Genomic DNA, 115,343 nt, shown 5'->3' with positions numbered 1-115,343 from the left:
GGATCTGGCCGGGCTGAAGATCCGCACCATGGAAAATCCGGTCCATATCGCGGCCTTCAAGACGGCTGGTGCCGCACCGACGCCAATGTCCTGGCCGGAAGTCATTCCAGCCCTGCAGCAGGGCGCGATCGACGGACAGGAAAACCCGCTTTCGGTCATCGTCTCCGCCAAGCTCTGGGAAGTTCAGAAGTATCTGACGGTGTCCGGACACGTCTATTCGCCGGCAATGCTGATCGTGGCGCCATCGTTCTGGGAAAGCCTTTCCGAGGACGAACAGAAGATCTTTGCGGACGGTGCTTTGAAGGGCAAGGAAGCCATGCGCGCCTTCGTAGACGCCTCCGAAAAGAACGGCGTGGAAAAGGCGAAGGCGTCCGGCATGCAGGTCAACGTGCTCAGCGACGAGCAGAAGGCGGCGTTCCAGAAGTCGATACAGTCCGCCTATGACGGTTACTACAAGACCTACACCAAGGACCTTGTCGACCAGATCATCGCGACGAAATAAGCCCGAAAACACCGCGACGGGCGTCCGCTTCCGGTGGATGCCCGTTGCAGGATCGATCCGAGGGGCGGCGCTTCGAGCGCCGGGGGTGCAATGCAGAAATTCGAACGTATTTTCGTCGATCTCAATCGCTGGCTGCTGATCGCTATACTGTCTGCGATGGCGATCCTGGTGTTTCTCAACGTCTGCCTTCGGTTTCTCACCAATCAGTCGATCACCTGGTCGGACGAAGTTGCCCGCCACCTGATGATCTGGCTGACATTCATCGGAGCCGGCATTACGCTCAGGCACGGTTCGTTGACGGCGATCGACAACGTCCAGATCGCGGTCGGAGATCGCAAAGCCCGCATCCTTCGCATCATCTCGGCGATCATCATGTTCGCGTTCTTCGCGGTGATGATCTGGGCCGGCAAAACCTACGTTGGCCGCACGATGCTGCAGACGACGCCGTCCACGCAGATCCCCTTCGGCTATATCTATCTCGCGATCCCGATCGGCTTCACCCTTTTGACCATCCATCTTCTCCTGGTTCTGCGCACCTACGTCATCGGCGGCATGAGCGCGCTGCAGGGCGAAGACGACCTCCCGCCGGTTGCTGCCTGACCATGATGATTTCCATTCTCTTCGTTTCGTTTTTCATCCTGATGGCCGTCGGCGTGCCGATAGCCTTCACGCTGGCGATTTCGACCTGGCTCGCCGTCATTCTCGGCAGCCGCTATCCGCAGATCGTCGTGATCAAGGAAATGTTCTCAGGGGTGGACAGCTTCCCTCTGCTCGCCGTCCCGTTCTTTATCCTGGCGGCTGAACTGATGACGGGCGGCGCGCTCACCCATCATCTCCTGCGCCTTGCTGCCCAGTTCGTCGGCCGTGCCCGCGGCGGGCTCGGTTATGCCAGCATCATCTCGACAACGCTGTTTGCCGGCATTTCCGGCTCGGCACTTGCAGCAGCGGCCGGACCGGGCGCGATGACGATCCGGATGATGGAGAAAAGCGGTTACGAGAAGCGCTACGCATCCGCTTTGGCTGCGGCTGTGGCGATCGTCGATCCGATCATCCCGCCGTCGATCACCATGATCATCTATGCCCTGCAGGACAATCGCGTTTCGGTCGGCGGCCTGTTCGTTGCGGGCGTCATTCCTGGTCTCCTGATCTCCGCCGCGATGTGCCTGGTGAACTTCTACATTTCCCGCAAGCGCAACTACCGCTCGATGGATCTGCGGCCGACGCTTGCCGAGATGGTAAGGACGACGGTCTACGCGATGCCGGCAGTTGCCCTGATTGTCATCGTCGTCGGCGGCATCCGCGCCGGGTACTTCACCCCGACCGAGGCCTCCGTCATCGCGGTATTCTACTCGCTGTTCTGCGGCATGTTCATCTACCGCTCCCTGCACATGCGGGATCTGCCTGATATCATCTTCCGCTCGGCGATGATCACCGTCGGCATTCTGCTCATCCTCGCTGCCGCACGAGCCTTTGCCTGGGTGCTGATCATCGAAGGCGTGCCGCAATATATGGCGGACCTGATCATATCGTGGAACCTCAGCCCGATCATGTTCCTTCTCGCCGTCAACGTCCTTTTGCTGCTGTTCGGCACGTTTATGGATCCCCTTCCCGGCGTCATGATCCTGGTGCCGATCCTGGCGCCGATCGCCTTCAGCCTGGGGATCGATCCGATCCACTTTGCGATGATCGTTATTCTCAACCTGACGATCGGGCTGATTACTCCGCCCGTCGGCCAGCTTCTCTATGTCGTGTCGGCCGCGGTCAGGATCAGGGTCAGCGAGATCTCGCGGGAAATGACACCGTTCCTCATCGCCTATGTCGTGATCCTGCTTGTGATCACCTTCATTCCGGCGCTGTCGACCTGGCTGCCCCGTCTCACCGGTTTTTGATTTGAAGCGCCCGGACATGACTGCGGCGACACTCGGTAACCAAGGCCGGATATCGCCGCTAAAAGCACAGTTGTTTTCTGAAAAACACGGATAAATGTGGAACGCAGGTTCCCCGCTTGCTGTCATCGCATGTTGCCGCCATATAGACACCCATGACAGTCGATTCGAAGATATTTGTGGGCCTGAAGTCCATCCGCAAAAAGCCTGCGCCGCAGAGCGACACATCCGGGCCGAGATGCCAGTGGGATGGCTGCGAGAAGAAGGGTTCTCACCGCGCGCCGGTCGGCCAGGGCGGCGAAGGCCTGTATCTTCTATTCTGTCTCGAGCACATCAAGGACTACAACAAGGGCTACAACTTTTCCCCGGCCCAGTCGGATCCTGTGGTCGCCCGCTACCAGAAGGAAGCGGTCGCTGGCCAGCGCTCGACATTGGGCACCGGCGTCAAGCAGCCGACCGAGATCCCGATGCCGCTGACGACCCGCTCCGGGTCGGCAAAGGCGCTCAACGCGCGAAAGAGCGCGGAGCAGCGCAAGGCGCAAAAGGCGGAACAGCAGGCAAGAAAGCTCAAGGTTCTCGAAGCAAAGGCGTTCGAGACACTCGGACTTCCGCAAGACGCAACGCCCGCGCAGATCAGGCTCCGCTACAAGGAGCGCCTCAAGATGCACCATCCCGATGCAAACCAGGGCAGCCGAACATCAGAAGACGAGCTTCGCGCATCGATCGAGGCGCACAAGATCCTTAAGCTGAACGGCTTCTGCTGAGAATTCGTGCATCGCTATAGTTGCGGGTCTTGCAGTTAAGACTCGGACGCGTCCGAATGGCGGCAGGTTGTGCGATAGCTTTGTTCTATTGCGTAACCGTTCTGCACTATTGACCAAAAATCATGAGATGAGACACTTTCCTGCATCGTGAAGCTGGGTTCGCCCAGCTTGTACGTGTTTTGACCCCGTTGGCTGTCGTGGAGGGCGGCTTGCGGGATCAGCGGGGAGGCCGCTCATATGAACATGCATATTTCCGCCGGTGAGTTCACCGCGCGGTCGCTGAGCATTATCGCAAGCCTGAAGCATCTCGAGGGGCCGATGCTGCCCATCCTGCATGCCATTCAGGCGGAGTTCGGTTACGTGCCGGATGAGGTCAAGCAGGTGATCGCGACCGAACTCAACCTGTCTCGCGCCGAGGTGCACGGCGTCGTCACCTTCTATCACGAATTCCGCGATCATACGGCGGGCCGTCATGTGCTGAAGCTCTGTCGGGCCGAGGCCTGCCAGTCGATGGGCAGCGACCATATCGCGGATCGCGCCCGGCAGGTTCTCGGGATCGACTTTCACGAGACGACGCTCGATGGCGCGGTGACGCTGGAGCCGGTCTACTGTCTCGGTCTCTGCGCCTGCGCACCGGCCGCAATGATGGACGGCGAACTCTATGGTCGGGTCGACGAGCAGTGTCTCGGCGACATGGTACGGGAGGCAAGGCGATGACGGTTACGATCTTCGTTCCGCGCGATTCCGCAGCTCTGGCGCTTGGCGCAGACAGGGTGGCAAAAGCCATCGCCCAGGAAATCGACAGCCGCCGGCTGGATGCCAGACTTGTCCGCAACGGTTCGCGCGGCATGGTCTGGCTGGAGCCGCTGGTCGAAGTCGAAACGGACAAAGGGCGCATCGCCTACGGGCCGGTCAAAGCCGGCGACGTGGCCGGGTTGTTCGATGCCGGGCTGATGCAGGGCGGAGGTCATGACCTCTGTCTGGGGCTGACGGAGGAAATTCCTTTCCTTCGTCAGCAGACCCGGCTGACCTTTGCCCGCTGCGGCATCACCGATCCCCTGTCGCTCGAGGATTACCGGCGGCACAACGGACTTGTGGGCCTTCGGAGCGCCATCGCGATGTCGCAGGCGGAGATCGTCGCGATGGTTACCGACAGCGGTCTTCGCGGCCGCGGCGGTGCTGGTTTTCCGACCGGCATCAAGTGGAAGACGGTGATGGATGCGCCGGGCCCTCAGAAATACATCGTCTGCAATGCCGACGAGGGTGACAGCGGCACGTTTGCCGACCGGATGATCATGGAGGGTGATCCCTTCGTGCTGATCGAGGGCATGGCAATTGCGGGCATCGCGACCGGCGCCACAAAGGGTTACGTCTATACCCGTTCAGAATATCCGCATGCGATCGCCACGATGAGCGAGGCGGTCGAGATCGCCCGCGCGGCTGGCATCCTCGGGTCATCAGTGCTCGGTTCGGCCCATGCCTTCGACATCGAGATCCGCTCCGGTGCCGGGGCCTATGTCTGCGGCGAGGAAACGTCGCTCTTGAATTCGCTGGAAGGAAAACGCGGCGTCGTCCGGGCAAAGCCGCCGCTGCCCGCTCTCCAGGGTTTCCTCGGCCGGCCGACGGTGGTCAACAACGTCATCTCGCTCGCCTCCGTACCTGTGATCATGGAGCGGGGCGCCGAATTCTACAGGGATTTCGGCATGGGCCGCTCACGCGGCACGATCCCGATCCAGATCGCCGGCAACGTCAAGCATGGCGGCCTGTTCGAGACGGCTTTCGGACTGACGCTCGGCCAGATCATCGATGATATCGGTGGCGGCACGGCGACCGGGCGGCCGGTCAAGGCGGTGCAGGTGGGCGGTCCGCTCGGCGCTTACTTCCCACGCGAGCTGTTCTATACGCCCTTCGACTACGAGGCATTCGCCGAAAGAGGCGGGCTGATCGGCCACGCCGGCATCTCGGTGTTCGACGATAGCGCTGACATGCTGAAACAGGCCCGTTTCGCGATGGAGTTCTGCGCCATCGAAAGCTGCGGCAAGTGTACCCCCTGCCGGATCGGCTCCACCCGCGGCGTGGAAACCGTCGACAAGATCCGCGCCGGCATCGAGCCGGACAAGAACAAGGTGCTGCTCGAGGATCTCTGCAACACGATGAAGTTCGGCTCGCTCTGCGCGCTCGGCGGGTTCACGCCCTATCCTGTCATGAGCGCGATGAACCATTTTCCGGAGGATTTTGCGCCGGTGCCGATGGTGGAGGCGGCGGAATGATGAGGAGTGCTCCGCTCAGCAGACGAAAAGCCAACGATTTGGCTTTTCGAATGACGAATGCCCGCAGCTATAGCGAAGGGCGGGCAGCAAGTCCCCTCCCGCTCGCTGTGCTCGCCGCCCTCCCCCCCACAGGTGGGAGGGCTCAGATCGCTGCACTCGCTCGTTTCCGATTGGGTGAACTCGGTGCGGCATCTGTTCGCCCCCCTTGTGGGGGAGATGGCCGGCAGGCCAGAGGGGGACTTTCTCCCCGCCGCCCAGTCCACACCAACATGTTCAAACAGGAGACGCATCATGTCCCTCGTTCATGAAATCGACTACGGCACACCCGCTTCGAAATCCACCGAGACGGTGACGCTGACCATTGATGGTCGCCAAATCACCGTTCCCGCCGGCACCTCGATCATGCGGGCCTCGATGGAGGCCGGTATTCAGGTGCCGAAGCTCTGCGCCACCGACATGGTGGATGCGTTCGGGTCCTGCCGGCTCTGTCTGATCGAGGTCGAAGGCCGCAACGGCACGCCGGCCTCCTGCACCACGCCGGTCGCGCCCGGGATTGTCGTCCACACGCAGACGGAGCGGCTGAAACAGATCCGCAAGGGCGTGATGGAGCTCTATATCTCCGACCACCCGCTCGACTGCCTGACTTGCGCTGCCAACGGGGACTGCGAGCTGCAGGACATGGCGGGTGCTGTCGGGCTTCGCGACGTTCGCTATGGCTACGAGGGCGACAACCACGTCAGGGCCCGGAGCGACGGCGCGATCAATGCGAAGTGGATGCCGAAGGACGAGTCGAATCCTTACTTCACCTATGACCCTTCCAAATGCATCGTCTGTTCGCGCTGCGTCCGCGCCTGCGAGGAAGTGCAGGGCACGTTTGCGCTGACGATCGAAGGCCGCGGTTTCGAAAGCCGCGTATCCCCCGGTGCGCACGAACATTTCCTCGATTCCGAATGCGTCTCCTGCGGTGCCTGCGTGCAGGCATGCCCGACCGCGACGCTGACCGAGAAATCGGTAATCGCAATCGGCCAGCCCGAGCATTCGACGGTCACGACCTGCGCCTATTGCGGCGTCGGCTGTTCGTTCAAGGCGGAAATGCGCGGCGAGGAACTGGTGCGCATGGTGCCGTGGAAGGACGGTCAGGCCAATCGTGGCCATTCCTGCGTCAAGGGACGGTTTGCCTACGGGTATGCGAGCCACAAGGACCGCATCCTCAATCCGATGATCCGCGAGAAAATCTCCGATCCTTGGCGGGAAGTGACGTGGGAAGAAGCGTTCGGCCATGTCGCCTCAGAGTTCCGGCGCATTCAGTACCAGTATGGGCGCGAGTCGATCGGCGGCATCACCTCGTCGCGCTGCACCAATGAAGAGACATTCCTCGTCCAGAAACTGATCCGTGCCGGCTTCGGCAACAACAATGTCGACACCTGCGCCCGCGTCTGCCATTCGCCAACCGGTTACGGCCTCGGCCAGGCCTTCGGCACCTCCGCCGGCACGCAGAATTTCGACAGCGTCGAGCACACCGACGTGGTGATCATCATCGGCGCCAATCCGACCGATGGACATCCCGTGTTCGGTTCGCGGCTGAAGAAGCGGCTGCGGCAGGGTGCAAAACTCATCGTCATCGATCCGCGCCGCACCGATATCGTCCGCTCAGCCCATGTCGAGGCGGCTTTCCACCTCCCCTTGAAGCCAGGCACCAACGTGGCGGTCATGACGGCGCTGGCGCATGTCATCGTCACCGAGGGTCTGTTTGCCGAAGCGTTCATCCGCGAGCGCTGCGACTGGTCGGAATTCGAGGACTGGGCGGCGTTTGTTTCGGAAGACGCGCATAGCCCGGAAGCGACGGAGACCTATACCGGCGTTCCGGCGGATCTGCTGCGCGGAGCGGCCCGACTGTTTGCAACAGGCGGCAATGGCTCGATCTATTACGGTCTTGGCGTGACCGAGCACAGCCAGGGCTCGACGACGGTGATGGCGATCGCCAACCTCGCCATGGTCACCGGCAATCTCGGTCGGCCCGGCGTCGGCGTCAATCCGCTGCGGGGACAGAACAACGTCCAGGGCGCCTGCGACATGGGCTCCTTCCCGCACGAGTTGCCGGGCTATCGCCACATCTCCGATGATGCCACACGCGAGACGTTCGAGAAGCTCTGGGGCGTGACGCTCAACAACGAGCCGGGCCTGCGCATCCCCAACATGCTGGATGCCGCGGTCGAAGGCACGTTCAGGGGCATCTACATCCAGGGCGAGGATATCCTGCAGTCCGACCCGGATACGAAACATGTTTCGGCCGGGCTCGAAGCGATGGAATGCGTCGTCGTGCACGACCTGTTCCTCAACGAAACCGCAAATTACGCGCATGTCTTCCTGCCGGGCTCGACCTTCCTCGAAAAAGACGGCACGTTCACCAATGCGGAGCGGCGCATCAACCGCGTTCGCAAGGTGATGAGCCCGAAGAACGGCTTGGCCGACTGGGAAGTGACGCAGAAACTGGCGCAGGCCATGGGGCTGCCGTGGAACTATACCCATCCGTCGCAGGTGATGGACGAGATCGCCGCAACGACCCCGAGCTTTGCCAAGGTTTCCTACAACTATCTGGAAAGGATGGGCTCGGTGCAGTGGCCCTGCAACGAAGCGCATCCGCTCGGTTCTCCGATCATGCATGTCGATGGCTTCGTGCGCGGCAAGGGCAAGTTCATCCGCACAGAATATGTCGCGACCGACGAACGCACCGGGCCACGTTTCCCGCTGCTGCTCACCACCGGCCGTATCCTGTCGCAGTATAATGTCGGAGCGCAGACGCGGCGGACAGACAATGTCGTCTGGCATGCGGAGGACCGTCTCGAGATCCACCCGCACGACGCCGAGCAGCGCGGGATCAAGGACGGCGACTGGATCAAGCTCGCGAGCCGAGCCGGCGATACGACGCTGCGGACTCTCATCACCGACCGCGTGGCGCCGGGTGTCGTCTACACCACGTTCCACCATCCCGATACGCAGGCGAACGTGATCACGACCGACTATTCCGACTGGGCCACCAACTGCCCGGAATACAAGGTCACGGCGGTGCAGGTTTCGCCGTCGAATGGCCCGACGGAGTGGCAGCAGGACTACGGCGACCTGTCGCGCAGATCGCGACGCATCGCAGGTCGAATGGAGGCTGCGGAGTAATCGGAATTATCAATTGCAAATAGGCAATCGGTGAGGCCGCAGGGCTCTTGCAAACAGGTCAAGAACCAGATTAAGGGGGAGTGCCAATTTGTCGCAGAGTCCTATGACGCCACTGTTCGTCGCAAGTGCAGTTCTTGAAACTAGCCGTCGTAACGGAAACAGTGCAACTCGCTCAATCTCGGTACAAGCCAATCGTACGATAGGTTTCAGCTATCACGGCAGCCGCGCTTCAACTGCGCGGATCTCCGGACCGTATCCGGCTGCTGCAATGACGGGTCGCCTGATCGCCATCGGAGCTTTTTCCGATGGTGCATGATCAGTTGGACGACACAGTGCCACATGAAACCCACGGCCACGAAAAGCTGGTCCGGATGGCAAACCAGATCGCCACGTTTTTCTTATCCCAGCCGGAGAGCGTGCGAACCAATGGCGTTGCGACGCATATCAACAAATTCTGGGAGCCGCGCATGCGCCGGCACCTATTCGAGCATCTCGATGCCGGCGGCGCAGGATTGCTGCCGCTTGTCGTCGAGGCTTCGACACTGATCCGCCGACCGGCAGAACCGAGCGGGACGGGTATGGGAACCAAAGAGGGAACGACCGGGGGTGTTTCCGGACGTTAGGGAACGGGGCCAGATGAAACCGCTTTCCGGGAGATCACACCGGAAAGCAAAGCGTGAGCTCGCCTTCAGCTGGAGGGCAGTGGCGGGATCACGTTGAAAGCCATTACTCAGAGAGGGATTTTCTTTTATGGCAGTTGCAGGAACAGCAGGAGGCGGCGTCGTTGACGCGGGCCTCCTGGATAAGGAACGTATTATCGCAAAACCGGGCTTCAACCGTTGGCTTGTGCCGCCGGCAGCCCTCGCTATTCACCTTTGCATCGGCATGGCCTACGGCTTCAGCGTATTCTGGCTGCCGCTTTCGCGCGCCATTCCAGGTGCGGCCGACCCGTCATGCACAGGCATGGGCCTGCTGACGGCACTGTTTACGACGAGCTGCAACTGGCGCGTTGCCGATCTCGGCTGGATCTACACGCTGTTCTTCGTGTTGCTCGGCTGCTCCGCCGCCATCTGGGGCGGCTGGCTTGAAAAGGTCGGTCCACGCAAGGCTGGTTTCGTCTCCGCCTGCTGCTGGTGCGGTGGCATTCTCGTCGCAGCCATGGGCGTCATGACCCACCAGCTGTGGATGATGTGGGTCGGCGCCGGCGTTATCGGCGGCATCGGTCTCGGTCTCGGCTATATCTCGCCGGTTTCAACGCTGATCAAGTGGTTCCCGGACCGTCGCGGCATGGCGACAGGCATGGCGATCATGGGCTTCGGCGGCGGCGCAATGATCGGCGCTCCGCTTGCCAACCTTCTGATGAACTTCTTCAAGACCGACGTGTCTGTCGGTGTGTGGCAGACTTTCATCGCCATGGCTGCGATCTATTTCTGCTTCATGATGGGTGGCGCCTTTGGCTACCGCATCCCGCCGGCAGGATGGCGTCCTGAAGGCTGGACACCGCCGGCTTCGAAGTCGACGATGATCACCACGAAGCACGTTCACCTGCGTGACGCACACAAGACAAAGCAGTTCTGGCTGATCTGGGCCGTGCTTTGCCTCAACGTCTCCGCCGGTATCGGCGTTATCGGCATGGCATCGCCGATGCTGCAGGAAATCTTCGCCGGTTCGCTGATCGGTCTGCCGGACGTCGCGTTCGCGCAGCTCGACGCTGGACAGAAGGCACAGATCGCAGCAATCGCTGCAGGCTTCACCGGGCTTCTGTCGCTCTTCAACATCGGCGGACGCTTTGTCTGGGCCTCGCTTTCGGACAAGCTCGGCCGCAAGAACACCTACTATACGTTCTTCATCCTCGGCATCATCCTCTATGCCACCGCACCGACACTTGCCAACCTCGGCAACAAGGGTCTGTTCGTTCTGGCATTCGGCATCATCCTGTCCATGTATGGCGGCGGCTTCGCAACCATCCCGGCCTATCTTGCCGATATCTTCGGAACCCAGTTCGTCGGCGCGATCCACGGTCGTCTTCTGACGGCCTGGGCGACTGCCGGCATCGTCGGTCCGGTCGTGGTGAACTACATTCGTGAAGCGCAGATTGCTGCCGGCGTTGCGCCGGGACCGGCTCTCTACACCGGCACGATGTATATTCTTGCGGGCATGCTTGTGCTTGGCCTCATCGCCAACTCGCTGGTGCGGCCGCTTGCCGACAAGTGGTTTATGTCCGACGCAGAGGTTGCCTCGCTGCAGGCAAAGACTGCCGCTGCAAATGCCGGCCCGACCGGTTCATTCGGCATCGGCAAGGGTGGCTTCTCCGCTCAGGCCGCTCTCGCCTGGGCCGTCGTCGGCATCCCCATGATCTGGGGCATCTGGGTCACGCTGAAAAGCAGCCTGGTTCTGTTCGGCTAAGCCAAAAACGCATGAGGGGCCGGCCCACCCGGCCCGCCCCTCATCACCAAAGCCTCCCGCGACCCCTAGAGCCGTGGCACACCTTCCGGCCTGATCTGCTTCTTCAGGGCCGCGATACGGAAGATCGCATTCGCAGCGCCATAACCGCGATAATCGCGCCGCTGGACGATCTCGAAGAAGAAGCCTTCCCCAAACGTGCCGCTATAGAGCTGGAAGTATTCGCCGTTCTCGTCGCGGTCGTAGAGAATGTTCTCCGCCTTTAGCCTCTCCGTCAGGTCCGGATCGAGACCGAAGCGGGTTTCCACGTCGCCATAATAGTTTGGCGAGATCGGCAAGGGCCGGAAGCCGTTCGCCTTCAGGGCCGCGGCCGTCGCAAAGATATCCGCAGTTTCGAATGCCAGATGCTGGATGCCGGACCCGAATGTCTCCGCAATAAAATGCCCAGCAAGCGTTCGCCGGTTTTCCGCACCATTGAGGGTAATGCGAAGGTAGCCTTGCGGCGCTTCGACAACCTGGCTGCGCACCACGCCCGATGGGTCGATGATATCGACCATCGGCGTCTTCTGCATCTCGAAGATTGAGGTGTAGAAAAGCACCCAGGTGAGCATCTCCTCATACGCTACCGTCTGGGCGATATGATCGACGCTCAGGAGGTGGGCATCCTGCTTCTTATGCTCATCATCGACTGGGGCGAAATCGATATCCCAGATGCGGGAAAGATCCGTCGTGTCATCGAGCAGGTAGATCAGACCTCCGCCGACACCGCGGATAGAGGGGATCGTCACCTCGCCCGTCTCGACGGGTTGATTGAACACTTCGGCGCCCAATGCCACCGCACGATCCATCGCATCGCGCGCGTCGTCCACCTTCAAAGCCATTGCATAGGCCGAGGTGCCGTGCACGGCGTAGGATGCACTCGCAAAGCCCATCTCGTCCGTATTCAGAAGCAGTTTGATATTGCCCTGCGAAAACACGCTGACTTTCTTGCTGCGGTGTTGTGCGGTCTTGGAAAAACCGAGCGTGCGCAAGATGCCGGCCAGTTCTCCGGCGTCGGCCTCGCTTGCCGAAAATTCGACGAAGCCGACCCCTTGCACGGCGCTGCGGTCCGGCATGACCGGGAGCGTCAGGCCCGAAGCATTCGGATTGCGCCGCACCCGATCTCCAAGTGTGATCAGTGAGCGGTGACCATCTGCAGCAATCGCTTTAGCCGAGCCGCCGCGAAACTGGTCATTGAAGATCTCAAGCGAGAAATAGCCGTCATAGCCGGTTTCGGCGACGGCGCTGGTAAACGCTTCGACCGGCAGATCTCCCTCGCCCGGCATGTTGCGGAAATGGCGGCTCCAGTAGAGCAGATCCATGTCGATCAACGGCGCATCGGCCAGCTGGACGATGAAGATCTTTTCCTTCGGGATGGAGCGGATCGAATTGATGTCGATCTGCCTCGACAGCGTGTGGAAGCTGTCGAGGATGATGCCGATATTCGGGTGGTTGGTGCGCCGGACAACCTCCCAGGCATCGCGGTGATCGGAAATGTGCTTGCCCCAGGCAAGCGCCTCGTACCCGACTTTCAGACCACGCCTCGCTGCACGCTCCCCGAGTTCGTGGAAATCCGCCACCGCCCGGTCGATACCGCCGAGCGCGAGCGGCGACACGTTGGAGCAAACGAGAACCAGATCGGTGCCCAGCTCCTGCATGATGTCGAACTTGCGCTCCGCACGGTCGAACAGCCGCGAGCGGTGCGGTTCAGGCATGCCCTCAAAATCACGGAACGGCTGGAACAGCGTAATCTCAAGGCCGTGATCGCGCACCATTCGCCCGACATCGGCAGGCGTACCGTCGAAGGCCAGGAAGTCGTTTTCGAAGATCTCGACACCGCTGAATCCAGCCTGCGCAATCGCTGCAAGCTTTTCCGGAAGTTCACCGCTGATCGATACGGTCGCTATGGACGTCTTCATGACTTGCCCTCGTTTGCTTCAGCCTCGTTTACGGTGTGCCTCGCGGGCGCCCACTTTACTCTTCACGATTAATGATGCGACAGGATCTCGCCCAGGAATGCCCGGGTACGGGGATGAGCCGGAGCGCTAAAGAAACTTTCGGGATCATTTTCCTCGACGATCTCGCCGTCGGCCATGAAGATGACGCGGTCGGCGACCTGGCGGGCGAAACCCATTTCGTGCGTGACGCAGATCATCGTCATACCATCGCGGGCGAGCGAGACCATCGTATCGAGTACTTCCTTGACCATTTCAGGGTCGAGAGCCGACGTTGGTTCGTCAAACAGCATTGCCTTGGGTTCCATGCAGAGAGCACGCGCAATCGCGACGCGCTGCTGTTGGCCGCCGGAAAGCTGGGCCGGGTACTTGTCCGCCTGATCGCCGATGCGGACCCGTTCCAGATATTTGCGGGCCGTCTTTTCCGCCTCGGGACGCGACAGTTTGCGCACGCGCATGGGTGCGAGAATGCAGTTTTCGAGCACAGTCTTGTGCGGAAACAGGTTGAACTGCTGAAACACCATGCCGACTTCGCGACGCACCGCATCGATCGCCTTCTGGTCGTCTTTCACGGTATGGCCTGATACGACGATCTCGCCACCCTGGCTCGCTTCCAGCCGGTTGATGCATCGGATCAGCGTCGACTTGCCCGACCCCGACGGACCGCAGAGAACGATCTTTTCGCCCTTCGCCACCGTCAGGTTGACTTTCTTGAGGGCGTAGAATGCGCCGTACCACTTCTCCACGTCGCGCATCATGATCATCGGCTCTTTGCCGGTCGGCTGCGCATCGGTTTTGGTCACAATTGCCATGGTCATATTCCCTACTCTATCTTGCCAAACCGGCGGACATACGCCGCTCGATGCGTCGTCCCCACAGGGACAGCGGCCAACACATTGCGAAATACATGGCGCCGACGACGCCGAACACGAGAAGCGGTTGGTAGATCTGGTTGGAGACGATCGAACCGGCACGCGTCAGCTCGATGAAGCCGACGATGGCAGCAAGCGACGTGCCTTTCAGAAGCTGGACCAGGAAGCCGACAGTCGCCGGCAGCGACAGCTTGAACGCCTGCGGCATGATGACGTCGAACATCAGGCTGCGAGTGTGGAGGCCAAGCGCATCGGCGGCTTCGGTCTGGCCCTTCGGCACGGCTTCGATCGCGCCGCGCCAGATTTCGCCCAGAAATGCCGAAGCATGCGCGGTCAGCGCGATACCGACGGCGGCCCAACCGGGCAGATCGAAGCCCAGAAGCGGCAGGCCGAAATAGGCGACGAAGAGCTGCATCAAAAGCGGCGTGCCCTGGAAGAGCCCGATCCAGCCGATCGCGATATAACGGACCAAGGCGATCCTCGACACCCGCATCAGCGCTACGATGACGCCCGAGATGATGCCGCCGACAAAGGCCATGGCGGTCAGGACCAGTGTCCAGCCGAGGCCTTGCAGCAGGTAGGTCAGTTCTTGGTATCCCATATCCTGGTCCTCCTCAGCGCTGCGGATAGTTGAATGCACGCCGGCCGATGGCGGCAAGCGTCCACATGGTCACCATCGAAATGACGAGATAGATGCCGGTCAGGGTGAAATAGGTCTCGAAACTGCGGAAGGTTTCAGCCTCGATGCGCTGGCCGACCGATGTCAGTTCGTATGCCGAAATCGAGGTGCAGATCGCCGTCGTCAGCGTCAGCAGGATGAACTGGCTCGACAGCGACGGATAGATGGCCCGCAGCGCCGGCTTCAGCACGATCATCCGGAAGACTTCGTGGTTGTGGAGCCCGAGCGCCAGACCGGCTTCGGTCTGTCCCTTGGGAATGCTTTCCACACCGCCGCGTATGATCTCGATCGCATAGGCACCGCCGTTCAACCCCAGTGCCAGAACAGCGGTCATGGTGGGATTGAGCCGGACGCCGGCGAGTGGCAGCGCGAAGAAGATGAAGTAGATCTGCACAAGGAAAGGCGTGTTGCGGATCACCTCGACGAAAGCTGTGACGAGGAAGGACGGGATGACCATGTGCGTTCTGAGGATCGCCACGCCCAGCACGCCGATGATGGTTGCGATTATCATGCCGGCCACGGCCAGGAACAAGGTTCCCAACGTGCCATAGACCAGCGATTGCCAAACATCGGTGACGACGCTGAAATCAAGTGTCATGTTCTACCTCCCTCATTGCCTTCGTCATCGCAGCTTGTCAGTCCCAGTCGGGTTCCCACTCGAAACGGGAATAGCGCTCGCCACGCGCCAGCGCATGAATGGCAGCCATATCTTCCAACGACAGTTCGAAATCGAATATGTCCATATTAGACTTGATGTTTTCGGCCTTCGCGGAGCGCGGAATGGCACCGACATGGTCTTGCTGGACATGCCAGCGCAACGCTATCTGACCCGCCGATTTGCCGTACTTCGCTCCGAGCTCGGTCAGCAGCTTGGAGCTGAACACCTTGCCGCGGGCAATCGGCTGATAGGCATTGAGCAGGATGTCGGCCCGGCGCATGCGCTCGAGCAGTTTTTCCTGCGACAGGAATGGATGATATTCGACCTGATTGCAAAACAGCTCGGCCTTGTGGACGTCGAGCGCCTCGTCGAGCAGTGCCACGGTGAAATTGCTGACACCGATCAGCCTTGTTTTGCCCTTGGCTTTTGCCTGCGCAAATGCACCAAGCGTTTCGCCAAGGGGCACGTCTTTGGTCGGCCAGTGAACGAGGAGCAGATCGACATAGTCGAAACCCAGCCGTTCCAAGCTCTCATCAACGCGGGCGGCGACCGTTTCCGGGTCAAGATCGTTGAACCAGATCTTGGTGGTGACGAAGAGCTCTCCCCGTGCCACGCCGCTTTCGCGAATGGCGTTGCCGACTTCGACCTCGTTTCCATAGCGTATCGCGGTATCGATCTGGCGGTAACCGAGTTCGATGGCGGTACGAATCGCCGCCTCGCCTTCCGGTCCTTTCAGTTCGAATGTGCCGAAACCGAGGCTCGGGATATCCACGCCCTGGATGGTCTTTATTTGCAAGCCGGTCATTGGCCCTCGTCGGATTCGGGTTCGAGAATTCTGCGCGACGCAATCAGCGTTCGCTTGGCCCATTCGGCGGCGGACAGGCTCGCCGACTGCTCGTCGTTGGGAATTTCCACGGCGACCGGCAGATCGGCCGGCATGGCGGCAAACATGCCGGCAAGGTCCAACTCCCCCTCGCCCGGCAAAAGCCGCGCGTGGCGGGCCGTGTAGTTCAGTTCTTCCCGCGTCTCCGGGATCTTGGCCGGAGCGTCGCAGATCTGCGCGTAGTTCAACCACTTGCGCGGCACAGCAGTGATCTCTTCGATGGTCGTGCGGGCCCGCGAGACATGCAGCGTATCGATGATGACGCCTTGGTTCGGCTGGTCGGCCGCGCTCAGGACGCGGGTGGCGGCTGCGAGATCCCGCAGCTCCGATTGCGGCATGAACTCCAGATCCATCGACAGGCCGAACGGACGTGCCGCCTCGCAGAGTTTGACAAAGGAGGCTGTCAGACGACCCTCGTCGGCATCGTCACCGGCAACAAGAATGGCGCGGGCGCCGAGTTGGCCGGCACATTCAAGAAACGGCAGCAGCGGTTCCGGATCGAAGTCCGGCGAAATCCGGATCATCTCGACATCGAAGACAGCGATGCCGCTGTCGCCCATGAGGCTTATCAGGGATTTCACGCGCGCCGGGTCATCCATCAGCGGATAGGCAAGACCGCCGGGAAAGGCCGGCATCAGGCGCAGGCCGAGATAGTCGTACCCGGCCTCAGCCGCCGCACGCACGGCCTCTTCGGGTGCGACGCCGAGCCCGGTAAGAAAAGAGAGGGACCATGTCTTCTTCATGCGGCCACCTTTGTCGGTGCAAGCATTTCGGCGAGCGTCACCGTGCGATCCTCGCGTCCGGCGAGATCGACTGCAAGTGTTGCCGCAAGCGTCGACATGCCATCGCGTGCGCTGATCAGCGGCGTCGCATCGCCACGGATCACATCGACGAAGTGGTCAAGCTGGTTGACATAGGTCAGCGAGCCATCGCCGGGGCGGTATTCGCGAACCAGCGGATGCTGCCAGTGATCGTTTTCTTCCGCGTGCCGCCACAAATACATGTCGGAGACAGACAGTGCTGCCTTTCGTCCGGCGAGGAAAAGGCAGGGACCGGGCTGTGCCGGATGATAAAGCGCCTGCCCGGACGTATATTCCCAGGCCCAGGGGCTGACGGCTGCGTCCGAGATCAGGAACGTGCCGAGCACGCCGTTGACGAAGCGGATCGAAATGCTTGCCGTGTCTTCGACCTCAAAGCCGCGGCGGGCCGAGGACGTGAAGGCGCGGATGCTTTCAATCTCGCCGACCAGATAGCGCAGGACGTCGATATCGTGGATGAGGTTGATCAACAACACGCCGCCGCCGCGCTTGCGGCGCCATTCGGTGTTGAAATAATCGTCCGGCTTGTCGAACAGGGTCATGCCATTGACGGCGACCAACGGTCCGAGCTCTCCGGCGTCGATGGCGCGTTTGGCGGAACGGATGTCGGGGCTGTGGCGACGCTGATGACCGACAAGAACGGGCACCCCGCCTCGCTCCGACGCCTCAACGATGCGGGCGGCCGAAGCAATGCTTTCGGCAATCGGCTTCTCGATCATGCAGGGCACGCCGCGCTCGATGCAGGCGAGAGCGGCCGGTGTATGAAGATTGTTCGGCAGCGCAATGATGGCGCCGTCGAGCTTTGCCTCATCGAGCATGGTGTCGTAGTCGGTGAAGTACGGGACGGAGTGCCGCGCGGCGAGTTCTGCTGCGGCGGGTGACGGATCGCAGATCGCGGCTAACTCGGCGCGGCGGTTGGACACCAAGAGGTCGGCATGTTCGCGGCCGATCAGACCGGCACCCATCAGACCGATGCGGGTCATTGCGTCATCTCCGCCATGGCTCGCAGAGCGAGGCGATAGCCGTAGGCACCGAAGCCCGCCATGACTGCCGTCGCGGTCTTCGAGACGAGCGACTTGTGATAGATTTCCTCGCGCTGGTGCACGTTGGAAATGTGCAGCTCGATCTTCGGCTTGTCGAAGGTCTTCAGCGCATCCAGAATTGCGATCGACGTGAACGTATAGGCCGCCGGATTGATGATGATGCCGGCGGCATCATGGCGCGCCGCATGAATGGATTCGATGATCTCGCCTTCGAAATTCGACTGGCGGAAGTCGATCGCGACGCCGAGTTCGGCAGCGTCCGCTTCGAGCCAGCCACGGATTTCGTCGAGTGTCGTGCGTCCGTAGATATCCGGCTCGCGCTGACCGAGAAGATTAAGATTGGGTCCGTTCAGGATAAAGATCGTGCGCATGTCCATGCCTTTTGCTGCAGATCGAGGCGCGCTTGTCCAATCGCGGCTGCGCGCCCCGTTTCGTCATGCGGTCGTGGAATCGACGCTAACTTTTACTGTACGGTGAAGGGGATGCCCTCGAGCTTTTCCGGGAAATTAGGAAGCGCGTCTGCTGCCAGCCACTTCTTGTTGATCGCTTCGAGACGGCCATCGGCCTTGATCTTGTCGATGAACTTGTTCAGCCAGTCGTTGATTTCCTTGTCGCCAAGCTTGGTGGTAACGCCCATCCACTGTTCGTTGAAGACCAGCTTCTGTTCGTAGTCGTTGCCTGGCGATGCGCGGTCGAGGTTGATCTTGTAGGTCGTGTTGCCACCGATCGCATCGACCTGACCGGAGACGAGAGCCTGGATGTTGGAGCTGTCGTCGTCGAAGCGGCGGATGTTGGGAACGTCACCCAGAAGGGTGGTGATCGCCTTGTCCTGTGCCGCGCCGCGTGGCACGCCGATGCGCAGGCTCTTCGCGTCCTCGATCGCGGTGATCTTGTTCTTGGCGCTCGACAGAAGAATGATCTTCAGTCCTGCATAAGGCTTGCTGAACTGCACGGCCTTGGCGCGATCCGGATACATGCCCATGACGGCCATCTGCAGATCGACCTTGCCGGTCAGAAGGTTCGGGATGCGGGCCGAGACGGCGTTCGGTACGAACTCGACCTTGACGCCCATTTCCTCGCCGATCAGCTTGGCCACATCGACGTCATAGCCGATGTTCTGGCCGCTGGCGTCGATCGAGCCCCATGGTGCCTGTTCGCCCATGACGCCGACCCGGATGACGCCGGCGCTCTTGATCTTCTCAAGAGCCTGCGCGTGGGCAGCAGATGCGCCAAGCGCCATGCTGACGCCCGCAACCAGCGTCAATGCGAGTGTGCGGAATGAAAATTTGCCTGGCATGAAATGTCCTCCTCAGGGTTGATGCCTTTTGATGCCTGGGCGGCGACTCCTCTTCGCAGCCCAAACGGAAATACCCGTAATTCAATTAACCAACCAGTTGGTTGATGTCAATCGACGTGCTATTCCTGCTCGCGGATTGATTGCTTACACGTAAGCCGCTGCTCCCTGTTGCCTGCTGTGGTAACGGGGCCGAGAGGCCGAGGAATTGAGATGACGACCACCGAAAACATGTCCACTGATACGAGTCTTGACCCGGGCCAAAGATCGCCGGAAAGGCGCAGACGCTTTTTGCTGGAATCGGCAATCACGGAATTTTCGACCTACGGTATCGGTGGCGCACGGGTCGATCGCATCGCTCAGCGCGCGAATTCCAACAAGGCCATGGTCTACCACTACTTCGGCAGCAAGGAGGATCTCTACCTTGCCGCGATGGAGCATCTTTACACCGGCATCCGCAGTGCCGAAGACGCGCTCGTGCTCGATCCGGAAGATCCCGTCGGTGCGATGAAGGCGCTGATCGGCTTTACCTTCCGGTATTATATCGACAACCCCGCCTTCGTGCGAATGATCAACACCGAAAACCTGCACGGCGCAGCGCATCTGCAGTCGGCCGGCGACATGAAGGGGCTTAACAGCTCGGTCGTGACGAAGGTCTCGACGATCCTCGATATCGGGGTCGCAAAGGGCCTTTTCCGACGCGTGGACCCTCTCGATCTCTACATCTCGATTTCCGCCCTCGGCTTTACCTATGTTTCCAATCGCCACACGCTGAAGGTCCTGTTCGGACGCGACCTCATGGCTGCAGACGCGGTCGAGGCACGCCTGGAAACCATGACCGACATGATCCTGCGATATGTCGCTGCGGACGGTCATCAGCCCCTCCCCGCGATCGATCGGTAATGGGCGATGGTCTGTGATATTCCCTGCCGGAGCAGCGTAACGGGGATCGGGCCCAGCAGAGCCTGATTGTCGGTGGCTTTGATATCCGGCGCCATCGGCACGGCTGGGCCGCCAAAATCAATGTTTGCGCCGGGGATCTCGGCCCTGATCGCTGCGATCACGTCCGGGACGTCCTCGCAGGCACCGCCAACCGAAAACGCATGCGCGCCCTCGAACGGTCTTGTTGCCGCCGCCGCGAAGGCTGCTGCAACATCGGCGACGAAAACGAGATCCTGCGGACCGGAATATCCGATCGTGTAGGCATTGCCGAGAACCGCTTCGCGGCAGGCAAGCGTTGGGCCCGCCGTCAGCCCGCTTTCGCGCCCAGGCCCGTAGACAACCGTCGGGCGAAGGCCAATGCTTGAGATACCAGCATCCGCCCAATACGCGCGGGCGCTCCCTTCGCAGGCAAGCTTGAAGGCGCCGTAATGCGTGACCGGATGTGGCGTCGAGCCGTCATCGGGGCCAAAGACGGCAGCGCTGCTGGCATAGGCAATCCGCGCGATCCCGTTTGCCTTGGCCGCTTCGAACGCATTCAGCGTGCCGATCAGGTTCACCGTCGCGCCTAGGACCGGGTCGTTCTTGCAGGCTGGCGTCAACAGAGCGGCGAGATGAATAATGGATGCGCAATCTTTGGCGGCGGATTTGACCGCGGCGCCATCGGTAATATCGCCCTCAAACCACTCGACGTGATCCGCTTCGTCGCCAGCGATTTCCCGCAACATGCGGCGGTCGGTCGAGCGATCGAAAATCCGCACGTCATGGCCTTCGGCCTTCAGCGCCTTGAGGATCCAGCCGCCGAGAAAACCGGCGCCTCCCGTCACAAGTATGCGGGTCATGTCACGCCCCGCATATCTTCCGAGGTGAGGGAGAAGGCGGTCTCATAGATATCAGTGACCGGCGCTTGAAGGATGCCGCTTTCAACTGCCAGCCGCTCCACCTCGGGCAAGGCCGCCCGCAGTCCTGCGCTCGACGACCCCTCGACCAGAACGACGACGTCGAAGACAGTCTCGTTCATGACAGCCCGCAGCTCGGTTTCCTTGGTGCGGACGCTCGAAACCTCGTTGCGGGAAACACCGACGTGGACGCAGGAGACACCACGCACCGCGAGCATCGCGTCCGCGAGTGCCTGAGCACTTGCCCGCAGCCGGGTTTCGCCATCGTCGCCCGAGAGATCGAAGCGGATCGTCGCCATGCTGCCACCGTCACCATGGCCGGCTTCAGCAATGCGTTCGCAGGCGACGCGCAGAAAATTACGGAAACTTGGCGCAACAGCCGTCGTCCAGGGTGTCGGGTTGTTCAAACGCTCGAGGTAGTCGGGGGAACGGAACGTCTCCAGTGTCTCGCCGGAATAGACGGTTCCGAAAGCGTAGCGGGACGCATCAGGAGCATGCAGCCGCTTGCCGGTCCTGAAACCCGGGATCGAAAGGCGCTCCGGCATATGTTCACGGGTATGCCATTCGATATATTCGGCATGCCCGCCCTCTTCGATGTCGTGCCAGATCGCCAGAAAGGCGTTGCCATTCATTCCCATCGTCTTCTCCTCCCATTCACTTGCCCTGCATCCTCAGCGCTTGACAAGCCGGTCATTTGCGACCCATGTAGTTTACTAGAATGTTAGTATGCTACAAATGTCAAGCGCAAGGTTCCGGTCATACGGATGCGTGAAGACGACAAACGAAGAAAGCGGCTCTTGGGAAACGGGTCGTAATGCCAGGAGGAGACAATCATGGCGAACCAGGAAACACCCCGCGTCGCAATCGTTACCGGCGGAGCCGGCGGGCTCGGATTTCCGATCGCAGCAAGACTTGCGGCCAAAGGCCACAAGGTCGCGCTATGGGACATCAACAAGGAACGGGTCGAAGAGGCTGCTGCCAAACTTCCGGGCGCCAAGGGTTATGTGGTCAACGTCATGGACCCCGCAGCCGTCGAGGAAGCTACGGTGCAAGCGGTCGCGGACCTGGGGCCGCTCGGCATTCTCGTGACCTGCGCCGGTCACAACGGCCCGCTCGAAAAATTCGTCGATTACCCGCATGACGGCTGGCGTTTTGTGATGTCGCTCAATCTCGATGCGGTCTTCTACTGCTGCCAATCGGCGGTTCGGCAAATGCTGAAGACCGGCTATGGCCGCATCGTCAATATCGCCTCGATCGCCGGCAAGGAAGGCAATCCCAACGCGGTCGCCTACTCCGCTTCGAAGGCGGGTGTTATCGGCCTGACGAAATCGATCGGCAAGGAACTGGCAACGACGCAGATCCGCGTCAACTGCGTGACGCCGGCTGCGATCGAAACGGAAATGATGAACCAGCTGACACCGGAATTTAAAGCCTATGTAACAGCGAAGATCCCTGTTGGTCGCCTGGGCGAAGCGGAAGAAGTCGCATCGCTCGTCAACTGGCTGGCGTCTGAGGAATGCTCGTTCTCGACCGGCGCCGTCTTCGACGTCTCCGGCGGGCGCGCGACGTATTGAGGCCACGCGTATGTACAGGCAACATCCCCTTTCGCTCGCCTATCTGACCGTGTTCGGTTGTCCTCCGGTCGAGAACGTCAGGATCGCAGCCGCCTGCGGTTACGATCTCGTCAGCCTGCGGCTGATCGCTCCGCACGGGCTGGAGCTTGCCCATCCGATCGTTGGGAACCAGAAGCTGATCCGCGAAATCAACGCTGCAGCGTCGGACACGGGCATGTCGTTCTACGACGGCGAGGTGTTCACCCTCCTGCCGGAGACGGACATCAAAACCTGGCTTCCGGTGATCGAGACTGCCGGTGAATTCGCAATGCCGGTCATGCAGATCACCTGCGAGGACCCGGATCTTTCCCGTGCAGCGGACAATCTTGGCCGCATTGCCGACGCGGCTTCGCAATACGGCATCAAGATGGCGATCGAGTTCATGCGCTGGCGTTCCACTGCCAACATCCATGATGCAAGCCGCCTGGCGAGTGCGACGGGCCGGAACAATGTCGGCCTTCTGATAGACGCGCTGCACCTGTCACGCTCCGGCGGAAGCCCCGCTGATGTCGTGCGCCTGCCGAAGGGCCAGGCGCTGTATCTCCAGCTTTGCGACGCGCCAGCCGAGCAACCGGCAGACAACGCCGGTTGCATTGCCGAGGCACGCACTGCCCGGATGTTTCCAGGCGACGGCGGCCTGTGGTTGAAGGATCTGATGGCCGCCCTGCCCGCAGATGTCGTAATCAGCGTCGAGACCCCGCATAAAGGAGACGCGGCGCTCAGCTTCATGCAGCGCGCCGAAATAGGAATGGCTGCCACGCGGCGCTTCCTCGACGAGATCTCCACCTGACAAGCGCCCTCAGGGAATGTTGCCTCACTCCCTGAGGGCGCGTACAGAATTCGGTTATGCCGCGTCGGAGCGTATGATCCGCTCCGGGAAGGAAGGGACCGTAGGAATGGATGCAAAACCACGATCCTCGCTGGGCGCAAGGGTGACCGAGAGGCTGAGACGAGCCATCATCGATGGCGAGCTCGAGCTGGGTGACGCACTGTCGGAAGAGAAGCTGGCGACCACGCTTGGCGTCAGTCGGAGCCCCGTGAAAGAAGCCTTCGCTACCCTTGAACAGCAGGGCCTCATCGATGTGCGTCCGCAAAGGGGAAGCTTCGTCTTCCTGCCGACCCGCGAAGACACGGAAAACCTGTGCGAATTCCGCAAGACGATCGAGATCGAGGCAGTTCGCCTCGCCATGTCGCGTCGTCGCGATGAAACGTTAAAGGCGATGCGGGCAGCTGCCGAAGACATGATGGCGGCGTGCGAGGCGGGCGACAACCATCGATCCGCCCGCGCTGATGATCATTTCCACGATGCATCGCTGGAGAATTGCGGCAACCCGTATCTGTTCAACGCCTACCAGCTCGTGTCGAGCAAGGTCGCAGCACTTCGATCGCACCGTTCCACGCTGCCCACGCGCAAAAATGCGAGTGCTGAACATATCGCCATCGTGGAGCTTCTGGAAAGCAATCGGATCACCGAAGGACTGGACATGCTTGGGACCCATGTCCTGATGATGGCGGTTCGGTACGGTATTGAGGAAGAGCCGCTACGACTTCCCGGTGGACGAGCCGCACGCAGCGCGAAACTCGACCATATCGGCCTTCTGCCGGACTAATCCCGCAACCGGACCGGACCACAGGACAGATCCGTCTCAATCGTTGTTTACGATATCGGCGCGGTGTTTCTCCGGCACGCCTTTCGTCTTCTCAACTCTGTCTCGATGCAGCGCGGCGCGTGCGAGGAGAAGGAAGGTGGCCGGCGTCGTAACCGTGACGAAGATCCCGATGAGGATCTCGTGCATCATTGGTCGGCCTGATGTCACGGAGAAAAAGATCATCGACGCGACCATGACGCCGCCCACACCCCAGCTGGTGCCGAGGGTTGGCGCATGGATGCGCTCGTAAAACGTCGGCAGCCGGAGAAAGCCGATCGCGCCGATCAGCGCCAGCGCTGCACCGACAAGCAGGAAGACCGCGACCGCGATGGCGGCCCAGAGCGGGAGATCTGTGGCTTCACTCATTCGATCACCTCGCCCCGCATCAGAAATTTGGCGAGCGCAACGGTTGCCACGAAACCCAGCATGCCGATCACCAGCGCCGCTTCGAAATAGATGACCCGACCCGTGCCGATCCCGAACGTGACGAGCATCAGCATCGCGTTGATGTAGAGCGTGTCCAAGGCAATGATCCTGTCCTGCGCCCTCGGGCCGCCGAACATGCGCACAGAGGCGATAGCCATGGCCGCAGCCAGCATCAATTGTGCGACAGCCACAGCTGTGAAGACGATGATGGCACTCATACGAAGATCTCCATCAAGAGCTTTTCATATCGGTTCTTGACCATATCGCGCCACTTCGCCTCGTCGTCGAGATCGAGGACATGCAACAGCACGGTATTGTCGTTGGAATCGTATTCCAGCCAGGCTGAGCCGGGCGTGCTCGTCAGAACGATCGCGAGCACCGCCAGCGAGAAATGGTTGTGCGTCTGCAACTGGATCGTCAGGAAGGCCGGATTGTGCCGCCGCGAACCGCTCCTCAGGATGACTGCGGCAACCTGCGCGTTCGACTTTGCAACGTCGTAGAGCACCATCCCCAAAAGCTTCGGCAGAAGGTACCATTTGCCGAGTCTCGGCTTCTCCGGTCTCAGCGAAGCCATAGCCCAGCATGCAAAGACTGCGACCATCGTGCCGATAATCAGGTGGCCGAGCGTGAACCCGTTCAGCAGCAGCCACATGAGGACCAGGAAGACGGCAAGGATCGGGAAGGGAAACATCAATCGCCTCCCTGTCCGTTGCTGTCGGCGACGCCCTTCAGGACTGTCGCGTTTCTGACGGCGTTGATGTAATTTTCCGGGCTGGCAAGGGTCCGTATCGTCGTGTCCATGTACTGCATCGCAGGTCCAGCCTGAACCGTCAGCACAAGGGTAAGGCTCAGAAGGAACATGACTGGTACGATCTCGATGACCAGCACCCGCGGCACGGTGCCCTCGATCGAGCTCCAGAACGTCCTGATGCCAACACGCGTCATCGCGATAAGCGCTGCGACGCCTGACAGGATGACGAGAACGATGAGCGTCCAGACAGCAGCAGTCGGCGGCACGCCAATGGCGCCGGTACCCATCATCGCGGACAACATTGCGAATTTGGCGATAAAGCCAGACAGCGGCGGCAGACCGGACAGAAGGATTGCACAGGCTGCAAAGCATATGCCGAGGATCGCCATCGTCCCGGGCATCGTGACCCCGTCGCCCTCTTGCGGCTCATCGTCGTCGGCGTCGCCGTAGACTTCCATCGTCACGGTGAGGACGCTAGCGCCCGCATCCTGACCACGCTCGACAAGTTCGATCAGCATGAAGAAGGCGCTGATCGTCAGGGTCGAGCTCACGAGATAGAGGAGTGCGCCGGACGAGACCGCACCATCGTTGATGCCGAGCACCATCAGAAGCGTGCCGGACGACACCAGAACCGAATATCCGGCCAACCGGCCCAAGGCCTGCGACGCGAGCACGCCGATCGTTCCAAACACCACTGTCGCGATACCGCCGATGAGCAGGAATGTCGATCCGAACCCGGCCGATGGCCCGGTTTCAAACAGCAGCATGATCAGACGCAAGATGACATAGATGGCGAGCTTGCTGAGGATCGCGAAAACGCCGGCGACGGGTGCCGAAGCGGCGCTATAGGCGGTCGGAAGCCAGAAGCAGAGCGGCCACATGCCGGCCTTGATGAGAAATGCGATCCCGAGCACGCCGGCGCCGGCTTCCATCAGCATGCGTCGGTCCGGCTCGATCTGCGGAATGCGCGCGGCAAGGTCGGCCATATTCAGCGTGCCGGCTGTTCCGTAAATCAGGCTGACACCGATCAGGAAGAGAAGTGCGGCCGCAAGATTGACGGCGATGTAATGGAGGCCGGCCTTCACCCGCAGCGGACCCGAGCCGTGGAGAAGCAGACCATAGGATGCAGCCAGCATCACCTCGAAGAAAACAAAGAGGTTGAAGAGATCGCCGGTGAGGAATGCACCATCCACCCCCATCAGCAGCAGCTGGAACATGGTGTGGAAATGGGCGCCGACCGTATGCCAGCGGGCCATCGAATAGACGAGCGACGCAAGCGCCACCAGCGCCGTCAGGAGCAGCATCATCGCCGACAGTCCGTCGAGCACCAGCACGATCCCGAACGGGGCTGCCCAGTTACCGAGCAGGTAGACACCTTCGAAATCACTCGGACCGCTCTCGATACGAAACAGCACGAACGAAACGCAGACGAGGATCACCACCGACGTCAGGCTGACCATCGCCTTGGCAACGCGCTGTCGTTCGTCGATGAACAACAGCACTGCCGCCGCAAGCAGCGGGACCAGGATCGGTGCTATGATGAGGTGATGCGCCCAGCCGTTCATGACGGGTCGCTCCTGCCGTCAACATGGTCGGAGCCGGTCAGGCCGCGGGAGGCGAGAAGCACGACCAGAAACAGTGCCGTCGTGGCAAATCCGATGACAATTGCCGTCAGCACCAGTGCCTGGGGCACCGGATCCGCAAGGCTTGCGGTTGCCGTGCCGTCCACGAGAACCGGCGGCACATTGGTCTTCACCCCGCCCACGCTGAAGATGAACAGGTTGACGGCATAGGCCAGAAGGGAAAGCCCGACGATGACCTGATAGGTCCGTGGGCGCAGGATGAGCCACACGCCGCAAAAGGTCATGACGCCGATGGCGATGGAGAGAATGATTTCCATCAGGTTTCCTTCGTCTTTGCTGCATCGATTGCCCGCAGGCGATTGATGCGGATCGACTGGTGCGCCAACGCCACCATGATCAGAACCGTCGAGCCAACGACGAGCGAGAAGACGCCGAGATCAAACAGCAACGCCGTTGCCGCCGGCATTTTCCCGACAAGCGGAAGCTCTACATACTGGAAGTGCGAGGTGAGGAACGGGTAGCCGAAAGCCCAGGCTCCAATACCCGTTAAGGCGGCAGTCAGAAGACCAGCACCCATCCAGCGCAGCGGCAGAATTCGGATCCGATCTTCTGCCCAGCGCGTTCCGCCGGCCAGATACTGCAGCAGGAAGGCGAGCGACAGCGTCAGACCGGCGGAGAAGCCGCCGCCCGGCATGTCGTGGCCACGCAGGAAGAGATAGACAGCGAACATGATGATGACAGGGAAGAGCCACTGCATGATGACCGACGGGATCAGCATGTAGTCCCGAGCCGTATCGCCCGCCGACCGATCCGGCCGCTCTTCGTCGAAGCGGTTCTGTGCCCGCTGCTGTTCCGGCATTGCCATCGTATCGTCGGCCGGCCGGAAACGGCGCAGCAACGCATAGACGGTGAGCGCCACGACGCCGAGAACGGCGATCTCGCCAAACGTATCGAAGCCGCGGAAGTCCACGAGGATCACGTTGACGACGTTACGGCCTCCGCCCTGCGAATAGGCGTTTTCCAGGAAGTAGGTGGCGATCGCATCCGGTACTGGCATCGTCATCACCGCATAGGACACGAAGGTCATGCCGACACCGCAGCAAACGGCAAGGCCAAGATCCCGGAAGCGTCTCAGCCGGGCACGCACGGTAATCGGCGCATCGTTGATTTCGTTACGCTTCGGCAACCAGCGCAGACCGAGAAGAATGAGCACGGTCGTGATGATCTCGACCAGAAGCTGCGTGATTGCAAGATCGGGCGCCGACAGCCAAACGAACGTGACGCAGACGATCAGCCCGACGCCGCCAAGCATAACGAGCGCCGCAAGCCGGTGATATTTCGCAAGAAACGCAGTGCCGAGCGCCAGACAGATACCAATCAGCCAAATAGCCGCAAAGGCCTTGTCGACCCCGGAGAAGACGAAGGGCCGTGGTTCGAACCCGGAGAGCCAGAGCGGCAAGAGACCTGCGACAAAGCCGGTGAACACGACCCAGCGCAACTGCGGCTGCAGCTTGCGGGTACCGATCCGCCGCTCCGCGAGCCTTGCCCAGCGCCATGAGACTTCGACGAGGATACGCTCGAAGATGCGCTGTCCGCGGAAGCGTCTGAACACGGGCGCACCGTCTTTGCACTGCGCAAGATAATTTCGAAGGAGGATGTAGATCAGCGCGCCGGCGACAAGAGCAACGATGCTCATAACGAGCGGAAGGTTGAAGCCGTGCCAGATCGAAAGGCTGTATTCAGGCGTATCCGGCCCGAGTACGCCCATCGCGGCCGCCTGCAGGATCGGTCCAACGGCGATCGCCGGAATGACGCCGACGACCAGACACGCGACGACCAGAAGTTCGATCGGGAACAGCATCCAGTGCGGCGGCTCGTGCGGCTTTTCCTTGGGAAGACCAACTGGCTTCGGCCCGAAAAAGACCGTGTGGATGAACCGAAGCGAATAGGCGACGCTGAACGCACCGGCGAGAGTGGCGACGTAAGGAAGGATGCGGTCCAGGAACGAGTCCGCGTGGGTCTCGACCGCTTCTGCGAAGAACATCTCCTTCGACAGGAAGCCGTTCAAAAGCGGGACGCCCGCCATCGCCGCACTGGCGACCATGGCAAGTGTGCCGGTAATCGGCATGAACCGGAACAGTCCGCTCAATTTTCGCATATCACGCGTACCGGTCTCGTGGTCGATGATACCGGCTGCCATGAACAGCGACGCCTTGAACGTCGCATGGTTCAGCATGTGAAAGATCGCAGCGACCGTTGCCAGCGGGCTCCCGAGGCTGAGCAGCGTGGTGATCAGGCCGAGATGGCTGATCGTGGAATAGGCGAGCAGACCCTTCAGATCCTGCTGGAACATCGCGAAGTATGCGCCCAGCAGAAGCGTGATCATGCCGGCTGCACCGACGAGAATGAACCATTCGTAACTGCCGGACAGCGCCGGAGACATGCGCGCCAGGAGAAAGACCCCGGCCTTTACCATGGTCGCAGAATGGAGATAGGCCGATACCGGCGTCGGCGCCGCCATCGCGTTCGGCAGCCAAAAATGGAACGGAAACTGCGCGCTTTTTGTCAGAGCGCCGAGCAGGACGAAGACGAGTGCCGGGACATAGAGGGAATGCGCACGAATGACGTCGCCTGCCTCCAGGATCTTGTCGAGGTCGTAGCTTCCGACGATATTGCCGAGAAGCAGGAGGCCGACGAGAAGGCAGAACCCACCGATGCCGGTCACCGTCAGGGCCATACGCGCACCATCGCGGGCAGCGGAACTGTTGTGCCAGTAACTGATCAACAGGAACGAGAAGATGCTCGTCAGTTCCCAGAAGATCGAGAGGAGGATGACGTTGCCGGAAAGCACGATCCCCATCATGGCCCCCATGAACGCCAGCAGGAACGAGAAGAAGCGCGGAACCGAGTCCTCTTCGGACATGTAGTATCGCGCATAGATGACGACCAGCAGACCGATGCCGGCGATCAGTAGCGCGAACATCCACGCGAACCCATCAAGTCGCAACTTGAACTCGAGCCCAAGCTGCGGGATCCACTCGAACGTCAGACGGACAACCTGGCCCTCCGTGATCGAAGGGTAGGAGGCAATGACGATCAGAAGGCACGCAAGCGAAACCCCACCGGCGGTCCAGGATGGCAGCACACGCGACGATGTCTTCAGAAAAAATGCCGAAGCAAGACTGCCGACAAACGGCAGAACCAGAAGAACAAGCAGGAAATATGGGCCCAGCGTTATCCCAATGTTTCTATTCCTCGTGCGTTTCGATGGCCTGAGAGCGCACAATACGCGCCACTAGCAATCTCTCGAAAATTGACCTATATGATTTGTATTGACCAATATGGGCAGAATAGAGCGATGGGTCAAGCCGCGCAAACTTGTATATTGTCTCCAGCGCTTTGCCGGGCGGCCCGAGGGTTCCTCGACTGGACCCAGTCGGACCTTGCCGATCGCTCAGGCGTGTCGCGCAGCACCGTACGCGACTACGAGGGCCAGCGACACGATATTCACAGATCAACCGAGGCTCAGCTGCGCCAGGCGTTCGAAGGCGCGGGCCTTGCATTCGTCGTGACCGAGAATGGAATTGGGATCTGTCCCGGCGAACAGAAGCAAGAATGCTGAGGCTGCCGATCGGCGCCGCAAACCATTTCTGACCCCGGGAACCAAATTCGCGCCAAGAGCTTTCTCCCTGCATGTGAGGGAGGGATTATCACATGAAAATTGCTCTGCTTTCCGCATCGTTCGCCGTCGTGAGCCTGGCCGTTGCGGCTTCCTACGTCCTGCCGTCGGGCAGCACCCTGGAACGCGGCCAACCCTACAAATACGCGATGGCACGCTAACGCATCTCTCAGGCGTTTGAGAAACCCGCGGCTCGCGCTGGCGTCTGACGCCAGGTCAGGTCGCTTTCAACGTTTCGCACATCTGCCGGCGGCTGCTTTGTGCCGCTCACGCAGCCCAGCTTCGGTCCAGCACGTCGATCCAGTTTTCGAATGAGATCTTCGCGATATCCTCGTCCGAGAAGCCATGGTTACGCAGGGCTTCGATCAGGCGCGGAAGGCCGCTTGCATCTTTTAAGTCCGAAGGCACGGTCGTACCGTCGAAATCCGAGCCTAGCGCGACGTGATTGATTCCGATCCGCTCGGCGATATAGTCAATGTGCCGCACAAGCACATCGAGGCTCGTGCTTTCGTCTCTGCGCCCGTCGTCGCGCAAGAACAGGACACCGAAATTGATGCCGACGAGCCCGCCTGTATCGCGGATCGCGTCGAGCTGGCGGTCCGTGAGGTTTCGGCTGTGCGCAGAGAGCGCGTGCGCATTGGAATGGGATGCGACAAGCGGCGCCTTCGAGATTTTTGCGACGTCCCAGAAACCGGCCTCGTTCAAATGCGACAGATCGACCATAATCCTGAGGTCGTTGCACGCACGAATCAGGTCTCGTCCCGCGTCACTCAAGCCCGGGCCGATATCCGGCGTTGACGGGAACTTGAACGGAACGCCATAGGCAAAGATGTTCGGACGGCTCCAGACGGGACCAAGAGTTCGCAAGCCCGCTTGGTGAAGCACGTAAAGCGCATCGAGATCCCCGGCAATTGCTTCGGCGCCCTCGATATGCATCACAGCGGCAAAGCTGCCCGTTGCAATCGAGCGGCGGAGATCGTCCGCAGTCCGACAGACCGTGACCCCGCCGTTGGAACGGTGCTCGATATCCAACAGGATCCGGGCCATGGCGATCGTCTGGTTCAGCGCCTCGGGTTGAGCCGGGGTCGGAAAATCGCCGTTCTGGTCCTTTGCCATGGACGGCGACGGCACATAGATGGCGCAGAGACCGCCGGCCAATCCACCCTCGCGGGCGCGCGGCAGATCGATATGACCATCCTTCCGCCCGTCCAGAAAGTCACCGACAGGATCCTTCGCGTCGCTCAGGCGCAAACGCAAGAGCACGTCGTTATGACCGTCGAAAACCGGAACGGGAGAGTTCGTCATCTGTGGAAAAGTCCTGGGGAATCATGATGCGGAAGACTTCTAAATAGGATCTCCCGCTCCGAAATACACCCGCGAGACACAGCGGAAAGAATTCGTTGCAGCCCTTTTATCATGCCCGCCTCAGGAGAAGCCGGAACATCGACGAATCGAACCCGGTCAGGGCTTTGTCCGCAATGCGCAAGACGATCGACTGAAGCGCGAAAGCGGCAGCGGTCGTCGCAACGGCGCCCATCACCCCGAAATGCGGGACGAACAGGAAGAAGCCGGCAATCCGCACCACGACGCACACGGCCATGATCTGGAGATAGCGTCCTTCGTGGCCTGCCAGAAGCAGCATGATCACAGAGGGCCTGGTCGTTCCGAGCGCCGCAGTGCCGAGGCAGAGGACCAGCAGTTCCGGGAAATACGCAGCATAGGGTTCGTTGATCAGCAGAAGGGCGAAATAGCCGCCGACCAGAATGCCGATCAGGCCGATCGCGCTGAAGGCAAGGGTTATCCAGGCAAGGCTGTCGAGCATCTTGTTGAGCGCCCGCTGTTCTCCGCGATAGTAGAGCCCCGGGAGATGGCGCGTTCCGAAAAGATTGACGGAATCTGCGGCAGCCGCAAACAGATTGGCGAGGCGAACGGTCACGAAATAGGCCCCTGCGATTACCGGGTCCATCAGATAGCCGATGATGATTACATCGATATACTGATTGGTTGCCTCGAGGGATGTCGCAAGCCAGAAGCGGACCGATCGCGGAAGCCATAGCCGGTAGTCCGCAACCGCACGGATACGGTTAAAGTCCGGAAAACGATGCAGGATTCGTCCGCGGATGAGATAGAGCTGCAGAAGGAGAGCAAGACCTGCTCCGACCGCCAAGGCCAGGAAAAGATGGGCCGTATCCGGACGTGTCCCGCTGAACAGACAGGCGAGCAGATAGAGGACGGGCACGCTCCCGACAATCGCGTTGCCCGCGCCGTCTCCCGAGGCAACGCCGATCTCGGTTCGCACGAGATGCATGCAGATTTGCAGGACGGAGACGATCATCATGTAGATGACGCATGTTATCGCCGTCTGGCCGTCGACCAAAGCGGAAGCCCAAAAATACAGGCCGATTGCAACGATCACGGTGCCGCTGAGCGACAAAAGCAGCGTGAAATAAAGCGCGCCTTTAAGCTTCGCGGCATTGCCCGCCGCCGTCATTTCGTTCCACATCCGCAGAACGAACGGCTCCTGCCCGGCTGCTGCCACGATGCAGAGCAGCCCAGCCGCCGAGTAGAGGATCGAGTAATGCCCGAACGCTTCGGGATCGAGTAGACGGGCAGCAAGCGTGATCAGCGTGAAGTTGAGAAGCACCATGCCGATCTTGACGCCAACAACGACTGCCATGCCGCCGATATCCGGCCGGCGCAGAAGTGCCGCGATCCGACCGATAAAGCTGCGGTCGGCAGCGGGCACTCCGTGCTCGGATGCATCACCTGACATTGGAAACGCCTCTTCTCAGAAAATTCTTCAGCGGCTTCGCATGGTGATAAATCGCAGCGATTGCCGCTCCCTTGAGAGTGAGAGATACGGTGATATTGCGCATCGCCGTTTCCGTCGGGCGGAAATGCGTCTTGTAACCCGGGTCGCCGAGGCAGAGATCCATGACTTTGTGGCCGTTCTCGTGCCGCAGCTGGGCGACACGGTAAAGGATCTGCATCCCGGCCGAGATTTTTTGATGCTTCTTGATGTCGGATGCAAGCAGCGTTGCGTGAAACTCGCCGTCGCCTGCCAGCCCGAACAGGGCAGCGACAGGTTCTCCAGCGAGATAGCTGACGTAGAGCACAGCTTCTCCTGAAGCCGCCGCTGCGACGGCATAATCACGATAGAGATCGAAATATTCATGGCGATCCAGCAGGTTCTCCGAATAACGGTCCTGTCGCGCCTCCCGAAGGAAGTCGAAGACCGCGCGGATTTCCTGCTCGTCCGTAATGGCTTTGTGCAGGTAGGGGCCGTAGGCCGCTTCCGTCTGTCGGTGCAACCTGCCAAGGTTCTTGGTGAAGTTGCGGTTCATCACCTTTAGGCGCCAATGGTCGAAATCGTCGCCGATATCGAAAGCGTAGGCAGAGTTCTCTCCCCGGCTTTCGCGAGCCCCCTTGAACAGACGCTGGATGTCGAACCCGTCGGCACGGACCTTGCGAAACATCAAAATGTCGGCACCGCGAAGCGTTTCGCGCAACGCCTTTAGAACGGCCGGTGATGCGGCGATCTGCTCGAAACGCTCCGCGTCGCAGACGATCGTGTTGTAGTCGCTGATACCGAAATCCGCAGGCTGGATCATCATTACCCCGGATGAGCGCTGCATCACGAGGGGAAGCACGGCAAGGAGACTGTCGTCGGCTTCGTTGCGGAACGTCACTGTCCGCTGCTTCGCGCCGAGGGAAGGACCTAGGCGCCGGTGCAGCATGTCGAGCCACATCGGCGCCTGAAAGGCAGTGCCCTTCCCTTCCGAATAGAGGCGGCGATATTCCGGCCCTGAAAAATCGAACGTCTCTTCTACGGTGACTTTCATGGCTTCAGGGCTTTTCTCGATCGTACTCTGGCGGGGAATTGTCTTCGGCAGTTTGTCCTGTTCTCAGCTCAGTGCGACCCGACCGCCTTCGGCCGATGCATCAAGCTTGAAATCGCGCTTGACGACGACATCACCCTTTTTCTGCTTCCCAGCCTTTTTCCAGGCAAAGGCCGCCGCCGCCTTCGGATAGACATGCAGGCCCGAATTTTCGGTCGACAGGCCCTTCACGCCGAGCGTGCGGCGAAACACGCCGTTGCCATAATGGACCGCGTAGGAATTCCAGATCTGCTTCGTCCAATGCTCCATCGTCACGGAGATGTTCATGCAATCATGGTTCTGTACGCGATGCGGTGCATAAAGCGGCCATGTCACCATTTCTCCCGGATGCAGATCGACAGCCGTTGCGTATTCGTCGAACCACGTCTCGTAGGGTATTTTTTCATCGGTCTCGCGCAGCAGGATCTTCTCCACCTGCATCGGGCGCAGAAACACCTCCGAGCGCGGGTAAAGATAGACCCGCTTGCTGCCCTCGATCTGCCAAAGCGACTGGCCCTGGATATCGGCGTGGTAGAAGACGTTGGCGTTGGGAGACGAGACGAGCACTCCGAGATTGCGTTTGAAGGTCTCGAACCCGGGCATGCGGCCGGCGAATTCGGAAAAGATCGTGTCGAGCAAACGGCCATATTCCGGCGCCCAGTCCATCACGCGACGAATGTTCATCCACATGCGGCCCTTTTCGACTGCAGCGAGTGCCTCAGCGCCCGAAATGCCGTTGCGGACGCCATAGAGTCGCGATGGGTTGGTGATGTCGTCGGACATGGATTCCAGCCCGAACTCGCTATCCGGGCAGCGTTCGATCAACTTGCCGACAGCCTCCCTCGAGAACAGACCTGTCTCGAGGAGACGATGATTGAGCTTGACGATCTCATTGCCGAACAAACGCGCGTGGCGGTCTTCCCAGTTAGCAATGATGTCATTGTTCATGAGCATAGAATTCATTGAAATCCACTCCCTAACATCCGTTCGCCACCAAGGGTCGAAAACCGGTCTTGATACTTTCAGGATATCTTCGCTGGAACAGATAAAGCGAAGGTCTGACCTGGTTCTCAGATACAGCACTCCGGCCAGCGATGAGTAAACGCGGGCTTTGTTCTTTCCAAATCGGTTAACATGGAGTGAGGCCGACCATTAAAATCCGCCCTATTCTCTCGGGCAGAACTGCGACCCATCAGGCGTCCGGGTTCCACCGATACGAGCGCGGCGCAGGCGATGGCTCGTCCGGGAGCATCGACAACAACGAACCGGTGCGCGGTGCAGGCTTGCGCTCGATCTCTTTCGGATAGTCTTCGTCCAGCGTCTCGGTGCGGGCGTGTTCCGGCCCCCGTTGCGGATGATTGACATCCATCGCGATGCCGAAAGCGAGCACGCCGAGTGCACCCAATGTCAGTCCGACTGCGGCGCCGAAAACGGCCGCCTGCGCGATGCTCGGCGGCCAGCTCCGCTCTCTCGGAGCGATGGGAGCAGAGATTACACGGAGATTGGTCGTATCGAGCTGTTGCCGTTCGGCTGCCATTCGCGCCCGTCCGAGAAAGGCTTCGTAGACTGCGGCTCTCGCAGATGCCTCTCGCGACAATTCCCTCAGACGCACCTGCGCATCGTTATCCGAGAACACACTGGTAGAAACGGTCTTCGATTCACCTTCGAGCTTTTCGACAACGGCCTTTGCCTGATCGTATTCGTTGCGGGCGGCTAGCGTCAGCCGGGACATTTCCCGGGCGATTTCCTGGTCGAGCGACTGCAGCCGCGACTGAACCGCGGCCCTCCTCGGATGCCTTGTACCGAACGTCAGCAACTGCTCGTCGGCTTCCTGCTTGAGGGTCGAATACTGGGCCCGCAGCGCGGCAAGCGTTGCGGACTGCATCGCCAAGGAATCGTTGCCACCAGCAAGCATCTGCTTGTAGCGCGAGTCAGCGGCGATCAGACGTTCGCGAGCCTCGCGCAACTGGGTGTCGACCTGGACCATGGAACGGCTGCTAGAAAGCTCGCCTTGCGAAGAGCGAAGGCCGCTTTCGCGCCGAAATGTTTCGACGGCCTCTTCGGCCTCGATGACACCCTTCTTCAGCTCGGTGAGCCGTGCAAGAAGCGAGTCTGTCGTTCTCTTCGCGCCGTCGACATCGCCGGCATTGAGTTCGGCCTTGAATTCCTCGATCAGCGCTTGCGAAATCCGAATGGATTTCTCGGCATCCCATGTCCAGACCGACATGAACAGCACGAAGGATTTCTCATCCCGCTGGGCTGCAAGTCTCTTGTTGAGAGATTCCAGCGCGATGATTCTCGGATCGACCGGCGTCGCGGGTCCACCGAAGCTGAACAGACTAAAACCGCCAGCTGGAACGAATTCGATGTCGTTGGTAAGATCGAGCTTTTCGATCACCCGGAGAAGCACGTTGCGCGACAGCAGGGTTTGAAGCTTGCTGTCGGCGTTGAGGAGCAGCGTTTCGCGCATGTCGTTGCGCGAACCCGTCTCTTCGCCCACGATCTGCAGACCGGCGGGATCGATGACGAGTTCGCTCGTCACCGTATAACGCGGCTTGGAAATGACCGTGTAGGAAACTGCAAGTACCAATCCGATGAGGGCAGCTGCGACGATCCAGCGGAATTTTTGGCGCAGCCAATAGGCCAGCCGCCCCAGATCGATCTGAAGGTAGTTTGTCAGCCCTTCAGGTGCGGAGCTGTTCGACCGAGCTGGATATGGAGGCTGCATTCGGTTCACGTCTCACGGCTAATGGCAGAGCACCGGCTCTCTCATTCCACCGCATTTATCACAGCCTGTGCTTAAGATTGTTTTAAGCCAAGCCTGACCGATCGAACGGATAACCTTGCCGACGACCCGCCGCTTAATGCCGGTTTAAGGGTTTCAGGAGTAGGGACTTTGAGGCATTTGGATTAACGGATACGAGGCGGATTTTGAAATGGCGCATCGCTATATCGCACCGGCCATGTTCCTGCTTCTGCTTCTTTCCATGTGGGTGCCGGCCGAAGAGCTGAAGCTGCCCTCCTGGACGGAGCAGGCCCGTTATCTCGTCTTCCTGATGCTCTCCGGCTGGATCGTCGTGGTGGCGTTTATCAAGGTGGGGCTCAGGATCCCCTCCGGCATAGAATGCACCCTGCTTGCAGCGTTCCTGCTCTATGTCAGTTTTTCCGCGGTGTGGGGCGTGCAAAGTGCCGACAGCTACATTAAGGCAATCCTGATCTTCAACGCGCTGGTGACGTCGCTTGCGATCGCCAACACGCTGACGCTCGAACAGTCGCTGCGGGTCATGTTCGCGGCCCTCTCCACCTTCGTTGTCGTCTGCGTTCTGGTCGCGCTGCTGGTCCCTTCGATCGGTGTCGACAGCAGCTGGGAGCATGCGGGAAAGTGGCGCGGCATTGCCGGGCAAAAGAACGGGCTCGCAGCATATGCGGCCTACGCGCTGATCGCGGGCGTTGGTCTTCCCCTGCGCCAACGCGTCACGCCGCTCGCGCAATGGGGCGCGCTTGTCGGTCGTATCGCAATGGTCGGGATCGCCTTGCTCGCGGTCTATATGGCAGGATCGCGCGGCGGCCAGCTTATATCAGTTCTGGGCGTCGCATCGATTGTGATTTCCAGACTGCCAAAGCTCCTCCAGAGACTAGCACTGCTCACCGGTCTCCTGTTCGCGATACCGATCATCAATCTCGTCTCGACGACGTTCGTGGTCGATGCCGACAAGATCGGCGTTGCAGGCATCACTGTCGATACCAACAGCCGCATGAAGATCTGGAGCTACGGCTTTCGTGAATTGCAGGGACGCGAGATCTTCGGCTTCGGCCTTGACAGCTTCTGGACTCCGGAACGCCTGACGAGCTTCAAAAGCGTCTATGGCTGGGTGCTCGACAACTTCCACAACGGCTATATCACGCTCATCATCGAAGGCGGCATCGCCGGCTTCCTGCTGTTTCTCGCAGCACTGTCAGCGACCTATCTTCTGCTCGTCGTATCGGTCGGAAATGTCAGAGACAAGTTCATCGGCCTGTCGTTTGCCTACGTCAACATGTACACCGTCAACAACCTCGTCGAGAACGAAATCGGTCGGTCGACGTCTCTCCTGATCTTCATCTTTCTCATCCTTGTCTTCTCGATCAGGCGACAAGTGTACCAGCACTATCCAGGACTTCAAAAAGCAGACGCAGTCTATCTGCATGGCGGCGTCCGAGTTCATCGCGGTCGTTTGCCGGCATCAACGTAAGAAGTGAAATAATACGTTTACGATACCCGCACAAATCATCGTTACTGTTGGAAACGATGCTGTTAGCCTATTGTTTAGACGAACAATCTACTATTGCCCCACCAATTAGGAGTTGAAATTGTCCAACCGAGCCAGGCAGCCGAGGCGTGTGCTTTTTCTGCAAACTCAGGCGGAATTGGCGGGCGCGCAGGAGATCTCGCGGCTTCTCGGCCAGGAGCTTTCGCGTAGGCAACTGACGGGCGTGCCGGAATACGAAACGCACCATCTTTTCCTGTACCGGAAGACCGATGGCTGCGATCACTTCCCCAATATCCATTTTGCAGCACCCCGCAGGCCTCAAAGCCTTGGCGAATGTCTCGCCTTCGCGCGGAATTTTTTCTCCATCGTTCGCAAGATCAAGCCGGATACGATGTTGACCTTTCAGCACTACGGCAATGTGCTCGGTGCACTTGTCGGGCGGGCAATGGGCATACCCTATATCGTCGCAAATCAGGTGTCCTCGCCCGCAACCGTGAACCGCTTTGTTGGCCTGGCCGATCGCATCCTCGGCACGCTTGGTTTCTATGACGTGATAACCGTCAACTCCCATGCGACCTGGAATTACTTCCAGTCCTATGCACGAAGCTACCGCAAACGGCTGGTCCATATTCCGCATGGCTTTGCGCAGAAAACCACGTCGTTATCGAAAGAGAAGGCAAGGGACTGTTTCGATCTGCCCAAGGATGTGACGATCATGGGAACGGTCGCCCGGTTGCATCCTCTGAAGCGCATTGATCTGGCAATCTCAACGCTGCCGCATGTGCCAAATCTGCACCTGGCCATTGCCGGCCAAGGCCCACACAGAGAATGCCTCGAGGCTCTCGCCCAGACGCTTGGCGTTGCAGACCGTGTCCATTTCGCAGGAGAGGTCAACCCGGAGCAGATCGGGACTTTCCTTGCGTGTCTCGACGTCTTCGCGTTTCCGACGGCCGCAGAGACATTCGGGCTTGCAGCCGTTGAGGCCGCGCAGGCAGGCGTGCCTGTCATCGCGAACGACCTGCCGGTGCTGCGCGAAGTCCTGCAGGTGGAAAGATCCGCCTGTGCCCTCTTCGTCGATGCCGAAAACACTGATAAATTCGTCAGCTGCATCGAGTTGCTGCTTGCAGACAAGGCGCTGTATGACCGGCTCTCCGCATCGGGACGCGAACTCGCCGAACGTTACTCTCTCAATCTGATGGTCAGCGAGTACACAAAGATCATCATCAAGAGCAACGCTGAAAAAGGGGCTCCCCGCCGCTCTTCTGCGTTCAAGACGTCGAGGTGAGGTCATGCGCCGCGCAAAACGTCCGCGCCTCACGACTTCCAAGAAAATCCCAGTAATACGCAGTATCGTTCGAAAGCTAAGTATCGTGTTTAGCCTCTCTTGAGCTTTCGCTGTCTTTATCGTCACTATACGAGTGAACCGGAAAACCTATGGCCGAGAGCGCGCAGCGACGTCCGACACGTCTTCTCTTTATCCAGACGCAAGCTGAAGCAGCGGGCGCTCAGGAGATCACGCGCCTTCTCGCCGAACAGCTGTCGAAACCAGCGATTTCCGGACAGCCCGAATTCGAGGCGCATCACCTGTTCCTCTATCGCAAGACCAGCGGCTGCGACCACTTCGAAAATGCGCATTTTGCGGCAGATCCGAGACCGCAGGGGATTTCGCAGAACCTCGCCATGCTTCGTCGTCTGTCGCAGCTCGTGCGCACGATAAAGCCCGACGTGATGCTGACCTTTCAGCATTTCGGCAATGTTGTCGCTGCTCCGGTCGGTCGCTTGCTCGGTGTACCACTGATCATTGCCAACCACGTCTCACCGCAGGCGACGATTTCCTGGCCGGTCGCCCTCGTCGATAAGCTGCTTGGCCTTGCCGGCTGCTACGACGAGATCACTGTAAATTCGAAGGCCACCTGGCTGGACTACCAAGGACACCCGGCATCCTACAAGCGTCGACTGACCTATGTTCCGCACGGCTTTGCCGACAGAACCGTTTCGATGACGCAGCAGGAAGCGCGGGCAAAATTCGGCCTTCCAGCCGACGTCCCGATCATCGGAAGCGTCGCCCGTCTCAACGCCATCAAACGAATTGATCTCGCCATCAGATTGTTGCCGGTCATGCCAGATGTCCATCTGGCACTGGCAGGTCAGGGACCGGAAGCGCCGCGACTGCGAGCTCTCGGCGCAGAACTCGGCGTTTCGGATCGGCTTCATTTCGCAGGCGAGATGCCGTCCAGCGAAATCGGCGCCTTCCTGAAAAGCCTCGACGTCTTCGTTTTCCCGACGTCTGGAGAGACGTTCGGCCTCGCGCCGGTGGAAGCCGCTCAGGCCGGCATTCCGGTTGTGAGTTCCGACCTGTCCGTCATGCGAGAAGTCTTGCAGGTCAGGGGAGAGCCCTGTGCCCTTTTCGTCGATACGACCGATACGGCGTCATTTGCAAAAGCAGTTCGCGCTGTACTTTCCGATCCCCTTCTGCGGCAAAGGCTATCGGAGTGCGGGCAGCGGCTGCGCGAACAACACTCGCTCGATGCAATGGTCGACGGCTACCGGCGCCTGATCCGGCGACAGCCGAAAACATCGGAAGACAGGTTGCAGGCGTCCGGACAGCTTCAGAAATAAATGACGATGGACAGCGTTTCAAACTCCGTCCCTCCGCTGACCATCGAGATTGTGGCGGAGCGCTCGTCCACATCGGCGTGGATACAGTGGCTCTGCCGTCGGCTTGAGCAGCGCGCCGCCGGTACCACGGTGCGCCTTCAATTGGTCCAAGGGGCTGATCAGGCAGCGCAGCCTGCCCTCGAAAGCCTTTTGCAGCTTGAGAAGATGGTGCTTCGACGCCATCAGCCGTGCCTCTGCGACCGTATTGAGCCGGATGCGCTGGCGGACTGGCGAACCCGGTCAGACAACGCAGCTCCGGATATTGTCATCGACCTCACATCGAACCGAAGCGCATCCCCCCGATCGACACGGATCTATCGGCCGTTGTTCAACGGCCACGCCGGTGAATTCAGTCTCGCTTCGGCGCTGTTTTTCGAGGGAACACCGCATATCGAGATTGAGTGCACCCTGCCTTCCGGCGAGCGCTGGATTGTTGCCGATGGCTTTGCGTCCCTCGAAGCTGCGGCTGGTATCGGTGGCGCGATGGAAGCCGTTTGGTCACGGACAGCCATCCTTCTCATCAAGGCTTTGCCGGAAGAACCGCGCGCGCCGCGTATTGCAGACAACACGGCCCAGCCACACGCACGCGCTATCAGCCGCAAAGCGGTGACTGTTCGTAGCGCCAAGATGCTGGCATCTGCCGCGGCCCGCGCTGCCTATCGGCTATGCTGCCACGCTCCCCACTGGCGGATCGGCTGGCGTCGGGTCACCTCTGACAATGACGTTTGGCAACGACGCGACCTCGGCGGGACACCCTGGCAGGTTCTCGCGGACCCAATCGACCATTTTTACGCAGACCCGTTTCCGTTTCGTTGGCAGGGCAAGGACTATCTCTTCTTCGAGGATCTTGATCAGAAGACCCAGAAGGGCATCATCAGCGTCGTCGAGTTTGACGAACAAGGACGGCCGGGCCCAGCCATCCCTGTTCTGGAAGAGGCCTGGCATCTGTCTTATCCGTTCCTCATCGAAGCGGATGGTGAGATCTGGATGGTTCCGGAGGCGTCTCTCAGCGGCGAGATTTCCATCTACAGGGCAACGCGCTTTCCGTTCGGCTGGGAAAAACACGCGACACTTGTTTCCGGCATCGAGGCCGCCGATGCGACAATCATCCAGCACGCGGGAAAGTTCTGGATGTTCGCTGTGACAAGGGATGGTATCGGCGGCTATTCCGATACGCTCTGCTTATGGTCGGCGGAAACGCTTCTCGGCCCCTGGCGACCGCACGCCGCGAACCCGCTTGTCATCAACGACCGATCCGCGAGACCCGCGGGCAACATGATATGGCGCGACGGCAAACTCCTGCGTCCCGTGCAGGATTGCCGCAACGGCTATGGGGCAGCTTTGAGCCTTGCCGAAGTGACGCGCCTGGATGACGAACGGTTCGATCAGGTGATCGTAAAGCACTTGAGCCCCGGCAAGCACTGGCCCGGCCGAAAGCTGCATACGCTGAATGGCAATGGTTACATGGAAGCGATCGACGGAAGCATTATCCGCCCGAAATGGTCGTTCGCGGCCGGCATCGTCGACAGCTTCTACAAACCTGGCGCGTGACGCGCGGCTCGTGATGAGCGCATCAATGACCTGCCTTCATCGGAAGTCAGCACCCGATCAATTCGAGTGGGTAAACAGCGCTCGAATGGCAGCCGGGTTCGACAGCAGATACCGCATCGTCAGGCGGCGTGGCTCATTATACATCCGGTAGGCCCACTCCAACCCGTACCGCTGCATCCACAACGGCGCGCGGGCGTTTTTCCCCGAGACGAAGTCGAATAGACCGCCTGATGTCTTGATCACACCGACAGATCGCAACCGGTCGATGTTCCGGCTGACAAAGGCCTGCTCAAGCGGAAAGCCCAACCCGATCCATAGAATATCGGGCTTGCTTGCCTGGATGTCGGCGATCACCGCATCCTCTTCGCCACGCTTGAAGTAGCCGTTTCTGCGCCCAGCGAATGTGAGGTTTGGATACCTGGTCCGCATTGCGGCGACTGCCTTGGCGTTGACCTCTTCGGTTCCGCCGAGAAAATAGAAACTGACACCTGCCCGCTCTGCCTTGACTGCCACGGAATGCACGAGATCGGTCGTCGCGATCCGTTCGGATACAGGATGCGACGAAAACATTCTGGAATACATGATCATGGGCATGCCATCGGCGTGGATCTGGTCGGCTTCCAGCATCAAATCCTGAAAGTCGGCCTTCTTCGCGCACATCGCGATCACCTGTCCGTTTGCCGAGGTGGAATAGAACGGCTTGGCACTGCTGCCCCGGTGAAGGAGCGCTTCATCGATGAAACCCTGCGCCGCCTCATCCATGCTGCAGCGGACAACGGGAAGACCGCCAAGCAGCGTCGTGGGCCAGTGGCCCATCGTGCTTTCCTGTGCGTAAACGTCGCCAGGATGTAGTGATGGCTTACCCATATCTGCCTCGTTTGAAGGTCAGACCACGGCTTGCGGGGACCTTTCTCCGATGAGATATAGCCCTCGCCGTCCATCACTCAATTGATATGTAGTGCGATAGTTAATTCTGAAACAATGTCAGAACTCGTTGAAAAACAACGCGAATGAGGTGGTTGATATTCACTCAGATGCTTACCAAAAAGGACCATGCACGAGGGTGTGCGTTCCAATTCGGGACAGCCTTGCCGTTCACCTGAAAAGCGTCGATCCATGAGAATCAGAGTGCTTGAACGCTGACCGTACGGGACCCCGAGACATATTCGCGCGGCATTCTCGGTAACCCGGTCGGTCGCAGACGATCTTGATGACGGGATCGGTTTAAAGTCTGCCGGTGAACATCGATTTTCTACCGCAGAAGAAACGTCTTAACGGTTGCCATTTCTGTACGCGTTCCGGCGGCTTTTCCGCTGCTGCTTCCGGCGGTCGCGCGCCGTATAGACGACCGCCGCGACGACAATCGCGATTTCCGCGACAGCTGCCAGGCACCACATTGTGCTTCCCATGAACTCCTGCCCTTACGTTCAGACCATGCGCTTTGACCTTGGGCGATCATCCGAGCATTGCTCGTCTGAATAAACCCCAATGTCACTCCCCACTAAAGCGCGTGATACTTTCGATCGAGATAGATAAGCGACTGACCAGCCTTTGGCTGCACCGTGGTGAGCACTTCGCAGATCAGGATGTCATGCGTGTGACCGTCGGCAACGGACACAACGCGGCAATCGAAACAGACGAGAGCGTCGTCGAGTGCCGGGCTGCCCGTTGTTAGTGGCGCCCACGTTGCTCCGGCAAACCGTTCATCGACGGGCGTCTTGCCCCCGAAAAGCTGGCTGAGGTCTGCATGGTCGGCCGAGAGGACGTTGACGCAGAGGACGCCGTTTTCCTTAAGCGGCAAATAGGCGCTCGAGGTTCGGTTGAGGCAAACGAGAAGCGTCGGGGGACTGTCGGAAACGCTGCAGACAGCGGTTGCGGCAAATCCGGCACGGCCACCCGGTCCATCCGTGGTGACGATATGAACGGCGGCGCCTAGGCGCGACATCGCGTTTCGAAAGTTCATCCGTGCGTCAACGACTTCTGGATTAACGTCGAGCGCAGGGGCAGATGCATTCACGGACATGGCTATCTCAAAACTTTCAGCTCGAGCGTACAGATGAAATCAAACCCGGCTTAGAAAATCTACCACGAGTTTGTTGAATTTCGGTGCATCAACGATATTCACCGCATGTGCGCCGAAATCCAGCAAAGCGAGTTCGGCATGGGGCATCATGTTCGAAAGCCGTACCGAGCGGGTGTAGGGCACAAGGAGATCATCCTTCGTGGCGACCAGCAAGGTCTGATGGGTGATTTCGGCAAGCCGGTCGCCGATGTCGAAGCTTCTCAGAGCCGCAATGCGCCTCATGATATTCTGCTCGCCCTGAAAATGGGCCGCTGCATGCGCCTCCTCGGCATTCATGCGTTCGGCGTTTTCAGACATCCAGACGGCCGGATAGAGAAACAGCGGTTGCGCCTTCACGAAGGCCGGGACGCCGGAGTTTTTGAGAAGCGCAATCCGCACGTCGAAACAGCGGCCGGAATGCGGATCGGCCTTGTCCCATGCATTGATCAGCACAAGCCTGTCGATCACCTCCGGCTGGCGTGCGGCGATCTCGAGCCCGATTAGACCACCAAGCGCATGGCCCATGAAGCTGAATGTCTTGAGGCCGAGCTCTTCCGCGAGCTTCATGACGTCATCCGCCATGGCCGCGATGCCGCCTTGCTCGGGCACATCGCCAGGGGAACGGCCAGTTCCCAAGTGATCGTAGGTGATCACCCGGAAGTGCTCGGAAAGCGCCTCGATCTGCGGCGTCCAGTAGGCGCCGCTGCCGCCGAGGCCGGAGGACAGGATGATGGTCGGCGCGTCCTCTCCCGACGCGCCGTGAATGTCGTAATGAACCATGCCGCTACTTGCCGATATGGGCGACGGTGGCGATCTCGACGAGAGCATCCGGCTTAACCAGGCCGCACTGCACGCAATACCTGGCGGGCTTGTCGCCTGGGAAATACTCCGCGTAGACCTTGTTCACGGCCTGGTAATTTGCCCAGTCGGTGATGAAGATATGGTTCATCGTGACATCCTCCATCGTGCCGCCGGCGGTCTCGATGACGGATTTGATGACCTCCAGGACGTGACGTGTCTGTGCTCCGGCATCACCCACATGGACGACGTCGTTGTTCTTGTCGAAGGGCAAAGTCCCCGAGACGTAGACAATGCCGTCTGCCAGCGTTCCCGGCGAATAGGGCGCGATCGGCTTCTGGGTTCCTTCCGGAACGATGATCGACTTTGGCATTCCGTTCTCCTCTTTGTTTTTCAAATTCACATATCGGTCGGAGCGGCCTGGCTGATGGCGCCACAGAAATCATTGACGGTCGCGACCCAGCCGAAGAATTTCTCGACATTGTAGACGGTCGCCTGCTGAATGAAGTCAGGTCCCAGGTGGTGGGTCGCATCCTCCAGCATCACGCCGAAATATTCGAGGTGGAAAGCGTCTCTCAGCGAGCTTTCGACGCAGACATTGGTGGCAATGCCGACGAAGACGAGATTGCGGATGCCGCGTGCGCGCAGAACGCTGTCCATATTGGTGTTGAAGAAGCCCGAGTAGCGGGTCTTCGGCACAAGGATGTCGCCCGGCTTCGGCTGCAGCTCGTCTACGATCGCGTAATCCCAGGTGCCCTTGGCAAGCAGTTGGCCCTGCAGTTCCGGCCGCGCCCGCATAGTCTTCAGTGCATTCGACTTGTGCCAGTTGGGAGAACCGGGGCCGCCGGCTTCCACATAGTCCTTGTCCCAGCCGTTCTGGAAATAGATAACCTGCACGCCGTTCTCGCGCGCTGCATCCAGCGTCTTCTTGATATTCGCGATCGTGCCCTTGGCGCCGGCGATGTCGAAGCCGGCGAGATCGACATAGCCGCCTTCTGTCGAATAAGCGTTCTGCATGTCGACGACGACGACAGCGGTTTCCGATGGCTTCATCGAGATCGGTTCCGGTCGTGCGGGAAGCGTCACGCTTTCCAGACGGCTTGCCGGTGCCTGATATCCTGCGACAACAGTCATTCCGCAGCCTCCAGTTCCATCTTGATGTGCTGGCGGCTCTTCATCAGCGGCTGCACGAACTGTCCGAATTTTTCGATGCCTTCGAGAAAATCGTCGAAGGTCAGCATGACACCACCGGTGCCCGGCACTTCCGCCATTTCGTCCAGCATCGCCGCGACTTCGGCGTAGGAGCCGATGATCGTTCCCATGTTGATGTTGACCGCCGAAACCGGGTTTGCCATGTGGCGGACATTGGTATCGGAGCCGGACTTGGTATCAACAGCGCTCTGGAGGCCGAGCCACTTGATCGCGTCCTGATCGGCACCGGCCTTGTAGTGCTCCCACTTGGCCCAAGCGTCTTCGGATTTCTCCTCGGCAAGAACCATGGTCAGCACGAACGAGCGCACGTCGCGGCCGGTCTTTTCTGTGGCTGCCAGCAGCCGTTCGTTGGTCGGCGCAAAGGCCTTCGGTGTGTTGACGCCGACGCCGAAGCAAAAGCTGTAATCGGCATATTCCGCCGAGAATGCCATGCCGGCATTGGATGAGCCCGCGCAGATCACCTTCACATCCCCTTCCGGGATCGGCTTCATGCGGCAGTCGTCCATCTGGAAATACTTGCCCTTGAGATCCGACTGACCGGTGGTCAGCAGTTCCTTCAGAACGGTCGTGTATTCGCCGAGATAGGCATAGCGATCGGCGAAATAGTCGTCGCCGGGCCAGAGCCCCATCTGGCTGTATTCGGGGCGCTGCCAGCCGGTGATCAGATTGATGCCGAAGCGTCCGCCGGAAATGCTGTCGATCGTCGTTGCCATGCGCGCAACGATTGCCGGTGGCATGATCAGTGTTGCGGCCGTGCCGAACAGTTTGATCTTGGACGTGACGGCGGCAAGGCCTGCCATCAGCGTGAAGGATTCCAGATTGTAGTCCCAGAATTCCGTCTTGCCGCCGAAGCCGCGCAGCTTGATCATCGACAGCGCGAAATCAAACCCGTATTTTTCGGCCTTGAGCGTGATTTCCTTGTTCAGCTCGAACGACGGCTTGTACTGCGGTGCGTTTTCCGAAAGCAGCCAACCGTTGTTGCCGATTGGGATGAAGACTCCGACTTCCATATTCCGATCCTTCCATGCTGGATTTCCAGACAATGCGATAAACAGAACGGACGCAAGCTACGTGCCAGTTGTAGCCTCTCATAAGTTTCAATGACTTGCCAGACGGAGCCTCAAAGATATTTTATCGGCTGATAAATTTTTGACCATTTGATAAATTTTTCGGTGGGAGATCTGCCGAAGCCGTGTGCAGCAACGGCTTCGGCAGATCCCGTTACAGTGCGGGATGCCGGTTGACGTCCTTGTAGAGCAGGTAGCGGAAGCGACCGGGACCACCGGCATAGCAGGCCTGCGGGCAGTAGGAGCGCAGCCACATATAGTCGCCGGCTTCCACCTCGACCCAATCCTGGTTCAGGCGGTAGACGGCCTTGCCTTCGAGAACATAGAGCCCGTGTTCCATGATGTGGGTTTCCATGAACGGGATCACCGCACCCGGCTCGAAGGTGACGATGTTGAGGTGCATGTCATAGCGGATGTCTGAGGGATCGATGAAGCGGGTCGTCGCCCATTTGCCGTCCGTATCGGGCATGGGGTCGAGCACGCAGTCGTCCTCATGGGTAAAGATCGCCGGTGGCAGGTCCAGACCATCGACCACCTGGAACGCCTTGCGAACCCAGTGGAACCGCACCGGAGCGCCACTGCGGTTCCAGATCTGCCATTTCGAGCCTGCGGGCAAATAGGCAAACGATCCGGTCCGCAACTGGTTTTGCTGGCCATCCATCTCCATCGTCATCTCGCCATCCACGACGAAGATGGCGGCCGAGGCGCGCGGGTCGGGCTCGGGACGAGCGCTACCGCCCTGCGGCGCGACTTCCATGATGTATTGCGCAAAGGTTTCTGCGAAACCGGAGAGCGGCCGGGAAATGATCCAGGCGCGCGCATTCTCCCAATGCGGCAGCGTGCTGGTGACGATGTCGCTCATGACAGTACGCGGAATGACCGCATAGGCGGTTGTGAACACCGCCTTGCTGCTGAGAAGGTTCGTTTGGGGCGGCAGGCCACCCACATTCGAAAAATAACGGCTAGTCGTCATGCGCTGCGATTCCCCATGCTTGGCTTATCGCTCAGGTGTAAGCACGGTTTTCACGACGGGCAATATCCGTTTTCCGTCAGGTGACGGCGCCGACCTGCCATGGCACGAATTCGTTGTCGCCATAGTCGTAGATCTCGCTCACGGTCTTTTCGCCTGACGCGACAGCGATCACATGCTCGAAAATACGCTCGCCGGACTGCTCGATCGTCTCGTCCCCGGTGACGATCCCTCCGCAGTTGATGTCCATGTCTTCCTTCATGTGCTCGTACATTTCGGAATTGGTGGCGATCTTGACGCAAGGGGCCGGCTTGAAGCCGGAGACAGAGCCGCGTCCGGTGGTGAAGCAGATGACGTTGCAGCCGCCGGCGACCTGGCCGGTCACGGCGACCGGATCATAGCCGGGCGTGTCCATGAAGACGAAGCCCTGCTCTGTCACCGTCTCGGCAAACTCGTAGACCGCCTTCAGCGGCATGGAGCCACCCTTGGCGACAGCACCGAGTGACTTCTCGAGAATGGTCGTGAGACCGCCAAGCTTGTTGCCGTAGGAGGGATTGTTGTTCAGCTCGTCACCGTTGCGCGCCGTATAGTCGCGCCACCAATCGATGCGCGACAGAAGCTTCTGCGCGACCTCAGGTGTCGACGCGCGACGCGTCAGCAGATGTTCTGCACCGTAGATCTCAGGCGTTTCGGCAAGAACGGTCGTGCCGCCATTGCGGACGATCAAATCCGAAGCATGGCCGAGTGCCGGGTTTGCAGAGATACCCGAATAGCCATCCGAGCCGCCGCATTCGAGAGCAAGCTTCAGCTTCGACAAGGGCTGCTCGGTGCGCACGGCGGAATTCACCATGGGCAGCATTTCCTTGATGATGGCGATCGCGGCGTCGATCGTCTTCTTGGTCCCGCCATGCTGCTGAATCGTCATCGTCCGCAGCCGCTCGCCCTCTTCCATACGGTAATGTTCGAGGATCGGTGCGATCTGGTTGGTCTCGCAGCCGAGGCCGATCATCAGGATCCCACCGAAATTGGGATGACGGGCATAGCCCTGGATGGTGCGGATCAGCAGGCGATAGCCTTCCGACTTGTTGTTGATCGCGCAGCCGCTGCTATGCGTCAGCGCCACGACGCCGTCGATATTGCCGAACCCGTCCAACCCACCCATGCGGTTGAAATAGTCCGCAATGTAACGGGAGACGGTGGCGGAACAGTTCACCGAAGAAATGATGCCGATGTAGTTGCGCGTTCCGGCGCCGCCGAGGCCGCGATCGAAACCCATGAACGTCCGGCGCTGCTCGAGCGGCAAAAGGGCGCGGTCGCCACCATCGACGCAGAACTGGTGCTCATGGGTGGATGGGAGCATGGCCAGATTGTGCAGGTGCACGTGATTGCCGGGCGCGATGTCCTGCGTCGCAAGACCGATCACCTGGCCATATTTCTTGACTTCCTGGCCGGCCGCAATCGCCCTGAGCGCAACCTTGTGGCCACGGCCGATCAGATCGCGCGCCATCAAGGCCTCGATACCAACGGGCGAACCCTGCTGGATCGACCGGCGGGCAACGGCAACGTCATCGGCAGTATTGAGCACGATGACCGGGGATGTCATGTCATTCATAATGGACCTCCTCCCTGGAGGTATCAAAATCGGGGTTGGTTTTGGTTTTCCGCTGCTAGTGGTCAAGCCAGCGGCGTTTCGATTCCTCCAGATGCATGCGCATCATTGCCTGGGCTAGCAGCCCGTCACGCGCCTCCAGCGCGGTCAGGATTTCCTCATGCTCCGCGAGGGCGCAACTCCATGTTTCCGGTGTTTCGAAATGCTCCCGAAGCTGGGCGGAAAGAGGGCTGTGCCGATCGTCAAACAGATCGCCTATGATGCGGCCAATGACACTGTTTCCCGACTGGGTGGCGATCGTCAGGTGGAACTGGCGATCCTGGTCGACCGGTTTGCGGCCTTCCTCTATCTCGATCGCCATCGCGTCGAGCGTTTGACGAAGCGTAGCAAGCGCCTCCGGCGTGATGCGCGCGCAGGCAAGAACGATGGCGGCACCCTCGATTGTCGCACGCGCCTGCATCAGCTCGGCCGGGCTCTCTCCCATGGACCCCGACCATGCAGCGCGCCGCTCGGCGGCCGGAACGACATAGACGCCAGACCCCATGCGGATCTCGACAGTGCCGTCCAGTTCAAGCGCGATCAACGCCTCGCGTAGCGAGGGGCGCGACACACCAAGCTGCTGCGCAAGCTCGCGTTCCGCCGGCAGGCGCTGGCCGAAACGAAACTGCCCATTCTGCACCAAGCCGCGGATCTGGTCTGCGATCTGTTGATAAAGCCGGCGTTCCGGGATCCGAATTCCGTTCATAAGCGCTCCAAAACTGGCCTTACCATATTGCCTGACCGTTGAACTGGCAAGGCCAATGGCGACAGCTATATGTCCCGTAAAGCTTAGAAAATACAAATTTCGCCCTTCGCCACGAAACTGGCTTGACCATTTTGGTAAGGCCGCCTAGCAATATTGGCCAGACCGGATGGGTGGAGCTGACCGGCAGTCGCAAACTTGCGACAAGAGGAGGATGTGGAGGATGCAGACCGATCATTCGGTACTCGAGGCGCGTTTGCGCCCGGCCGTTGGCGTGCCAGCAGCTGACGCACTTCTGCGGCTCGACAACATCTCAAAGGAATTTCCGGGCGTCAAAGCTCTGGCCGACGTCAGCTTCGACCTTCGTCGCGGCGAAGTGCATGCCGTGTGCGGCGAAAACGGTGCGGGCAAATCAACGCTGATGAAGATCATCAGCGGCGTTTATCAGCCCACATCCGGAACCATCACCTACAAGGGCGAAGAGCGGAATTTCTCGTCGACGCGGCAGTCCGAATCCGCTGGCATCGCCATCATCCACCAGGAACTCAATCTCGTTCCGCATCTGACCGTCGCCGAAAACATCTATCTGGCCCGCGAGCCCCGCCGCGGCTTTCTGGTCGATCGCAAGAAGCTTCGGGCAGATGCCAAACGCTGCCTCGACCGGCTCGGTGTGGATATCAGCCCTGATGTCTCCGTCCGTGGGCTTTCCGTGGCGCAGTGCCAGATGGTGGAGATCGCCAAGGCATTGTCGCTGGATGCGGAAGTGCTGATCATGGACGAGCCGACCTCGTCTCTGACCGAGCAGGAAACGCGGCTTCTGTTCAAGGTCATCCGTGATCTCAAGGCATCCGGCGTCGGGGTCGTCTACATTTCCCACCGGCTTGACGAGATGGCCGAGATCGTCGATCGCGTGACGGTGCTGCGCGATGGTCGTTACATCGCCACAGACGATTTTGCCGCGACGACCGTCGATGACATCGTCGCCAAAATGGTCGGCCGCTCGCTGGAAGAAAAGTTTCCTGACAGGACCTCGACGCCGAGTGACGACGTCATTCTCGGCGTGCAAGGTCTCAATCGCACCGGTGTCTTCAGCGACATCTCGTTCACGCTTCGACGCGGCGAAATTCTGGGCTTTGCAGGCCTGATGGGTGCCGGGCGCACGGAAGTCGCACGCGCAATCTTCGGCGCCGATGCGATCGATGCCGGGACAATAACCCTGCATGGTCAGACGCTGTCGATCTCCTCCCCGCGGGACGCGATCGATGCGGGCATTGCCTACCTCTCGGAAGACCGCAAGGCGCAGGGACTGGCGATCAAGATGCCTGTTGATGCAAACATGACGCTTGCCAATATGGAAGCGCTCTCCGATCGCCTGGGACTGATCGACTTCAAGGCGCAGGACAAGGTCGCCAACGAATACGTCGACCTCCTCAACATCCGCACGCCGTCGATCCGGCAGCAGGTGCGGCTTCTCTCGGGCGGTAACCAGCAGAAGATCATCATCGGCAAATGGCTTTTCCGCAAGTCGAAGGTCCTGTTCTTCGATGAGCCAACCCGCGGCATCGACGTGGGCGCCAAGCTCGCGATCTACAGGATCATGGACGAACTGGCGGCAAACGGCATCGGCGTCGTGCTGATCAGTTCGGAACTGCCCGAAATCATGGGCATGACGGACCGGGTTGCGGTCTTTCATCATGGCCGCATCACCGGCGTGCTGGAAACGGCAAAGACCAACCAGGAAGAGATAATGCGCTACGCCTCCGGCTACAGCCGGACATCAGGTGCGGACGCTGGCGCAAGGAGCAAGCATGGCTGATATTACCGAACCCTCGAAGTCGCGCAGTGTTTCGCTGAGCGACCGGCAAAAGGACATCATCCAGAAGTTTGCAGCGCTCGGCAGCCTGTTCGTTCTGGTGCTGGTGTTCTCCTTCAGCAGCAACGCCTTCTTCACCGTCAACAATGCGATGACAATCGCCTTGCAGGTCACCTCAATTGCTCTTCTCGGTATCGGCGCCACCTGCGTCATCATTACCGGCGGCATCGATTTGTCCGTCGGCTCGGTGCTTGCGCTCGCGGGCGTCGTCGCGGCTCTCTGCGTGAAAGAGCTCGGCCTGCCGGTTCCGCTCGGCATGTTCGTCGGCATTCTGGTCGGCAGCCTTTGTGGCCTGATTAACGGCATTCTGGTGACCCAGATGAAACTGCCGCCCTTTATCGCGACGCTCGGCATGATGCTGATCGCCCGCGGCGTGGCGCTTCAGATTACCGGTGCCCGCGCCGTTTCCGGCCTCGGCGAATCCTTCGGCGTGCTTGGCAACGGCTCGTTGTTTCGCGTCGTCACCATCGGCGACGACGGCTTCCCGACCGTGGTCTTCCCGGGCATTCCCTATCCGGTCATCCTGATGATCGTGATCGCGATCGCCGTGTCTTTCATGCTGAACCGCTCCGTGCTCGGCAGGCATATCTATGCCGTCGGTTCGAATGCGGACGCGGCCCGTCTTTCCGGCGTCAATGTCGCCCGCGTGACCAATTTCACCTACATATTGTCAGGCACGCTCGCTGGTTTGACCGGTTGCGTGCTGATGTCCCGCCTCGTGACGGCCCAGCCGAACGAAGGCGTCATGTACGAACTCGATGCAATCGCCAGCGCCGTCATCGGCGGCACCTCGCTGATCGGCGGTGTCGGCACGATTTCCGGAACGGCGATCGGCGCCTTCGTCATCGGCATCCTGCGCAACGGGCTCAACATGAACGGCGTTTCCGCCTTCACACAGCAGATCATCATCGGCCTCGTCATCCTGATCACCGTCTGGATCGATCAATTGCGCAACCGCCGGTGAAGAAGGGTGCGGACCCTTTCCGCGACAATGGGGGTGGGAGTTCCCCGGGGCGGCGAAAACGCCGTCCGTTTGAGGAGGATTGAACATGAAGAAACTAGCAACCGCGTTGCTTGCCTCGGCGATGATCTTGGGTGCGGCTTCCGCACAGGCAGCCGAGATCGCCGTCATCGTCAAGACCGTCAACTCGACCTTCTGGCAGAACGTCCAGAAGGGCGCTGATGCCGCCATGAAGGAAGTCGGCGCCGGTAATACGATGACCTTCCAGGGTCCGGCTTCGGAATCGGCGATCGCCGACCAGGTCAACATGGTCGAAAACGCCGTCAATCGCGGCGTCGCCGGCATCGTGCTTGCGCCGTCCGATCCAGATGCGCTGATCCCTGCCGTGAAGAAGGCCTGGGAAGCCCGTATTCCGGTCGTGATCGTGGACTCGATGCTGAGCAAGGGGTCGGAACAGTATTACCAGTCGTTCCTCGCGACCGACAACAAGACCGCCGGCGAACTGGCTGCCAAGGCGCTGATCGGCAAGGTCGGCACTGAAGGCAAGATCGCCGTCATGTCCTATGTGGCAGGTGCCGGCTCTGAGATCGGCCGCGTCGGTGGCTTCACAGACTATATCAAGGCAAACTCGAAGCTCCAGATCGTCGGCCCGTTCTACTCGCAGTCGCAGATGGCGACGGCGTTGAACCAAACCACGGACGTTCTGGCCGCAAATTCCGACCTTAAGGGCATCTTCGGCGCCAATGAGCCGACGGCAATCGGCATGGGCCGCGCCATCAAGCAGTCCGGCAAATCCGGCAAGCTCGTCGCGATCGGCTTCGACGGTAACCAGGATCTGCAGGAATTCGTCAAGGACGGCACGCTTCAGGCGATCGCAGTCCAGGGCTCGTTCCAGATGGGCGATCTCGGCGTCAAGACGATCTCCAAGCTCCTGAAAAAGGAAAAGGTCGAGAAGTTTGTCGATACGGGTGTCGTCGTCGTCACCAAGGACAACATCGACAAGCCGGAAGCCAAGAACGTTCTCTACTAAGCCTCCCCGCCTCGATACGCGTCGCGAATGGCGCGTATCGTCTTTCTCTGCAGTGATAAAATGAAGGTTGCCCGATGAACGCCAGTGATACCCGCAAATTCCCGCGTGTCGATTTGGATGTGACGCTGATCGGCCTCGGCTGCGCCCAGATGGGCAACCTTTATCGCGTCACACCCTATGCGGAATCCGCTGGCGCTTTTAAGTCCGCGTGGGATGCCGGTATCCGCTATTTCGACACCGCACCCTTCTACGGCTACACCCGCTCCGAACGCCGCCTTGGCACGATGCTGACCGATCTTCCCCGCGAAGACTATGTGCTGAGCACCAAGGTCGGGCGCGTCATGACGCCGGATGAGACGGTTGGTCCGGAAGAGGACGGCTACGCCGAACCCCTGCCCTTTCGTCCTGTCTACGACTACAGCTATGACGGCATTCTGCGGTCCTTCGAGGCAAGCCAGCAGCGCCTTGGGATCCTGAAGCCGGACATCCTCTACATCCACGATATCGGTCGCATGACGCATGGCGACCGCCACGACCATTACTGGCAGCAACTGACCGATGGCGGCGGCTTCAAGGCGCTGGGCAAATTGCGGGATGAAGGGTCGACCAAGGCTGTCGGCCTCGGCGTCAACGAATGGGAAGTCGTCGCCGACGCGATGAAGGTTTTCGACATCGATTGCACGATGCTGGCCGGTCGCTACACGCTGCTTGAACAGGACAGCCTCGGCTTCATGGATGAATGCGCGAAGCAAGGTGTTGCAATCGTTGCCGCGGGACCGTTCAATTCCGGGCTGCTCGCCGGCAACAAGAAGTTCAACTATACCGAAGCGCCGGCTGAGATCCTTGCGCGCGTCGAACAGTTGCGTGCCGTCTGCGAGGAAGAAGGCGTGACGCTTCAGGCGGCCGCACTTCAGTTCCCGCTGGCGCATCCGGCTGTCGCGACGATCGTCTCCGGCGCCCGCAATGCCGAACAGATCACCTCGAATGTGGACTGGTTTGCCGAGGAAATCCCTGCATCCTTCTGGTCGCGCCTGAGCGAAAGCGGGCTTCTGGCCGAAGGCACCCCTCTACCCGGCATCGGAGCCTGATCGATGCGGATCGATGCCCACCAGCATTTCTGGCGGATCGCCGACCGGACCGGCCAATGGCCAGGGCCGGAGCTTGAGGCCATTCACCGGGATTTCCTGCCGGACGATCTGCGGCCGTTGCTGGAAGAGGCCGGCGTCGATGGCACCGTGCTGGTGCAGACGATGGAGACGCAAGCCGATACGCAGTTCATGCTGGATCTAGCCGACAACCACCCTTTCATCCTGGGCGTGGTCGGCTGGACGGATTTAAAAGCATCGGATGTGCAGGAGAATATTCGACAGCTGGCAAGCCACAGTAAGCTGAAGGGTTTCCGCCCGATGCTGCAGGACATGGGCGATGACCGGTGGATCGACGATCCCGCGCTGGACGTCGGTATCGCGACGATGATCGAACATGATCTGGTGTTCGATGCGCTTGTTCTGCCGAGGCATCTGGCACCGCTTTGCAACTTCGCGCGGCGCCATCAGAAACTTCAGATCGTCATCGACCACGGCGCCAAGCCGCCGATCGCCGAGGGCCGGTTTATCGACTGGTATGCCCGCATGAAAGCGCTGGCGGCCCTGCCGAACGTCCATTGCAAGCTATCGGGCCTTCTGACCGAAGCGGGAGACCAGAAGCCGCAATCCGTGCGCCCCTATGCGGAAACGATCTTCGACCTGTTCGGACCGGATCACGTCATCTGGGGCAGCGACTGGCCGGTCCTGAGGCTTGCCGGGGAATACGGTGCGTGGCTCCGGCAATGCCTGGACATCGTTCCGGCAGAGCACCATTCAGCCGTCTTCGGCGGCAATGCCAAACGTTTCTATCGACTGAAAGAGATCTAGGATGCTGACTATCATATGCGATGAACCGGGCAAACTTTCGGCGATCGAGCGGGACAAGCCCGCACGTGGCGAAGGCGAGGTCCTTCTGAAGGTCCGCCGTATCGGCGTCTGCGGCACCGACCTGCATATCTTCACCGGCAACCAGCCCTATCTTTCCTATCCGCGCGTGATGGGCCACGAACTGGCGGCAACCGTCGAAGAAGCGGCTGAGGGAAGCTCGCTCAACGTAGGCGATATCGTTTCGATCATACCCTACATTTCCTGTGGCCACTGCAACGCATGCCTGAAGGGCAAGACCAACTGCTGCCGCAATATCGGTGTGCTCGGCGTCCATCGCGATGGCGGCATGACGGAATATCTGAGCATTCCCGAGCAGTTCGCGGTGAAGGCAGACGGACTGACCCTTGATCAGGCTGCTATGGTCGAGTTTCTGGCGATCGGCGCACATGCGGTCGCCCGCGCACGGGTCGAAAAGGGTCAGAAGGTTCTCGTCGTCGGCGCCGGCCCGATCGGCCTATCGGTCGCAATTTTTGCGCAGCTCGAAGGTGCCGAGGTAACTGTCATCGACGGTCGTGAAGACAGGCTCGATTTTGCGAAGAGCCAGTTGGGCATCGCGTCCACCGTCCCGCTTTCCGATGACGACACCGACCAGCTTTCCGCGATCACCAACGGTGACTTCTTCGACGCGGTGTTCGATGCGACCGGCAACCCGAAGGCGATGGAGCGCGGCTTCTCCTTTGTCGGACACGGCGGCACCTATGTCCTGGTGTCGATCGTCTCCAGCACGATCGGCTTTTCGGATCCCGAGTTTCACAAGCGCGAAACGACGCTTCTCGGCAGCCGCAACGCGACGATTGCGGACTTCGAGCGGGTGATGGACGCGATGCGCGCCGGCGATGTTCCGGATGCCTTGATTACGCACCGCATGCACCTTTCGGATGTGCCGGACCGGTTTTCCAAACTGACGGATCCCGCGCAAGCGGTGGTCAAGGCGCTCATCGAAGTCGCCTGAGGAGTAAAGTCATGCAGCGCATGGGAATGATGATCGGCGTGCAGCCGGAGATGCTCGCAAAGTATCGGGAACTGCACGCGGCGGTGTGGCCCGAAATCCTCGACTTGATTTCTCGCTGCAACATCAGGAACTATACGATCTTCCTGCGCGAACCGGAAAACCTCCTGTTCGGCACATGGGAATATCACGGCACCGATTTCGCAGCTGACATGGCGCTGATGGCGGCCGACGAGAAGAACCAGGAATGGTGGGCCTTTACCATTCCCTGCCAGAAGCCTTTGGAAACGAGGGCCGAGGGCGAATGGTGGGCGATGATGGAAGAGGTTTTCCATCATGATTGACGCGCAAACGGGAGAGTTGAAGTCGATGGCAAGTCTGAATGGCAAGACAGTTCTGATCACCGCTGCGGGTCAGGGGATCGGCCGCGCCAGTGCGCTTGCCTTCATCGCTGCAGGCGCCAAGGTTCATGCCACCGATATCAACGAGACGGCTCTTTCCGAGTTGCCGAAGTTCGACAACCTGACATCGGCAAAGCTCGACGTGCTGAACGAGGACGCGGTCAAGGCCTGCATCTCTGATATCGGTCAGGTCGATGTGCTCTTCAACTGCGCAGGCGTCGTGCACGCCGGTTCGGTGCTGGAGATGCCGGATAGCGATCTCGATTTCGCTTTCGATCTCAACGTGCGCGCCATGATCCGCACGATCCGTGCCGTGCTGCCGGGCATGCTGGAGCGCAAGGATGGCGCCATCATCAACATGGCATCGGTCGCTTCCAGCGTGAAGGGCGTGCCGAACCGCTTCGCCTATGGCGTGACCAAGGCGGCTGTGATCGGACTGACGAAATCGGTCGCGGCCGACTACGTGACGCAAGGCATCCGCTGCAATGCGATCTGCCCGGGTACGGTGGAAAGCCCGTCGCTGCAGGACCGCATGCGCGCCCAGGGCGATTATGAGACCGCCCGTGCCGCCTTCATCGCCCGCCAGCCGATGGGCCGTCTTGGATCGCCGGAAGAGATCGCCGATCTCGCCGTCTATATTGCCACGGCCACCTATACGAGCGGACAGGCCTTCGCCATCGACGGCGGCTGGACCATCTGAGCCTTTCAATCCTCTGCCGTCGTTTACGGCGCACAACCCGATCATCTTGAACCGCCGATCAGCGGAAGGAATAGCTATGGCCAAAGTTATCGATATGCGGGTTGTCGACCTGCGCTTTCCGACCTCGCAGAGCCTCGACGGTTCCGATGCCATGAACCCGGATCCGGATTATTCGGCAGCCTACGTGATCCTCGAAACCGACGATCCAGCGCTTAAGGGTCATGGCCTCACCTTCACGATCGGCCGCGGCAACGACATCTGCTGCATGGCGATCGAGGCGATGCGCCATCTCGTGGTCGGTGCCGATACGCAGGTGATGAAGGCCAATCCGGGGAAATTCTGGCGGCACCTGACCGGCGACAGCCAGTTGCGCTGGATCGGCCCGGACAAGGGTGCCATGCATCTTGCGACCGGCGCCGTCGTCAACGCCTTCTGGGATCTTCTGGCCAAGGAAGAAGGCAAGCCGGTGTGGCGGCTGGTGGCGGACATGTCGCCGGAAGAGATCGCCGATATCGTCGACTATCGCTATCTCACGGATGTCCTGAACCGCGACGAGGCTCTTGCCATTCTCAGGAAAGCAGAGGCCGGGAAAAAGGAGCGGATCGCCATTCTCGAAAGCAGGGGTTATCCCTGCTACACGACCTCCGCCGGCTGGCTCGGCTATGATGACGAGAAGCTGCGCAGGCTTTGCCAGGAAGCGATCGACGCCGGTTTCGATCATATCAAAATGAAGGTCGGACGCGACCTGGAAGACGACATTCGCCGCCTGACCATCGCGCGCGAGGTGATCGGCCCCGACCGTTACCTGATGATCGATGCCAACCAGGTCTGGGAGGTCGATCAAGCGATCGACTGGGTCAACAAGCTCGCCTTCTCCAAGCCCTTCTTCATCGAGGAGCCGACCAGCCCGGATGATATTGCCGGTCACCGCAAGATCCGCCAGGCGATCGGGCCGGTGAAGGTCGCAACCGGCGAGATGTGCCAGAACCGCATCATGTTCAAGCAGTTCATCGCCGAGGGCGCGATCGATATCGTACAGATCGACAGCTGCCGCATGGGCGGGCTGAACGAGGTGCTTTCCGTCCTATTGATTGCCGCCAAATATGGCCTCCCGGTCTGGCCGCATGCCGGCGGCGTCGGCCTTTGCGAATATGTCCAGCATCTCTCGATGATCGACTACGTTGCGGTGTCCGGCACGATGGAAGGCCGCGTCATCGAGTATGTCGATCACCTGCACGAGCATTTCCTCGAACCCTGCGTCATCGAGAACGCCGCCTATATGCCGCCGAAAATGCCCGGCTTCTCGATCGAGATGAAGGCGGGGACGCTGGAGGAATTCCGCTTCGGACGTTGAGGGCGATGGCGGTCTCTGTTACTCCCGGGTGATTGCGTCGCTTGAACTTGAGGGGGATCTCCAATGGAGCCAATCTGGGCCGTCGGCCTGATGACCGGGACCGTCCTCGACGGCAATATCGACGTCGCACTTTTGAAGACCGACGGAGAAACGGTGGAGACAGCAGGCGCCTATACGTTGGCGCCCTATCCGCCCGAGATCCGGTTTCTTCTCGAGGAAACGCTCGCCCAAGCGCGCGTCTGGGAATTCGAAGGACCGGAGCCCGCGATCTTCGCCGTGGCCGAGGAGGCATTGACGCGGGCGCAATCGCGCGCAGTGCAGGATCTTGTCGAGATTGCCGGCCTGACGATGGCCGATATCGGCATTGTCGGCTTCCACGGCCAGACCGTTCTCCACCGTGCACCGACCCGGGACCGTCTCGGCGACACGCGGCAGCTCGGCGATGGCGAGTTGATGGCCTCGATCCTGGGCTGCAAGGTCGCCTATGATTTCAGAACCGCGGATGTGCACGCCGGTGGCCAGGGCGCACCACTTGCCGCCGTCTATCACGCGGCGCTGCTGCGTGGCGTCGATCGATCGGGAGATAGCGCCGTTCTCAACCTCGGCGGTGTCGGCAATATCAGCTGGTGGGATGGCGAGGATCTGGTGATCGCCTTTGATACCGGCCCGGCCAACGCCCCGCTCAACGATTTCATCAAATCGCTCGGGCTTGGCGAGATGGACAGGGACGGCGCGCTTGGTGCTTCGGGCAAGGTCGATGAGGAGCGTCTGGCACGCTTGCTTCAGCATCCGTACATGACCGCGCCCTACCCGAAATCGCTCGACCGCTATTCGTTTACCGCTGCTATGGCCGACGGGCTTTCGCCGGAAGACGGCGCGGCCACACTTTCGGCCTTTACCGCATCGGCGGTCGGCAAGGCGCTCGACCTTTTGCCGAGACGGCCGAAGCGGCTGATCGTGGCCGGAGGCGGACGTCGCAACCCGACGATCATGGCGATGCTCGAAAAACGCGCCGGCGTCGAGGCTGTTTCTGCCGACGAATTCGGCTGGCGGGGCGATGCGGTGGAGGCGGAACTGTTCGCCTTTCTCGCCGTGCGCGTGCTGCGCGGTCTGCCGATCAGCTTTCCGACGACGACAGGTGCGCCAAGGCCTCTGCAGGGCGGACGATTGGCGGGCTGACTTGAGCCTCAAGCGGAATTGAGTTTCCCGGATGGCCCTCGCTGCCCTACATGACGGTAATCGCGGTCATGGAGGAAACAGCTTTGCGTCTTTACCGGATCCTTGCATCCATCCTGGTGCTTCTCGCGCTTTCCGCCCCGGTTGGAGCGCAACAGCCCCCCGGCATATTCTCGCTCATCCCAAATGACAGCACGACCGAGCATGTTCTGAAAACCGAGGGCAGCGCAGACCTGCCCTACACGGCAACTGCCGGCACGCTTGACCTGTTCGGCCAGGACGGCAATCGAACGGCCAAGATCTTCTACACGGCCTATATCGCCAAGGATCGGACGCCGGGTCGTCCGCTCACCTTCGCCTTCAACGGCGGTCCGGGCGCAGCGTCCGCCTATCTGCATCTCGGGCTGCTGGGTCCGCGGATCATTGAATTCGGCAAGAACGGCAACGACGGCACCGCACCTGAGATCAGGGACAATCCGCAGAGCTGGCTCGCGTTCACCGATCTCGTCATGATCGATCCGGTTGGCACCGGATGGAGCCGTGCCGCCAGCGACGATGTCGCCAAGAATTTCTACGGTGTCCGTCAGGATGCCGACAGCCTTGCCAAGGTGATCTCCCTCTACGTCCAGAAGAACGACCGGCTGAATACGCCGAAATATCTCGTCGGCGAAAGCTACGGAGGTTTTCGCGCGGCGAAAGTCGCGATCGCGATGAAGAACAACCAGGGCATTATCCCCTCCGGCATCATAATGCTCTCGCCGTTTATCGAGGGCCGCTTCCTCGCCAATTCCGACGATCCGCTGAGTGCCGCGCTGCAATTGCCCTCGCTTGCGGCAGCCGAGATGGAGCGGACCAAAAGCTTCACGCCTGAAAAGCTCGCCGAAGCCGAACGCTTTGCGTTGCGCGACTATCTTCCGACCGTGGCGGGCGCTGCGCCGACGGGAGAAGAGGCTGACGCATTCTATGGAAAGATTGCTGGTCTCACGGGCATTCCGAAAGAGGTCGTTGCCAGAACGCGAGGCCTCGTCGGCGATGTCTACGGGAAGCAGATGGGTGGACCGGGCCGGGTCGTCAGCCCCTATGATGCATCCTACGCCGTGCCGGACGCCTATCCCGAGGACGCGTACGGGCGCAACGACGATCCCATTCTGGAGGGTTACACCCGCGCCTACAGCGCAGCGTTCACGTCCTATGCAAAAGGCGAGCTGAAGTTTTCAAGCGACATGACCTACTCGCTTTTGAACGAGGATGTGAACCGTCGCTGGGAATGGAACGGCAGCCGTGGCGGTGATGCTCGCGCGCTCGCCAGCGCTTCGACGGATATCCGCGATCTCCTCTCGGTCATCCCGTCCTTCCGCCTGCTGGTCGTGCATGGTCATAGCGATGCGCTGACACCCTATGGTGTGAGCCGCTACGTGATCAATCACCTGCCGACAGAGCTTGCAGCAGACAGGGCGAAACTGAAGACCTATAGCGGCGGCCACATGTTCTACACCAACCCGTCGTCGCGGGCGGCATTCCTCACCGATGCGAAAGCGTTCTACGAGACAAAGACGGTAGAATAGGAATAAGCCCAGTCTATCGAGCTTTTCAAAAGAGTCCGGCACCCCAGGGGTGCCGGATTTCGTATGGGATATGACCCAGCCTATTTCTTTTCAGAGTGGCCGCCGAAGGCTGCCCGAAGCGCCGACAGAACCTGGTTCGAATACTGCTCATGACCCTGCGACGAAAAGCGCTGGAAGAGAGCGGACGACAGGACCGGAAGCGGCACGCCGGTATCGATACCGGCCTTCATCATCCACCGTCCCTCGCCGGAATCCGAAACTCGACCACTGAAGGCGTCAAGCGTCGGATCGTTGTGCAGAGAGCCGGCGAGAAGATCGAGCAGCCACGACGAAACGACGCTGCCGTGACGCCAGACTTCGGTGATTTCAGCCACGTCCAGATCGTAGTGATAGTAGTGCGGATTGGCGAGCGGGCTGGTTTCCGCATCGGCGCTACGTGCCACCTTGCCAATATTGGCAGACTTCATCAGGTTGAGGCCTTCGGCATAGGCCGCCATCATGCCGTATTCGATGCCGTTGTGGACCATCTTCACGAAGTGACCTGATCCTGCTGGGCCGCAATGGATGTAGCCAAGTTCCGAGGTCCGCTGTGCTTCCTTGCCGGCTCCCGGGGAGAGCGACAGGAAGATCGGATCGAGGCGCTTCACCGCTTCATCCGGTCCGCCGATCATCAGGCAATAGCCGCGTTCCAGACCCCAGACGCCACCGCTCGTGCCGACATCGATATAGTCGAGGCCGATGCCCGAAAGACGCCCTGCGCGATCGATATCGTCCTGGTAGTTGGAGTTTCCGCCGTCGATCAGCACGTCGCCCGCCGACATGACACCCGAGAGCTTCTCGATCGTCTGGTCGGTGATAGCTGCCGGCAGCATCAGCCAAACGGTGGCCGGTTTCGCGAGCTTGGCGACCATATCTTCCAGCGAGGTGGCTCCCACGGCCCCTTCCCGCTCCAGAGCCTCGACATTGGCCTGACTGACATCGAATACCACACATTCATGGCCATCACGCAGGAGCCGTCGCACCATATTGGCGCCCATACGGCCGAGGCCTATCATTCCGATCTGCATTCCGTTTCCCTTCCGAAAAACCATGTTGTGGGTCCGAACCATCAGGCCCGACTGAGATGAGGCATATCAGTTCGTTCAGAAATTGACACCTGCAGACATGCACAGCAGATGCGCCGAAACCGCCAGCCTAGGCACGGGAAGAAGAGACTGTTGACAACCTTCAGCGAAAATGAGAACAAAGGAAGAACATTGAGGAGAACGCCATGCAGAGAACTGAAGAGGTCGTCGCCCGTGCTCTTGCCCTCGTGGCTCAGTCGAAGGCGCTCAGGGAACGTCATGACAAGGAACGCAAGGAGATCTATGGACGGATCGAGATTGCCAATCTTCGCAAGCCGCATGTTCCCAAGGGGATTCAACTGCCTCTCAACCTGCAGTGAATTGACTTTATCGTTGGAGGACGTGGTCCGCGTATACGTCTGATTCAGTCTGTTGCAAGGCTGCACTCGACTCGCTTCTGAAGAGGTGGTTCATTCCCTTCAACGGCGTAGGGGTGCTTAATGCTTCACGAATACAACGAGATCTTTATGCAGCAGCGGTATTTCATAAAGATACTGATGGCCTGGATTGGGGCAATTGCCTTGGGCTGTGTCCCCGTTTTGATGATCGTCAACGCGGTCACCATTTGAGAAGACGCTTCGGCGCTCTAGAGGTCTCGCGCATTCCATAACTGTTTCACGAAGACGTGCAGTTGACCTTCGTTTGGTCGATGTCAGAAGAGCATCGACATTTAACGGAGCTTCCCAATGGTCAACAAAATCCAGGCTTACCAGCCTGTTCTTCTCAGCATCCTTCGTATTGCCGTCGGCCTCGTCATCTTCTCCTTCGGCATGGCGAAAATCTTTCATTTCCACGCCGGTACCTTCATGCCGCCCACGGGCTCGTTACCCTGGATCGCGGGTCTCTTTGAGCTTGTCTGCGGCTTCCTCTTCCTGGTCGGTTTCCAGACACGGATAGCGGCATTCCTCCTGTCCGGACTAATGGCCGTGGCTTACTTGATCAGCCACTTTCCCAAAAGCATTTTCCCGCCCGAAAACGGCGGAATGGCCGCTGCCGTGCTCTGCTTCGTGTTCCTCTATTTCGTCACGTCCGGAGCCGGACCGATCAGTGTCGATGCCAAGCTGAACAAGGCATAGGACCGGATCAAGGCAGGTTGGGAGGCTCTGCCGTGTGTCCGCAACAGTGACGAACGCGAAACGACCGCGCCGATGATGTTCGGCGCGGTCGTCTCTTGCCGCCGCTTCCCCTTCGGGAGCCTTGATCGGTCAGATCACTTCTTCGCGTCAGCCCAGCTCTTCACCAGGTCGTCGTAGTTGACGGTGATCGGCTTTTCCTTTTCGTTCTCGATCTTCAGCTGCGGAGCCAGATTGCCCTTGGCCACCGCATCCTTGTTCCAGTAGGCCAGGTCATGCTCTTCGGCGAGCTTGGGACCCATGTCCTTCTGGACGCCAGCGCGTTCCAGACGCTGGAGCACCTTTTCCTGCTCGGCGCAAAGCGAGTCCATCGCCAGCTGCGGTGTCTTGGCACCCGAAGCGGCATCGCCGATCGCCTGCCACCAAAGCTGAGCGAGCTTCGGATAGTCGGGAACGTTGGTGCCGGTCGGCGACCACTGGACGCGCGCCGGCGAGCGGTAGAACTCGATCAGGCCGCCGAGTTTCGGTGCGCGATCGGTAAAGCTCTGATGGCGGATCGAGCTTTCGCGGATCAGCGTCAGGCCCACATGGCTCTTCTTCAAGTCGACGGTCTTGGACGTGACGAACTGGGCGTAGAGCCAAGCCGCCTTTGCGCGGTCATCCGGGGTGGATTTCATCAGCGTCCAGGAACCGACGTCCTGATAGCCAAGCTTCATGCCGTCTTTCCAGTAGACGCCGTGCGGGCTTGGCGCGAAACGCCATTTCGGCGTGCCGTCCTCGTTCATGACAGGCAGGCCTGGCTTCACCATATCGGCGGTGAAGGCCGTGTACATGAACATCTGCTGAGCGATTTCGCCGCCCGCGGGGACAGGACCGGATTCCGAGAAGTTCATGCCCTGGGCAGCTGGCGGTGCATAGGCCTTCATCCAGTCGAGATATTTCTGGATCGAATAGACGGAGGCAGGACCATTGGTGTCACCGCCGCGCGCGACGCAGGAGCCGACCGGCTGTGACTTTTCGTTGACCTTGATACCCCATTCATCGACCGGCAGACCGTTCGGAAGACCCTTGTCGCCGTTGCCAGCCATCGAAAGCCACGCATCGGTGAAGCGCCAGCCGAGCGACGGGTCCTTCTTGCCGTAGTCCATGTGGCCGAAGACCTTCTTTCCGCCGATATCACGGCCGGTGAAGAATTCCGCGATGTCTTCGTAAGCGGACCAGTTGACGGGAACACCGAGGTCGTAGCCGTATTTGGCCTTGAAATCAGCCTTGTTCTTGGCGTCGTTGAACCAATCGTACCTGAACCAGTAAAGGTTGGCGAACTGCTGGTCCGGAAGCTGGTAGAGCTTCTTGTCGGGCGCGGTGGTGAATTTGAGGCCGATGAAATCCTCGAGATCGAGGCCCGGATTGGTAACGTCCTTGCCTTCCTTCGCCATGAAGTCCGTCAGGGAACGGGCCTGCTGGTAACGCCAATGCGTGCCGATCAGGTCGCTATCGTTGACATAGGCGTCATAGATGTTCTCGCCCGACTGCATCTGCGTCTGCAGCTTCTCGACGACATCGCCTTCGCCGATCAGGTCGTGGGTGATCTTGATGCCGGTGATCGCCGTGAAGGCTGGCGCCAGCACTTTCGACTCGTATTCATGCGTGGTCAGCGTTTCCGAGACGACCTTGATGTCGAGACCGGAGAAGGGCTTCGCCGCATCGATGAACCATTGAAGCTCCTTTTCCTGCTCGGCACGCGATAGCGATGATAGGTCCTTGATTTCCTTGTCAAGGAACTGCTTCGCCTCGTTCATGCCGGCGTGAGCCGTGCCTGCCAGTGCCAGCAATAAGCCTGCTGTCGTTGTCAAAAGATGCCGTCGCATAATGTCCTCCCAGAGTTGCGATTGCGATTTCGTTTCGGCGCCAGTCCTCCCGCGCGCCGTATCAAACTTGCCTTCAGACGAAGCGGAAAACGCCGACGGCGTAGACCACAGCGAGGGCAAGAGCCCACCACAGATTGGGGCCGATCAGCCCCAACCATGCGAGATTGATGAATGCTGCACCAAGCAGCGAAATGAAGAGCCGGTCCCCCCGCGTTGTCTCGAAGCGCAGGATCCCAACCCGTGGCGCTCCCCCCGGAGAAAAATACTCCCAGATGCCCATCGCTGCAATCAAGGCGAAGATGGTCACGAAGAAAAGCGTCGTCGGCAATGTCCAGGCCATCCATGAAAAACTCATGTGCGTTCTCCCTCTAGACCCGACCCAGGGCAAAGCCCTTGGCGATGTAGTTGCGGACAAAGTAGATCACGAGCGCGCCCGGCACGATCGTCAGCACGCCGGCGGCTGCCAGAACGCCCCAGTCCATGCCGGACGCCGAAACGGTGCGGGTCATGATGGCCGAGATCGGCTTGGCGGCAGTGGTCGTCAGCGTGCGGGCAAGCAGCAGTTCGACCCACGAAAACATGAAGCAGAAGAAGGCCGCGACGCCTATGCCGGACGCGATCAACGGCATGAAGATCTTCACGAAAAAGCGCGGGAAGGAATAGCCGTCGATATAAGCGGTTTCGTCGATTTCCTTCGGCACGCCTGACATGAAGCCTTCAAGGATCCACACGGCCAGCGGGACGTTGAACAGGCAGTGGGCGAGTGCCACGGCGATATGCGTGTCGATCAGTCCGAAGGCGGAATAGAGCTGGAAGAATGGCAGTGCAAACACCGCCGGCGGTGCCATGCGGTTGGTCAGCAGCCAGAAGAACAGATGCTTGTCGCCAAGGAACCGGTAGCGCGAGAAGGCATAGGCCGCGGGAAGAGCTGCCGCCACCGAGATCAGCGTGTTCAGACCCACATAGATGATCGAGTTGATATAGCCGTTGTACCAGGACGGATCGGTGAAGATCACCATGTAGTTCCCGAGCGTCGGGTTCTGCGGGAAGAGCGAGAAGGCGCCGGTGATCTCGGCATTCTCCTTGAAGCTCATGTTGACCAGCCAGTAGATCGGCAGCAGCAGGAAGATGATGTAGATCGTCGAGACGAGCCAGGAGTAGCTGCGCGCCGGCTTGAATGTGTTGACTTGAGCCATCGTAACCGTCCTCCTCACGCGTCTTTGTCGCTGCTGGTCATGACCGTGTAGAAGATCCACGACATCAGCAGGATGATCAGGAAGTAGACGATCGACATGGCCGCTGCCGGCCCGAGGTCGAACTGGCCGACCGCCATCTTGACGAGATCGATCGACAGGAAGGTGGTCGAGTTGCCGGGCCCGCCGCCGGTGACGACGAAGGGTTCGGTATAGATCATGAAACTATCCATGAAGCGCAGGAGCACGGCAATCAGCAGCACCCGCTTCATCTTCGGCAACTGGATAAAGCGGAACACGGACCAGCGCGACGCGCCATCGATCTTCGCAGCCTGATAGTAGGCATCCGGGATCGACACGAGACCAGCATAGCAAAGAAGCACGACAAGGCTCGTCCAGTGCCAGACATCCATGACGATGACGGTGACCCAGGCATCGAGCGGATCGCGAACATAGTTGTAGTCGATGCCGAGGATTGCGAGCGTGCGTCCGAGAAGGCCGATGTCGACACGACCGAAGACCTGCCAGATGGTGCCGACCACGTTCCACGGGATCAACAGCGGCAGCGACATCAACACGAGGCAGACCGGAACGCCGAGCCCCTTTTTCGGCATGTTCAGCGCGATGAAGATGCCGAGCGGAATTTCCAATGCTAGAATGATGACCGAGAAGAGCAGGTTGCGCTGCAACGCCGCCCAGAACCGATCGGAATTCAGGATTTCGGTAAACCAGCCAGTGCCTGCCCAGAAGAATTCGTTGTTGCCGAACGTGTCCTGCACCGAGTAGTTCACGACGGTCATCAACGGTATCGCCGCTGAAAACAGGACCAGCAGCAGCACCGGAAGAACGAAGAACCAGGCCTTGTTGTTATAGGTCTTTTCCATGCCGTTCACGCCTCCCCGCCGACGCGCCAGGAATTGGCGTAGATATTGATACCTGCAGGATCAAAGCTCACGCGGGCTTCCGCCGGAATTTCCGTATTCTCGTCGGCAACGATCGCAAGCGGCTTTCCCTCGAATTCGGCGCGAACGATGCGGCGGCGGCCAATATCCTCGATCCGGCTGATCTTAACCGGCATTCCCTCGCGGCCGAGATGGATGAACTCCGGACGGATGCCGAGTTCGATCCGGTCGCCCGGTTTCGTCTGCGGCGGCACATTGAGGTCCATCCGCTGACTGCCGACCACGACAGACCGCTCATTCAGCTGCGCCGGCAGGACGTTCATGCCGGGCGAGCCGATGAAATAGCCGACGAATGTATGGCTGGGCTTCTCGAACAATTCCGCAGGCGTGCCGATCTGCACAATCTCGCCCTCGTACATCACGACGACCTTGTCTGCGAAGGTCAGGGCCTCGGTCTGGTCGTGGGTGACATAGACCATGGTAAAGCCGAACTGCTTGTGGATGCGCTTCAACTGCGAACGCAGCACCCATTTCATATGGGGATCGATCACGGTCAGCGGTTCATCAAACAGGATGGCGTTGACGTCGTTGCGCACGAGGCCGCGGCCGAGTGATATCTTCTGCTTCTGGTCGGCGGTCAGGCCCCGCGCCTTGCGGTCGGCCCAATCGGCAAGATCGATGATCCCCAGCATGTCGCGAACGCGCTTGTCGACTTCGGCCTCGGGTACTTTGCGGTTGCGCAGCGGGAAGGCCAGATTGTCGTAGACCGTCATCGTGTCGTAGATGACCGGGAACTGGAACACCTGCGCGATATTGCGGCCCTGTGTCGAGACTTCCGTCACGTCGTTGCCATCAAACAGGATACGCCCGTGCGACGGCTGCAGCAGCCCGGAGATGATGTTCAGCAGCGTGGTCTTGCCGCAGCCTGAGGGGCCAAGCAGCGCGTAGGCGCCACCGTCGTTCCATTCGTGATGAACTTCGCGAAGCGCATAGTCGCTGTCGGCGACAGGGTTGGCGCCGTAGGCGTGGCGGATATGGTCGAGGGTGATGCGTGCCATGATGTTTCCCTCTAAGCCGCAGCCGCAGCGATTGCCCGGCCATCGCTGCCGAACGCCATCAGATGTCGCGTATCGAGAAAGACCTCGATGCCGGTATCTGGATCAATGTTGTGAATGCCGGGCGCCAGCATCACCCATTTCACGCCGTCATATTCGAGATGCACGAAGCTTTCCGAACCGGTGATTTCCGAGATCTGCGTGCGGGCGGCAAGGCGCGCCGAATTCTCGGTCTGCTGCGTGAAGCCCAGATGATGTGGATGAAACGCAACCGTCAGGGGACCATCCGGTATGGTTCCGAGATGCGCAGGCAAGGGGAGAACGTCGCCTTCGCGGTGGCGGAGCCCGCCACCCGACTTGACCACCTCGATGAAATTCAGCGGCGGATCGGCGAAGGTCTTTGCGGTCGTGAGGTCGGCCGGCCTTCTATAAATGTCGATCGTCGGCCCGAACTGGGTGATGCGGCCCTCGGAAAGGGTTGCCGTATTGCCGCCCAGCATCAGCGCTTCCGAAGGTTCGGTCGTGGCATAGACAAAGATTGCGCCGGACTGCGCAAAGATCTTGGGAAGCTCTTCGCGCAGTTCTTCACGCAGCTTGTAATCGAGGTTGGCGAGTGGCTCGTCCATCAGCACGAGGCTGGCATTCTTGACCAACGCACGGGCGAGCGCGGTGCGTTGTTGCTGCCCGCCGGACAGATGAAGCGGCGTACGGTCGAGATAGGGCGTCAACCGCAAGAGCTCTGCGGCCTTGCGCACCTCGCGGTCGACGGTCGCCTTGTCCTTGCCGGAAATGCGCATCGGCGAGGCTATGTTTTCATAGACGGTCAGGAGCGGATAGTTGATGAACTGCTGGTACACCATCGCGATATTGCGCTTTTGCACCGGCATGCCGGTCACGTCTATCCCATCGAAATAGACAGCACCCTCCGTCGGCCGGTCCAATCCAGCCATCAGCCGCATCAGCGACGTCTTGCCCGAAAGCGTCGGACCGAGCAGCACATTCAGGCTGCCACGCTCGAGCGTAAGGTCGCTCGGGTGAATATGATATTCGCCCGCCACCATTTTCGCAGCTTTTCGCAATTCCAACATGCTTGTTCCCCTGCCTCCTCACAGCGGGAACACATGCCGCTTATCCGGCGATCCTTTCCGGTATTGCGGCCATGTACTCCTCCAAAACCCTCTTCTCGTCAGCGTCGAGCCGTAGCCCGTCCTTTGTTCTCCTCCAAAGGACGTCCTCGGCGCTTAACGCCCATTCCTGATCGGCAAGATAGCGAACCTCCACCTCATAGAGTTCGCCGCCGAAATTATGCCCAAGATCCTCTGCTCGAGCAGCGTTGCCGAGCAATGTGGCGGCCCTCGTACCGTAACGCCGGACCAGCCTACGCGCATGGCGATCGGTCAGGAAGGGATATCGTGCCTTCAGCCCAGCGACTTCGCTTTCGTAGCCGCGGGCAGGGAAATCGCCACCAGGAAGGTGGCTGTCAGCGGTCCAGGGCTTGCCTTTGACGCCGATGGCTTCGCCGATCTTTTCGACCGCATGTTCCGAAAGCCGACGATAGGTGGTGAGCTTGCCACCGAACACATTGAGAAGTGGCGCTCCGCCCTCCCCGAGGCCGACCGTATCCAGCTTCAGCACATAGTCGCGGGTCGCCTCCTGCGCTTTCGAGGCGCCGTCGTCGAACAGCGGTCGGACAGCCGAGTAGGTCCAGACGATATCTTCCTTGCGCACCGGCTCCTTGAAATACTCGCTCGCCGCCTTGCAGAGATAGTTGGTTTCCTCGTCGGAGATTCGAACGTCCTTCGGATCCTCCTTGAAGTCGCGATCGGTCGTGCCGATCAGCGTGAAATCCTCTTCGTAGGGGATAGCAAAAATGATCCGGTTATCCGGGTTCTGGAAGAAATAGGCGCGCGGGTCGTCGAACTTCTTCTTGACGACGATATGGCTGCCCTGAACCAGCCGGACATGGTGCGCTTCGTTTTCGCCGAAGGCGGAGCGGATCACCTGGTCCACCCACGGACCGGCGGCATTGACCAGCATACGAGACTTGTGGGTCTGACTGGAGCCGGTGACCGTGCTTCGGGTAACAATCGTCCAAATGCCTTCTTCGCGCCGCGCCGAAACGACTTTCGTGCGCGGAAGGATCAGGGCCCCCTTGTCGGCAGCGTCACGGGCGTTCAGCACCACCATCCGCGCGTCGTCCACCCAGCCATCGGAGTATTCGAAGGCCTTCGTAAACAGCGATTTCAAAGGCTTGCCGGCCGGATCCTTGCGCATATCAAGCGTTGCCGTCGGCGGCAGGAGCTTGCGGCCACCCAGGTGATCGTAGAGAAACAACCCCAGCCGGATCAGCCAGGCGGGTCGGACGCCACCCTTGTGATAGGGGAGAACGAAGCGCATCGGCCAGATGATATGCGGTGCCATTGCCCAGAGCACTTCGCGCTCCATGAGAGACTCGCGCACCAGCCGAAATTCATAGTGTTCGAGATAGCGCAGCCCGCCATGGATAAGCTTGGTGGCGCCTGACGACGTGCCTGAGGCAAAATCGTTCATTTCTGCCAAGGCGACCGAATAGCCGCGACCCACAGCATCGCGCGCGATACCGCAACCGTTGATCCCTCCACCGATCACAAAGACGTCGTGAATTGCCTGACTCATTATCCCCTCGCTAAGCCCTGTCCCCTCACAGAGCCCGGCTCGACATGCCGGCAGCGGCAAATCGAAAGCTAACCCCATTAGAGTGAAAATATCTCGAATGTCAAACGAAAGAAGACGCGTGCGTTGCAGCATCCGCGGTGGCTGTTTCGATCAGCGCAACATTCGTCTGATGGCAAAGATCACGGATCAGTTCGGACTGGCAGGCGTCGGTGATGAACGTATGAACCTGGGAGATCTGGGCGATACGAACCGGCGCCGTTCGTTCGAATTTTGTCGAGTCGGCCACGAGGATCACATGCCGGGCGTTGGCAATGATCGCCTGCGCCACTTTCACTTCGCGAAAATCGTAGTCGAGCAGAGCGCCGTCGTGGTCGATGGCCGACGCACCGATGACCGCATAGTCAACCTTGAACTGCCGGATAAAGTCGACGGCCGCCTCGCCGACGATGCCGCCATCAGACTGGCGAACGACACCGCCGGCAATGACGACCTCGATATCGTCGACTACTCTCAACCTGTTGGCAACGTTGATATTATTTGTAATGACCATAAGGTCCTTGTGGGCGGCCAGCGCTTCACCGACGGCCTCCGTCGTGGTCCCGATATTGATGAACAGGGACGCTCCGTCCGGAATGAGGGCTGCCGCAGCCTCGCCGATCGCCTGCTTCTCGACGGCAGCGATCTGGCGGCGCGCTTCATAGCGCATGTTCTCGATGCTGCGCGGAAACGTGGCTCCACCATGGATGCGGTTGAGGACGTCCGCCTCACAGAGATCATTCAAGTCCTTGCGGATCGTCTGCGGCGTGACGGAGAACTGAGTGGCCAGATCCTCCACCAGGACCCGCCCGGTCATCCTCGCCACCTCGACGATCCTTGCCTGCCTGTCCGTCAGATGCATCTCGTCCCCGTGCTTTCGTTTTCTTTCACTTTGAGACAAAAGCCGCGCGCAGGCAACAGCCTTTACGAAGGAGGTCGCTTAAGGACGTTGCCATAGGGTGAAAACGAAAAGAGCCCGCCGCGGGAGGAGGTGCGGCAGGCTCTTCAAAAGACGAGAGCAACGGCTGGGAGGAGGAGTGCCGGTGCTCTGCTGCAGAAACCTCTGGGAGGAGGAGGGAGGGTTCTGCGTGTCTGACGATTTGGGAGGAGGTAAATCGTTTCGACAAGATGGAAGATACGCTAAACCCGCTCATTTTCTAGGCAGGAATTGTCAGGGCAGACATGCACCGGACGCATACCTACCTTGGCCGTCAAAACGAGGGTTTGCCCTGCGTCTTTGAAGGGCAAAAAATCACGAAAATAATTTCTGACTAATGGAATAAAATCCGGCCGGCGTTCGTATAAGCAGGTATGGACCCGAACAAACGCTCATTCGACGTGATCGCACAGCTTGCCGCGTTGAGACGCTACGCACGCTCGCTTGCGCGCAACTCTGTCGACGCCGAAGACCTGGTGCATGACGCGCTGGTCAAAGCGTATGAGAAGCGTTCAACCTTCCACTCGGGTGGAAATCTGCGGAACTGGCTGCTCTCGATCGTCCACAACACGCATCTGGACGGTCGCCGCAGCGCCCTTGCCCGTCGTCGCCGCGACGACCTGTTTGCCGATGATGGCTCGACCGCAACCGAGCCGTCCTATCCGGCAGCGCAGGAACATTCGGTTCGCCTGCAGCAGGTTCGCGAGGCTTTCATGACCTTGCCGGAGGATCAGCGCGAAGCGTTGCACCTCGTTGCGGTGGAAGACCTGTCCTATCAGGAAGCCGCCGACACGTTGGGTATTCCAGTCGGCACGCTGATGTCGCGGATATCGAGGGCGCGGGCTCGGCTGCGCAGCATGGAAGATGACAAAGGGCGTGGCGGCCACCTGAAAATCGTAGGAGGCAAAGATGAATGAGACCGGAACGGTCGTCCTGAATGACCTCGACGCCTACGTGGACAACCAGCTCGACGCGGCGGGACGCCTGCGTGTCGAGAACTACCTGTCCAGCCACCCGGAAGACGCCGCACGCGTCATGGCCGATCTCGGAATGCGGACGACGCTGAAGCTCGCTCTCACCGATGACGCCGTGCATGGCAGGACGGAGACCCGCGAGGCGGCGAGACGACTTTCCGCGAGTCTTGAAAGCCGGCGCACCTTCACCGCTCTCAGGCGCGTCGCGGCGATTGCCATGCTTGTTTCGGCAGGATGGTTTGCCAATTCCTCGATCGGTCCGTTCGGTCCGAGCGAAGTCAATGCTTCGGTCCAGCCGCCGGCACTGATCGAAAACGCGGTGCGGGCGCACGAGACGTCGCTCGTTCGCGAAAAGATGCCATCCCAGCCGGAAGCAAGGACCTACGACCGGGAGGACATCCGCGCCGCAACGGCAATCGTCATGCCCGAATTGCCAAAGGGCTGGCAGGTGACCGACGTGCAGATCTTTCCCTCGGATTACGGCCCGAGCGTCGAGGCAAGTATGCGCACCGCTGATGGCATCAGGGTATCTCTCTATGCCGTGCGACCTGGCCATTTCGCGGTCGAGCCTATCAAGGACATGAATATGCCGAAGGCCGAAGCGGCCTGGTGGCAGATCGGCGACGTGGCTTACGCCGTGGTGTCGAGCACGACCGATATCGGTCTCGCAGACGAGGCCGAGCTTCTCAAGAATTCCCTTTACTGATCAACAGGAGATTCCGAATGTATGAAAACGACCGGCGCTGGGGCGCCACGACAGCACAATCCGGCGCAGTCTTCGATGAAGGCCTTCGCCAGCACATGCTGCGCATCTACAATTACATGGGGCTTGGCCTCGTCATCACCGGTATCGTCGCCTTCATCGTCGGCACCACGCCGGCGCTTTACGTGCCGATCTTCTCCAGCCCGCTGAAGTGGGTAGTGATGCTGGCGCCGCTCGCCTTCGTGTTCTTCTTCTCGTTCAAGATCCAGTCCATGTCGGCCGCCTCTGCGCAGATGACCTTCTGGGCGTTCTGCGCCGTCATGGGTCTGTCCCTTGCTTCGGTATTCCTTGTATTTACCGGCGCAAGCATCGCCCGCACCTTCTTTATCGCCGCCACCATGTTCGGCGCGACCAGCCTTTACGGCTACGTCACCAAGCGTGACCTCGCCAAGTTCGGCTCGTTCATGATCATGGGTCTGATCGGTGTGATGATCGCTTCGATCGTCAACATCTTCCTCGGCTCCAGCGCCCTGCAGTTTGCTGTGTCGGTGATCGGTATCGTCGTGTTCGTCGGCCTGACCGCTTGGGATACCCAGAACATCAAGCAGCAGTATGCAGAAAACTACGATCAGGAAAGCCAGCAGAAAATGGCCGTGATGGGCGCGCTGTCCCTCTACCTGAACTTCGTCAACATCTTCCAGCTGCTGCTCAATTTCACCGGCCAGCGCGAAGAATAGACGACAAGAACAACCGGTTCCGAGACACCTTTCGGACCTTCACCAGCAGGGCGGATCACTCCGCCCTGCTTTTCTGTGACCACGCGAATGACGGCCTGCTGAAGGATATCGACCTGCGACTTCAGATGAAATAGGAATGCGTGGATCGAATTCGTTCAACACGTGTTTACGCGTCTATTCCGGCAGTAAACCGTTCAAGCTTGTTCGGTTGGAAAACCCTCAGACTGGAGTCCGCATGACATCCTCGACCGCCGGTTCGGCCGACAAAGCCGCAGGCCACCGGAAATTTCTTGTCCTGCTCTTGGGCTCGATCGGCGTCGTCTACGGTGATATTGGCACCAGTCCGCTCTACGCGTTCAGGGAGGCGCTGCGACCATTTTCAGAGAATGGCGTCCAGCCCGAACACGTCATCGGTCTCATCTCGCTGATGGTCTGGACCCTGACGATCATCGTCACGTTCAAATACGTCCTGTTCCTGCTTCGCGCCGATAATGACGGCGAAGGCGGCACGCTGTCGCTGCTTGCCCTGTTGATGAAGAAGACAGGCGGCTACATGCCTGTCCTGTTCTTCGCAGGCCTGATCGGTTCGGCTTTGTTCATCGGCGATGCGATGATCACACCCGCACTGTCGGTCATGTCAGCGCTCGAAGGTATGAAGCTCGTGACGCCCGCCTTTTCCGACTATGTCTTGCCGCTCTCAGCCGCAATCATGGTCGGCCTGTTTGCAATCCAGTCCAAGGGGACGGAAGCAGTTGCCAAATTCTTCGGCCCGATCACGGTCGTCTGGTTTCTGGCGATGGCATGGGGTGGCATGATCCATATCGGCGACGATTGGACCATCCTCGAGGCCCTCAACCCCATCAATGCGCTCTGGTTTATCACCCACGCCGGCTGGGCGGGTCTCATCGTGCTCGGCGCGGTATTTCTGACCGTGACGGGCGCGGAAGCGCTTTACGCCGATCTCGGCCATTTCGGTCGCAAGCCAATCAGTGTCGCCTGGTTCATCCTCGTATTTCCCGCGCTGGCATTGAATTACCTTGGGCAGGGCGCGTTGGTCCTGAGCAACCCGGCCGCCATCGAGAACCCGTTCTATCTCCTTTATCCGGACTGGGCGTTGCTGCCGATGGTCATTCTGGCGACGATGGCAACCGTCATCGCCAGCCAGGCTGTCATTACGGGCGCGTTTTCGCTTGCCCGGCAGGCCGTGCATCTCGGCTTCCTGCCGCGGCTGATGATCAAGTTCACCTCGGAAACCAATACCGGCCAGATCTATGTTCCGGCCGTGAACATGATTCTGTTCATCGGCGTCCTGGTGCTGATCTTCTCCTTCGGCGATTCGGAATCGCTGGCAACCGCCTACGGTATCTCGGTCACCGGCGCGATGGTCGTGACAACGCTGATGTCGTTCCAGTTCTTGCGGGCGGTGCGCGGATACTCGGCCCTCATCGCCGGCGCACTTCTGCTGCCGCTGCTCTTGATCGAAGCGGTGTTCCTTGCCGCAAACCTTCTCAAAATCCACGACGGTGGCTGGGTGCCCGTGGCGCTCGCCTTCTTCATCATGATCCTAATGTGGACGTGGACGAAGGGTTCGAAATACATCAAGGACAAGACCGCCAGGAACGACATCCCGCTGGAAGTCTTCATTCCGATGATCGAGAAGGAATCCGATCATTCGCCGGTCGTGGTTCCCGGCACTGCGATCTTCCTCACCAGCGTCCCCAACCGGACGCCGGCAGTCCTGCTGCACAACATCAAGCACAATCATGTCCTGCACGAACAAAACGTCATCCTGACAATCTGGACGCAGGACAAACCCTACGTTCCCGATCGCGAACGGGTGGAAATGAAACGCATCTCCAAGCGTTTTATCCGCCTCGACATCACCTTCGGCTACATGGACGAGCCAAATGTCACCAGAGCACTGACGCTCTGTCGGAAGGCGGGCTTCAAGTTCGAGATCATGCAGACCTCGTTCTATCTGGGACGGCGCAACCTGGTCAGCACACCCAATACCGGGTTGCCGGCCTGGCAGGAGCAGATCTACATGGCGCTGGCCGATTTCGCGATCGACCCATCCGCCTATTTCAAGCTACCACCCAACCGTGTCGTCGAGCTGGGAGAGCAGGTAGCGATCTGACCTGATACCGTTCGCCATCACGCGTACAGTATGCCGCATTGTACTAGCGCCGGGGTGTGCTATCGAAAGATCGAACCCCGTGCACGAGGACGCGATGGGAAGGCTGGTCGGTAAATCGGAACAATGGGCGGTGCGCATTCTATGCGCCATCGCGCTTGTTGTTCTCGGCCTCTCGCATCAGCCGCCTGCCCTTGCAGCCACCGGTTTCGATCCGGCTGACTATGCCGAGTATGTGCTGCCGGACGGCACGCTGCCGACGCTCTGCGTCACGTCAAACAGCGATCGGCCTGACCGGGACGGACAACACCACCATAGCCAAGGCGCCAAGACCGACTGCGAAGCCTGCCGCATCAGCGCCGCGGCCATGGTGCCACCCGCGCCGATCCACGCAGAACGGGTATTCCTCGCCCAAGAACTGGCCAGGTATCCGTTCCCGGTGGGCGAGATCACCCGCCAGTTATATCCGCCGAATACCGGTCCCCGAGCACCCCCCTTCGCCTGATGATCATTTGAGCCTCCGCTGCGGCTTTTGCCCGCGGCTTGTTCAATGTTGCAGATCGGCACAGCCCCGCCTGCCATCAGGATGATACCGAATGACCATCTTAACTTCCGCCTCACCCGCGGAAAGCGACGCCTCGAGCGTTTCGCTTTACCGCGCCCTATGGCGCTGGCATTTCTTTGCGGGTCTTCTCGCCATTCCCTTCATGCTCAACCTAGCCATCACCGGTGGGCTCTACCTGTTCAAGGACGAAATCAACGATACGTTTTTTGCATATCGCTACCAGGTGGAAGCCGCCGGTTCGCCGCTTTCGCCGGACCGGATCGTCGAAGTCGCCGCATCCGCCGTCCCGGGTTCGGTGGCGCGCTCTTACAAGGACCCTGCTTCGGCAACACGGAGCGCCATCGTCACCGTGTCGTCCAAAGCCGGCTCCACGCTCGTCTTCGTCAATCCCTACGATGGCGACGTGCTGGATACTGTGGTCGCCGCAGACGAATTCAATCAGGTGGTCAGAAGCATCCACAGCCTCGCCTATTTCGGTACATTTCCCAACATCCTGACAGAGATCGCCGGCGGCTTTGTCATGGTTCTGGTCGCGACCGGGATCTATCTCTGGTGGCCGCGGCGGCAGACCGGCGGTGTGGTGACGGTGCGCGGAAATCCTTCGCGGCGGGTGTTCTGGCGCGACATGCACGCGGTCACCGGCGCTTTCGCAGGGTTGCTGATCTTCTTTCTCGCCGCCACAGGCATGTTCTGGTCGAACACCTGGGGCAGCAATGTCCAGGCCTGGCTCACCGACAAGGGCCTCGGCTATCCGGCAGAGCTTTGGGACAACGTGCCGGTGTCGAAGAAGGTGACGGGCGATGTCGCGCCCAATAGCGGCTGGAGCGTCGAAAAGGCGCCGGTGCCGATGTCGGGTACGCTGACCGGCGAACCGATAGGCCTCGGAAAGGCCGTCGCGATCGCGAAGGATCTGGGCATAGCCCCGGGTTTCGATACGGCGATCCCGCGGACAGGAAAGGGCGTCTATACAGCTTCCATCTTTCCTGACGAGCTTTCGAAGGAAAGGACGATCCATATTGATCAGTATTCCGGAACACCGCTGGTCGACATGGGTTATCCGCTCTATCCGGCGCCTGGAAAGGCCGTCGCGTGGGGTGTCAATGTTCATATAGGCCAGGAATGGGGTCGGTTTAACCAGATGCTGATGCTCGCCACCTGCCTTGCGATCGTCTTTACCTGCGTCACCGCTGTCGTCATGTGGTGGAAACGCCGTCCATCCGGCCGCCTTGGCGTCCCGCCGATGCCGCCGAGCCGTTCCGTCTATTTCGGTCTGTGGCTGATCACGCTGGTTTTTGCCATCGCGTTTCCGATGAGCGGGATTGCGATCGTCGCGATGATCGCCTTCGACCAGATCGTCGTCCGCTTCGTTCCACCGCTCAAACGCGCCTTCGCTTAAAGGAAAACACATGCGTAACACACTCATCGCTTCGCTTGCACTCGCGGCTTTTGTTGCCGCCGCTGGCCAGGCTGCTGCCCATGCCAGCGTCAAATCGACGACCCCAACCGACAAGGCATCCGTTGCATCGCCGGAAGAACTGGACCTGACATTTTCCGAAGCCCTGAACCTGCCGTTCAGCAAGCTTCACCTTCTCGGCCCCGACGGCAAGGAGATCGAGATCGGCAAAGGCGTGCTGAAAGACGCTGACAAGACGCTGACTGCGCCGGTCACCGGGCCGCTCAAGCCCGGCACATATACGGTCAGATGGAATGTGCTTTCGGTCGATGGCCACAAGACCAACGGCACTTACACGTTCACCGTGAAGCCGTGACAACGGCTGAGACCCTCATTGTAGTCTGCCGTTTCGGCTTCTACGCAGGCGCCCTGTTCCTCTGGGGCGCCTCAACCTATATCGCCGGTTTTGTGCCGGACGGTCTACGGCAATCGGTGCGGGCGAAGCTCACACCGATCCGCGGCCTGTCGGTGCTTGTGATAGCGGGTGCGACGGTTGCATCTCTGCCGCTCAACGCCGCCCTTCTCGGCGACGGCTGGCAGGATGCGGCGGATCTCGGCATGCTGTGGACGGTCATAACCCAGACCAGTATCGGCACCGTCTGGATAGTGCAGGCGATTGCTGCGGGCCTGTTGTTCGCGGCCCTTACGCCCTCCTCGCGCTCGAAAATCCTGCCGACGGCGCTGGCGGCTTTGGTCGCTCTCGCCAGCCTTCCGATTTCCGGACACGCAGCCATCCACGATGGACCGTTGCGCCTGCTGCACCGGGCGAACGATCTGCTGCACCTTCTCTTGGGCGGGTTCTGGTTCGGGGCGCTGTTACCGGTCGCTCTGCTTCTCCCCGCGCTCAGGGACCAGTCGACGCGACACGATGCCACGACCGCTTTGATTGGCTTTTCCCGGGCAGGTCATGTTGCCGTGGCACTTGTGATCGTGACAGGGCTGTTCAGCACATGGCTCATCGTCGGCGGCCTGCCGCTTAACTGGTCCTTGCCCTATCAGCTGCTGCTTTCGGCCAAGATCCTGATCGTTGCAACCATGGTCGCGCTGGCGATCGTCAACCGTTACGTCTTCGTGCGGCTGCTCGACCGCAGCCCGCTGATGTATCGAAGCCTCGTCTGCGCGACGGTCACGGAAATCGGGCTAAGCCTCGGAGTGCTCGCCCTCGTCGCCTATTTCGGTCGTTTGCAGCCGGTCTAGACGTCAGGCGAACAGGACGCAGACGGGACTGCCGATCTCGAACGGCTCGCCGATGGTCGTCAGCGTTCCGTGTTCCCCATTGATCTCAAAGAACACCAGCGAGTGGCTGTCCTGGTTGGCGACGATGAGATAGCGACCGGTGGGATCGATGGCGAAATCCCGCGGGGTTCTACCCATGGTGGGATACCAGCCGAGGGTTCTCAACCCGCCATCGGCCAAAATTTCACAGGCGACGATCGTGTCGTGGCCGCGGTTGGAGACATAAAGAAACCTGCCATTCGGATGAATTTTGATCGCCGCGCAGGACGACGTGCCGGCAAAATCGGCCGGCACTGTGCTGGTTTCGGCGAGGAGCGTGAAATTGTCTCCCTCGATGGCATAGGAGCCGACAGAGCAGGCGGCCTCATGCGCGACGTAGAGCCGGCGGCCATCCTGCGAGCAGACGATATGGCGTGGAAGCGAACCGCCGGACACGTGCAGCACGACATCCGGCTCTGAGCCTATTCCCTGATCGCCGAATGCATATCTGGCGATCTCGTCGGTCCCGAGATCGCAAACGAGAACATGCCGATCGCCAGGCATGACCAAAACCTGGTGCACATGCGGGCCTTCCTGCCTGTCGGTGACGGGGCCGGATCCTGTCCGCTGGATCACCATGACCTCGTCGTCATTAGGAAGACCCTGATGATCAAGACCGTAAGCGACCGCACTTCCGCTGCCGTAATTGGCAACGAACAGCCGCTCCCCTGACCTGTCGAGCGTGACATGACAGGGCGCAGAACCTCTTGCCGAAACTCGCTTCGCCAATTTTAGACCGCCGTCCCCGTCGATCTGCAGCACAACCACGCCCGCCTGCGCCTCGTCGTCGACTTCCTCGACGGCGTAGAGGACGCGTCCATCCTGCCCTTGCGCCAGATAGGTGGGGTTGCGAATCGCTTCAAACGCCGCGACCTCTTCGAATCGCGCTGTTTTTAGATCAAGGGAAAGCAGGCTGACGCCTTTTCCCTTGCCCTCCACATGCGGCATCGATTCCGTGTAGCTGCCTATGATGACGCGCGCCGTCTGAAGATCGTCCATGCTGTCCTCACCCTATCGCCATCAGGCTCGCGTTGCCGCCAGCGGCCGCCGTATTCACGGAGAGCGACACTTCTTCAAGCAGCCAGTTCAGGCAATAGGGCTCATCCATGCCGGCGATGTCAGCTGAGGAAGCCGCCTGCGTCAGCACCAGCGGGCCGGGAAGGCTGGCAATACGGCGCGAGACGGAGATCAGGCTATTGCCGTCGCCTTCCACCAAGGCACCGGCATAGGGTCCATGGCTTGCCCAATCGGAAGACCAGATGATCCGGGCAGCGATTTCGGCCGGCAGATCGGAGAACTTACTCTGAAGGCCGGAGTCCGTGTCGATGGTGACGCTGTTGCCGGTTGCGAGCGCGGCACCCAGTTGGGAAACGAGACCCGCCTCTGTCTGCGGTACGAGCAGGATGCGACCGCGCGGATGCAGACTATAGGTGTTGCGCTCACCGACGGGCCCCGGAAGTTCCTGCGACATGCCGAGAGCGGATTCGCCACCCAGTTCGCGGATCGCTTCGGCGTCCTCGGTTTTGCCCTTGGCGCGCAGCCATTCGGCCAGCAACGAGATCGCCGGATCGACATGAACGGAACTGTGGCGCGGCGGAACCGGCGGCTGCTGCAGGAGGCGACCGAGATAGAGCGGACCGCCGGCCTTAGGCCCCGTGCCTGAGAGACCTCGCCCGCCGAACGGCTGCACGCCGACGACGGCACCGATGACGTTGCGGTTGACGTATATATTGCCGGCCCGGACACGGCTCGTCACATGCGCAATCGTTTCGTCGAGACGCGTGTGGAGGCCGAATGTGAGACCGTAGCCGGTGGCGTTGATATCGTCGATCAGCCTGTCGAGATCCTCACGACGATAGCGGATGACGTGAAGGACAGGTCCGAACACTTCCCTCTCGAGGTCCGAGAGGTTGTTCAGTTCGATGATCGTCGGCGCGACGAAGGTTCCGGCAGCCGTTGCAGCGGGGATGGCGACCTGCTCAATGCGCCGGCCCTTGGCGCGTATCGCATCGATGTGGCCGTCGATAACACCCTTCGCTTCGGCTGTGATGACCGGCCCGATATCGATCTTCAGCTGGTCGGTGCGCCCGACCGTGAGTTCGGCAAGGGCGCCGCGGAGCATGGTCAGCACGCGGTCCGCTATGTCTTCCTGCAGGCACAGGACACGGAGGGCCGAGCAACGCTGACCGGCGCTGTCGAAGGCGGACGCGATAACGTCGCCGACCACCTGTTCAGCCAGCGCCGAGGAATCGACGATCATCGCGTTCTGGCCACCCGTTTCGGCAATCAGCGGGATCGACTTTCCGGCGTTTGACAGCCGGCCGGCAAGCTCGGCCTGGATCAGGCGAGCGACGTCTGTCGAACCGGTAAACATCACGCCCTGGGTTTCGGGGGCGGCCACGAGTGCTGCGCCGATCTTTCCATCACCCGGCAAAAGCTGAAGCGCGTCGCGTGGTACGCCGGCCTGATAGAGAAGTTTCACGCCTGCCGCTGCGATCAACGGCGTTTCTTCGGCAGGCTTTGCCAGCACGCTGTTGCCGGCAACGAGAGCGGCCGCGATCTGTCCGGTAAAGATTGCCAGCGGGAAGTTCCACGGGCTGATGCAGACCACCGGTCCAAGCGCCTTATGGCCCGGCCCCAGCGTCCGCTTGGCCTGTTCCGCATAATAGCGCAGAAAATCGATCGCCTCGCGCACTTCGGCAATCGCGTTCGGCAGGGATTTTCCGGCCTCGCGCATGATCAGGCCGAGAAGGGACGGCATGCTTTCCTGCATGGCATCGGCAGCCCTTTCGAGGCAGGCGGCGCGTTCCTGCGGCGCAACGGATTGCCACTCGGCAAAGGCTTCCTGTGCGAGAGACGCTGCCTTTTGCGCATCCGTCAGGCTTGCTTCCGTGACTGAGCCGACCACATCCGAATGGTCAGCCGGATTGAGCACGGGCCGCGTTTCACCTGATGAAGTTCCATCGCCAAGTTCTGGAGCGGCTGTGAAGGGAGCCTGGGCGCCTTCCTGAAACACGGACGCGAGGGAGGCAAGCGTCGTTTCGTTGGCGAGATCGAACCCCAGGGAGTTCTGTCGGTCCTTGCCGAACAGGTCGGCAGGCAGAGCGATCTGATCGTGTTTTCCGCCGGGAACGGGCATGGCGCGAACGACGGCGGCCGGATCGGCAATCAGCTCGTCGACGGACACCTGGTCATCGCCGATCCGGTTCACGAAGGATGAATTGGCGCCGTTTTCCAGGAGACGGCGGACGAGATAGGCGAGAAGCGTTTCGTGGGTTCCAACAGGCGCATAGATGCGGGCCGGCCGGTTGAGCTTTGCCTGACCGACGACCTCTTCATAGAGCGGCTCGCCCATGCCGTGCAGGCACTGGAACTCGTAATCGCCAACCTTGAAATCAGGTCCGGCCAGCTGATAGATCGTGGCAAGCGTCTGGGCGTTGTGTGATGCAAATTGCGGAAAGACGGCGTCGCGTGCGTCGAGCAGTTTCCGGGCGCAGGCGATGTAGGAGACATCCGTGTGCACCTTGCGGGTAAAGACCGGGAAGTCTTCGAGGCCTTCGATCTGCGCCTTCTTGATTTCCGCATCCCAATAGGCGCCCTTGACCAGACGCAGCATGATGCGGCGGTTGGAACGGCGTGCGAGGTCGATGATGAAATCAAGCACGAACGGGCATCGCTTGCCATAGGCCTGCACCACGAAGCCGATGCCGTCCCAGCCGGAAAGAGCAGGGTCGAAGCAGAGGTCCTCCAGAAGATCGAGCGACAGTTCGAGGCGATCGGCCTCCTCCGCATCGATGTTCAGACCAATATTGTAGGACTTGGCAATGGCGGCCAGCGTCTTCACGCGCGGCAGAAGTTCTTCCATGACGCGGCCAGCCTGGGCGCGGGTATAGCGCGGATGAAGTGCCGAGAGCTTGATGGAAATGCCAGGGCCGTTGTAGATCCCGCGTCCGGCAGAGGCCTTGCCGATCGCATGGATCGCCTTCTCGTAATCCTTGTAATAGCGCTCCGCGTCTTCCCCTGTCGTCGCTGCCTCGCCAAGCATGTCGTAGGAATAGCGAAAGCCCTTCTGCTCCATCGCCCGCGACCGACGCAGCGCTTCCTCGATCGTCTCACCAGTGACGAACTGCTCGCCCATCATCCGCATCGCCATATCGACGCCGCGGCGGATGACCGGTTCGCCACAGCGGGCGATCAGGCGCGTCAGTGCCGCCGAAAGGCTGCGGTCGCTGACGGTCGAGGTCAGTTTGCCGGTCACGACAAGTCCCCAGGTCGCCGCGTTGACGAAGAGCGAACGGCCCTCGCCCACATGCGACTTCCAATTTCCGCCGGAAATCTTGTCGCGGATCAGCGCATCGCGCGTCGCCATATCCGGAATGCGCAGCAGCGCCTCAGCCAGGCACATCAGGGCGATGCCTTCCTGGCTGGAAAGCGAGTATTCCTGCACAAGCGCTTCGACGCCCGAGCCCTTGGCCTTGCGGCGCAGCGCGACAATCAGATCGCGCGCTGTCGAACGGACTTTGTCTGCGAGGTCGGCGGGCAGTGTTGCCTGCTCGAGAAGCGGCAGCACACTGTCGATTTCAGGTCTGCGATAGGCGGCTGTAATGGCCTTGCGCAAATCCGACTGCGGCCGGATCGGCGCGGCGAAATCTTCAAAGGGCATGGTCTCCAAAGAGCCAGGCAAGAATGTGTTGTGTTCCATCGCAGATGCCATTGTTCCGCCTCCCGAATATCAAGCCAATCTAGCGGATCAGCGACGATCCCGCGATGCGAGAAAAATAATCGAAACTGCTCTATATAGCTTCTCTGAAAATGGGTAGAATTTGGAGAAATTCACCACGTTTCGGGAGGAGGACAGAGAAAATGGAGAGGAAGAGCGATACACCTGGGGATATCGACCACTTTGACCGGAAGATCATGGATGTCCTGGTCGGCGATGGCCGCGTCTCGGTGACGGATCTTGCCGACAAAGTCGGCCTTTCCAAGACTCCGGTGAATGCGCGCCTGAAGCGGCTGATGCAGGACGGCTTCATTCTCGGCTTCCGCGCCGTCCTCAACCCGAAGAAACTTGGCCTCGACCACGTCGCTTTCGCAGAGGTGAAACTGTCCGATACGCGCGAAACGGCACTCAACGCGTTCAACGCGGCGGTGTGGCGAATTCCTGAAGTCGAGGAGTGCCACATGATCGCTGGGCGCTTTGATTATCTCCTGAAGATCCGCACACCCAACATCCGCCGCTATCGCGAAGTGCTGGGCGAGAAAATCTCCAGTCTGCCATTTGTGGCAAGCACCTCAACCTCGGTTGCCATGGAGGCGGTGAAGGAACGATAGGTCCAAGACCACTGGTCAGAGTTGCGGCGGCAGCTTTCCGTTCAACATGTCGAGCAGCCTGACCCAATTCGCACGATGCCGGTTACCGGGACCATCCTGCGCCCAACCCAAGACCCTCTTGACGCCCCCGTTGTCCTGATAGCTGAAGGCCCGGCTGCTGTGCAGAGACAGCACGAGTTTTTCGACGTCCTCGGCATGGAGCGTAACCTGTTCGCCCGAATGGTTGGGATCGCGAAACGTCATCGAGCCCGGCAGCAACCAGTGCGTTCCGATGCCTCCATTGCTCGAAAAAACGGGCGGTATCACGATGTCATGAAAGTAGATCTTGCTGCAGTGGGTCGTTTCGTAGAGCGTTTTGAGGTCGGCGCGCAGTTCCGCTTCCATGCCGAGCCCGAGCTGTCCACCCGCTCCAAGGACAGAGTCGAAACCGAAACTTTCGCTATAGGGCCCCGCGAGAGCGGAAACATCCGCGACGATGACGTGGAGCGGGGCGAACTTTGGCGAACTGCCGCACCCGCAAGATTTGGGTTCTCGTCTCGCCGCATCGCGCAAGGCACGATACATGGTCACTGTACCGCGATTCTCGACCGTCCCGCCGTCCGTCACCCAATAACGTTTGGCCGTGCCGCTGCTCGGCATGATATCCACGGCGGCATCCGGAAACACAGGGGGGAAATTGGCGCTCAATGCTGCGGCCCGTGACACGGAGACGTCAGGTTCGTCGATGGTGACGATTTCCATCCCGGGCGACGTATTTGCCTGCATCGTCTGGGTCGATCCGATGTTGGTCAGCACAAGCCGCCCGCCCGCGCCCGCGCCATCCAGCAACCCCTGGCACCGGCTGGCCTGTTCCGGCAGCGAATACCCGTCGCCTCGGCGGCACGGATTTCCAGGATCAGGATAGGATCCGACGATCGACGAATTCAGCATCAATCCAAACGAGACGTCGCCCATCTTTCCCGCCCCCATTCGGCAGACGAAGGATTCCGCCAGGATATGGCCGAGTTTGGAGCGGGCTGGTGCAACGCCGCTCACAGAACCATCCGGCACCGCCGGCTCGCCGCATGTAAAACGTCTCCAGTGAAAGCGACCGAATGTGATCCGCAGGTCGCTGGCGCGATTGATGACATCTTCAATATAAGGATGCGCCATTTCCCGCGAATAGCGCTCCCAAGCCATGAAGCCGACGCCACCGCGGGAGCGCAGTTCCGCCTCGTGCAAGCCAAAATACGCAAGCGCAGCGCTCCCGCCGGAAACGCCGCTCGCCATCACCACGTCGCAGACATGTCCCGCCTCCGCCAAGCCCCTCAGCAACGAGGCGGTATAGATCGCAGCGCGTGTACCACCTCCGGAAGCCGCGATGGCGATGCGAGGCATGCCCGCTTTCAGAGGTGAGCAGTCGCCATTTTCATAATCCTGGTTCTTCATGAACGCGAGAGCATCGCGACCGCCCCCACCCTCGGCATGGACTGTGAGCTCCGGCGGTTGCACCGCGTAATAGAACGTCAGGACAATCGGCCCGACAATCAGGCCGAAGGCCAACGTTCCGACGATGACCGGATAGATCACCGCCGCCCGCTCGAAATTGCGCAGGCTCGCCAGCAGATCGTCTGCCTTTATCATGTCGCGGGAGCGAAGCTCGATCTGGCGCCGGAACTGACCGATCAGCTCCGCGGGCGTCATGAACTGGAGCGCCGTGCCGCCGCCGGCATACCCGTCTTCGTAGTGACCCCGCAGCTTCAAGCGGCCGGCGCCATGCAGGCTGATCGTGCGACCTTCGCTTTCGACGCGGCTGAGTGTCGGATCACCGTGGTAGGGATAAGCGACCGATATGGCAGTGCGCCAGTCGGGCTTGAGTGTGAGCATGCGCATCAGCCTGCGGGCCACGAACTGGTCGGTCCAGAAACCGTAATACCAAGCGCACGCATAAGAAAGCAGGATGTAAAGCATCAGGACCGGGTTGCCATAACCCGTGCTGCCGCCATTGAAGAGGTACGTGATGAAATGTATTTCCGCGAGCCGTGCCCCGGCGACGGCAATGACGAGAATGGAAATCACGCGCTGCGGACCGATGAAAAACATCCGGCCCAGCGTCTTAAGGATTTCCATCAGCCGCTCGAAGAGAATGCCGAGGAAAAGCAAGATCCACATGATCCCGCCGACGAAAAGGAAAGTTGGGGCAAGAAGATGGTCGGGTACGAACAGGGTCAGCAGCGACCCGGGCAGAAGGAGTTCTACCGGATAGCGAACCGGAGCGATTGCCAAGGCGGAAAAGAAGGCAGCTTTCGCCCCGCCCCCCACGAAACTGTAGCGATCCTTGGGAAGAAACAGCTCCACCTCTGGCAGGGCATCGGCCAATCCTCCATCGGCTGTCGACCTGAATAGCGCTGCGGCAAAACCGAATGCAGCAGCAAGCGCGACGGTCATCGCAAGAACGACGGCCACGCCCACGTGCAGTCGGGGTGCGGCGACCATCTCTCCGTAGACCTCGGGCAGAGAACTCCACAACAGCAATGCCAGCATCGCAACCAGACATGTCAGTTGCCCGGTCAGCAGATAGTTGTTGGCGACTTGGCGACGCTCGGCAAGAGCGTTGAGACCCAGAAAAAGCACAAGTCCGATCACCAGCAGAATGAGGTTCGGCCAATCGGTTTCCATGGTGGGGCCAAGTGCCAGCATGACGGTCAGCACCAGAAACAGCGCCGGCGCGTACCAGGGATAACGGTCCGGGGCGAGCAGTTTCCAGTAGGCGCGTCGCCTTGTCGGAAGCGGCCGGTTGGCCCACGCATCCAGACGTCGCCAGCCGCGAACGAAATCCGCAACCCTGTCGTTCAGCCAGGGATAGGCTTTCCGAACGAGAGACCGGCCGCGTGGTTGAACCTGCGTCATCACGCCATCTCCCCCTGTGGTGGCGAAAGCAAAACGTCGGCCGCCTTCTCGGCGATCATGTAGACCGCGCAGGCGAGGAAATAGCCGGGAATGCGGGGAAAGACCGACGCATCCACGATCCGCAACCCATCGACGCCATGCACCTTGAACCGGCTGTCCGTCACGCCGCCGCTGTCCCGCGGCCCGATGGCGCAGGTCCCGCAGGCGTGGTGACCCCATGCGTTTTCGGCCACGTAGTTGCGCAGTGCTTCGTCGCTGTCGCGCCAGCGGCCGGGCTCTTCCTCTTCGGCAACGAGGTCGTCCATCCCTTCGGCCACTTTGCGCACGAAACGGACGCCCTTTACCATCGCATCGAGATCGCGACGGTAATCACCGCTGCCTTCGGCAAACGAATGGAACTGAATGTCCGGGTCTGTCCGCCAGTCCGAAGATCGCAGCCTCACCGTACCGGCTCGGTTTTCCGTATAGGCCTTCAGCACGACCCAGCTCAGATAGTCTTTCTTTCTGATCCGCTGCGAATAGCCTTTGTAGTAGCCGCGGAAATCACCCAGCAGCGAAAAGCAGTGGAGATCAGGCTCGTTCAGGCTGTCGCGCGATTTGAGCGCCATGGAAAACAACAGGCCGTTGCTTGTGTAGTTGCCAAGACGAAAGCGCCGCCACTTGCGGTATTCCGCGTCACGGATCGAATAGGCTGCGTTTTTAAGCGTCGCCCAGGGCTTGTTCATGCGGCTGACGACGCCGATCTCATATCGGTCCTGCAGATTGCGGCCAACGCCCGGCAGATCTTCGACGACGTCGATCTCGTAACGAGCGAGATGAGCGGCATCGCCAATTCCCGACAGCATCAGGATCTTCGGCGATGCGAAAGCGCCGGCTGCGAGGATGACCTCTCGCCGCGCCTCAACGAAGAGTTCGTTGCCGTTCGCATCGATCGCGTGGACGCCCACGGCGCGCCTATCCTCAATCGCAATACGCGCCACCGCTGTTCTCAGCCGGATATCGAGCCTGTCGGGATACCTCGCCTTGACGTCGAGCAACCGTTCGCGCGGCCCATGCCGCACATGCCTGCGGGTGGAAAGGGGCGCGATGCGGATGCCGCTTGCGAAGGGGTTCCAGACCCGGTGCGCATTCGGATCGGTTTCCGCCGTCTCCCATTGCGTCCCGGAATGACCGAAGGCATCAGCTGCCGCGCGCACACAGCGCAGAAGCGAGCTCAACAGCAGGCGGTCGCGGATTGGTCTCAGCGGAAAAACCAGTTCCGTTTGCATCCAGCCCCACCAGCCGTGTCCGGTCGGATTGAGACCAGTGAGGAAGGAAAGCCAGCGCCAGAAAAAGATGCGGTAGCGGCAGCGTTCGATCCGTTCGAAATAGGTCTGCATATGCGCAGCCCGCCAGCTCTCGTCGCCTGTGAGGTCGCGGATATGGTTCCAGTCGCAGGCATTCGGTTTGACGATGATCATCGCATGATGGGCACTGCAGCCACCCAGCCCCTGTGCACGGGGATAGAGAATTCCGCCCTTTTCATCGCAGTACCGCCAGTCGCGTTTCTGCACGGCCGTATCCTCATAATGCCTGACATAGTAATCACGCGCCAAACCCTCGTGTTCGGACGCGAAAGCATGGAACGCCGGCACTTTATAAGCATCGGCCAGAGGCATATCGGGGTCGTCATCTGCAACCGCATCGCTGTAAGGCCGTTCGGCGAGCGGATCACCACCAGCTTCGATCACCAGAACGGTGCACCCCGCCTCCACAAGCCGCGCAGCCACGACCGCCCCACCCGCACCGGCGCCAATCACGATGTAGTCGTGGGTCGCTTCGCTCCCTGCCATGTCACAGCTGCTTCAGGAATGAAATCAATGCGTCCTTGTCCGCCTGCGACAGATCCGAGCCGAAGGCATGTCCCGCATTGACGACGTAATCGGGGCACTTGCTGAGGGTCACGAGCCGATCGATCAGGCCGGTCTCGCGCACGACCGTCTCGGAATGGCTCCGCACCGCCGGGTCGGCCAGTTCCTGCGCGGAGCATTGCCCGCCCAGCTCTGCGAAGGCCGAAACCAGGCCGGGACCATTGGTGATCAGCCGCTTGTAAACGGGCCAGGCGTCTTCGTCATGATCCGGCAAAAGCTTGGTATTGACCAGCGCATTGACCGGAAATCCCGACGGGAAGGGCCCGAGTGCAATCGATCCGTCATCCTTGAACGCCCAGGGCGCAATGCGGCTGAGCAAGCCGCTAAAGGGGCGGATCTGATCCGGCACGAAGCCTTTTGGGATGATCAGGCAGGAAGGGGCGCTGGTACGATAGATATAGCCTGGCACGGCCTCTTCGGTCGCTTTGTCCATCCGCCGCGTTTCCGGTGAAAGCATCTGCCGGATCGACGTGTCGAAGGCCGAAAGCCGGTTTTCGATACAGGGCATGTAGGGGTCTTTGGGATCCGCAGCAGGGCAGGCGCTGGGAGATCGTGGGTAGTTTCCGTTGCCGGAGTTTGCCTGCGTACCAGACGTCCCAACAGGCCCGCTTTCCGTATCCTTGCCATAACGCGGATAGGAATAGGGGATCTCGTGCCCGACGGAATTGTTGAGGAGATACGGCGCCGTCGACCAGAGGCTGATCAGCGAAGGCGGTCGCAAATAGCCGCGTCCGTTACCCGGTGATTGCATCGGCGTTGCTGCACCCGAAACCGGATGATGCACCGTGACTTCCTTCGGTGCAGGCAGGGTTTTGTATGTCGACGAGGTGAAGTTATCCCAGATATCGCCGGCCAGGCCATTGGTGGCGATGGCACTGCACGCATTGGTGCGCACCAGATCGATCGGCACCCTTCGTTCATTTGACAGATAGTTGTCGACGAGAAAGTCCGGTTTCTCGGCCTGCGCACGCATCAATTGTTTGAACTGTGCCGATTGTGCCCAGGCCCAGTAGCGGTCCCAGCATTCACGGTACTGCGGCCCCGCGCCGCCGCCCTCGCAGATGCCCTCGCCAACGCCGAATTCGGCCGGAGCCTTGGGTTGTTTGCTCGAATGGCACGCCGCGCAGTTTTCAGCGAAGACATCACGACCACGGGCTACCTGCTGCTGATCCAGCGTGGCCAGCAGCTCCTTTCCGCCCGGCGCGTCCTTAAGGAGATCGGAGCGACCGGTGACGAGAAAAAAGATCGCCATGTCGGCCGTCATCGTCTCGGTCGCCTGCCAATAGACGGAGTTCTTCTGTGCATCCGGAACGCGGATTGGCGATATCTTCTGGCCACCCAGGAAGGGGCGGAAGTGCAGAAGCCACTCTTCGCTGAACAGCCCGATGTTCAAGTAAACACGGTTGAGCGCCCCAAGCGTGCCGACTGAGTCAGACCCATCCTTCAGCACCCGCATCGAAGCAGACTTGCCATCCCGCTTGTTGAAGAAGGCATGCAGTGCCGCCGTCTGCGAGTAATCCTGAAACTGCTTGTTCGCCAGCTCGTCGCCGGTCAAATTTTCCCAGCCCGTACCGGATGCAACTCCAAGGCGCGCTACTGTCTCATAGACCGCATTCATCGTGCGAGGGTTGTTGATGTAATCGCTCGAAACGAGCGAGGTATCCAGCGAGCCCGGCGGATTGGTGTGGAACAGCTGGAAAAGGAAATTGCCTTCGTTCGAGGTCGGCTTATCGTCCTCGCCGCGCGGTTGCGTGTTCCAGAAGAAGATCCGGTCCACCCAGAAGTACTGCGCTCCCGGGTTCGAGGTGATCTGCGAAAACTGCGGCCTTTCCACATCCGCAGGCGGCGTGATCGGGTTCGGTCCGACATGGCAGAACGCGCAGGACATGCCGACGCGGTACGGACGCACCAGATCCTTGTCGTTGTAGTAGGAAGGGTCGTTATAGTAGCGGTCGGGGTCCCACTTTTTTGAGGCCTTCAAGTCGAAATCCGGGTTGGAAAACAGGCGCAGCCCCATCACGCCGGTCGGTTCCCCGTAATAGGAGCCGACCGGCAGGGTCACCTCCCGGGCTTCAAACTCAACCGGTTTACCCCGCGCACCCACTTCCACGCCGGGGTATCGCCTGTCCGCGTCCGGATTGCCGCCGAACGGATCGGGAGGCGTGTCAGTCCGGCGCTGGTCGAGCCACAGTCCGAAGTGTTTCGGGTCCGGTCCCGTCGCCTCATCGAAGCCCGGCTCATTGACGAGCCCGAGATACCGAAAGCGATTATCGCGGCCATAGGCCTGGCTCGGATGCGAGGAAACCGTCTTCAGAAGATCAAATGCTCCGATCGTGTTGCGCGCGGCAAAATCCCAGAAGCGATCATTGCCGCCGGTCCAGACAATCCAGGCATTCTGACCGCGGATTGCCGCCTGTCGGATCGCCTCGGGGTCAAGCCCCGTCGCGGCTGCAATCTGGCGGATTTCCTGCGGGTACTCCCCTCCCTCAATCCCATTGAGGATTCCCTTGTCCATCTCGGCGAAATAGGGCTCGGTTGCGGCTGGCAGACTAGAAACGTCGCGCCGCGCAAGCTTGGCCTCGTCCTCGACCTTGCCGAACTGATCAGATGGCGGCTGGATGAGCGACCAGACGACGAAGCCGGCCACGAACAGAACGATCACCACCAAAGCGGCAGCGGTCGTGACCAGCCAGAAGAGGAAACGCTTCGCTTTCTTGGTCCAACCGTGCATGCGTCCCCCTCCCCGGTTTCAAAGTGTCTTCAGATAGGCGAGCAAATTGTCCTTTTCGGCCTGCGGCAGGTCCGTGCCCCAGAGATGGCCGCCATTGCCGTTGCCCGGCAGGCTCGTGTCATAGAGAAACCCGCCCGTTTCCGGTTGCTCGGCGCTGACGAAACCCCCGTTCACCGTGTCGACGAGATCGGAGCCGCGATAAAACTGCTTCGGCCTCTGTTCCGGAGATTTGAGGAGATCGGCAAGCGTCGGAACGCTGCCATTATGCAGATAAGGCCCACGCAACCACAGGCCCGCCATATCGACGGCCACGTAGCCTTCCGCCTTCTGAAAATGCGTGAACCCCCACCGGTAGCCAGTCTCGTAATCGGCATATCGGGACTTCGCCGCGGGGCTCCACATGTCGATGCGATGCCGATCCGTTCCGAGTTCGACAATCGGGATCGGAGATCGGTAGCGCGCACCGTTCGTGTCATGGCAGACGGCACACTGCGCCTGGTAGACCCCCTGCCCCGCATCGACGGCGGAGGCGTCAACCCGAAGGGGATCGTCCGTCTCACGACTACTCTTGAACGGCGAAGGCGGCGGCCGCTGCACCGAGGTGAAGGCGATCATCCGGTCGAGGTTTTCCTGGGTCCGCAGAAAGGTTTTGGAACTCATGCCATCGCCGATGGCGCCCGATACCGCGGTTTCGCGCACATCCGTTTGCAACCCGTCCCAATGAAGCGAGAAGTTGCGAATGTTCGTCGGGGCAAGCTCGCTCATGTTCCACAGCGGCATCATGTCGGAATTGCCGATCGTGCCGTCGTCCGGGAGCTCGAGGTTCTGGAATTTGACGGGGTTGAAAGGATCGATGCGGCCCGGGCCCCAGTCGGGTCGAGTGTCCTGCCAAGCGAACCGCCGCGCCTGATCCTGAAATGCCTTGCGCGTTGCCGGGATCAGAACGAAACGGTAGAGCAACCTCTCATAAAGCGGCATGTCGTAGATCGTGGTGATTTCCCGCATCACCCGGTCCGCGGTGAAGCGGGCATCGGCACCGACCTTGATCAGGAAGCGGATATAGGCCTGCGGATCAACGCGCGTTCCGGCACCGGCCGAGACCAGCACGCGAGGCTCATCGGGTTTAAGCCGGTAGCTGCCCTGGTGGCAGAAGGCACAGTTGGGCGAGACGCGATCGATGACACCCAGTGTCGTCACCGAAAAGCCGATTGGCACCTTGTCTCCGGCACGCCAGTACATGCCGAAGGCACCGTAGCCATCCTTGCCGTTCGGCACATGCTCCGGAAAGAGCTGCGGCAGCACGCGCCAGATCCAGTAGGGCAGGCCCTGAACCTCTTCATTGCCGATCGAGCCGTGATTGAAAAGCCGGGCGAGATCCTCCGTACGAGGGGCGGCAACCGGGCGGAAAAGAAGAAGATAAACGGAAAGCGCACCCGCCACGACGACGACCAGCAGCGCCAGAAGCGCTTTCCAGAACAGCCGGGTTTTGCGCGCGCTCATGAGCGGCCCCCGTCGGCGAGTTCCTGTTCCAGGCGACTGATGTTGAGGAGGCAGATCAGCGTCGGGATCGCCACCGAACCATCGAGAAGGACACCGGTGATATAGCCGATCGGCTGGTCGAACACCGTCACGGCAAGGAGGAAGAACACGACGCCGGCTGTGCGCGATGGAAAGACCTGCAGCCAGGCAAAGATCCGGTAGCGGTCGATATCGATCGACGCGGGAATATAGAAGACGGAGAGAATACCAAGCAGGAGGCCCGCGAACTGCGCCCAGATCACCTGGTTGACGACGATGCCGAACAGGGAAAGCAGCCATTCCGGGCAGAAGATCAGAGGCAGCACGAAACACAGGTTCAGGATCACGCCGATCCATACGACGATAGCGTGACGGGCCTTCCAGGTGCTGAGCGAGCGGGTCCTGATCATAGCGTCTTCATGTATTCGACGAGGGCATCCTTATCGGCTCCGGAAAGCTCCGTGCCATAAGCTTTGCCCTCGTGTCCGCGGTTGGAATTGCCGGTTTTTGAGGTGTCATAGAGAAACAGCTGATCTCCCGGTGCCGCATCGTCGGATCGATATCCGACCCGTGCCAGGTCGAGCACCTCGCTGCCGCGATACCACCGGGCCGGCCGCTGCGACGAGGGTTCGAGCAGATCCCGCAGCGTCGGTACGGACCCATTGTGCAGATAGGGCGAGCGGGCCCAGATCCCGTCGAGGGGATGGTTCGCATAGCCGTTGGTCTTGTGGAACCGCTTGAAACGCCACGGATAGCCCGCATAGAGCTGGTTCTGTGCGGCCGCAAAATCCGGTGTGTAGGAGGCCCAGCGGCCGCGATCCGTCGCGATATCGGCCAGTGCGACCGTCTGGCCGAGCCGCTTGAAATGATCGGTATTGTAGGAATAGGTTCCGCCTGTCTTCATGCCATGGCAACCGGCGCAGGTATCCGAGAACACCTCCCTGCCGCGCTCGGCAGCGTCGACATCTACCTTTGCCGGAAACTGTGGCGCGGGAAGATCCCACATCCATTGTTCGATGCGGCGGATCGACGATCGATCCACCGTTACCGGTGTCACACCTGCGCCGAGTGCTGCGCTCAGGTTGCGCTCGGCAACCGAATTGTTATTGCCGTCCCAGTGAAGGTTCATTCCCTCCCGCGGCCGTTGCTGCCAGATCGACGGATAATCGGAGCTTCCGTTCATCGCTGCATCACTGATCGATGCAGCGTCCATCGGAAAGTTGAACTGCAGGCTTTTGTAGGGGTTGAATGTATCGACCCGCCCGGGCCCCCATTTCTCCTGCCGCGCAACAAATGTCAGCCGTTTGCCGAGATCTGCGAATGCCGCCTGGAGGCGCGGAAAGATGACATAGCGATACACCACCCGCTCGAACGCATTGAGATGACCGCCGACTTCTGGACTGTTGATCGCGGCGATCAGCCGGTCGGCGGTAAACCCGGGATCCGACCCGAGGTCGATGAAGAAGAGAATGAATTCCTGAAGCCGCAAATTGTTTGAAGGTGCACCGTAGACCAGATGCCGCTCCGTCTGGTTCGGAAGCGTGTAGGTTCCGACATGACAAACCGAGCAGTTCAGCCAGACGCGATCGACTCCGGACACGATACGCCTGGAGACGCCGATCGGCAGGTCGTCGCCCGGCTCCTCGTAAAGCATGCCGAAATGACCCCATCCGGCCGGCCCAAGCTTGTCGGCATACATCACCGGCAGCGCCTTGAAGACCCAATAGGGTGGCCCGGTCGATGCCTCGCTGCCAATCGAGCCGTAGAGAAAATGATCTTCCTGGTTTCGGAACGCGACGACATACTGGTTGACGAAAACGAGCCAGTAGACGATCGCTGCGAGCACAAGCACTGCGATCACCACGACGATTTTCCGCTTGCGCCCGAGGACGATCTCGACCGGGGTCAGCGGATCGTTGAGATCACTCATGGCTCCGCCTCCACCGCCTGAGGTGGTGTCGCCACAACGCTTCCCGGAAAGGCCGGCGGCGTAAACACCGACATCACCTCGTCGATCATGTTCTGATGCCGGGCCTCAAACGTTGACCCGGGATACCGTTTTACCTCGTAGCAGCCGAGAGGGTTCTCCAGATCATTGAGAAGACACTTGTTGCAATAGGTGCACTCGCGGCCTTTGTCCGGGCCATTCTGGGTCTTGAGGATCTTTGGCAAATCATTGTTGGCAATCAACGGTCTTGCCATGCTGACGGCATCGCAGGCGCCGCTGCGGATCGCCTCGCCGATCACATCGGCATGCTGAAAACCGCCCGTACAGAGAACCTTGACGCTTTGATCGATGCCCCTGACCGCTTCCGTGACAGCGCGGGCATAATCGAGGTTGATGCCTTCGATGACTTTCCCCCGCCGGAAACGCCACCAGGCCACAAATGCAGGTCCCAGGACCGGATTCGAAAAGATCGAATAGTTGAAACGCGCCCTTGTGCCTTGCGAAAGCATGCCGTCATACCAGCGTCGCAGGTCGTTCAGGGGCAGATCACCCGGCGGGTTGCGGGGGTGCGGAAAGGTCGACCCGCTGGAAATATGGAAGGCATCGACACCCTTGCCGCCATCCAGCAGGAGGGTACAGATCTTAACCGTCTCGTCGAGCGTATTGCCCTTCCTGATCCAGGGATAGAGCCAGTCGTTGTGATCGACCCCGTTGATCTTCATCTGCAGGTGAAAGTCCTGACCGACCTCGCGGCGAATGGCGCGAACGATCTCCAGCACGAACCGCGCCCGCCCTTCCCAGTCGCCGCCATATTCGTCGGTGCGGTCATTGATGCCGCTGCTGAGAAACTGCGTGATGAGATAGCCGTTGGCGCCATGCAGCTCGACACCGTCGAGACCGGCCTCTTTGGCCCGGCGCGCGCCCTGGGCAAACTGCTCGACGACAGTGCGAATATCCTCCCTGCTCATCGCTTCGGCGAGCAGGCCGTGAAAGTAATCGCTTTTGTTCGTTGAGCTCAGTCCCCTTTTGTAGAGGTTTTCAGCACCGCCCATGTCCTGCTGGCGGCCCGAATGACTGAGCTGCATCAAGAACCGACAGTCGTGGGCGTGCACCCGGTCGCCGATCGCCCTCCAGAACGGGATCTTGTCATCATCATCGATCATCGCGTAGCGCACGAGGATTCGCCCACGCACGGAAACCGGCGTGAAAGACGAGATGATACAGCCGACCCCGCCGCGAGCGAATTTCTCCTCCCAATTCAGACGCGCAGAGCCGCCGTGACCGTTGTAATCGTCGAACTGCCCCGAGACATTCGATCGGAAAAGGCGGTTTTTTACCGTCAAAGAGCGGAATTTCAGCTCCTGGAAGATCTGTCTGGAATTGTCTTCGTGAGTGTACTGCTGATCGTCATGCATCATCGTTCGCCCGCTGAGTTAAGAGGACGCCAAATTCAAAGGTCAGAATTTTTGGATGCTATGCGTAAAATGCTTGTGACTGATGATCACGTTATTGCAATTTTATCGAGCTTGCAACGGGAATATGCAACCTCGAAACCGGCATTAATTCGCGAAGGTGAACTGTCGGGAGTGATCTTCTAACGACGGTTTTTCGAACGTGAGGCAAGCACGTTTCGGATGGAAAAGCTGGAATGGATCCGCAAAACCCCGGGAAGCGCCGACAGGATTTCCTTGTGGATACGCTCGAACGCGCCGGCGCTCGCAACTTCAACCCTCAAGATATAATCCGAGCCGCCGGTCATCAGGAAGCATTCCTGAATTTCCGGATGTTTCCTCACAGCAGCTTCGAACCGGTTGAGGTAATCCTCGGTCTGCCGCTCCAGCGTGATGTTGATAATCACGGCGATGGCGCTCTCGATCTGGCCATTGTCGATCAGCGCCGTATACCCGCGGATGACGCCGGCTTCTTCCAGGAGCTTGACGCGCCTCAGACACGCGGAGGCAGACAACCCGACTTCCGCGGCCAGTGCCGCATTGCTGATCCGCCCGTTCAGACGAAGGAGCCGGAGAAGGTTGCGGTCGATCGCATCTATCGCTTCCATGCATATTCTTTCAAAACACGACAGAATTCACCAGAATATCGGTATTCGTCGCACATCCTGTCATCAAATAGCACCAAACTCACCGAATATTCAAATAATCTGCTCTCACAGGGAGGGCAGCAGCATGGATATTTCGTCCTCGTTTGGTGACGCCGAAGTACAGTTCGTTGCCGAGGGTGCATCGGGATACCTGACAATCGATCTGGGTGCCCTCCGGCGCAACTACGAAACGCTCGTCTCCATGCTTCGACCGGCACGCTGCGCAGCGGTCGTGAAGGCTGATGCCTATGGACTTGGTGCAACGGTCGTATCAAGAACGCTCGGCGATGCCGGATGCCGGGACTTTTTCGTGGCCCAGTTCGTCGAGGCCATCAGGCTCAAGGATACTCTCCCTGCCGATGCACGTCTCTATGTCTTGAACGGACTGCAGCCCGGAAACGAAGAGCGCTGCGCTGCCGACGGCATCATCCCTGTCCTGAACTCTTTGCCTCAGTTGCGCCGCTGGTCTGAGCTCGCCCGTCAGGTTGGCCGATCGCTCCCCGCAGTTTTGCAGGTCGACAGCGGCATGTCCCGTCTCGGTTTGTCGCCGGAAGAATGCAGCATCCTGTCCCGGGAAATGAACGAGCATGCCGGCTTGGAATTCCAGTTCGTCATGAGCCATCTCGCATGCGCCGACGAAGGCGGACACCTTATGAACGGCGAGCAGCTGGCGGAATTTGAAAGACTTTCTGGTCTGTTTCCGGGAATTCGGATTTGCCTCGCCAATTCCGGTGGCATCTTTCTAGGAGGCGATTTCCACCACACGCTGGCGCGGCCCGGCATTGCGCTTTACGGCGGCAACCCGACCGTCGGAGCTCCAAACCCGATGGAGCCGGTCGTCAGACTCGATGTCGCCGTGGTCCAGACACGTACCGTGCCGACCGGAACCCGGATCGGCTATGGCGGATCGCATATTGCTGACCGAGAGATGCATCTGGCAACGATCGCAGCCGGATATGCGGACGGCCTGCCCCGTGCCCTCAGCGGCACGGGTGCGGTGTATCACGCTGGCGTACGACTGCCGATCGTAGGGCGGGTTTCCATGGACAGCATCATCATCGATGTCAGCGCGCTGCCAAAGGATACTTTGACACTCGGCAGTCTCGTCGAGGTGGTCGGGGAACACCAGACGCTGGAAGAGATTGCCGAGGCCGCCGGAACGATATCCTATGAGATACTCACGGGCCTAGGGCACCGTTACCAAAGACTATACCGCCAAGTTCAGCTGCAAGACGTCTAGGGGAATACCATGAAAGTCATCGTACTCGGCGCCGGCGTCATCGGCACGACTACCGCCTATCAACTGGCCAAGGCCGGCCACGAGGTCGTCGTTGTCGATCGCCAGACAGGCCCTGCGCTCGAAACAAGTTTCGCCAATGCCGGCGAAGTCTCGTTCGGTTACTGCTCTCCATGGGCAGCGCCGGGCATACCCCGGAAGGCGCTCAAATGGATCTTCATGGAGCACGCGCCGCTGATCCTGCGCCCGAAGCTTGATCGCGCCATGCTGTCGTGGATGTTCAAGATGCTGTCGAACTGCACCTCGGAGCGCTACGCGATCAACAAAAGCCGGATGCTGCGACTTTCCGATTACAGCCGGATCTGCCTTGCAGATGTCCGGGATGAAACCGGGATCGATTACGACGCGCGCATGCAGGGAACGCTGCAGCTGTTTCGCACGCAGCAGCAGCTCGACGCCTCCGCAAAGGACGTCAAGGCGCTCGCGGCCGATGGCATTCCCTATGAAGTGCTCGATCCCGAAGGCTGTATCCGGGTAGAACCGGCGCTCGCCCATGTGCGCGAAAAGATCGTCGGCGGACTTCTGACACCCAAGGACGAGACCGGCGACTGCTTCAAGTTCACTAATCTTCTCGCCGCCAAGGCCGAAGCGCTCGGCGTCCGGTTTGCCTATGGTACGACCATCAAACGGCTCGATGTCGAAGGCGGCAAGGTCAGGGGTGTCGTGACGGACCGCGAAACGCTACGCAGTGATGCGGTGGTGGTTGCTCTCGGCAGCTACTCGCCACTGATCGTGAAAGAGCACGGCATCGATCTGCCGGTCTATCCGGTCAAGGGCTATTCCCTGACCATCCCGATCAAGGATGCCAGCCGCGCGCCGGAATCAACGATCATGGATGAGACCTACAAGATCGCCATCACGCGGCTGGGCGACCGCATCCGGGTGGGCGGCATGGCCGAAATTTCCGGCTATACGAACGATCTCGGTGCGCCGCGCAGGCGCACGCTCGAACATTCCGTGACCGACCTTTTCCCCGGCGGCGATATCACCAAGGCGTCGTTCTGGTCGGGTCTTCGCCCGATGACTCCGGATGGCACGCCGGTGATCGGAGCAACCAAGATCAGTGGTCTCTACCTCAATACCGGGCACGGAACGCTGGGCTGGACGATGAGCTGTGGCTCGGCGAGGGTGATCAGCGATCTCGTCAGCGGCAAAACGCCCGACATCGATGCAACCGACCTTGCCTATGCGCGATACGCGCGCCGCTGATCGGCGTCGCACGCAAACGCGGAGCCGAGAGCAAGTTCAGGAAAGGCGCTTGTCCGCGAATTCGCTTCTGACGATGCCGTGCCGCTGCAGCTTGTCGTAGAAGGTCTTGCGGGGAATGCCGAGCGCCGCAATCGTCTGCTGCACATCGCCATCGCACGCCGTCAGCGTTTCACGAATGATCTCGGCTTCGTATCGCTCCAGCCGCTGGGGCAGCGAACCCGTTTCCGGATCGGCTGATTGCCGAGCGGGAGAGCTTGTCGGATCGAGCCCCAGAACCACACGCTCGGCAAAATGGGACAACTCGCGGACGTTGCCGGGCCAGTGATGGTCGCGCAGGTATTGGCCGATTGTTGGCGTGATCGAGGGCGCTTCCCGATCGAAGCGGGTTGCGGCACGATCTGCGAAATAGCTGAACAACAGGGGAATATCGTCCCGCCGCTCCCGCAGGGGCGGAATGGCGATCGTAACGACGTTCAACCGGAAATAGAGGTCTTCCCGAAACGTCTCGCGCTGAGCCTGATCGCCCAGATCCACCTTGGACGCGGCGATGATCCGCAGATCCACGGGACGCACTTCGTTTGTCCCGAGCGGCATCACCTCGCGCATCTCCAGCACGCGCAGCATCTGCACCTGCGCAGACATCGGCATGCTCTCGATCTCATCGAGAAAAAGCGTGCCGCCGCTCGAGTGCTCGATGCGACCGATGCGCTTTTTCTGCGCGCCGGTGAAGGCGCCCGGTTCGTGACCGAACAGCTCGCTTTCGATCACCTGCTGCGGCAAGGCGCCGCAATTGAGCGCCACGAAGTTCCCGGCTGCACGGCGGCTCCATCCATGCAGAAGACCGGCAACGATTTCCTTGCCGCTTCCGGTCTCGCCGGTGACGAGGACATCGATATCGGTATCGGCGATCTGGCGAAGCATGTTGCGTAGCCGCTGCATGACCGGTGTCTGGCCGATCAACGGGGATTCCTGGCTGGAACTTTGAGCCGCTGCGCGCAGCCGGCGGTTTTCCAGTGTCAGACGTCGCTTTTCAGCAGCGCGCCGGACGCATTGCACAAGCCTGTCCGTCGCAAACGGCTTGGCAAGGAAGTCGTAGACGCCGGTTTGGATGGCCTTCACAGCCATTGGAATATCGCCGTGGCCGGTCATCAGAATGACCGGCAGCTCTTCGTCCAGACTGCGGAGGCGGTCGTAAAGTTCGAGACCATCGAGCCCCGGCATGCGGATGTCGGAGACGACGATGCCCGGGAAGTCGGCGGAAATTTTAGACAGGGCGTCCGTGGCCGAGGTGAACGCGATCGGCTCGAAACCGGCAAGCTCCAGCGTCTGGCCTGTGGCGCGCAGGAGATCGGCGTCGTCGTCTATCAGAATGACCGGCACCGCGCCCATGTCAGGCTCTGTCATGATCGTTTTCCTCATCAGCTCTCACGAGCGATATTGTAAAGCAGGTCCGTCCATCGCGGCTCTCGACCTCGATGCGCCCGCCGTAATCGGTGACGATGTCTTTGGAGATGACGAGGCCGAGCCCCAGCCCTTTTTCCTTCGACGAGTTGAAGGGCTCGAACAGGGCCTCGAGAATCTGCGGCGCGATGCCGGGACCGTTATCGCAGACATGCACCAGCACCCGATCGGGAGACACATCCGTCGTCACTTGGATCAACGCATCCGGCCGGCCCTCAACAGCCTCTAGCGCATTCTGGAACAGATTGATAAACACCTGTTCCAGCCGCAACCGGCTCCCCATCACGACCAGCCCGCTTTGCGGCGGCATGATCTTCAGCGTATCCATTCGTCCCGTGAAGCGGCTGCGAACCAGCATTGTCGCACCGTCGAAGACTTCCTGCAGCAGGACCGGTTCCGGAGCCGGTCGACCTTTGCGCGCAAGTGCCTTCAGATCATCCGTAATCGCACCGATCCGTTCCGTGAGAGACGCGATGTGATCCAGATTTTCGACCGCAATCTCGGCCCTGCCCCGTTCGAGCAGTACCTTGGAATTGTCCGCATAGGCGCGGATCGTTGCGACAGGCTGGTTGATCTCGTGGGCGACACCGGCTGCAACCTGGCCGAGGATGGCAAGCCTGTTGGCATGTACCAGATCCTGCTGGACGGACTGCAGCCGGCTCTCGGTCTGCTTGTGATCCATGATCTCCGCCTCCAGCCTGTCACGCGCAAGACTGAGGTCGATCGTGCGCGCCGCAACCCGATTTTCGAGATCTTCCCGCGCAAGCCTCTGCTGGGCAATCGCCATCTCGGTCACCTGCCGACGTCGCAGCAGGAAGGCTGCCAGCGCGAATAGTGTCGTTACGGCCAGGATCGCCATCAGCCGTGTTTCGCGAAGCGCATCCGACATCGCCTTGGAGATTGGCAGAAGATATTCGAAGCGCCAGGGGGTGGACGGGATCGGGGTCGTGATCTCCAGGAAGTCTTCTGCTCCCGCGCCTCCCGGAAGAATAGCCTGCAGCGTCCGCGCGTTGTCTCCGACCGGCTGCTGACGGATGAATGGCAGGGGAAGAAGCGGCGCATCACCGAATTGCAGACTTTGGCGAATGGCGCCGAGATCGTCCGGATCCAGCGGCTGGGTCGTCATGAACCGCCAGGATGGGAGGCTGGTGATCAGTACGACGTTGCTGGAATCAACAACGAACGAAGGGCGCTGCGAGTTGCGCCAGTCCGCTTCCAGCTGATCGAACTCCATCTTTGCAACGACCACGCCGAGCGGCGCTTCGGCCGGACCGACGCGTTGCGAGATGTAGAGACCGGGCCGTTTGCTGACGCTGCCCAGTGCGAAATGTTCAGCCGCCCCCTTCTGCATCGCCCGCGTGAAATAGGCACGGAAGGTATAGTCGTTGCCGACAAAGCTTGTTGGCTCCCGCCAATTGCTCGACGAGATCGCAATCCCGTCCGGGCCAACGACATAGATCACGCTGGCATTGGTCTTAACGACCAGGTCTTCGAGTTTGGCATCCAGTGCCTCTCTCTTCGCAATAGCCGCATCGGCGCTCAAGTTGACCAAAGCGTCGCGGACCTCGCGGTCACCGGCCAGAAGCAACGGTAGCGCCCGCGGTCGCTCGAGCACGGCCTGCAGAAGAGCAACCTTCAGGTCCGCATCCGTTCGAGCCTGCGCTTCCAGTCGCGTTAACGCTGATGCACGGCCGTAGCGCTCGACCGCAAACCCTGCGGCGACCACGATGCTGATCGCAGCGACGCCAAACACGATCCAGGCCAGCCGAAATTTCCGAACCAGGTGCTCAGCAGGCTGAGGATCGTTTGTGTAGGACATCGCCCCTATGAGCATAATTTCGCACAAACATCAAGGACGAGTGCGGTACTCCGCACAAATCGTTTTGCGTGACACCGGGTTAAGATAGCGCCGTCAAGTTAATTCAATAACTTAGTCGATAGGTGCGGATCTGGCACGTCCCTTGCTCACCTCAAGTTCGATTCTAAGAACATGCCCCGGGTGGGAACCTTGAGCGGGGCGACTGGAGGACTTTATGGATATCTCGACACCCGCTGCCGGCAAGCCGGCGGCACTGCCATTCTATCGCCACCTGTATTTCCAGGTTATCGTCGCGATCATCGCGGGCATGCTGATCGGCCACTTCTGGCCTGAATTCGGCGCCAGCCTGAAGCCGCTTGGCGACGCCTTCATCCGGCTGGTCAAGATGATCATCGCTCCCGTGATCTTCCTCACCGTGGCAACCGGCATCGCCGGCATGTCCGACCTGAAGAAGGTTGGCCGGGTCGCCGGCAAGGCGATGCTCTACTTCCTGACCTTCTCGACGCTCGCACTGATCGTCGGCCTGATTGTCGGCAACCTGCTGCATCCGGGTGCCGGAATGAACATCGATCCGTCCACGCTGGACGGCAAGGCTGTGGCGACCTACGCAACCAAGGCGCATGAGACGACGATCACCGGCTTCCTGATGAACATCATCCCGGAAACCATCGTTGGCGCGTTTGCCCAGGGTGACATTCTTCAGGTCCTGTTCTTCTCGGTCCTGTTCGGTATCTCGCTCGGCATGGTCGGCGAAAAGGGCAAGCCGGTCACGGACTTCCTGATCTCGCTCACTGCCCCGATCTTCCGTCTGGTCGCGATCCTGATGAAGGCCGCTCCGATCGGTGCCTTCGGCGCGATGGCATTTACCATCGGCAAATACGGCATCGGCTCGGTCGCCAACCTCGCCTACCTGATCCTGACATTCTACATCACCGCACTTCTGTTCGTGATCGTGGTGTTGGGCGCCGTGGCGAAGTATAACGGCTTCTCGATCTTCTCGCTGATCCGCTACATCAAAGAGGAACTGCTGCTCGTTCTCGGCACCTCGTCGTCGGAAGCAGCGCTTCCCGGCCTGATGCAGAAGATGGAACGTGCGGGCTGCAAGCGCTCGGTTGTCGGTCTGGTCATCCCGACCGGTTACTCGTTCAACCTCGACGGCACCAACATTTACATGACGCTGGCAGCACTCTTCATCGCCCAGGCGACGGGAATCGACCTGTCACTTGGTGATCAGATCCTGCTTCTGCTCGTTGCCATGCTGAGTTCCAAGGGTGCCGCCGGCATCACCGGTGCAGGCTTCATCACGCTGGCTGCAACGCTATCGGTTGTTCCCTCCGTCCCAGTCGCCGGCATGGCGCTCATCCTCGGCATCGACCGCTTCATGTCGGAGTGCCGCGCCCTGACCAACCTCGTCGGCAACGCGGTTGCGACCATTGTCGTCGCACGCTGGGAAAACGAGCTGGACAAGGACATGCTGGACAAGGCGATGGCCGGTGAGCTGACCGGCGATCCGGTAGCGCCTGTCCTGCAGCCGGCGGAATAAGATACGCTCCCAAGCGTCAAAAGGGCGGTACCTTTCTAAGGTGCCGCCCTTTTGATATGTGGCCTAACCCAGGAGCGCTGCTGCGTCGCGCAGGGCAACGCCGCTGATACCGGTCTGCATCATCGCCTTGACCAGAGCCGTGATCGCATCGGCCGCGCTGGCAATCGACATCCCGCCGTCGCGGATGTTCGATATGCAGTTGCGTCGGGAATCGGGCGTGCCTGACCTCGGTTCGTAGGTGACATAGGCGCCGAGACTGTCGGCTGCCGAAAGCCCCGGTCGCTCCCCGATCAGAATGATCGATAGCTTGGCGCCCAGTGCCTCGCCGACCGGGTCGGCCAGCGCAACCCGCGCATTTTCAGCCAGAACGATCGGCGCCAGGGAAAGATTCAATTCCTTCAAGCGTGTTTGAAGCGCTTCGATCAGCGGCGTTGCGTTGATTTCCACCGCATTGGACGACAATCCATCGGCGACAACGATGACCACATCGAAAATGTCGCCGCTTTCGGGTCTCACCGAACGAAGCAAATCGACAGACGGTCCGGAAAGTTGCCGGCCAAGATCCGGGCGACGGACGTATGTTCCGCGATCTTCCGCAAGGCTTGCGACCTCGATTGCGCCAAGGCCCATCGACTTCAGACGCTGCGAAAGGCCATGGCGATCCATCCCGCTCCACACCGCCTCGCGAGCCCGTGCGTGATCCATCAGGAACGCGAGTTGCACCTTTGTCGGCTGACCGGCGCCGAAGCGTCCGAGCGATACCCGGGCCGCGGTCATCGACCTGAGATCGAGGCTGCGCTTTTCGGTGTCTTCCACCGGGACAGGCTGATCGCGATCCGTCATGCCGAGGCTCCAAGAAGAGCAAGCTCGGACAGGTGCCGGGTCAGCCGCACCGGATCGTCCTTCAAATAGCCTGCCGGATCGGTGAGCCCCATCTCGTTCAACCATGCTTCGAATTCCGGTGCAGGCGGGCGTTTTAGAGTCTCGCGGCAGTAAACGGCGTCGTGGTGCGACAGAGACTGGTAATTGAGCATGATATCGTCAGCGCCTGGCACGGTGATGACGAAGTTCACATTGGCGGCACAGAGCAGCGTCAGGAGCGTATCCATGTCTTCCTGGTCAGCATCCGCATGGTTTGTGTAGCAGACGTCGACCCCCATCGGCAGACCCATGAGCTTGCCGCAGAAGTGGTCCTCCAACCCGGCGCGGATGATCTGCTTGCCGTTGAAGAGATATTCGGGGCCGATAAAGCCGACGACCGTGTTGACAAGAAGCGGATCGAACGCCCGAGCAACCGCATAGGCGCGCACTTCCATCGTCTGCTGATCCACACCGAAATGCGCATCGGCGGAAAGCGCCGCACCCTGTCCGGTTTCGAAATACATCAGGTTCGCATCGACAGGGCCGCGTTTGAGAGCCCGCGCCGCGTCATGGGCTTCCTTTAGGATCGCCAGATTGACACCGAAACCTTCGTTTGCCTTTTGCGAGCCGGCGATCGACTGGAATACCAGATCGACAGGAGCCTGTTGCTCGATTGCCCGGATGGCCGTCGTGACATGGCCGAGGCAGCAGGTCTGGGTAGGGATCGACAGACGGGAGCGCAACTCATCGAGCAGGGAGACGATCCGGACGTAATCCTCGATGCTATCGGTTGCGGGATTGACGCCGATCACCGCATCGCCCGACCCCATCAGTAAACCGTCGACGGCGGACGCTGCGATGCCGCGCGAGTCATCCGTTGGATGATTGGGCTGGTTGCGGGTCGAAAGCCGGCCCGAAAGACCGATCGTCGAGCGGAAGCGTGTCACGACCTCGCGTTTGGCCGCAACCGAGATCAGGTCCTGAACACGCATGATCTTGGAGACCGCTGCCACCATTTCAGGCGTCAGACCGAAAGTGATTGCCTCCAGTTGACGCTGCCCCGTCTCGGGCTTCAACAGCCATTCGCGGAACTCGCCGACCGTCAGCGATGAGATCGGCGCGAAGGCCGAAAGGTCGTGCTGGTCGGCGATCAGTTGCGAGACCTCGTCGGTCTCGGCCGCGATCAGCTCCTCGGCGAGGAATGCCTTAAGCGGCAGGTCTGCGAGTGTGATCTGCGCCGCAAGCCGCTCTACCGGACCCTCTGCCGCCACCCCCGCAAGCTGGTCACCAGACCGCTCGGGCGTCGCCTTGGCCAAGAGATCCTTCAGATCACGGAAACGAAAGACCGTCTGCTCGATCGTGGTCTGGTAGGGCATCAGGCGATTTACCGGCTCAGAGGAACATTACGTCCATCATCACGCCAGGCTCCGACCGATGCAAGCGGCAAGCGTCATGAAATGAGATCAGCGAGCGCTTTGTGGCCGGCAAGCGCTGTTTCCAGTTCCGGAATCGTGTGATTGCCTTCCCGGAACAGGTTGATCATGACCGCAGCCGCGATACTGACGTCCGGATCGCTCCTCTCGAGATGATACTTCGCTCGCCAATTCTCGAGTACGATATCGAGGACTTCAAGTTCCGTGGGGCCGAAGGTCTTTTCCATAAATGCGGGCATGACAAACTCAAACTTCTCAGTGACGGCCATCATTTGGTCGATGCGATGCAAGCTTCAAGAGGCGGGTCATCACTTTCTTACAAATGAGATAAGTTCCAGGCCCGTGCGGAAAAACCTCTGCAACCGCAAGAAGTTAGTTGCAACGCACAATCCTCGCGGTCACGAGCAAAGCACCATCGACAGCGCCGACAGCCCTTTCACTCGTTGCTGCAATGCACAGATCTGACTGTCACGACTTTCAGGGACACAACCTCAGTCAAGATCGCAACTGAAACGAAGCAAGACGCAGAAAGTGCCATTGCGGCGACAACAAGCGTCGCAAGGTTGAGACAACTCGCCAGCTAGCACAGCACTTAGGGAAAGCATCATTAACGAGGTTGGCGAACGTCGGCGGATACAAGACGAACGAACCCACGCGCACGGCAGGAATGTCCCGCCATTGAGCGATGCGAGAGATGGAGGCGACGGAATTTGCCGTGTGGATACCAGTCACCGACGCACAGAAGCCCGGGCTCGATCACCCGGACTTCGATTGCAGCACCTTATAGGCAATGGGACCATGGTGAGACATGACGTCCTCATGCCCGCACCGAAGGTCAGCGTGGGAAGGAGGTTGCAACCGCCTCCACCAAAGCTTTTTATTCGACGGGAACAGCCGCCCCGTCGTCAGGCCTGCGGTAAAATGTCCTGAGCGTGCGTTCATCCTTGCTGGTGACCTGAAGCCAGGCACCCGGAATCTCCGTCAGTTCACGCAGAACGATCGAATGCTCGATGCCGAACAGCCGCGAAAAGCTGCGGCTGTCCTTGGCAACATCGAGATCGAGGGCAATGATCATCCCCGCCTGAATGCCGCTGAGGCGGGGATCCTGCTGTTGCAGCCTGGCAGTGAGCGCCATAAACCGGTCTGGATCCGGCGGGTTTCCCGTCACGCCGCCTCGCGACGGCGAACGGAGACCATCACCGATTTGGATGTGGGCGTATCGCTCTCTTCGCCCGCGCTTCCGATCGGCACGAGAACATTCAGTTCGGGATAATAGCCGGCGATGCTGCCCCGCGGAATGTCGTAGGGAACAAGGCGGAAATCAGATGCAACGCGGGCGATGCCGTCAGTGTACTCGCAGACGACGTCGACGCGTTCCCCAGCCTTTGCGGACAGCGCCTTCACGTCCTCGGGGTGCATGAAGATGACCTGTCTTTCGCCGTAAACGCCACGATAGCGATCGTCGAGACCGTAGACCGTCGTGTTGTACTGGTCATGCGAGCGGAACGTCTGCAGCGCAAAGTGATCGTGCCGCTTGAGGGCGGCCTGATTGACGGTCTCGGACGGCAGGGCGATATCGGAGAAGGATGCCTTACCCGTCGGGGTGACCCACTCGCGATGGGCAGCCGTGTTGCGCAGGTGGAAGCCGCGCGGCTTGCGCAGACGCGCGTTGAAATCCTCAAAGCCCGGAATGGTCGCCTCGATATGCTTGCGGATCAGGTCGTAATCGTCGGCCAGAGCCGCCCAGTTGATCATGTCTGAGCCGACGGTGGACGCGGCCATGCCGGCAACGATCGCCACTTCCGAGAGAAGATGCGGCGAGGCAGGCCTGTTGATGCCGGCCGAGCCATGCACCATGCTCATCGAATCCTCGACGCTGACGAGCTGCGAATTGCCGGCAGAGTTAAGATCGATCTCGGTGCGGCCAAGGCAGGGCAGGATGAATGAGACATCGCCCGGCATCAGATGCGAATGGTTGGGCTTGGTCGCGACATGCACGGTGAGTTTGAGCTTGCGAAGCGCCTGCTCGACCAGTGCGCTATCGGGCGTGGCACGGGCAAAATTGCCGCCGAGCCCGATGAACGCCTGTGCGGAACCATCCAGCATCGCGCCGATTGCGGCGATCACGTTATGACCATTGGCGCGCGGCACCGCGAACCCGAATTCTTTCTCGAGCGCGTCGAGGAAGGCAGCCGGAGGCTTTTCGTTGATACCGACCGTCCGGTCGCCCTGAACATTGGAATGACCGCGCACAGGGCACAGTCCGGCTCCCGGCTTGCCGACATTGCCGCGCAGGAACATGAAGTTCGAGATTTCGCGAATGGTCGCGACCGAGTGCAGATGCTGGGTGATACCCATGGCCCAGGTGCAGATGACGCGCTCTGCCTGCATGTAGACGTCTGCAGCGCGTTCGATCGCTTCGCGGGTCAGGCCAGACTGCGAGATGATCTCATCCCAGCTGGTTGCCTCGACCGCGGCCAGATAGGCGTCGAAGCCTTCGCAGTGTTCGGCGATAAACGCGTGATCGAGCACGGACGGACGGCCGGCTGCAACAGCTGCTGCTTCCGCGGCCAGAACCGCTTTCGACATCCCGCGCACGGCGGCCATATCGCCGCCCAGTTGGGGCTGAAGATAGTCGCTGGCGATATCGGTCGCGCCGCCACGCAGCATCTGCAGCTTGTCCTGCGGGTCCGAGAACCGCTCCAGACCGCGCTCCTTGACCGGGTTGAAGACGACGATCTGGGCACCGCGGACCGCCGCGCGCCGCAGGTCGCCCAGCATGCGCGGATGGTTGGTACCCGGGTTCTGGCCAATCACGAAGATCGCGTCGGCCTTCTCGAAATCCTCGAGCAGGACCGTTCCCTTGCCGACGCCGATCGACTGGCGAAGAGCCACGCCGCTCGCCTCATGGCACATGTTGGAACAGTCGGGGAAATTATTGGTGCCGTAGGCGCGCACGAACAGCTGGTAGAGGAATGCCGCTTCGTTGCTGGCGCGGCCGGACGTGTAGAATTCAGCGCGGTCTGGGCTGTCGAATCCCTTGAGAATGTCGCCGATCTCGGCGAACGCGTCCTGCCATGTGACCGGGAGGTAGCGATCGCTTGCCGCGTCGTAACGCATCGGATGGGTGAGACGACCGTTGAGCTCAAGCTCATAGTCGGACTGACGGCGCAGCTCGGAAACGGTATGGGCAGCAAAGAATGCCGGTGTTGCGCGTTTTTCGGTCGCCTCCCACGAGACGGCCTTCACGCCGTTCTCGCAAAATTCGAACGAGGAGCCATGCTCCGGATCGCCCCAGGCGCAGCCGGGACAGTCGAAACCGTCAGGCTGATTGGCCTTCAGCATTGCCCTTGCACCGGACAGCGGAGAGCCGCTGTTCAGCAGCTGCTTGCCGCAGCTTTTCAATGCGCCCCAGCCGCCTGCGGCCGACGATTTTTTACCGATAAATCCTGTATCCATGCTGCATCTATTTGTCGCGGGGACGATTTGATCAAGCGGCAGAACAGCATGGCTTGATAGGAAATATCTATCGTCCTTCTAAGGGGCTCCGATTTATAGTGGTCCGTCGCGGAACTTCTCATCACCGGGATTGAAAGCGCGGCGTCTGCGGCTATTCTCGCGCCGAACTGAAGCGACATCTAGATACCGAGCGGAACGGCTACGCAGGAGAGAACATGACAGAAAGTGCTGCCATCCATATCGGCTTTGACGATCTGGTCGCTTTGCTGAAGACGATTTTCGTTCGCAACGGCGTATCTGAGCCAAATGCCCAGATCCTTGCCGAAAACTGTGCCGGCTGTGAGCGGGATGGCTCTTTGAGTCACGGGATTTTCCGCATGCCGGGATATGTATCCTCTCTGAAGAGCGGCTGGGTCGATGGCAAAGCCGTGCCGGAGGTGGAGGACGTCGCCCCGGCCTTTCTCCGCGTCGATGCCAAGGGCGGATTTACCCAGCCGGCGTTCTTCGCCGCGCGGTCCCACCTGATCGAAAAAGTCAAAGCCAACGGCGTTGCGGTCCTTGCTATCCGTCGCTCGCATCACTTCAGCGCGCTTTGGCCGGATGTCGAACCGTTTGCGGATGAGGGGCTTGTCGCCCTGAGCGTCGTCAACAGCATGGCCTGTGTTGTACCGCACGGTGGCCACAAGGCGGTGTTTGGCACCAACCCGATTGCCTTCGCCTCGCCGCGCGCGGGCTCTGCTCCATTCGTCTTCGATCAGGCGTCTTCAGCGATCGCTCACGGCGACGTGCAGATCGCGGCACGCGCCGGGCATGACCTGAAGCCCGGCATGGGTGTCGACCGCAACGGAGAACCGACAACCGACCCGAAGGCAATTCTTGACGGCGGTGCTCTGCTGCCATTCGGCGGGCATAAAGGCAATTCGATCGCGTTGATGATCGAAATCCTCAGTGCGGCCCTGACCGGCGGCTATTTTTCAGGTGAGTTCGACTGGAGTGGCCACAAGGGTGCGCAGACGCCATTCACTGGCCAGTTTTTTGTGGTTATCGATCCCGAGCGGGGCGGCAATTACGCTTTTGCCGACCGTGTTGCGCAGATCTGCGACCTTGTCCTCGATGCCGGTCAAGATCGTCTTCCCGGGGAGCGGAGACATAACACTCGAAAGGCTGCCCTCGCAAATGGCATACCGCTCTCGCCCCAAAACCATGACATGCTGATGGCTCTCGCTACACCCTGATGTCTCGTATTTGCAAATGCAATTTCGCGAATATGAACTTCACCGTGCGGAAGAGAAAAAACTTGTCATCGGGGGTAACTATAACGCAGCAAACCCTTTGCCTTTTGCTTGCAAGAAAACATAAGGAGGCATGTAAGGAATGCTTGGAATCAATTTACATCGACAATCTTTAGCCTGACCTACTACATTTTAACTTGCGCAAATATAAGCGACCCAATTCTCAGGAGATTTCATGCGTATCGTAATGGTTGGATCGGGCTATGTCGGGCTTGTGTCCGGAGCGTGTTTTGCAGATTTCGGCCATGACGTGATCTGCGTCGACAAGGCCGCGGAAAAGATCGATGCCCTGAAGAATGGCGTCA

The 115,343-nt window shown here is 60.0% G+C and carries 103 protein-coding genes (2 of these 103 only partly in view); 46 read left to right on the top strand and 57 right to left on the bottom strand.

The genetic code is table 11. The features are described from left to right. The 9 genes from ASG19_RS15305 to ASG19_RS15265 all read left to right on the top strand — a co-directional run. A protein-coding gene (locus tag ASG19_RS15305; RefSeq protein ID WP_244476188.1) for a TRAP transporter substrate-binding protein crosses the window boundary here: on the top strand, positions 1-502 show its 3' portion. 503 nt of this gene lie to the left of the window's left edge; the window shows 502 of its 1,005 coding nt (coding positions 504-1,005); its start codon lies off the left edge, out of view; its stop codon occupies positions 500-502. Positions 503-592: 90 nt separating this feature from the next. Then, entirely contained in the window at positions 593-1,102 is a 510-nt protein-coding gene (locus tag ASG19_RS15300; protein WP_062459070.1) for a TRAP transporter small permease, read from the top strand. Between the two features lie 2 nt (positions 1,103-1,104). Beyond that, a complete protein-coding gene (locus tag ASG19_RS15295; RefSeq protein WP_244476187.1) occupies positions 1,105-2,391 on the top strand; it encodes a TRAP transporter large permease in 1,287 nt (428 codons plus the stop codon). A 152-nt stretch (positions 2,392-2,543) separates the two neighbouring features. Further along, positions 2,544-3,152 carry a J domain-containing protein gene (locus tag ASG19_RS15290; RefSeq protein ID WP_062459068.1) on the top strand — a complete coding sequence of 203 codons (609 nt, stop codon included), beginning with the start codon at positions 2,544-2,546 and terminating at the stop codon, positions 3,150-3,152. A gap of 237 nt (positions 3,153-3,389) precedes the next feature. Next, positions 3,390-3,869 (top strand): formate dehydrogenase subunit gamma, encoded by a 480-nt coding sequence (locus tag ASG19_RS15285; protein WP_062459065.1) that lies wholly within the window; start codon positions 3,390-3,392, stop codon positions 3,867-3,869. Beyond that, complete coding sequence (locus ASG19_RS15280; RefSeq protein ID WP_062459062.1) at positions 3,866-5,422, top strand: NADH-quinone oxidoreductase subunit NuoF; 1,557 nt, start codon at positions 3,866-3,868, stop codon at positions 5,420-5,422. The genes ASG19_RS15285 and ASG19_RS15280 overlap by 4 nt, the downstream gene beginning before the upstream one ends. Positions 5,423-5,713: 291 nt before the next feature. Next, on the top strand, positions 5,714-8,593 hold the full coding sequence (gene fdhF, locus ASG19_RS15275) for a formate dehydrogenase subunit alpha (RefSeq protein WP_062459059.1): 2,880 nt from the start codon (positions 5,714-5,716) through the stop codon (positions 8,591-8,593). 305 nt (positions 8,594-8,898) lie between these two features. Continuing rightward, entirely contained in the window at positions 8,899-9,216 is a 318-nt protein-coding gene (locus ASG19_RS15270; protein WP_062459053.1) for a formate dehydrogenase subunit delta, read from the top strand. Positions 9,217-9,343: 127 nt separating this feature from the next. Continuing rightward, a complete protein-coding gene (locus ASG19_RS15265) occupies positions 9,344-10,999 on the top strand; it encodes an OFA family MFS transporter (RefSeq protein WP_062459050.1) in 1,656 nt (551 codons plus the stop codon). A gap of 65 nt (positions 11,000-11,064) precedes the next feature. On the opposite strand, the gene ASG19_RS15260 is transcribed toward ASG19_RS15265, so the two are convergent. The 9 genes from ASG19_RS15260 to ASG19_RS15220 all read right to left on the bottom strand — a co-directional run bounded on the left by ASG19_RS15260 (position 11,065) and on the right by ASG19_RS15220 (position 19,240). Then, complete coding sequence (locus tag ASG19_RS15260) at positions 11,065-12,954, bottom strand: sugar phosphate isomerase/epimerase and 4-hydroxyphenylpyruvate domain-containing protein (RefSeq protein ID WP_062459046.1); 1,890 nt, start codon at positions 12,952-12,954, stop codon at positions 11,065-11,067. Positions 12,955-13,022: 68 nt separating this feature from the next. Continuing rightward, positions 13,023-13,802, bottom strand: coding sequence for an amino acid ABC transporter ATP-binding protein (locus ASG19_RS15255; RefSeq protein ID WP_280136953.1), 780 nt, complete (start codon positions 13,800-13,802; stop codon positions 13,023-13,025). Positions 13,803-13,818: 16 nt separating this feature from the next. Next, entirely contained in the window at positions 13,819-14,463 is a 645-nt protein-coding gene (locus ASG19_RS15250; protein ID WP_062459043.1) for an amino acid ABC transporter permease, read from the bottom strand. A gap of 13 nt (positions 14,464-14,476) precedes the next feature. Further along, positions 14,477-15,139: an amino acid ABC transporter permease gene (locus ASG19_RS15245; protein WP_062459040.1), complete on the bottom strand. Its 663-nt coding sequence runs from the start codon at positions 15,137-15,139 to the stop codon at positions 14,477-14,479. Between the two features lie 37 nt (positions 15,140-15,176). Next, the gene (locus ASG19_RS15240) at positions 15,177-16,004 is read right to left on the bottom strand and encodes an aldo/keto reductase (protein WP_062459037.1); all 828 of its coding nucleotides are present in this window, start codon (positions 16,002-16,004) and stop codon (positions 15,177-15,179) included. Then, positions 16,001-16,825, bottom strand: coding sequence for a TIM barrel protein (locus tag ASG19_RS15235; protein ID WP_062459034.1), 825 nt, complete (start codon positions 16,823-16,825; stop codon positions 16,001-16,003). The genes ASG19_RS15240 and ASG19_RS15235 overlap by 4 nt, the downstream gene beginning before the upstream one ends. Then, positions 16,822-17,883, bottom strand: coding sequence for a Gfo/Idh/MocA family oxidoreductase (locus tag ASG19_RS15230; RefSeq protein WP_062459031.1), 1,062 nt, complete (start codon positions 17,881-17,883; stop codon positions 16,822-16,824). Before ASG19_RS15230 ends, ASG19_RS15235 begins: the two co-directional genes overlap by 4 nt. Then, entirely contained in the window at positions 17,880-18,314 is a 435-nt protein-coding gene (aroQ, locus tag ASG19_RS15225; protein ID WP_062460400.1) for a type II 3-dehydroquinate dehydratase, read from the bottom strand. The genes ASG19_RS15230 and aroQ overlap by 4 nt, the downstream gene beginning before the upstream one ends. A gap of 92 nt (positions 18,315-18,406) precedes the next feature. Then, entirely contained in the window at positions 18,407-19,240 is an 834-nt protein-coding gene (locus tag ASG19_RS15220; RefSeq protein WP_082471667.1) for a transporter substrate-binding domain-containing protein, read from the bottom strand. A 288-nt stretch (positions 19,241-19,528) separates the two neighbouring features. Between ASG19_RS15220 and ASG19_RS15215 the strand changes: the two genes are divergently transcribed. Beyond that, positions 19,529-20,140 (top strand): TetR family transcriptional regulator, encoded by a 612-nt coding sequence (locus tag ASG19_RS15215; RefSeq protein ID WP_162237931.1) that lies wholly within the window; start codon positions 19,529-19,531, stop codon positions 20,138-20,140. Here the strand turns inward: ASG19_RS15215 and ASG19_RS15210 are convergent. Then, on the bottom strand, positions 20,113-21,018 hold the full coding sequence (locus ASG19_RS15210) for an NAD(P)-dependent oxidoreductase (RefSeq protein ID WP_062459023.1): 906 nt from the start codon (positions 21,016-21,018) through the stop codon (positions 20,113-20,115). The genes ASG19_RS15215 and ASG19_RS15210 overlap by 28 nt on opposite strands. Further along, positions 21,015-21,713, bottom strand: coding sequence for a hypothetical protein (locus tag ASG19_RS15205; protein ID WP_062459020.1), 699 nt, complete (start codon positions 21,711-21,713; stop codon positions 21,015-21,017). Before ASG19_RS15205 ends, ASG19_RS15210 begins: the two co-directional genes overlap by 4 nt. Before the next feature lie 195 nt (positions 21,714-21,908). Between ASG19_RS15205 and ASG19_RS15200 the strand changes: the two genes are divergently transcribed. From ASG19_RS15200 to ASG19_RS15190, 3 genes are all read left to right on the top strand, one after another. After that, the gene (locus ASG19_RS15200) at positions 21,909-22,649 is read left to right on the top strand and encodes an SDR family NAD(P)-dependent oxidoreductase (RefSeq protein ID WP_062459017.1); all 741 of its coding nucleotides are present in this window, start codon (positions 21,909-21,911) and stop codon (positions 22,647-22,649) included. A 10-nt stretch (positions 22,650-22,659) separates the two neighbouring features. After that, on the top strand, positions 22,660-23,478 hold the full coding sequence (locus ASG19_RS15195; protein ID WP_062459014.1) for a TIM barrel protein: 819 nt from the start codon (positions 22,660-22,662) through the stop codon (positions 23,476-23,478). 106 nt (positions 23,479-23,584) lie between these two features. Continuing rightward, positions 23,585-24,298 carry a GntR family transcriptional regulator gene (locus ASG19_RS15190; RefSeq protein WP_062459011.1) on the top strand — a complete coding sequence of 238 codons (714 nt, stop codon included), beginning with the start codon at positions 23,585-23,587 and terminating at the stop codon, positions 24,296-24,298. A 36-nt stretch (positions 24,299-24,334) separates the two neighbouring features. Here ASG19_RS15190 and mnhG read toward each other — a convergent pair whose 3' ends face one another. The 6 genes from mnhG to ASG19_RS15160 are packed head-to-tail and all read right to left on the bottom strand — an operon-like array spanning position 24,335 to position 30,335. Beyond that, a complete protein-coding gene (mnhG, locus tag ASG19_RS15185; protein ID WP_062459008.1) occupies positions 24,335-24,703 on the bottom strand; it encodes a monovalent cation/H(+) antiporter subunit G in 369 nt (122 codons plus the stop codon). Then, positions 24,700-24,981: a K+/H+ antiporter subunit F gene (locus ASG19_RS15180; RefSeq protein ID WP_062459005.1), complete on the bottom strand. Its 282-nt coding sequence runs from the start codon at positions 24,979-24,981 to the stop codon at positions 24,700-24,702. Before ASG19_RS15180 ends, mnhG begins: the two co-directional genes overlap by 4 nt. Continuing rightward, positions 24,978-25,454 carry a Na+/H+ antiporter subunit E gene (locus ASG19_RS15175; RefSeq protein WP_062459002.1) on the bottom strand — a complete coding sequence of 159 codons (477 nt, stop codon included), beginning with the start codon at positions 25,452-25,454 and terminating at the stop codon, positions 24,978-24,980. The genes ASG19_RS15180 and ASG19_RS15175 overlap by 4 nt, the downstream gene beginning before the upstream one ends. Then, the gene (locus tag ASG19_RS15170) at positions 25,454-27,079 is read right to left on the bottom strand and encodes a monovalent cation/H+ antiporter subunit D (RefSeq protein ID WP_062458999.1); all 1,626 of its coding nucleotides are present in this window, start codon (positions 27,077-27,079) and stop codon (positions 25,454-25,456) included. Before ASG19_RS15170 ends, ASG19_RS15175 begins: the two co-directional genes overlap by 1 nt. Then, the gene (locus tag ASG19_RS15165) at positions 27,076-27,414 is read right to left on the bottom strand and encodes a Na+/H+ antiporter subunit C (protein ID WP_062458996.1); all 339 of its coding nucleotides are present in this window, start codon (positions 27,412-27,414) and stop codon (positions 27,076-27,078) included. The genes ASG19_RS15170 and ASG19_RS15165 overlap by 4 nt, the downstream gene beginning before the upstream one ends. Beyond that, on the bottom strand, positions 27,414-30,335 hold the full coding sequence (locus tag ASG19_RS15160) for a monovalent cation/H+ antiporter subunit A (RefSeq protein ID WP_062460397.1): 2,922 nt from the start codon (positions 30,333-30,335) through the stop codon (positions 27,414-27,416). Before ASG19_RS15160 ends, ASG19_RS15165 begins: the two co-directional genes overlap by 1 nt. Before the next feature lie 75 nt (positions 30,336-30,410). Here ASG19_RS15160 and ASG19_RS15155 point away from each other — a divergent pair, with 75 nt between their 5' ends. Together ASG19_RS15155 and ASG19_RS24635 are read left to right on the top strand one after the other, a co-directional pair. Beyond that, entirely contained in the window at positions 30,411-30,719 is a 309-nt protein-coding gene (locus ASG19_RS15155; protein WP_062458994.1) for a helix-turn-helix transcriptional regulator, read from the top strand. 92 nt (positions 30,720-30,811) lie between these two features. Further along, positions 30,812-30,937 carry a hypothetical protein gene (locus ASG19_RS24635; RefSeq protein WP_256413830.1) on the top strand — a complete coding sequence of 42 codons (126 nt, stop codon included), beginning with the start codon at positions 30,812-30,814 and terminating at the stop codon, positions 30,935-30,937. 106 nt (positions 30,938-31,043) lie between these two features. Here the strand turns inward: ASG19_RS24635 and ASG19_RS15150 are convergent, their stop codons facing one another. The 5 genes from ASG19_RS15150 to ASG19_RS15130 all read right to left on the bottom strand — a co-directional run bounded on the left by ASG19_RS15150 (position 31,044) and on the right by ASG19_RS15130 (position 37,382). After that, positions 31,044-32,081, bottom strand: coding sequence for a dipeptidase (locus ASG19_RS15150; RefSeq protein ID WP_062458991.1), 1,038 nt, complete (start codon positions 32,079-32,081; stop codon positions 31,044-31,046). A 109-nt stretch (positions 32,082-32,190) separates the two neighbouring features. Beyond that, positions 32,191-33,549: a lipopolysaccharide biosynthesis protein gene (locus ASG19_RS15145; RefSeq protein ID WP_062458988.1), complete on the bottom strand. Its 1,359-nt coding sequence runs from the start codon at positions 33,547-33,549 to the stop codon at positions 32,191-32,193. Further along, positions 33,539-34,618, bottom strand: a complete 1,080-nt coding sequence (locus tag ASG19_RS15140; RefSeq protein ID WP_062458985.1) for a GNAT family N-acetyltransferase — start codon at positions 34,616-34,618, stop codon at positions 33,539-33,541. The genes ASG19_RS15145 and ASG19_RS15140 overlap by 11 nt, the downstream gene beginning before the upstream one ends. A gap of 63 nt (positions 34,619-34,681) precedes the next feature. Next, positions 34,682-35,617 (bottom strand): hypothetical protein, encoded by a 936-nt coding sequence (locus ASG19_RS15135; protein ID WP_062458982.1) that lies wholly within the window; start codon positions 35,615-35,617, stop codon positions 34,682-34,684. A gap of 229 nt (positions 35,618-35,846) precedes the next feature. Further along, complete coding sequence (locus ASG19_RS15130; RefSeq protein WP_062458979.1) at positions 35,847-37,382, bottom strand: GumC family protein; 1,536 nt, start codon at positions 37,380-37,382, stop codon at positions 35,847-35,849. A gap of 208 nt (positions 37,383-37,590) precedes the next feature. Here ASG19_RS15130 and ASG19_RS15125 point away from each other — a divergent pair, with 208 nt between their 5' ends. The 4 genes from ASG19_RS15125 to ASG19_RS15110 all read left to right on the top strand — a co-directional run bounded on the left by ASG19_RS15125 (position 37,591) and on the right by ASG19_RS15110 (position 43,113). Further along, a complete protein-coding gene (locus ASG19_RS15125) occupies positions 37,591-38,886 on the top strand; it encodes an O-antigen ligase family protein (protein ID WP_062458976.1) in 1,296 nt (431 codons plus the stop codon). A gap of 118 nt (positions 38,887-39,004) precedes the next feature. Next, positions 39,005-40,189: a glycosyltransferase family 4 protein gene (locus tag ASG19_RS15120; protein WP_244476186.1), complete on the top strand. Its 1,185-nt coding sequence runs from the start codon at positions 39,005-39,007 to the stop codon at positions 40,187-40,189. 149 nt (positions 40,190-40,338) lie between these two features. Continuing rightward, positions 40,339-41,523 carry a glycosyltransferase family 4 protein gene (locus ASG19_RS15115; RefSeq protein ID WP_062458973.1) on the top strand — a complete coding sequence of 395 codons (1,185 nt, stop codon included), beginning with the start codon at positions 40,339-40,341 and terminating at the stop codon, positions 41,521-41,523. A 6-nt stretch (positions 41,524-41,529) separates the two neighbouring features. Beyond that, entirely contained in the window at positions 41,530-43,113 is a 1,584-nt protein-coding gene (locus tag ASG19_RS15110) for a hypothetical protein (RefSeq protein WP_156466524.1), read from the top strand. A gap of 57 nt (positions 43,114-43,170) precedes the next feature. Here the strand turns inward: ASG19_RS15110 and ASG19_RS15105 are convergent, their stop codons facing one another. The 9 genes from ASG19_RS15105 to ASG19_RS15065 all read right to left on the bottom strand — a co-directional run bounded on the left by ASG19_RS15105 (position 43,171) and on the right by ASG19_RS15065 (position 51,576). Beyond that, complete coding sequence (locus ASG19_RS15105) at positions 43,171-43,929, bottom strand: WecB/TagA/CpsF family glycosyltransferase (RefSeq protein WP_062458967.1); 759 nt, start codon at positions 43,927-43,929, stop codon at positions 43,171-43,173. A gap of 685 nt (positions 43,930-44,614) precedes the next feature. Continuing rightward, entirely contained in the window at positions 44,615-45,136 is a 522-nt protein-coding gene (locus tag ASG19_RS15100; protein WP_062458964.1) for a flavin reductase, read from the bottom strand. Positions 45,137-45,175: 39 nt separating this feature from the next. Further along, positions 45,176-45,955: a pyrimidine utilization protein D gene (gene rutD / locus ASG19_RS15095; RefSeq protein WP_062458961.1), complete on the bottom strand. Its 780-nt coding sequence runs from the start codon at positions 45,953-45,955 to the stop codon at positions 45,176-45,178. Between the two features lie 4 nt (positions 45,956-45,959). Beyond that, positions 45,960-46,346, bottom strand: coding sequence for a pyrimidine utilization protein C (rutC, locus tag ASG19_RS15090; RefSeq protein ID WP_062458958.1), 387 nt, complete (start codon positions 46,344-46,346; stop codon positions 45,960-45,962). A gap of 26 nt (positions 46,347-46,372) precedes the next feature. Beyond that, on the bottom strand, positions 46,373-47,107 hold the full coding sequence (gene rutB, locus ASG19_RS15085; protein WP_062458955.1) for a pyrimidine utilization protein B: 735 nt from the start codon (positions 47,105-47,107) through the stop codon (positions 46,373-46,375). Beyond that, the gene (gene rutA, locus ASG19_RS15080) at positions 47,104-48,195 is read right to left on the bottom strand and encodes a pyrimidine utilization protein A (protein WP_062458952.1); all 1,092 of its coding nucleotides are present in this window, start codon (positions 48,193-48,195) and stop codon (positions 47,104-47,106) included. The genes rutB and rutA overlap by 4 nt, the downstream gene beginning before the upstream one ends. A 211-nt stretch (positions 48,196-48,406) precedes the next feature. Then, positions 48,407-49,225 carry a bifunctional allantoicase/(S)-ureidoglycine aminohydrolase gene (locus ASG19_RS15075; protein WP_062458949.1) on the bottom strand — a complete coding sequence of 273 codons (819 nt, stop codon included), beginning with the start codon at positions 49,223-49,225 and terminating at the stop codon, positions 48,407-48,409. 76 nt (positions 49,226-49,301) lie between these two features. After that, positions 49,302-50,834, bottom strand: a complete 1,533-nt coding sequence (locus tag ASG19_RS15070; protein WP_062458946.1) for an altronate dehydratase family protein — start codon at positions 50,832-50,834, stop codon at positions 49,302-49,304. A 55-nt stretch (positions 50,835-50,889) separates the two neighbouring features. Further along, the gene (locus tag ASG19_RS15065; RefSeq protein WP_062458943.1) at positions 50,890-51,576 is read right to left on the bottom strand and encodes a FadR/GntR family transcriptional regulator; all 687 of its coding nucleotides are present in this window, start codon (positions 51,574-51,576) and stop codon (positions 50,890-50,892) included. A 220-nt stretch (positions 51,577-51,796) separates the two neighbouring features. Here ASG19_RS15065 and ASG19_RS15060 point away from each other — a divergent pair, with 220 nt between their 5' ends. From ASG19_RS15060 to ASG19_RS15010, 11 genes are all read left to right on the top strand, one after another. After that, positions 51,797-53,389, top strand: coding sequence for a sugar ABC transporter ATP-binding protein (locus ASG19_RS15060; protein WP_062458939.1), 1,593 nt, complete (start codon positions 51,797-51,799; stop codon positions 53,387-53,389). Further along, complete coding sequence (locus ASG19_RS15055; protein WP_062458936.1) at positions 53,382-54,410, top strand: ABC transporter permease; 1,029 nt, start codon at positions 53,382-53,384, stop codon at positions 54,408-54,410. Before ASG19_RS15060 ends, ASG19_RS15055 begins: the two co-directional genes overlap by 8 nt. Before the next feature lie 85 nt (positions 54,411-54,495). Next, positions 54,496-55,437, top strand: coding sequence for an ABC transporter substrate-binding protein (locus ASG19_RS15050; RefSeq protein ID WP_062458933.1), 942 nt, complete (start codon positions 54,496-54,498; stop codon positions 55,435-55,437). Positions 55,438-55,511: 74 nt separating this feature from the next. Continuing rightward, positions 55,512-56,525, top strand: coding sequence for an aldo/keto reductase (locus ASG19_RS15045; RefSeq protein WP_062458930.1), 1,014 nt, complete (start codon positions 55,512-55,514; stop codon positions 56,523-56,525). Positions 56,526-56,528: 3 nt separating this feature from the next. Beyond that, positions 56,529-57,350, top strand: coding sequence for an amidohydrolase family protein (locus tag ASG19_RS15040; RefSeq protein ID WP_062458927.1), 822 nt, complete (start codon positions 56,529-56,531; stop codon positions 57,348-57,350). A 1-nt stretch (position 57,351) separates the two neighbouring features. Further along, a complete protein-coding gene (locus ASG19_RS15035) occupies positions 57,352-58,362 on the top strand; it encodes a zinc-binding alcohol dehydrogenase family protein (protein ID WP_062458924.1) in 1,011 nt (336 codons plus the stop codon). Positions 58,363-58,373: 11 nt separating this feature from the next. Then, on the top strand, positions 58,374-58,703 hold the full coding sequence (locus ASG19_RS15030; RefSeq protein ID WP_062458922.1) for an L-rhamnose mutarotase: 330 nt from the start codon (positions 58,374-58,376) through the stop codon (positions 58,701-58,703). 25 nt (positions 58,704-58,728) lie between these two features. After that, complete coding sequence (locus ASG19_RS15025) at positions 58,729-59,460, top strand: SDR family oxidoreductase (protein ID WP_062458919.1); 732 nt, start codon at positions 58,729-58,731, stop codon at positions 59,458-59,460. Between the two features lie 76 nt (positions 59,461-59,536). Further along, positions 59,537-60,814, top strand: a complete 1,278-nt coding sequence (locus ASG19_RS15020) for an L-fuconate dehydratase (protein WP_062458917.1) — start codon at positions 59,537-59,539, stop codon at positions 60,812-60,814. A gap of 63 nt (positions 60,815-60,877) precedes the next feature. Then, positions 60,878-61,993, top strand: a complete 1,116-nt coding sequence (locus tag ASG19_RS15015) for an anhydro-N-acetylmuramic acid kinase (protein WP_062458914.1) — start codon at positions 60,878-60,880, stop codon at positions 61,991-61,993. 50 nt (positions 61,994-62,043) lie between these two features. Then, positions 62,044-63,555, top strand: coding sequence for a carboxypeptidase (locus ASG19_RS15010; protein WP_244476185.1), 1,512 nt, complete (start codon positions 62,044-62,046; stop codon positions 63,553-63,555). Between the two features lie 80 nt (positions 63,556-63,635). Here ASG19_RS15010 and gnd read toward each other — a convergent pair whose 3' ends face one another. Then, positions 63,636-64,622: a phosphogluconate dehydrogenase (NAD(+)-dependent, decarboxylating) gene (gene gnd, locus ASG19_RS15005; protein WP_062458911.1), complete on the bottom strand. Its 987-nt coding sequence runs from the start codon at positions 64,620-64,622 to the stop codon at positions 63,636-63,638. Between the two features lie 203 nt (positions 64,623-64,825). Between gnd and ASG19_RS24255 the strand changes: the two genes are divergently transcribed. After that, positions 64,826-64,999, top strand: a complete 174-nt coding sequence (locus ASG19_RS24255; protein ID WP_165699857.1) for a hypothetical protein — start codon at positions 64,826-64,828, stop codon at positions 64,997-64,999. 366 nt (positions 65,000-65,365) lie between these two features. Then, positions 65,366-65,755, top strand: a complete 390-nt coding sequence (locus ASG19_RS15000; protein WP_062458908.1) for a DoxX family protein — start codon at positions 65,366-65,368, stop codon at positions 65,753-65,755. 134 nt (positions 65,756-65,889) lie between these two features. On the opposite strand, the gene ASG19_RS14995 is transcribed toward ASG19_RS15000, so the two are convergent. The 8 genes from ASG19_RS14995 to ASG19_RS14960 all read right to left on the bottom strand — a co-directional run bounded on the left by ASG19_RS14995 (position 65,890) and on the right by ASG19_RS14960 (position 74,323). Next, positions 65,890-67,620, bottom strand: a complete 1,731-nt coding sequence (locus ASG19_RS14995) for an ABC transporter substrate-binding protein (RefSeq protein ID WP_062458907.1) — start codon at positions 67,618-67,620, stop codon at positions 65,890-65,892. A 73-nt stretch (positions 67,621-67,693) separates the two neighbouring features. Then, complete coding sequence (locus ASG19_RS14990) at positions 67,694-67,975, bottom strand: DUF2160 domain-containing protein (protein WP_062458904.1); 282 nt, start codon at positions 67,973-67,975, stop codon at positions 67,694-67,696. Between the two features lie 13 nt (positions 67,976-67,988). Next, complete coding sequence (locus ASG19_RS14985; RefSeq protein WP_062458901.1) at positions 67,989-68,816, bottom strand: carbohydrate ABC transporter permease; 828 nt, start codon at positions 68,814-68,816, stop codon at positions 67,989-67,991. Between the two features lie 14 nt (positions 68,817-68,830). Beyond that, complete coding sequence (locus tag ASG19_RS14980) at positions 68,831-69,697, bottom strand: sugar ABC transporter permease (RefSeq protein WP_062458898.1); 867 nt, start codon at positions 69,695-69,697, stop codon at positions 68,831-68,833. A gap of 5 nt (positions 69,698-69,702) precedes the next feature. Further along, the gene (locus ASG19_RS14975; protein ID WP_062458895.1) at positions 69,703-70,773 is read right to left on the bottom strand and encodes an ABC transporter ATP-binding protein; all 1,071 of its coding nucleotides are present in this window, start codon (positions 70,771-70,773) and stop codon (positions 69,703-69,705) included. 11 nt (positions 70,774-70,784) lie between these two features. After that, a complete protein-coding gene (locus tag ASG19_RS14970; protein ID WP_062458891.1) occupies positions 70,785-71,858 on the bottom strand; it encodes an ABC transporter ATP-binding protein in 1,074 nt (357 codons plus the stop codon). 40 nt (positions 71,859-71,898) lie between these two features. Next, complete coding sequence (gene glpD, locus ASG19_RS14965; RefSeq protein WP_062458888.1) at positions 71,899-73,425, bottom strand: glycerol-3-phosphate dehydrogenase; 1,527 nt, start codon at positions 73,423-73,425, stop codon at positions 71,899-71,901. Positions 73,426-73,525: 100 nt separating this feature from the next. Beyond that, the gene (locus ASG19_RS14960) at positions 73,526-74,323 is read right to left on the bottom strand and encodes a DeoR/GlpR family DNA-binding transcription regulator (RefSeq protein WP_062458885.1); all 798 of its coding nucleotides are present in this window, start codon (positions 74,321-74,323) and stop codon (positions 73,526-73,528) included. Between the two features lie 449 nt (positions 74,324-74,772). On the opposite strand from ASG19_RS14960, the gene ASG19_RS14955 reads away from it, so the two are divergent. From ASG19_RS14955 to copD, 8 genes are all read left to right on the top strand, one after another. Beyond that, positions 74,773-75,315, top strand: coding sequence for a sigma-70 family RNA polymerase sigma factor (locus ASG19_RS14955; protein ID WP_062458883.1), 543 nt, complete (start codon positions 74,773-74,775; stop codon positions 75,313-75,315). Next, complete coding sequence (locus ASG19_RS14950; protein ID WP_062458880.1) at positions 75,308-76,078, top strand: anti-sigma factor; 771 nt, start codon at positions 75,308-75,310, stop codon at positions 76,076-76,078. Before ASG19_RS14955 ends, ASG19_RS14950 begins: the two co-directional genes overlap by 8 nt. A 17-nt stretch (positions 76,079-76,095) precedes the next feature. Further along, entirely contained in the window at positions 76,096-76,812 is a 717-nt protein-coding gene (locus ASG19_RS14945; protein ID WP_062458877.1) for a Bax inhibitor-1/YccA family protein, read from the top strand. Between the two features lie 235 nt (positions 76,813-77,047). Continuing rightward, positions 77,048-78,949, top strand: coding sequence for a potassium transporter Kup (locus ASG19_RS14940; protein WP_062458874.1), 1,902 nt, complete (start codon positions 77,048-77,050; stop codon positions 78,947-78,949). Positions 78,950-79,043: 94 nt separating this feature from the next. Then, positions 79,044-79,451 (top strand): hypothetical protein, encoded by a 408-nt coding sequence (locus ASG19_RS14935; RefSeq protein ID WP_062458871.1) that lies wholly within the window; start codon positions 79,044-79,046, stop codon positions 79,449-79,451. Positions 79,452-79,542: 91 nt separating this feature from the next. Next, entirely contained in the window at positions 79,543-80,907 is a 1,365-nt protein-coding gene (locus ASG19_RS14930; protein WP_062458868.1) for a PepSY domain-containing protein, read from the top strand. Between the two features lie 10 nt (positions 80,908-80,917). Continuing rightward, a complete protein-coding gene (gene copC / locus ASG19_RS14925; protein ID WP_062458865.1) occupies positions 80,918-81,280 on the top strand; it encodes a copper homeostasis periplasmic binding protein CopC in 363 nt (120 codons plus the stop codon). Continuing rightward, positions 81,277-82,161, top strand: a complete 885-nt coding sequence (gene copD / locus ASG19_RS14920; RefSeq protein WP_062458862.1) for a copper homeostasis membrane protein CopD — start codon at positions 81,277-81,279, stop codon at positions 82,159-82,161. The genes copC and copD overlap by 4 nt, the downstream gene beginning before the upstream one ends. Positions 82,162-82,164: 3 nt before the next feature. On the opposite strand, the gene ASG19_RS14915 is transcribed toward copD, so the two are convergent. Together ASG19_RS14915 and putA are read right to left on the bottom strand one after the other, a co-directional pair. Continuing rightward, a complete protein-coding gene (locus tag ASG19_RS14915) occupies positions 82,165-83,238 on the bottom strand; it encodes a lactonase family protein (RefSeq protein WP_062458859.1) in 1,074 nt (357 codons plus the stop codon). A 7-nt stretch (positions 83,239-83,245) separates the two neighbouring features. After that, the gene (putA, locus tag ASG19_RS14910; RefSeq protein WP_062460393.1) at positions 83,246-86,941 is read right to left on the bottom strand and encodes a trifunctional transcriptional regulator/proline dehydrogenase/L-glutamate gamma-semialdehyde dehydrogenase; all 3,696 of its coding nucleotides are present in this window, start codon (positions 86,939-86,941) and stop codon (positions 83,246-83,248) included. Between the two features lie 161 nt (positions 86,942-87,102). On the opposite strand from putA, the gene ASG19_RS14905 reads away from it, so the two are divergent. Continuing rightward, positions 87,103-87,570 (top strand): Lrp/AsnC ligand binding domain-containing protein, encoded by a 468-nt coding sequence (locus tag ASG19_RS14905; protein ID WP_062458856.1) that lies wholly within the window; start codon positions 87,103-87,105, stop codon positions 87,568-87,570. A 15-nt stretch (positions 87,571-87,585) separates the two neighbouring features. On the opposite strand, the gene ASG19_RS14900 is transcribed toward ASG19_RS14905, so the two are convergent. The 8 genes from ASG19_RS14900 to ASG19_RS14865 all read right to left on the bottom strand — a co-directional run bounded on the left by ASG19_RS14900 (position 87,586) and on the right by ASG19_RS14865 (position 100,625). Next, a complete protein-coding gene (locus ASG19_RS14900; RefSeq protein ID WP_062458853.1) occupies positions 87,586-90,459 on the bottom strand; it encodes a hypothetical protein in 2,874 nt (957 codons plus the stop codon). Further along, on the bottom strand, positions 90,459-92,291 hold the full coding sequence (locus ASG19_RS14895; protein WP_062458850.1) for a GMC oxidoreductase: 1,833 nt from the start codon (positions 92,289-92,291) through the stop codon (positions 90,459-90,461). The genes ASG19_RS14900 and ASG19_RS14895 overlap by 1 nt, the downstream gene beginning before the upstream one ends. 1 nt (position 92,292) lies before the next feature. Next, positions 92,293-95,100, bottom strand: coding sequence for a c-type cytochrome (locus ASG19_RS14890; RefSeq protein WP_062458848.1), 2,808 nt, complete (start codon positions 95,098-95,100; stop codon positions 92,293-92,295). Between the two features lie 18 nt (positions 95,101-95,118). Continuing rightward, positions 95,119-96,600, bottom strand: coding sequence for a cytochrome c (locus tag ASG19_RS14885; RefSeq protein WP_062458844.1), 1,482 nt, complete (start codon positions 96,598-96,600; stop codon positions 95,119-95,121). Continuing rightward, positions 96,597-97,028, bottom strand: coding sequence for a hypothetical protein (locus tag ASG19_RS14880; RefSeq protein ID WP_062458841.1), 432 nt, complete (start codon positions 97,026-97,028; stop codon positions 96,597-96,599). The genes ASG19_RS14885 and ASG19_RS14880 overlap by 4 nt, the downstream gene beginning before the upstream one ends. Further along, a complete protein-coding gene (locus tag ASG19_RS14875) occupies positions 97,025-98,548 on the bottom strand; it encodes a c-type cytochrome (protein ID WP_062458839.1) in 1,524 nt (507 codons plus the stop codon). Before ASG19_RS14875 ends, ASG19_RS14880 begins: the two co-directional genes overlap by 4 nt. Continuing rightward, positions 98,545-99,981, bottom strand: coding sequence for an NADH:flavin oxidoreductase (locus ASG19_RS14870; protein ID WP_062460392.1), 1,437 nt, complete (start codon positions 99,979-99,981; stop codon positions 98,545-98,547). The genes ASG19_RS14875 and ASG19_RS14870 overlap by 4 nt, the downstream gene beginning before the upstream one ends. A gap of 179 nt (positions 99,982-100,160) precedes the next feature. Next, complete coding sequence (locus tag ASG19_RS14865) at positions 100,161-100,625, bottom strand: Lrp/AsnC family transcriptional regulator (protein ID WP_062458837.1); 465 nt, start codon at positions 100,623-100,625, stop codon at positions 100,161-100,163. A gap of 124 nt (positions 100,626-100,749) precedes the next feature. Between ASG19_RS14865 and alr the strand changes: the two genes are divergently transcribed. Together alr and ASG19_RS14855 are read left to right on the top strand one after the other, a co-directional pair. After that, a complete protein-coding gene (gene alr, locus ASG19_RS14860) occupies positions 100,750-101,904 on the top strand; it encodes an alanine racemase (RefSeq protein ID WP_062458835.1) in 1,155 nt (384 codons plus the stop codon). Between the two features lie 9 nt (positions 101,905-101,913). Further along, positions 101,914-103,170: a D-amino acid dehydrogenase gene (locus ASG19_RS14855; protein WP_062458833.1), complete on the top strand. Its 1,257-nt coding sequence runs from the start codon at positions 101,914-101,916 to the stop codon at positions 103,168-103,170. A gap of 36 nt (positions 103,171-103,206) precedes the next feature. On the opposite strand, the gene ASG19_RS14850 is transcribed toward ASG19_RS14855, so the two are convergent. Together ASG19_RS14850 and ASG19_RS14845 are read right to left on the bottom strand one after the other, a co-directional pair. Beyond that, on the bottom strand, positions 103,207-104,574 hold the full coding sequence (locus ASG19_RS14850; RefSeq protein WP_062458830.1) for a sigma-54 dependent transcriptional regulator: 1,368 nt from the start codon (positions 104,572-104,574) through the stop codon (positions 103,207-103,209). Then, a complete protein-coding gene (locus ASG19_RS14845) occupies positions 104,561-106,450 on the bottom strand; it encodes an ATP-binding protein (RefSeq protein WP_062458826.1) in 1,890 nt (629 codons plus the stop codon). Before ASG19_RS14845 ends, ASG19_RS14850 begins: the two co-directional genes overlap by 14 nt. Positions 106,451-106,664: 214 nt before the next feature. On the opposite strand from ASG19_RS14845, the gene ASG19_RS14840 reads away from it, so the two are divergent. Then, positions 106,665-107,993 (top strand): dicarboxylate/amino acid:cation symporter, encoded by a 1,329-nt coding sequence (locus ASG19_RS14840; protein WP_062458822.1) that lies wholly within the window; start codon positions 106,665-106,667, stop codon positions 107,991-107,993. Between the two features lie 63 nt (positions 107,994-108,056). On the opposite strand, the gene eutC is transcribed toward ASG19_RS14840, so the two are convergent. The 5 genes from eutC to ASG19_RS14815 all read right to left on the bottom strand — a co-directional run bounded on the left by eutC (position 108,057) and on the right by ASG19_RS14815 (position 113,746). Continuing rightward, positions 108,057-108,836, bottom strand: coding sequence for an ethanolamine ammonia-lyase subunit EutC (eutC, locus tag ASG19_RS14835; RefSeq protein ID WP_062458820.1), 780 nt, complete (start codon positions 108,834-108,836; stop codon positions 108,057-108,059). Then, on the bottom strand, positions 108,833-110,230 hold the full coding sequence (locus ASG19_RS14830; protein WP_062458817.1) for an ethanolamine ammonia-lyase subunit EutB: 1,398 nt from the start codon (positions 110,228-110,230) through the stop codon (positions 108,833-108,835). The genes eutC and ASG19_RS14830 overlap by 4 nt, the downstream gene beginning before the upstream one ends. 74 nt (positions 110,231-110,304) lie before the next feature. After that, entirely contained in the window at positions 110,305-110,556 is a 252-nt protein-coding gene (locus tag ASG19_RS14825) for a hypothetical protein (RefSeq protein ID WP_244476184.1), read from the bottom strand. Positions 110,557-111,164: 608 nt separating this feature from the next. Continuing rightward, the gene (locus tag ASG19_RS14820) at positions 111,165-111,422 is read right to left on the bottom strand and encodes a hypothetical protein (RefSeq protein ID WP_062458814.1); all 258 of its coding nucleotides are present in this window, start codon (positions 111,420-111,422) and stop codon (positions 111,165-111,167) included. 29 nt (positions 111,423-111,451) lie between these two features. Next, the gene (locus ASG19_RS14815) at positions 111,452-113,746 is read right to left on the bottom strand and encodes an FdhF/YdeP family oxidoreductase (protein WP_062458812.1); all 2,295 of its coding nucleotides are present in this window, start codon (positions 113,744-113,746) and stop codon (positions 111,452-111,454) included. A gap of 215 nt (positions 113,747-113,961) precedes the next feature. Between ASG19_RS14815 and ASG19_RS14810 the strand changes: the two genes are divergently transcribed. Both ASG19_RS14810 and ASG19_RS14805 read left to right on the top strand, forming a co-directional pair. Then, positions 113,962-114,981, top strand: coding sequence for an Ldh family oxidoreductase (locus ASG19_RS14810; protein WP_062458809.1), 1,020 nt, complete (start codon positions 113,962-113,964; stop codon positions 114,979-114,981). Between the two features lie 232 nt (positions 114,982-115,213). Then, positions 115,214-115,343, top strand: partial view of a UDP-glucose/GDP-mannose dehydrogenase family protein gene (locus ASG19_RS14805; protein ID WP_062458806.1) — the 5' portion only. The gene runs 1,175 nt beyond the window's last position; the window shows 130 of its 1,305 coding nt (coding positions 1-130); its start codon is at positions 115,214-115,216; the stop codon falls past the right edge of the window.

The organism is Rhizobium sp. Leaf306 (genome assembly GCF_001423425.1).
Lineage (GTDB): Bacteria > Pseudomonadota > Alphaproteobacteria > Rhizobiales > Rhizobiaceae > Neorhizobium > Neorhizobium soli.
The sequence above is the reverse complement of the archived record's forward strand: the minus strand, read 5'-3'. Positions and strand labels throughout refer to the sequence as shown.

Bases quoted from the DNA above. Each gene is read 5' to 3' on its own strand.
- ASG19_RS15300 (WP_062459070.1), top strand. From the start codon at position 593: ATGCAGAAATTCGAACGTATTTTCGTCGATCTCAATCGCTGGCTGCTG.
- ASG19_RS15295 (WP_244476187.1), top strand. From the start codon at position 1,105: ATGATGATTTCCATTCTCTTCGTTTCGTTTTTCATCCTGATGGCCGTC.
- ASG19_RS15290 (WP_062459068.1), top strand. From the start codon at position 2,544: ATGACAGTCGATTCGAAGATATTTGTGGGCCTGAAGTCCATCCGCAAA.
- ASG19_RS15285 (WP_062459065.1), top strand. From the start codon at position 3,390: ATGAACATGCATATTTCCGCCGGTGAGTTCACCGCGCGGTCGCTGAGC.
- ASG19_RS15280 (WP_062459062.1), top strand. From the start codon at position 3,866: ATGACGGTTACGATCTTCGTTCCGCGCGATTCCGCAGCTCTGGCGCTT.
- fdhF (WP_062459059.1), top strand. From the start codon at position 5,714: ATGTCCCTCGTTCATGAAATCGACTACGGCACACCCGCTTCGAAATCC.
- ASG19_RS15270 (WP_062459053.1), top strand. From the start codon at position 8,899: ATGGTGCATGATCAGTTGGACGACACAGTGCCACATGAAACCCACGGC.
- ASG19_RS15265 (WP_062459050.1), top strand. From the start codon at position 9,344: ATGGCAGTTGCAGGAACAGCAGGAGGCGGCGTCGTTGACGCGGGCCTC.
- ASG19_RS15260 (WP_062459046.1), bottom strand. From the start codon at position 12,954: ATGAAGACGTCCATAGCGACCGTATCGATCAGCGGTGAACTTCCGGAA.
- ASG19_RS15255 (WP_280136953.1), bottom strand. From the start codon at position 13,802: ATGGCAATTGTGACCAAAACCGATGCGCAGCCGACCGGCAAAGAGCCG.
- ASG19_RS15250 (WP_062459043.1), bottom strand. From the start codon at position 14,463: ATGGGATACCAAGAACTGACCTACCTGCTGCAAGGCCTCGGCTGGACA.
- ASG19_RS15245 (WP_062459040.1), bottom strand. From the start codon at position 15,139: ATGACACTTGATTTCAGCGTCGTCACCGATGTTTGGCAATCGCTGGTC.
- ASG19_RS15240 (WP_062459037.1), bottom strand. From the start codon at position 16,004: ATGACCGGCTTGCAAATAAAGACCATCCAGGGCGTGGATATCCCGAGC.
- ASG19_RS15235 (WP_062459034.1), bottom strand. From the start codon at position 16,825: ATGAAGAAGACATGGTCCCTCTCTTTTCTTACCGGGCTCGGCGTCGCA.
- ASG19_RS15230 (WP_062459031.1), bottom strand. From the start codon at position 17,883: ATGACCCGCATCGGTCTGATGGGTGCCGGTCTGATCGGCCGCGAACAT.
- aroQ (WP_062460400.1), bottom strand. From the start codon at position 18,314: ATGCGCACGATCTTTATCCTGAACGGACCCAATCTTAATCTTCTCGGT.
- ASG19_RS15220 (WP_082471667.1), bottom strand. From the start codon at position 19,240: ATGCCAGGCAAATTTTCATTCCGCACACTCGCATTGACGCTGGTTGCG.
- ASG19_RS15210 (WP_062459023.1), bottom strand. From the start codon at position 21,018: ATGACCCGCATACTTGTGACGGGAGGCGCCGGTTTTCTCGGCGGCTGG.
- ASG19_RS15205 (WP_062459020.1), bottom strand. From the start codon at position 21,713: ATGGGAATGAATGGCAACGCCTTTCTGGCGATCTGGCACGACATCGAA.
- ASG19_RS15200 (WP_062459017.1), top strand. From the start codon at position 21,909: ATGGCGAACCAGGAAACACCCCGCGTCGCAATCGTTACCGGCGGAGCC.
- ASG19_RS15195 (WP_062459014.1), top strand. From the start codon at position 22,660: ATGTACAGGCAACATCCCCTTTCGCTCGCCTATCTGACCGTGTTCGGT.
- ASG19_RS15190 (WP_062459011.1), top strand. From the start codon at position 23,585: ATGGATGCAAAACCACGATCCTCGCTGGGCGCAAGGGTGACCGAGAGG.
- mnhG (WP_062459008.1), bottom strand. From the start codon at position 24,703: ATGAGTGAAGCCACAGATCTCCCGCTCTGGGCCGCCATCGCGGTCGCG.
- ASG19_RS15180 (WP_062459005.1), bottom strand. From the start codon at position 24,981: ATGAGTGCCATCATCGTCTTCACAGCTGTGGCTGTCGCACAATTGATG.
- ASG19_RS15175 (WP_062459002.1), bottom strand. From the start codon at position 25,454: ATGTTTCCCTTCCCGATCCTTGCCGTCTTCCTGGTCCTCATGTGGCTG.
- ASG19_RS15170 (WP_062458999.1), bottom strand. From the start codon at position 27,079: ATGAACGGCTGGGCGCATCACCTCATCATAGCACCGATCCTGGTCCCG.
- ASG19_RS15165 (WP_062458996.1), bottom strand. From the start codon at position 27,414: ATGGAAATCATTCTCTCCATCGCCATCGGCGTCATGACCTTTTGCGGC.
- ASG19_RS24635 (WP_256413830.1), top strand. From the start codon at position 30,812: ATGAAAATTGCTCTGCTTTCCGCATCGTTCGCCGTCGTGAGCCTGGCC.
- ASG19_RS15150 (WP_062458991.1), bottom strand. From the start codon at position 32,081: ATGACGAACTCTCCCGTTCCGGTTTTCGACGGTCATAACGACGTGCTC.
- ASG19_RS15145 (WP_062458988.1), bottom strand. From the start codon at position 33,549: ATGTCAGGTGATGCATCCGAGCACGGAGTGCCCGCTGCCGACCGCAGC.
- ASG19_RS15140 (WP_062458985.1), bottom strand. From the start codon at position 34,618: ATGAAAGTCACCGTAGAAGAGACGTTCGATTTTTCAGGGCCGGAATAT.
- ASG19_RS15135 (WP_062458982.1), bottom strand. From the start codon at position 35,617: ATGAATTCTATGCTCATGAACAATGACATCATTGCTAACTGGGAAGAC.
- ASG19_RS15130 (WP_062458979.1), bottom strand. From the start codon at position 37,382: ATGCAGCCTCCATATCCAGCTCGGTCGAACAGCTCCGCACCTGAAGGG.
- ASG19_RS15125 (WP_062458976.1), top strand. From the start codon at position 37,591: ATGGCGCATCGCTATATCGCACCGGCCATGTTCCTGCTTCTGCTTCTT.
- ASG19_RS15115 (WP_062458973.1), top strand. From the start codon at position 40,339: ATGGCCGAGAGCGCGCAGCGACGTCCGACACGTCTTCTCTTTATCCAG.
- ASG19_RS15110 (WP_156466524.1), top strand. From the start codon at position 41,530: ATGGACAGCGTTTCAAACTCCGTCCCTCCGCTGACCATCGAGATTGTG.
- ASG19_RS15105 (WP_062458967.1), bottom strand. From the start codon at position 43,929: ATGGGCCACTGGCCCACGACGCTGCTTGGCGGTCTTCCCGTTGTCCGC.
- ASG19_RS15100 (WP_062458964.1), bottom strand. From the start codon at position 45,136: ATGTCCGTGAATGCATCTGCCCCTGCGCTCGACGTTAATCCAGAAGTC.
- rutD (WP_062458961.1), bottom strand. From the start codon at position 45,955: ATGGTTCATTACGACATTCACGGCGCGTCGGGAGAGGACGCGCCGACC.
- rutC (WP_062458958.1), bottom strand. From the start codon at position 46,346: ATGCCAAAGTCGATCATCGTTCCGGAAGGAACCCAGAAGCCGATCGCG.
- rutB (WP_062458955.1), bottom strand. From the start codon at position 47,107: ATGACTGTTGTCGCAGGATATCAGGCACCGGCAAGCCGTCTGGAAAGC.
- rutA (WP_062458952.1), bottom strand. From the start codon at position 48,195: ATGGAAGTCGGAGTCTTCATCCCAATCGGCAACAACGGTTGGCTGCTT.
- ASG19_RS15075 (WP_062458949.1), bottom strand. From the start codon at position 49,225: ATGACGACTAGCCGTTATTTTTCGAATGTGGGTGGCCTGCCGCCCCAA.
- ASG19_RS15070 (WP_062458946.1), bottom strand. From the start codon at position 50,834: ATGAATGACATGACATCCCCGGTCATCGTGCTCAATACTGCCGATGAC.
- ASG19_RS15065 (WP_062458943.1), bottom strand. From the start codon at position 51,576: ATGAACGGAATTCGGATCCCGGAACGCCGGCTTTATCAACAGATCGCA.
- ASG19_RS15060 (WP_062458939.1), top strand. From the start codon at position 51,797: ATGCAGACCGATCATTCGGTACTCGAGGCGCGTTTGCGCCCGGCCGTT.
- ASG19_RS15055 (WP_062458936.1), top strand. From the start codon at position 53,382: ATGGCTGATATTACCGAACCCTCGAAGTCGCGCAGTGTTTCGCTGAGC.
- ASG19_RS15050 (WP_062458933.1), top strand. From the start codon at position 54,496: ATGAAGAAACTAGCAACCGCGTTGCTTGCCTCGGCGATGATCTTGGGT.
- ASG19_RS15045 (WP_062458930.1), top strand. From the start codon at position 55,512: ATGAACGCCAGTGATACCCGCAAATTCCCGCGTGTCGATTTGGATGTG.
- ASG19_RS15040 (WP_062458927.1), top strand. From the start codon at position 56,529: ATGCGGATCGATGCCCACCAGCATTTCTGGCGGATCGCCGACCGGACC.
- ASG19_RS15035 (WP_062458924.1), top strand. From the start codon at position 57,352: ATGCTGACTATCATATGCGATGAACCGGGCAAACTTTCGGCGATCGAG.
- ASG19_RS15030 (WP_062458922.1), top strand. From the start codon at position 58,374: ATGCAGCGCATGGGAATGATGATCGGCGTGCAGCCGGAGATGCTCGCA.
- ASG19_RS15025 (WP_062458919.1), top strand. From the start codon at position 58,729: ATGGCAAGTCTGAATGGCAAGACAGTTCTGATCACCGCTGCGGGTCAG.
- ASG19_RS15020 (WP_062458917.1), top strand. From the start codon at position 59,537: ATGGCCAAAGTTATCGATATGCGGGTTGTCGACCTGCGCTTTCCGACC.
- ASG19_RS15015 (WP_062458914.1), top strand. From the start codon at position 60,878: ATGGAGCCAATCTGGGCCGTCGGCCTGATGACCGGGACCGTCCTCGAC.
- ASG19_RS15010 (WP_244476185.1), top strand. From the start codon at position 62,044: ATGACGGTAATCGCGGTCATGGAGGAAACAGCTTTGCGTCTTTACCGG.
- gnd (WP_062458911.1), bottom strand. From the start codon at position 64,622: ATGCAGATCGGAATGATAGGCCTCGGCCGTATGGGCGCCAATATGGTG.
- ASG19_RS24255 (WP_165699857.1), top strand. From the start codon at position 64,826: ATGCAGAGAACTGAAGAGGTCGTCGCCCGTGCTCTTGCCCTCGTGGCT.
- ASG19_RS15000 (WP_062458908.1), top strand. From the start codon at position 65,366: ATGGTCAACAAAATCCAGGCTTACCAGCCTGTTCTTCTCAGCATCCTT.
- ASG19_RS14995 (WP_062458907.1), bottom strand. From the start codon at position 67,620: ATGCGACGGCATCTTTTGACAACGACAGCAGGCTTATTGCTGGCACTG.
- ASG19_RS14990 (WP_062458904.1), bottom strand. From the start codon at position 67,975: ATGAGTTTTTCATGGATGGCCTGGACATTGCCGACGACGCTTTTCTTC.
- ASG19_RS14985 (WP_062458901.1), bottom strand. From the start codon at position 68,816: ATGGCTCAAGTCAACACATTCAAGCCGGCGCGCAGCTACTCCTGGCTC.
- ASG19_RS14980 (WP_062458898.1), bottom strand. From the start codon at position 69,697: ATGGAAAAGACCTATAACAACAAGGCCTGGTTCTTCGTTCTTCCGGTG.
- ASG19_RS14975 (WP_062458895.1), bottom strand. From the start codon at position 70,773: ATGGCACGCATCACCCTCGACCATATCCGCCACGCCTACGGCGCCAAC.
- ASG19_RS14970 (WP_062458891.1), bottom strand. From the start codon at position 71,858: ATGTTGGAATTGCGAAAAGCTGCGAAAATGGTGGCGGGCGAATATCAT.
- glpD (WP_062458888.1), bottom strand. From the start codon at position 73,425: ATGAGTCAGGCAATTCACGACGTCTTTGTGATCGGTGGAGGGATCAAC.
- ASG19_RS14960 (WP_062458885.1), bottom strand. From the start codon at position 74,323: ATGCATCTGACGGACAGGCAGGCAAGGATCGTCGAGGTGGCGAGGATG.
- ASG19_RS14955 (WP_062458883.1), top strand. From the start codon at position 74,773: ATGGACCCGAACAAACGCTCATTCGACGTGATCGCACAGCTTGCCGCG.
- ASG19_RS14950 (WP_062458880.1), top strand. From the start codon at position 75,308: ATGAATGAGACCGGAACGGTCGTCCTGAATGACCTCGACGCCTACGTG.
- ASG19_RS14945 (WP_062458877.1), top strand. From the start codon at position 76,096: ATGTATGAAAACGACCGGCGCTGGGGCGCCACGACAGCACAATCCGGC.
- ASG19_RS14940 (WP_062458874.1), top strand. From the start codon at position 77,048: ATGACATCCTCGACCGCCGGTTCGGCCGACAAAGCCGCAGGCCACCGG.
- ASG19_RS14935 (WP_062458871.1), top strand. From the start codon at position 79,044: ATGGGAAGGCTGGTCGGTAAATCGGAACAATGGGCGGTGCGCATTCTA.
- ASG19_RS14930 (WP_062458868.1), top strand. From the start codon at position 79,543: ATGACCATCTTAACTTCCGCCTCACCCGCGGAAAGCGACGCCTCGAGC.
- copC (WP_062458865.1), top strand. From the start codon at position 80,918: ATGCGTAACACACTCATCGCTTCGCTTGCACTCGCGGCTTTTGTTGCC.
- ASG19_RS14915 (WP_062458859.1), bottom strand. From the start codon at position 83,238: ATGGACGATCTTCAGACGGCGCGCGTCATCATAGGCAGCTACACGGAA.
- putA (WP_062460393.1), bottom strand. From the start codon at position 86,941: ATGGAACACAACACATTCTTGCCTGGCTCTTTGGAGACCATGCCCTTT.
- ASG19_RS14905 (WP_062458856.1), top strand. From the start codon at position 87,103: ATGGAGAGGAAGAGCGATACACCTGGGGATATCGACCACTTTGACCGG.
- ASG19_RS14900 (WP_062458853.1), bottom strand. From the start codon at position 90,459: ATGACGCAGGTTCAACCACGCGGCCGGTCTCTCGTTCGGAAAGCCTAT.
- ASG19_RS14895 (WP_062458850.1), bottom strand. From the start codon at position 92,291: ATGGCAGGGAGCGAAGCGACCCACGACTACATCGTGATTGGCGCCGGT.
- ASG19_RS14890 (WP_062458848.1), bottom strand. From the start codon at position 95,100: ATGCACGGTTGGACCAAGAAAGCGAAGCGTTTCCTCTTCTGGCTGGTC.
- ASG19_RS14885 (WP_062458844.1), bottom strand. From the start codon at position 96,600: ATGAGCGCGCGCAAAACCCGGCTGTTCTGGAAAGCGCTTCTGGCGCTG.
- ASG19_RS14880 (WP_062458841.1), bottom strand. From the start codon at position 97,028: ATGATCAGGACCCGCTCGCTCAGCACCTGGAAGGCCCGTCACGCTATC.
- ASG19_RS14875 (WP_062458839.1), bottom strand. From the start codon at position 98,548: ATGAGTGATCTCAACGATCCGCTGACCCCGGTCGAGATCGTCCTCGGG.
- ASG19_RS14870 (WP_062460392.1), bottom strand. From the start codon at position 99,981: ATGCATGACGATCAGCAGTACACTCACGAAGACAATTCCAGACAGATC.
- ASG19_RS14865 (WP_062458837.1), bottom strand. From the start codon at position 100,625: ATGGAAGCGATAGATGCGATCGACCGCAACCTTCTCCGGCTCCTTCGT.
- alr (WP_062458835.1), top strand. From the start codon at position 100,750: ATGGATATTTCGTCCTCGTTTGGTGACGCCGAAGTACAGTTCGTTGCC.
- ASG19_RS14855 (WP_062458833.1), top strand. From the start codon at position 101,914: ATGAAAGTCATCGTACTCGGCGCCGGCGTCATCGGCACGACTACCGCC.
- ASG19_RS14850 (WP_062458830.1), bottom strand. From the start codon at position 104,574: ATGACAGAGCCTGACATGGGCGCGGTGCCGGTCATTCTGATAGACGAC.
- ASG19_RS14845 (WP_062458826.1), bottom strand. From the start codon at position 106,450: ATGTCCTACACAAACGATCCTCAGCCTGCTGAGCACCTGGTTCGGAAA.
- ASG19_RS14840 (WP_062458822.1), top strand. From the start codon at position 106,665: ATGGATATCTCGACACCCGCTGCCGGCAAGCCGGCGGCACTGCCATTC.
- eutC (WP_062458820.1), bottom strand. From the start codon at position 108,836: ATGACGGATCGCGATCAGCCTGTCCCGGTGGAAGACACCGAAAAGCGC.
- ASG19_RS14830 (WP_062458817.1), bottom strand. From the start codon at position 110,230: ATGCCCTACCAGACCACGATCGAGCAGACGGTCTTTCGTTTCCGTGAT.
- ASG19_RS14825 (WP_244476184.1), bottom strand. From the start codon at position 110,556: ATGGCCGTCACTGAGAAGTTTGAGTTTGTCATGCCCGCATTTATGGAA.
- ASG19_RS14820 (WP_062458814.1), bottom strand. From the start codon at position 111,422: ATGGCGCTCACTGCCAGGCTGCAACAGCAGGATCCCCGCCTCAGCGGC.
- ASG19_RS14815 (WP_062458812.1), bottom strand. From the start codon at position 113,746: ATGGATACAGGATTTATCGGTAAAAAATCGTCGGCCGCAGGCGGCTGG.
- ASG19_RS14810 (WP_062458809.1), top strand. From the start codon at position 113,962: ATGACAGAAAGTGCTGCCATCCATATCGGCTTTGACGATCTGGTCGCT.